Source organism: Citrobacter rodentium NBRC 105723 = DSM 16636, assembly GCF_021278985.1.
GTDB classification, from domain to species: domain Bacteria; phylum Pseudomonadota; class Gammaproteobacteria; order Enterobacterales; family Enterobacteriaceae; genus Citrobacter_A; species Citrobacter_A rodentium.
In genome coordinates this window covers 3,272,554-3,387,896 of sequence record NZ_CP082833.1, presented here as the reverse complement: position 1 = coordinate 3,387,896, position 115,343 = coordinate 3,272,554, and the positions used below count along the sequence as shown (strand labels likewise).

At 55.3% G+C, this 115,343-nt stretch carries 110 protein-coding genes, 2 pseudogenes, 1 riboswitch and 1 other annotated feature (2 of these 114 only partly in view); of the genes and pseudogenes, 44 read left to right on the top strand and 68 right to left on the bottom strand.

Annotated features, from left to right (window positions below; all coding sequences use genetic code 11):
- The 18 genes and pseudogenes from K7R23_RS15920 to pduF all read right to left on the bottom strand — a co-directional run.
- On the bottom strand, positions 1–587 hold the 5' portion of the coding sequence (locus tag K7R23_RS15920) for an energy-coupling factor ABC transporter ATP-binding protein (RefSeq protein ID WP_012906312.1). It extends 235 nt beyond the left edge of the window; only the first 587 of its 822 coding nucleotides appear in the window; the start codon lies at positions 585–587; the stop codon falls past the left edge of the window.
- 8 nt (positions 588–595) lie between these two features.
- Positions 596–1,273: an energy-coupling factor ABC transporter transmembrane protein gene (locus tag K7R23_RS15915; protein ID WP_024132735.1), complete on the bottom strand. Its 678-nt coding sequence runs from the start codon at positions 1,271–1,273 to the stop codon at positions 596–598.
- Positions 1,260–1,541 (bottom strand): energy-coupling factor ABC transporter substrate-binding protein, encoded by a 282-nt coding sequence (locus tag K7R23_RS15910; protein WP_012906314.1) that lies wholly within the window; start codon positions 1,539–1,541, stop codon positions 1,260–1,262. Before K7R23_RS15910 ends, K7R23_RS15915 begins: the two co-directional genes overlap by 14 nt.
- A 1-nt stretch (position 1,542) precedes the next feature.
- The gene (gene cbiM / locus K7R23_RS15905) at positions 1,543–2,280 is read right to left on the bottom strand and encodes a cobalt ECF transporter S component CbiM (protein WP_012906315.1); all 738 of its coding nucleotides are present in this window, start codon (positions 2,278–2,280) and stop codon (positions 1,543–1,545) included.
- Entirely contained in the window at positions 2,277–2,990 is a 714-nt protein-coding gene (locus K7R23_RS15900) for a cobalt-factor II C(20)-methyltransferase (RefSeq protein ID WP_012906316.1), read from the bottom strand. Before K7R23_RS15900 ends, cbiM begins: the two co-directional genes overlap by 4 nt.
- Positions 2,987–3,781: a sirohydrochlorin cobaltochelatase gene (gene cbiK, locus K7R23_RS15895; RefSeq protein WP_012906317.1), complete on the bottom strand. Its 795-nt coding sequence runs from the start codon at positions 3,779–3,781 to the stop codon at positions 2,987–2,989. Before cbiK ends, K7R23_RS15900 begins: the two co-directional genes overlap by 4 nt.
- Positions 3,778–4,578 carry a cobalt-precorrin-6A reductase gene (locus tag K7R23_RS15890; protein ID WP_012906318.1) on the bottom strand — a complete coding sequence of 267 codons (801 nt, stop codon included), beginning with the start codon at positions 4,576–4,578 and terminating at the stop codon, positions 3,778–3,780. The genes cbiK and K7R23_RS15890 overlap by 4 nt, the downstream gene beginning before the upstream one ends.
- Positions 4,575–5,300 (bottom strand): precorrin-3B C(17)-methyltransferase, encoded by a 726-nt coding sequence (locus K7R23_RS15885; RefSeq protein WP_012906319.1) that lies wholly within the window; start codon positions 5,298–5,300, stop codon positions 4,575–4,577. The genes K7R23_RS15890 and K7R23_RS15885 overlap by 4 nt, the downstream gene beginning before the upstream one ends.
- Positions 5,300–6,355 (bottom strand): cobalt-precorrin 5A hydrolase, encoded by a 1,056-nt coding sequence (gene cbiG / locus K7R23_RS15880; protein ID WP_012906320.1) that lies wholly within the window; start codon positions 6,353–6,355, stop codon positions 5,300–5,302. The genes K7R23_RS15885 and cbiG overlap by 1 nt, the downstream gene beginning before the upstream one ends.
- Positions 6,336–7,109 (bottom strand): cobalt-precorrin-4 methyltransferase, encoded by a 774-nt coding sequence (locus K7R23_RS15875; RefSeq protein WP_012906321.1) that lies wholly within the window; start codon positions 7,107–7,109, stop codon positions 6,336–6,338. Before K7R23_RS15875 ends, cbiG begins: the two co-directional genes overlap by 20 nt.
- Positions 7,102–7,656 carry a decarboxylating cobalt-precorrin-6B (C(15))-methyltransferase gene (locus K7R23_RS15870; protein ID WP_012906322.1) on the bottom strand — a complete coding sequence of 185 codons (555 nt, stop codon included), beginning with the start codon at positions 7,654–7,656 and terminating at the stop codon, positions 7,102–7,104. Before K7R23_RS15870 ends, K7R23_RS15875 begins: the two co-directional genes overlap by 8 nt.
- A complete protein-coding gene (locus K7R23_RS15865; protein WP_012906323.1) occupies positions 7,646–8,251 on the bottom strand; it encodes a cobalt-precorrin-7 (C(5))-methyltransferase in 606 nt (201 codons plus the stop codon). The genes K7R23_RS15870 and K7R23_RS15865 overlap by 11 nt, the downstream gene beginning before the upstream one ends.
- Positions 8,245–9,384, bottom strand: a complete 1,140-nt coding sequence (gene cbiD, locus K7R23_RS15860) for a cobalt-precorrin-5B (C(1))-methyltransferase CbiD (RefSeq protein ID WP_012906324.1) — start codon at positions 9,382–9,384, stop codon at positions 8,245–8,247. Before cbiD ends, K7R23_RS15865 begins: the two co-directional genes overlap by 7 nt.
- Complete coding sequence (locus K7R23_RS15855; protein ID WP_012906325.1) at positions 9,381–10,013, bottom strand: cobalt-precorrin-8 methylmutase; 633 nt, start codon at positions 10,011–10,013, stop codon at positions 9,381–9,383. The genes cbiD and K7R23_RS15855 overlap by 4 nt, the downstream gene beginning before the upstream one ends.
- A gap of 11 nt (positions 10,014–10,024) precedes the next feature.
- On the bottom strand, positions 10,025–10,984 hold the full coding sequence (gene cbiB / locus K7R23_RS15850; protein ID WP_012906326.1) for an adenosylcobinamide-phosphate synthase CbiB: 960 nt from the start codon (positions 10,982–10,984) through the stop codon (positions 10,025–10,027).
- Positions 10,981–12,361: pseudogene (locus K7R23_RS15845) on the bottom strand (cobyrinate a,c-diamide synthase). The gene cbiB and the pseudogene K7R23_RS15845 overlap by 4 nt, the downstream one beginning before the upstream one ends.
- Before the next feature lie 164 nt (positions 12,362–12,525).
- Positions 12,526–12,700, bottom strand: a riboswitch (cobalamin riboswitch).
- Positions 12,701–13,017: 317 nt separating this feature from the next.
- Positions 13,018–13,935 (bottom strand): transcriptional regulator PocR, encoded by a 918-nt coding sequence (gene pocR, locus K7R23_RS15840; RefSeq protein WP_012906328.1) that lies wholly within the window; start codon positions 13,933–13,935, stop codon positions 13,018–13,020.
- Between the two features lie 198 nt (positions 13,936–14,133).
- Positions 14,134–14,949: a propanediol diffusion facilitator PduF gene (gene pduF / locus K7R23_RS15835; protein ID WP_012906329.1), complete on the bottom strand. Its 816-nt coding sequence runs from the start codon at positions 14,947–14,949 to the stop codon at positions 14,134–14,136.
- 520 nt (positions 14,950–15,469) lie between these two features.
- On the opposite strand from pduF, the gene pduA reads away from it, so the two are divergent.
- The 21 genes from pduA to K7R23_RS15730 all read left to right on the top strand — a co-directional run bounded on the left by pduA (position 15,470) and on the right by K7R23_RS15730 (position 32,224).
- On the top strand, positions 15,470–15,754 hold the full coding sequence (pduA, locus tag K7R23_RS15830; protein WP_012906330.1) for a propanediol utilization microcompartment protein PduA: 285 nt from the start codon (positions 15,470–15,472) through the stop codon (positions 15,752–15,754).
- Positions 15,751–16,563 (top strand): propanediol utilization microcompartment protein PduB, encoded by an 813-nt coding sequence (gene pduB / locus K7R23_RS15825; RefSeq protein WP_012906331.1) that lies wholly within the window; start codon positions 15,751–15,753, stop codon positions 16,561–16,563. Before pduA ends, pduB begins: the two co-directional genes overlap by 4 nt.
- An 18-nt stretch (positions 16,564–16,581) precedes the next feature.
- Positions 16,582–18,246 carry a propanediol dehydratase large subunit PduC gene (gene pduC, locus K7R23_RS15820; RefSeq protein ID WP_012906332.1) on the top strand — a complete coding sequence of 555 codons (1,665 nt, stop codon included), beginning with the start codon at positions 16,582–16,584 and terminating at the stop codon, positions 18,244–18,246.
- A gap of 10 nt (positions 18,247–18,256) precedes the next feature.
- Complete coding sequence (gene pduD / locus K7R23_RS15815; RefSeq protein ID WP_012906333.1) at positions 18,257–18,925, top strand: propanediol dehydratase medium subunit PduD; 669 nt, start codon at positions 18,257–18,259, stop codon at positions 18,923–18,925.
- A gap of 13 nt (positions 18,926–18,938) precedes the next feature.
- Entirely contained in the window at positions 18,939–19,460 is a 522-nt protein-coding gene (pduE, locus tag K7R23_RS15810) for a propanediol dehydratase small subunit PduE (protein WP_012906334.1), read from the top strand.
- A 15-nt stretch (positions 19,461–19,475) separates the two neighbouring features.
- Positions 19,476–21,308: a diol dehydratase reactivase subunit alpha gene (locus tag K7R23_RS15805; protein WP_012906335.1), complete on the top strand. Its 1,833-nt coding sequence runs from the start codon at positions 19,476–19,478 to the stop codon at positions 21,306–21,308.
- Positions 21,298–21,648 (top strand): glycerol dehydratase reactivase beta/small subunit family protein, encoded by a 351-nt coding sequence (locus K7R23_RS15800; RefSeq protein ID WP_012906336.1) that lies wholly within the window; start codon positions 21,298–21,300, stop codon positions 21,646–21,648. The genes K7R23_RS15805 and K7R23_RS15800 overlap by 11 nt, the downstream gene beginning before the upstream one ends.
- Before the next feature lie 19 nt (positions 21,649–21,667).
- Entirely contained in the window at positions 21,668–21,943 is a 276-nt protein-coding gene (gene pduJ / locus K7R23_RS15795) for a propanediol utilization microcompartment protein PduJ (protein WP_004853788.1), read from the top strand.
- 23 nt (positions 21,944–21,966) lie between these two features.
- A complete protein-coding gene (locus tag K7R23_RS15790) occupies positions 21,967–22,428 on the top strand; it encodes a BMC domain-containing protein (RefSeq protein ID WP_012906337.1) in 462 nt (153 codons plus the stop codon).
- 5 nt (positions 22,429–22,433) lie between these two features.
- Entirely contained in the window at positions 22,434–23,066 is a 633-nt protein-coding gene (locus K7R23_RS15785) for a phosphate propanoyltransferase (RefSeq protein ID WP_012906338.1), read from the top strand.
- The gene (pduM, locus tag K7R23_RS15780; RefSeq protein ID WP_012906339.1) at positions 23,063–23,554 is read left to right on the top strand and encodes a microcompartment protein PduM; all 492 of its coding nucleotides are present in this window, start codon (positions 23,063–23,065) and stop codon (positions 23,552–23,554) included. Before K7R23_RS15785 ends, pduM begins: the two co-directional genes overlap by 4 nt.
- A 3-nt stretch (positions 23,555–23,557) precedes the next feature.
- Positions 23,558–23,833, top strand: a complete 276-nt coding sequence (pduN, locus tag K7R23_RS15775; protein ID WP_012906340.1) for a propanediol utilization microcompartment protein PduN — start codon at positions 23,558–23,560, stop codon at positions 23,831–23,833.
- A 9-nt stretch (positions 23,834–23,842) separates the two neighbouring features.
- On the top strand, positions 23,843–24,850 hold the full coding sequence (gene pduO, locus K7R23_RS15770) for a two-domain cob(I)yrinic acid a,c-diamide adenosyltransferase PduO (protein WP_012906341.1): 1,008 nt from the start codon (positions 23,843–23,845) through the stop codon (positions 24,848–24,850).
- The gene (gene pduP / locus K7R23_RS15765) at positions 24,847–26,232 is read left to right on the top strand and encodes a CoA-acylating propionaldehyde dehydrogenase PduP (protein WP_012906342.1); all 1,386 of its coding nucleotides are present in this window, start codon (positions 24,847–24,849) and stop codon (positions 26,230–26,232) included. The genes pduO and pduP overlap by 4 nt, the downstream gene beginning before the upstream one ends.
- 10 nt (positions 26,233–26,242) lie before the next feature.
- Positions 26,243–27,355 (top strand): 1-propanol dehydrogenase PduQ, encoded by a 1,113-nt coding sequence (locus K7R23_RS15760; RefSeq protein WP_012906343.1) that lies wholly within the window; start codon positions 26,243–26,245, stop codon positions 27,353–27,355.
- Entirely contained in the window at positions 27,352–28,707 is a 1,356-nt protein-coding gene (locus K7R23_RS15755; protein WP_012906344.1) for a 4Fe-4S dicluster domain-containing protein, read from the top strand. Before K7R23_RS15760 ends, K7R23_RS15755 begins: the two co-directional genes overlap by 4 nt.
- A 2-nt stretch (positions 28,708–28,709) precedes the next feature.
- Positions 28,710–29,264: a propanediol utilization microcompartment protein PduT gene (gene pduT, locus K7R23_RS15750; protein WP_012906345.1), complete on the top strand. Its 555-nt coding sequence runs from the start codon at positions 28,710–28,712 to the stop codon at positions 29,262–29,264.
- Positions 29,264–29,614: a propanediol utilization microcompartment protein PduU gene (pduU, locus tag K7R23_RS15745; protein WP_012906346.1), complete on the top strand. Its 351-nt coding sequence runs from the start codon at positions 29,264–29,266 to the stop codon at positions 29,612–29,614. Before pduT ends, pduU begins: the two co-directional genes overlap by 1 nt.
- Positions 29,615–29,618: 4 nt before the next feature.
- Complete coding sequence (pduV, locus tag K7R23_RS15740; RefSeq protein WP_012906347.1) at positions 29,619–30,071, top strand: EutP/PduV family microcompartment system protein; 453 nt, start codon at positions 29,619–29,621, stop codon at positions 30,069–30,071.
- On the top strand, positions 30,056–31,267 hold the full coding sequence (locus tag K7R23_RS15735; protein ID WP_012906348.1) for an acetate/propionate family kinase: 1,212 nt from the start codon (positions 30,056–30,058) through the stop codon (positions 31,265–31,267). The genes pduV and K7R23_RS15735 overlap by 16 nt, the downstream gene beginning before the upstream one ends.
- Positions 31,268–31,357: 90 nt before the next feature.
- Complete coding sequence (locus K7R23_RS15730; protein ID WP_042623133.1) at positions 31,358–32,224, top strand: GHMP family kinase ATP-binding protein; 867 nt, start codon at positions 31,358–31,360, stop codon at positions 32,222–32,224.
- A gap of 29 nt (positions 32,225–32,253) precedes the next feature.
- Here the strand turns inward: K7R23_RS15730 and K7R23_RS15725 are convergent, their stop codons facing one another.
- From K7R23_RS15725 to dacD, 4 genes and pseudogenes are all read right to left on the bottom strand, one after another.
- Positions 32,254–32,589, bottom strand: a complete 336-nt coding sequence (locus tag K7R23_RS15725; protein WP_012906350.1) for a DUF496 family protein — start codon at positions 32,587–32,589, stop codon at positions 32,254–32,256.
- Between the two features lie 160 nt (positions 32,590–32,749).
- Positions 32,750–33,807, bottom strand: a pseudogene (locus K7R23_RS15720) (FUSC family protein).
- Between the two features lie 127 nt (positions 33,808–33,934).
- Positions 33,935–34,408 (bottom strand): DNA gyrase inhibitor SbmC, encoded by a 474-nt coding sequence (gene sbmC, locus K7R23_RS15715; protein ID WP_012906351.1) that lies wholly within the window; start codon positions 34,406–34,408, stop codon positions 33,935–33,937.
- A 121-nt stretch (positions 34,409–34,529) separates the two neighbouring features.
- Positions 34,530–35,702: a serine-type D-Ala-D-Ala carboxypeptidase DacD gene (dacD, locus tag K7R23_RS15710; RefSeq protein WP_012906352.1), complete on the bottom strand. Its 1,173-nt coding sequence runs from the start codon at positions 35,700–35,702 to the stop codon at positions 34,530–34,532.
- A 240-nt stretch (positions 35,703–35,942) separates the two neighbouring features.
- Between dacD and sbcB the strand changes: the two genes are divergently transcribed.
- A complete protein-coding gene (gene sbcB / locus K7R23_RS15705; RefSeq protein WP_012906353.1) occupies positions 35,943–37,367 on the top strand; it encodes an exodeoxyribonuclease I in 1,425 nt (474 codons plus the stop codon).
- Positions 37,368–37,403: 36 nt separating this feature from the next.
- Here sbcB and tsuB read toward each other — a convergent pair whose 3' ends face one another.
- The 7 genes from tsuB to K7R23_RS15670 all read right to left on the bottom strand — a co-directional run bounded on the left by tsuB (position 37,404) and on the right by K7R23_RS15670 (position 43,024).
- Positions 37,404–37,631 carry a thiosulfate utilization sulfurtransferase TsuB/YeeD gene (gene tsuB, locus K7R23_RS15700; RefSeq protein WP_012906354.1) on the bottom strand — a complete coding sequence of 76 codons (228 nt, stop codon included), beginning with the start codon at positions 37,629–37,631 and terminating at the stop codon, positions 37,404–37,406.
- Between the two features lie 15 nt (positions 37,632–37,646).
- The gene (tsuA, locus tag K7R23_RS15695; protein ID WP_012906355.1) at positions 37,647–38,705 is read right to left on the bottom strand and encodes a thiosulfate utilization transporter TsuA/YeeE; all 1,059 of its coding nucleotides are present in this window, start codon (positions 38,703–38,705) and stop codon (positions 37,647–37,649) included.
- Between the two features lie 236 nt (positions 38,706–38,941).
- Positions 38,942–39,400, bottom strand: coding sequence for an IS200/IS605 family transposase (gene tnpA, locus K7R23_RS15690; RefSeq protein ID WP_012906356.1), 459 nt, complete (start codon positions 39,398–39,400; stop codon positions 38,942–38,944).
- A 196-nt stretch (positions 39,401–39,596) separates the two neighbouring features.
- On the bottom strand, positions 39,597–40,955 hold the full coding sequence (gene plaP / locus K7R23_RS15685; RefSeq protein ID WP_024132738.1) for a putrescine/proton symporter PlaP: 1,359 nt from the start codon (positions 40,953–40,955) through the stop codon (positions 39,597–39,599).
- Positions 40,945–41,007, bottom strand: a complete 63-nt coding sequence (yoeI, locus tag K7R23_RS15680; RefSeq protein WP_099433339.1) for a membrane protein YoeI — start codon at positions 41,005–41,007, stop codon at positions 40,945–40,947. Before yoeI ends, plaP begins: the two co-directional genes overlap by 11 nt.
- A gap of 216 nt (positions 41,008–41,223) precedes the next feature.
- Positions 41,224–42,153 carry a LysR substrate-binding domain-containing protein gene (locus K7R23_RS15675; RefSeq protein WP_012906358.1) on the bottom strand — a complete coding sequence of 310 codons (930 nt, stop codon included), beginning with the start codon at positions 42,151–42,153 and terminating at the stop codon, positions 41,224–41,226.
- Between the two features lie 46 nt (positions 42,154–42,199).
- Positions 42,200–43,024, bottom strand: a complete 825-nt coding sequence (locus K7R23_RS15670; protein ID WP_012906359.1) for an SDR family oxidoreductase — start codon at positions 43,022–43,024, stop codon at positions 42,200–42,202.
- Between the two features lie 160 nt (positions 43,025–43,184).
- Between K7R23_RS15670 and hisL the strand changes: the two genes are divergently transcribed.
- The 9 genes from hisL to hisIE all read left to right on the top strand — a co-directional run bounded on the left by hisL (position 43,185) and on the right by hisIE (position 50,504).
- Positions 43,185–43,235, top strand: a complete 51-nt coding sequence (hisL, locus tag K7R23_RS15665; RefSeq protein WP_001364200.1) for a his operon leader peptide — start codon at positions 43,185–43,187, stop codon at positions 43,233–43,235.
- Positions 43,211–43,334, top strand: a sequence feature (His leader region). It overlaps the preceding gene by 25 nt.
- A gap of 47 nt (positions 43,335–43,381) precedes the next feature.
- Positions 43,382–44,281: an ATP phosphoribosyltransferase gene (gene hisG / locus K7R23_RS15660; RefSeq protein WP_012906360.1), complete on the top strand. Its 900-nt coding sequence runs from the start codon at positions 43,382–43,384 to the stop codon at positions 44,279–44,281.
- A gap of 88 nt (positions 44,282–44,369) precedes the next feature.
- On the top strand, positions 44,370–45,674 hold the full coding sequence (hisD, locus tag K7R23_RS15655) for a histidinol dehydrogenase (RefSeq protein ID WP_012906361.1): 1,305 nt from the start codon (positions 44,370–44,372) through the stop codon (positions 45,672–45,674).
- Positions 45,671–46,750, top strand: a complete 1,080-nt coding sequence (hisC, locus tag K7R23_RS15650; RefSeq protein WP_012906362.1) for a histidinol-phosphate transaminase — start codon at positions 45,671–45,673, stop codon at positions 46,748–46,750. Before hisD ends, hisC begins: the two co-directional genes overlap by 4 nt.
- Positions 46,747–47,814: a bifunctional histidinol-phosphatase/imidazoleglycerol-phosphate dehydratase HisB gene (gene hisB, locus K7R23_RS15645; protein ID WP_012906363.1), complete on the top strand. Its 1,068-nt coding sequence runs from the start codon at positions 46,747–46,749 to the stop codon at positions 47,812–47,814. Before hisC ends, hisB begins: the two co-directional genes overlap by 4 nt.
- Positions 47,814–48,404: an imidazole glycerol phosphate synthase subunit HisH gene (gene hisH, locus K7R23_RS15640; protein ID WP_012906364.1), complete on the top strand. Its 591-nt coding sequence runs from the start codon at positions 47,814–47,816 to the stop codon at positions 48,402–48,404. The genes hisB and hisH overlap by 1 nt, the downstream gene beginning before the upstream one ends.
- Positions 48,404–49,141: a 1-(5-phosphoribosyl)-5-[(5-phosphoribosylamino)methylideneamino]imidazole-4-carboxamide isomerase gene (gene hisA / locus K7R23_RS15635; protein WP_012906365.1), complete on the top strand. Its 738-nt coding sequence runs from the start codon at positions 48,404–48,406 to the stop codon at positions 49,139–49,141. Before hisH ends, hisA begins: the two co-directional genes overlap by 1 nt.
- Positions 49,123–49,899, top strand: coding sequence for an imidazole glycerol phosphate synthase subunit HisF (gene hisF, locus K7R23_RS15630; protein WP_012906366.1), 777 nt, complete (start codon positions 49,123–49,125; stop codon positions 49,897–49,899). The genes hisA and hisF overlap by 19 nt, the downstream gene beginning before the upstream one ends.
- On the top strand, positions 49,893–50,504 hold the full coding sequence (gene hisIE / locus K7R23_RS15625; RefSeq protein WP_012906367.1) for a bifunctional phosphoribosyl-AMP cyclohydrolase/phosphoribosyl-ATP diphosphatase HisIE: 612 nt from the start codon (positions 49,893–49,895) through the stop codon (positions 50,502–50,504). Before hisF ends, hisIE begins: the two co-directional genes overlap by 7 nt.
- An 82-nt stretch (positions 50,505–50,586) precedes the next feature.
- Here the strand turns inward: hisIE and wzzB are convergent, their stop codons facing one another.
- From wzzB to K7R23_RS15455, 34 genes are all read right to left on the bottom strand, one after another.
- The gene (gene wzzB / locus K7R23_RS15620; protein ID WP_012906368.1) at positions 50,587–51,573 is read right to left on the bottom strand and encodes an LPS O-antigen chain length determinant protein WzzB; all 987 of its coding nucleotides are present in this window, start codon (positions 51,571–51,573) and stop codon (positions 50,587–50,589) included.
- A 148-nt stretch (positions 51,574–51,721) separates the two neighbouring features.
- Entirely contained in the window at positions 51,722–52,888 is a 1,167-nt protein-coding gene (ugd, locus tag K7R23_RS15615) for a UDP-glucose 6-dehydrogenase (protein ID WP_012906369.1), read from the bottom strand.
- 236 nt (positions 52,889–53,124) lie between these two features.
- Positions 53,125–54,531: an NADP-dependent phosphogluconate dehydrogenase gene (gene gndA / locus K7R23_RS15610; protein ID WP_012906370.1), complete on the bottom strand. Its 1,407-nt coding sequence runs from the start codon at positions 54,529–54,531 to the stop codon at positions 53,125–53,127.
- A 107-nt stretch (positions 54,532–54,638) separates the two neighbouring features.
- Positions 54,639–55,709, bottom strand: a complete 1,071-nt coding sequence (locus K7R23_RS15605) for a glycosyltransferase family 4 protein (RefSeq protein WP_012906371.1) — start codon at positions 55,707–55,709, stop codon at positions 54,639–54,641.
- Positions 55,706–56,467 (bottom strand): glycosyltransferase family 2 protein, encoded by a 762-nt coding sequence (locus K7R23_RS15600; RefSeq protein ID WP_012906372.1) that lies wholly within the window; start codon positions 56,465–56,467, stop codon positions 55,706–55,708. The genes K7R23_RS15605 and K7R23_RS15600 overlap by 4 nt, the downstream gene beginning before the upstream one ends.
- Positions 56,468–56,471: 4 nt before the next feature.
- On the bottom strand, positions 56,472–57,545 hold the full coding sequence (locus K7R23_RS15595) for an EpsG family protein (RefSeq protein WP_012906373.1): 1,074 nt from the start codon (positions 57,543–57,545) through the stop codon (positions 56,472–56,474).
- A 12-nt stretch (positions 57,546–57,557) separates the two neighbouring features.
- A complete protein-coding gene (locus K7R23_RS15590; RefSeq protein ID WP_012906374.1) occupies positions 57,558–58,550 on the bottom strand; it encodes a Stealth CR1 domain-containing protein in 993 nt (330 codons plus the stop codon).
- A 2-nt stretch (positions 58,551–58,552) separates the two neighbouring features.
- Positions 58,553–59,764: an O152 family O-antigen flippase gene (gene wzx, locus K7R23_RS15585; RefSeq protein ID WP_012906375.1), complete on the bottom strand. Its 1,212-nt coding sequence runs from the start codon at positions 59,762–59,764 to the stop codon at positions 58,553–58,555.
- Entirely contained in the window at positions 59,761–60,801 is a 1,041-nt protein-coding gene (locus K7R23_RS15580; RefSeq protein WP_012906376.1) for a glycosyltransferase WbsX family protein, read from the bottom strand. The genes wzx and K7R23_RS15580 overlap by 4 nt, the downstream gene beginning before the upstream one ends.
- A 15-nt stretch (positions 60,802–60,816) precedes the next feature.
- On the bottom strand, positions 60,817–61,365 hold the full coding sequence (gene rfbC / locus K7R23_RS15575; protein ID WP_012906377.1) for a dTDP-4-dehydrorhamnose 3,5-epimerase: 549 nt from the start codon (positions 61,363–61,365) through the stop codon (positions 60,817–60,819).
- Between the two features lie 4 nt (positions 61,366–61,369).
- Entirely contained in the window at positions 61,370–62,248 is an 879-nt protein-coding gene (rfbA, locus tag K7R23_RS15570) for a glucose-1-phosphate thymidylyltransferase RfbA (protein ID WP_012906378.1), read from the bottom strand.
- Positions 62,249–62,299: 51 nt separating this feature from the next.
- A complete protein-coding gene (gene rfbD, locus K7R23_RS15565; RefSeq protein ID WP_012906379.1) occupies positions 62,300–63,199 on the bottom strand; it encodes a dTDP-4-dehydrorhamnose reductase in 900 nt (299 codons plus the stop codon).
- Complete coding sequence (gene rfbB / locus K7R23_RS15560) at positions 63,199–64,284, bottom strand: dTDP-glucose 4,6-dehydratase (protein ID WP_012906380.1); 1,086 nt, start codon at positions 64,282–64,284, stop codon at positions 63,199–63,201. Before rfbB ends, rfbD begins: the two co-directional genes overlap by 1 nt.
- Before the next feature lie 373 nt (positions 64,285–64,657).
- Complete coding sequence (gene galF / locus K7R23_RS15555) at positions 64,658–65,551, bottom strand: UTP--glucose-1-phosphate uridylyltransferase GalF (RefSeq protein WP_012906381.1); 894 nt, start codon at positions 65,549–65,551, stop codon at positions 64,658–64,660.
- Between the two features lie 178 nt (positions 65,552–65,729).
- Positions 65,730–67,133: a colanic acid biosynthesis protein WcaM gene (gene wcaM / locus K7R23_RS15550; RefSeq protein ID WP_012906382.1), complete on the bottom strand. Its 1,404-nt coding sequence runs from the start codon at positions 67,131–67,133 to the stop codon at positions 65,730–65,732.
- A 10-nt stretch (positions 67,134–67,143) separates the two neighbouring features.
- Positions 67,144–68,364: a colanic acid biosynthesis glycosyltransferase WcaL gene (wcaL, locus tag K7R23_RS15545; protein WP_012906383.1), complete on the bottom strand. Its 1,221-nt coding sequence runs from the start codon at positions 68,362–68,364 to the stop codon at positions 67,144–67,146.
- Positions 68,361–69,641 carry a colanic acid biosynthesis pyruvyl transferase WcaK gene (wcaK, locus tag K7R23_RS15540; RefSeq protein ID WP_012906384.1) on the bottom strand — a complete coding sequence of 427 codons (1,281 nt, stop codon included), beginning with the start codon at positions 69,639–69,641 and terminating at the stop codon, positions 68,361–68,363. The genes wcaL and wcaK overlap by 4 nt, the downstream gene beginning before the upstream one ends.
- 58 nt (positions 69,642–69,699) lie before the next feature.
- Positions 69,700–71,178 carry a colanic acid undecaprenyl disphosphate flippase WzxC gene (gene wzxC / locus K7R23_RS15535; protein ID WP_012906385.1) on the bottom strand — a complete coding sequence of 493 codons (1,479 nt, stop codon included), beginning with the start codon at positions 71,176–71,178 and terminating at the stop codon, positions 69,700–69,702.
- Between the two features lies 1 nt (position 71,179).
- Complete coding sequence (gene wcaJ / locus K7R23_RS15530) at positions 71,180–72,574, bottom strand: undecaprenyl-phosphate glucose phosphotransferase (protein WP_012906386.1); 1,395 nt, start codon at positions 72,572–72,574, stop codon at positions 71,180–71,182.
- 54 nt (positions 72,575–72,628) lie between these two features.
- A complete protein-coding gene (gene cpsG / locus K7R23_RS15525) occupies positions 72,629–73,999 on the bottom strand; it encodes a colanic acid biosynthesis phosphomannomutase CpsG (protein WP_012906387.1) in 1,371 nt (456 codons plus the stop codon).
- A 159-nt stretch (positions 74,000–74,158) separates the two neighbouring features.
- A complete protein-coding gene (gene cpsB, locus K7R23_RS15520) occupies positions 74,159–75,595 on the bottom strand; it encodes a mannose-1-phosphate guanyltransferase (protein WP_012906388.1) in 1,437 nt (478 codons plus the stop codon).
- A 3-nt stretch (positions 75,596–75,598) separates the two neighbouring features.
- A complete protein-coding gene (wcaI, locus tag K7R23_RS15515; RefSeq protein WP_012906389.1) occupies positions 75,599–76,822 on the bottom strand; it encodes a colanic acid biosynthesis fucosyltransferase WcaI in 1,224 nt (407 codons plus the stop codon).
- Positions 76,819–77,298: a GDP-mannose mannosyl hydrolase gene (locus tag K7R23_RS15510; RefSeq protein ID WP_024132740.1), complete on the bottom strand. Its 480-nt coding sequence runs from the start codon at positions 77,296–77,298 to the stop codon at positions 76,819–76,821. Before K7R23_RS15510 ends, wcaI begins: the two co-directional genes overlap by 4 nt.
- 2 nt (positions 77,299–77,300) lie before the next feature.
- Complete coding sequence (gene fcl / locus K7R23_RS15505) at positions 77,301–78,266, bottom strand: GDP-L-fucose synthase (protein WP_012906391.1); 966 nt, start codon at positions 78,264–78,266, stop codon at positions 77,301–77,303.
- 2 nt (positions 78,267–78,268) lie between these two features.
- Positions 78,269–79,390, bottom strand: a complete 1,122-nt coding sequence (gmd, locus tag K7R23_RS15500; RefSeq protein WP_012906392.1) for a GDP-mannose 4,6-dehydratase — start codon at positions 79,388–79,390, stop codon at positions 78,269–78,271.
- Between the two features lie 26 nt (positions 79,391–79,416).
- Positions 79,417–79,965, bottom strand: a complete 549-nt coding sequence (wcaF, locus tag K7R23_RS15495; protein ID WP_012906393.1) for a colanic acid biosynthesis acetyltransferase WcaF — start codon at positions 79,963–79,965, stop codon at positions 79,417–79,419.
- A 14-nt stretch (positions 79,966–79,979) separates the two neighbouring features.
- Entirely contained in the window at positions 79,980–80,726 is a 747-nt protein-coding gene (gene wcaE, locus K7R23_RS15490; RefSeq protein WP_012906394.1) for a colanic acid biosynthesis glycosyltransferase WcaE, read from the bottom strand.
- A 13-nt stretch (positions 80,727–80,739) separates the two neighbouring features.
- Complete coding sequence (gene wcaD / locus K7R23_RS15485) at positions 80,740–81,960, bottom strand: colanic acid polymerase WcaD (protein ID WP_012906395.1); 1,221 nt, start codon at positions 81,958–81,960, stop codon at positions 80,740–80,742.
- Entirely contained in the window at positions 81,935–83,152 is a 1,218-nt protein-coding gene (gene wcaC, locus K7R23_RS15480; RefSeq protein ID WP_012906396.1) for a colanic acid biosynthesis glycosyltransferase WcaC, read from the bottom strand. The genes wcaD and wcaC overlap by 26 nt, the downstream gene beginning before the upstream one ends.
- Positions 83,149–83,637: a colanic acid biosynthesis acetyltransferase WcaB gene (gene wcaB, locus K7R23_RS15475; protein WP_012906397.1), complete on the bottom strand. Its 489-nt coding sequence runs from the start codon at positions 83,635–83,637 to the stop codon at positions 83,149–83,151. The genes wcaC and wcaB overlap by 4 nt, the downstream gene beginning before the upstream one ends.
- Before the next feature lie 2 nt (positions 83,638–83,639).
- On the bottom strand, positions 83,640–84,482 hold the full coding sequence (wcaA, locus tag K7R23_RS15470; RefSeq protein ID WP_024132741.1) for a colanic acid biosynthesis glycosyltransferase WcaA: 843 nt from the start codon (positions 84,480–84,482) through the stop codon (positions 83,640–83,642).
- A 101-nt stretch (positions 84,483–84,583) separates the two neighbouring features.
- A complete protein-coding gene (gene wzc / locus K7R23_RS15465) occupies positions 84,584–86,746 on the bottom strand; it encodes a tyrosine-protein kinase Wzc (protein WP_012906399.1) in 2,163 nt (720 codons plus the stop codon).
- The gene (gene wzb, locus K7R23_RS15460) at positions 86,746–87,192 is read right to left on the bottom strand and encodes a low molecular weight protein-tyrosine-phosphatase Wzb (RefSeq protein ID WP_012906400.1); all 447 of its coding nucleotides are present in this window, start codon (positions 87,190–87,192) and stop codon (positions 86,746–86,748) included. The genes wzc and wzb overlap by 1 nt, the downstream gene beginning before the upstream one ends.
- A gap of 5 nt (positions 87,193–87,197) precedes the next feature.
- On the bottom strand, positions 87,198–88,334 hold the full coding sequence (locus tag K7R23_RS15455; protein ID WP_012906401.1) for a polysaccharide export protein: 1,137 nt from the start codon (positions 88,332–88,334) through the stop codon (positions 87,198–87,200).
- A gap of 672 nt (positions 88,335–89,006) precedes the next feature.
- Between K7R23_RS15455 and K7R23_RS15450 the strand changes: the two genes are divergently transcribed.
- Positions 89,007–90,590, top strand: coding sequence for a TerC family protein (locus K7R23_RS15450; RefSeq protein WP_012906402.1), 1,584 nt, complete (start codon positions 89,007–89,009; stop codon positions 90,588–90,590).
- Between the two features lie 357 nt (positions 90,591–90,947).
- On the opposite strand, the gene asmA is transcribed toward K7R23_RS15450, so the two are convergent.
- From asmA to udk, 3 genes are all read right to left on the bottom strand, one after another.
- Positions 90,948–92,798 (bottom strand): outer membrane assembly protein AsmA, encoded by a 1,851-nt coding sequence (asmA, locus tag K7R23_RS15445; protein WP_012906403.1) that lies wholly within the window; start codon positions 92,796–92,798, stop codon positions 90,948–90,950.
- Between the two features lie 21 nt (positions 92,799–92,819).
- Positions 92,820–93,401, bottom strand: a complete 582-nt coding sequence (gene dcd, locus K7R23_RS15440; protein ID WP_012906404.1) for a dCTP deaminase — start codon at positions 93,399–93,401, stop codon at positions 92,820–92,822.
- A 91-nt stretch (positions 93,402–93,492) separates the two neighbouring features.
- Positions 93,493–94,134: a uridine kinase gene (gene udk / locus K7R23_RS15435; protein WP_012906405.1), complete on the bottom strand. Its 642-nt coding sequence runs from the start codon at positions 94,132–94,134 to the stop codon at positions 93,493–93,495.
- 302 nt (positions 94,135–94,436) lie between these two features.
- Here udk and K7R23_RS15430 point away from each other — a divergent pair, with 302 nt between their 5' ends.
- Positions 94,437–97,409 carry a PAS domain S-box protein gene (locus K7R23_RS15430; RefSeq protein WP_012906406.1) on the top strand — a complete coding sequence of 991 codons (2,973 nt, stop codon included), beginning with the start codon at positions 94,437–94,439 and terminating at the stop codon, positions 97,407–97,409.
- Here K7R23_RS15430 and alkA read toward each other — a convergent pair.
- Positions 97,377–98,246 (bottom strand): DNA-3-methyladenine glycosylase 2, encoded by an 870-nt coding sequence (gene alkA / locus K7R23_RS15425; RefSeq protein ID WP_012906407.1) that lies wholly within the window; start codon positions 98,244–98,246, stop codon positions 97,377–97,379. The genes K7R23_RS15430 and alkA overlap by 33 nt on opposite strands.
- Positions 98,247–98,382: 136 nt before the next feature.
- Between alkA and yegD the strand changes: the two genes are divergently transcribed.
- Positions 98,383–99,735, top strand: coding sequence for a molecular chaperone (gene yegD, locus K7R23_RS15420; protein WP_012906408.1), 1,353 nt, complete (start codon positions 98,383–98,385; stop codon positions 99,733–99,735).
- A 98-nt stretch (positions 99,736–99,833) separates the two neighbouring features.
- Here the strand turns inward: yegD and K7R23_RS15415 are convergent, their stop codons facing one another.
- Positions 99,834–99,893: a type I toxin-antitoxin system Ibs family toxin gene (locus tag K7R23_RS15415; protein ID WP_148222138.1), complete on the bottom strand. Its 60-nt coding sequence runs from the start codon at positions 99,891–99,893 to the stop codon at positions 99,834–99,836.
- A 279-nt stretch (positions 99,894–100,172) separates the two neighbouring features.
- Here K7R23_RS15415 and K7R23_RS15410 point away from each other — a divergent pair, with 279 nt between their 5' ends.
- The 10 genes from K7R23_RS15410 to yegS all read left to right on the top strand — a co-directional run.
- Complete coding sequence (locus tag K7R23_RS15410) at positions 100,173–101,420, top strand: MdtA/MuxA family multidrug efflux RND transporter periplasmic adaptor subunit (RefSeq protein WP_012906409.1); 1,248 nt, start codon at positions 100,173–100,175, stop codon at positions 101,418–101,420.
- Positions 101,420–104,542, top strand: a complete 3,123-nt coding sequence (locus K7R23_RS15405) for an MdtB/MuxB family multidrug efflux RND transporter permease subunit (protein WP_012906410.1) — start codon at positions 101,420–101,422, stop codon at positions 104,540–104,542. Before K7R23_RS15410 ends, K7R23_RS15405 begins: the two co-directional genes overlap by 1 nt.
- Complete coding sequence (gene mdtC, locus K7R23_RS15400; RefSeq protein WP_012906411.1) at positions 104,543–107,623, top strand: multidrug efflux RND transporter permease subunit MdtC; 3,081 nt, start codon at positions 104,543–104,545, stop codon at positions 107,621–107,623.
- Positions 107,620–109,035, top strand: coding sequence for an MFS transporter (mdtD, locus tag K7R23_RS15395; RefSeq protein ID WP_012906412.1), 1,416 nt, complete (start codon positions 107,620–107,622; stop codon positions 109,033–109,035). Before mdtC ends, mdtD begins: the two co-directional genes overlap by 4 nt.
- Positions 109,032–110,435, top strand: a complete 1,404-nt coding sequence (gene baeS, locus K7R23_RS15390; protein WP_012906413.1) for an envelope stress sensor histidine kinase BaeS — start codon at positions 109,032–109,034, stop codon at positions 110,433–110,435. Before mdtD ends, baeS begins: the two co-directional genes overlap by 4 nt.
- On the top strand, positions 110,432–111,154 hold the full coding sequence (baeR, locus tag K7R23_RS15385; RefSeq protein WP_012906414.1) for an envelope stress response regulator BaeR: 723 nt from the start codon (positions 110,432–110,434) through the stop codon (positions 111,152–111,154). The genes baeS and baeR overlap by 4 nt, the downstream gene beginning before the upstream one ends.
- A 27-nt stretch (positions 111,155–111,181) precedes the next feature.
- On the top strand, positions 111,182–111,892 hold the full coding sequence (locus K7R23_RS15380) for a tetratricopeptide repeat protein (RefSeq protein ID WP_012906415.1): 711 nt from the start codon (positions 111,182–111,184) through the stop codon (positions 111,890–111,892).
- A gap of 162 nt (positions 111,893–112,054) precedes the next feature.
- On the top strand, positions 112,055–113,416 hold the full coding sequence (trhP, locus tag K7R23_RS15375) for a prephenate-dependent tRNA uridine(34) hydroxylase TrhP (RefSeq protein ID WP_012906416.1): 1,362 nt from the start codon (positions 112,055–112,057) through the stop codon (positions 113,414–113,416).
- A gap of 472 nt (positions 113,417–113,888) precedes the next feature.
- A complete protein-coding gene (locus tag K7R23_RS15370; protein WP_012906417.1) occupies positions 113,889–114,647 on the top strand; it encodes a hypothetical protein in 759 nt (252 codons plus the stop codon).
- A 158-nt stretch (positions 114,648–114,805) separates the two neighbouring features.
- Positions 114,806–115,343 carry the 5' portion of a lipid kinase YegS gene (yegS, locus tag K7R23_RS15365; protein ID WP_012906418.1) on the top strand. The gene runs 362 nt beyond the window's last position, so the window shows 538 of its 900 coding nt (coding positions 1–538); its start codon is at positions 114,806–114,808; its stop codon lies off the right edge, out of view.

The following is a 115,343-nucleotide window of genomic DNA, read 5'->3' as shown; positions in this document are numbered from 1 at the left end:
ATATCGTGACTGGAGATCACCACGTGATTGCCCTGCTGCGCGATACGTTTAATGATGGCGATCATCTGCGCGCGCCCGGCAGGATCGAGTCCCGCCGTCGGTTCATCCAGCAGCAGATACTTTGCGCGCAGCACCAGCGCTCCGGCAATCGCCACGCGCTTCTTCTGCCCGTGGCTCAGACACTGTATCGGCTGCTGGCGAAAACGTTGCGCATCGACCAGCGTCAGCGCGTCATCCACCCGGCGGGCGATTTCCGCTTCCGCCACGCCGAGATTGCGCAGGCTGAAGGCGATATCGCTGTCGATGTCGGTGTAAAAGATTTGCTGATCGGGGTCCTGAAACACCGTCGCCACCTGCTGGCGCAGCGCCAGCAGGCCACGCTTGCTGTAATCCAGGGGTTTCCCCTGCCACAATACCGCCCCCTGCTGCGGTCTGAGCAGGCCGCTCAGGTTCATAAATAACGTCGATTTTCCACAGCCGTTCGCCCCCACCAGTCCGGTGACAGCGTGCGTTGAAAAATCCAGGGTCAGCCCTTTCAGCACCTGCGCGTCCTGATAACGAAACCCGAGATCGGCGGTGGCAAGCATACTCGTCCTTACAGGTGAAAATCACCCTGATACAGTTTGATATCCAGCGTCGCGGTCATCTGCTGATAGCGAATCAGCACCCGGGTAAACAATAAGCCCACCAGCATCGCCAGCGAACGATAGCCTTTCGGCAGACTACGATAGCCAAAACGCAGCGTCTGCGCGCGATGAATCGCCAGCGCTTCATCCAGCAGAATAAAAATAAAGCGCCAGGTCAGCAGGATCTGCTCGGTGAGCAGGCGCGGCACATGCGCCCGTTTAAGCAGTAATATCAACTGCGGAAACGGCAGATTCAGCACCAGCCAGAAGGTGGCGGCCAGCGCCGCCAGGCTGCGCCAGAAAGTATCATTCGCCGCCTGTATGCCTGCTTCGCTGATACCGAACCAGACGTCGCCAAGCGCAAACGCGACCCGCAGCGACTGCGGGTCGCGGCTGATGCTGAACAGAATGGTCGCCACGCCCGCCACTAAAAAGCCAAACGGCAGCGCCATCCAGCGGCACCAGCGGCCCAACGAAATGCGCAGCAGCCAGCAGGTCAGCCAGGCGATCAGCGCCAGTTCGATGGCCTGTCCCCAGGGCGGCAGGGTAAACGCCAGCGCCATCAGCAGCAGCCAGAGCAGAAATTTGCGCTCAGGCGTCACGTGTAGCCAGCGGCTCTGGTAGCTCAGCCTGTCAAGCCCGGTCATCACGGCGCTGTCTGCCTCTGGTATAGCCAAGAATATAGAAAATCACCGCTGCGCCGAGCGACCCTTGTAACGTGAACAGCAGGCTCTCAATTTCGCCGCTGGCCGGTTCGTACAACGGCTGAAACCACGGTTGATAATGCGGCGCGATAGCCTGAATCTGGCTTTCCGCCTCGCCGTCCGAACCGCCATATTCGCCGCCGTGGTTGATAAAAAAGGGCAACATGATGAGGGCAATCACCATCGCCAGCAGTATCAGTGTCTTTTTCATCTTAATGTCCTTGTACGGTAATCAGTTGCCGTTTCGTCAACTGGTCATAGATCATGACCGTTAACAGCCCTTCGGCGATAGCGACGGGGATCTGCGTCAGGCAAAAGATGCCCATAAACTTCGCCACGGAGCCGCCCGCCCCGCTTGCCGGGTCCGGGAAGGCGACGCCAAGCTGCACCGAGGTGACAAAATAGGTCGCCAGATCCGCCAGCACGGCGCAGAGAAATACGCATACATCGCGACGCAATCCTGCGCGACAGGCCATTTTCCACATCAGATAGCCCACAAGCGGACCAATCACCGCCATTGACATGCCGTTTGCGCCAAGAGTGGTTAACCCGCCGTGCGCCAGCAGCAGCGCCTGGAACAGCAGCACGATCGCGCCGAGGATCGCCACCACGCCGGGGCCAAAGAGGATCACCGCCAGCCCGACGCCGGTCGGATGGGAACAACTGCCGGTAACGGACGGGATCTTCAGCGCCGAGAGCACAAAGATAAACGCCCCGCACAGCGCCTGCGCCATATTGTGATGACTGTCTTCCATCACAATATGGCGCAGGCGCACCAGGCCGTACCACAGGCACGGCAAAAACAGCAGCCACCAGACCAACGCCCATACCGGCGGCAAAAAGCCTTCCATAATATGCATCGCGAAGGCCTGCTCCGGTATAATCATCAGCACCAGCGCCGCCGCAAGACCGCTGAATGACAGCTTTTTCAGCTGTTGTTCACGTTTCATCGGGCACACTCCCACTGTTTATTGACCACAATGGTCGAGAAATAGGGCAACGGCTGGTCGTCGCTGACCGCGTTGAGATGCCGCCAGCACTGTTCGCCGGGGAGCGTCGCTTCCGCCATCATTAGCGCGCAGTCCAGCAGTCCCGCCTGCCGCAGTAACGCCTTTATTCGCGCAAAGCGGCCATAAACCTTCATCAGGACCAGGCTGTCGTGCTGCGCCAGCGCCCGTGCGATCTCTGCTTCCGGCGCGGTACAGGAGACGACGGCCAGCGACTGCTGCTCCATCGCCAGCGGCATTTTCGCCCGCGCGGCAATGGCGGCGAATGAGGTGACGCCCGGAACAATCTCCAGCCAGTCCGGACAGCCGATGCGTTGCAGTAAAAAGACCCAGGTGCTGAAGAGCATGGCGTCGCCAAGGGTGATAAACCCCACCTGTTTACCGGCGTTCACTTCCCCGGCCAGCGCGCTGGCCACCGTATCCCAGACCGCCTCTTTCTCCGCGCTGTCTGCGCTCATCGGAAAGTGACAGCAGCGAACTTCGGTCTGCTCGCCGAGATACTCGCGAACAATGGAGAGCGCCAGGCTGTCGCCGCCTTTGCGTCCCGCCGGAGCATAAAGAACGTCCAGCGAAGCCAGTACGCGGGCGGCGCGAACGGTGATCAGATCCGCGGCCCCCGGTCCAGTGCTCAGGGCATAGAGTTTTCCGCTCATGCCGCCGCCTCCGTCACCTGACTCAACGCCTGGTGTAGATGGTGAACAAACATTGCGCGCACCGCCGGATTTTCGCCAAGGCCGCTCAGCCACGGCGTTGCCGGGATGCCCGCCGCGTTAAACAATGTTTTCCATGAGTCGTCTTCATCGGAAGCCATATCATTGATGGCATGATCGCCCGCCACCAGCATCAGCGGCATCAGATGAACGGCGCGGGCGCCTTCTTTACGCAGGCTGTCGATGAGGATATCGACCTCCGGGTAGCTTTCCACCGCGCCAACGCGCGCCGGAAAACCCTGCGCGGTCATCATGTGATCAAGGCAGGCATAGGCGGCAAAGGCGTGATGGCTGGCGCCGTGCCCCATAAACACCACCTTTTCGCCCTCGCCCAGCACTGGCATCTGCTGCTGCAGGGCGCGGATTAGCTGCGCATAGTCGGCGTGGCTGCTTAACAGCGGCGCGCCCAGCGTCAGGCGGGAAAAGAGCGGTCGCATCGTCTGCACTTCACGAACGATTTTTTCATATTCGTCGCCGTTAATGATATGCAGTGACTGAATGGCTACGTCCCGATACCCCTGTTCAGCAAGCTTTTGCAACGCCTGCAACGGAGTATCGATATCAATCCCGTCGCGCTGACGGAGCTTGCGAATAATCATTCCCGAGGTAAATGCGCGAAACAGATCGCGGTCTGGACAGCTCGCGGCCAGATCGCGCTCGCAGGCGACAATATTCTTTTCACAGGTATCGTGATAGCTGGTGCCAAAGCTGACCACCAGAAGCGCTTTTTTCATTGTATGTCTCCTTTAGCAGCGGCCAGCCAGCGGGCCAGACGCCGGGCAAATGCGGCCTGACTTTCAAGTAACTCCTCTCCCGTCACCAGCGGCGGCGGGCGGGTAATGACGATGCAGGGGATCCCGGCATCCAGACAGGGCTGTACTTTTTCCTGATAGCCTCCCTCCGCGCCGGAGGCTTTGGTTATCACCACGTCAGCCTGACAGTGACGGTAAAACGCGGCGTTAAACTCAGCGCTGAACGGGCCGCAGAGGGCAAATATTTCCCCCACGCTAAAGCCGAGATCCGCGCACTGCGCAATCACTTCCGGCACTGGCAACACGCGCACAAGCAGCGTTTTTTCCGCCAGCCCCGCGCGCCACTGCGCCAGATCTTTACTGCCGGTGGTGAGCAGTACGCGCTCGCCAAAGCGCTTTGCCACCTCACAGGCCCCGGTGATGCTCCGGACCGTGTAAAGCAGCGGGTGCGTCAGGTCGCTGAGCTGATCGGGACGCTGGTAGCGGCTGAGCAGCACCCCCGCCTGCGCACAGGCCTCCAGAATGTTGCGGCTCACCGCTTCGGCATACGGGTGCGATGCGTCAATCACCCAGCGCGTCCCGTTCGCCTTCAGCCAGTTGACCATCTGCGCCTGCTCCAGCCGTCCGCAGCGCACCTGGCCTTTGATATCGCCCGCCAGCTGTTTGCCGGTCGGCGTCGCCACCGACAGGGTATACGCCACGCCGGCCGCATCCAGCTGCTGGCACAGCGCGCGGGCGTCACTGGTGCCGCCGACCACCAGCACCTCGCCGTAGCTCACAGCACGTATCCTCTTGGGGTGATCATCAGCCCGTCCTGCACGTAAGTGGCCTTGTTACCGACAATCACCAGGCTGGTCATATCCACCGGCGTAAAATCCATTTCCCCCAGCGTGGTCAGCCATTTTTCCTGCTTTTTCCTTCCGGCGGACTTCACTACCCCCACCGGGGTGTGGGCACTTTTGCTGGCGGAAAGCAGTTCGAAGGCGCGCGCCAGATGCCCTTCCCGTCCCCGGCTGCGCGGGTTATAGAAACAGATCACGAAGTCGGCCTCTCCGGCGGCGATAATGCGTTTTTCAATCACCGCCCACGGCGTCAGCAGGTCGCTCAGGCTGATGTGGCAAAAATCGTGCATCAACGGCGCGCCGAGCAGTGAGGCGGCGGCGATACTGGCGGTCATACCGGGGATCAGCCGTACCTCCACGTCCAGCTTCTGCTTGCTGACCAGCTCCAGCACCAGCCCCGCCATGCCGTAAATACCGGCGTCGCCGCTGCTGATCAGCGCCACGTTGTGCCCGGCCTGCGCCAGCTCAATCGCCGCCTGGCAGCGTTCAATCTCTTTGCACATCCCGGTTTTGATCACCTGCTTGTCGCTGGTAAACGCTTTGACCAAGTGGGTATAGGTTTTGTAGCCCACCACAATTTCCGCGGCCTGTAGCGCTTCAACCGCCTCCATGGTCATCATGGCCTGCGCGCCAGGACCTATGCCGATTACGCTTAACATCAGTGTGAAACTCCCAAAGTGATAGTGACCCCCTGCTCACGCAAGGTTTCGCCCAGCAGACGTCCCCGGCTCAGCAGCCAGGCTGCCGGACCGGATACGCTCCCCACGCCAGCCGTCTGGCGCACGAACGGCGACGCCGGAAAGCGGTGCTCATGCTCACGCAGCGCGTCAGCGGTAAAGGTTTCAAACGGCACGCGCCAGCATGACGCGAGCTGAATTAACCCCTCTTCATCTTTCTTCAGCGCCACGCTGCCAATGGCCTTCAGCGCCAGCGGATCAAAACGCTGCGCGGCAAGCTGACGCGCCAGCAGCGCCGCCAGCAGCGGGAATGGCGTATCGCGACGACAGCCAATACCCGCGACCACCCGCTGCGGCACCAGCTTCCAGTGGCGCACCGGGAGATCCGGCAGGGCGTCACGCAAGGTAATACAGATCAGCGCATCCAGTTCAGGCAACCGCTCAAGGTCAGTCACGGTGATAAACCCGCGGCGATCGCAGCGGCGCACCTCATCATCCAGATCCGGATCCCACCACAACCCCACCCGCTGGTTGCTCACCAGCATCTGATTGACCTCTTTGACCGCCGTGCGGAAGTCGTTCATCCGGGCGTTAAGCTGAAATGCAAGGGAGTCCAGCGCCGCCATATCGTTCACGTCGGTCGCGGTGGTAATCACCGGGTCTGCTCCCAGCATCCCCGCTAGGTAGCGGGTCAGCGCGTTGGCCCCACCCGCATGGCCGGAGAGCAGGCTGATGACATGCTGGCCGCGCTCGTCGATCACCACCACCGCCGGGTCGCTGAACTTGTCGTTGACCAGCGGCGCCAGCACGCGCACCGCAATACCGGCGGCGCCAATAAAAATCAGCGCGGAGTAGCTACTAAACGCCTCGCGCGCCGCGTGGGCGAATCCGCCTTCAAAGGCTAAAAATCCCTCTTCCCGCAGCTTTTCACTGGTAAAGCAGGTCAGCGGCAGCATTGCCGCCAGCCGTTTCGCAAGCTGTACGCCGCCGGGGGTCAGGCAAAACAGCGCAATAGATTCAGGCTTTACGGTATTCATGGCTAAAGTCCGCCGCATAGAGTTTTGAGTAGTGGTACTCTTCTCCCAGGAAATCCCCGACCAGGATCAGCGCCGTTTTGCGGATCCCGGCCTCGCGCACTTTGTCAGCGATGTCGGTTAACGTTCCGCGTACGGTCTGGCTTTCCGGCCAGGTCGCTTTGTAAATCACCGCGACGGGCGTGGTTGCCGGATATCCGCCCTCCATCAGCCGCTCCGCCACCCGGTGTATGCGCTGAACCGAAAGATAAATCGCCATAGAGGTCCGGTGGCGGGCAAATGCCTCCAGCTGTTCGCGTTCCGGCACCGGCGTGCGGCCTTCGAGACGGGTGATAATCAGACTCTGCGACACTTCCGGTACGGTATATTCGACGCCCAGCTCCGCCGCCGCGCCAAGAAACGCGCTGACGCCCGGCACCACCTGCCAGCGAATACCGCGTCTGGTCAGCTCTTCGCCCTGTTCGCGCACCGAGCCGTACAGCGAAACGTCGCCGGTTTGCAGCCGTACCACCGTTTTTCCGGCCTTCACTCCGGCCTCCATCAGATCGAGGATCTGCTCCAGATGCAGCTCCGCGCTGTCGTGGCACTGCGCCCCTTCAGGGCAATACGCAAGCAGTTCGGTATTAATCAGCGATCCGGCGTAAATCACCACCTGCGCCTGCTGGAGCAGGCGGTAACCCTTGAGGGTAATCAGTTCGCGGTCGCCCGGACCTGCACCGACAAACCACACGCAGCGGGGATCAAATGACTCAGACATAGCGTTCTTCCTTCTGACAGGCGACGACAAAAACAGGATTGTTCGGTTTGAAATAGTGACCGCTGCCGAGCGCGGTCAGGGACGAAATTTGCAGTTGCAGGCAGTCAATATCCTCTACGCCCGCCAGCTGTAGATGCGCCAGCGCGGCGTTAAGGTTTTCCTGAAGGATAAAGGTCATCACCAGACGCCCACCGGGATGCAGCTGGCGCAGCGACCAGTCGATAAGTTCCGGCAACTGACCACCGCTGCCGCCCATAAACACCGCGTCGGCTTTTTCCGTTATCACCATCGGCGCTTCTCCCGGCAGGATCTCAATATTCGGGCAGGCAAAATGCTGGCGATTCTCATCAAGCAGCCGCAGCGCCGCCGGATTGCGTTCAATGGCGGTGACGCGCAGCTGCGGGTACTGCAATGCCGCTTCGATGGAAACGCTGCCGGTCCCGGCCCCGATATCAATCAGATGGCGGGCCCGGTGCAGCGCCAGCGCGCGTACCGCCTCTTTGGTCATCGGCACCTTCTCGCCGCGCAGAAAAAGCTCATCTTTCATCAAGGATCACCACTGCATTCATGTCGTATTCGTCACGGACCTCACTGACGCGCAGCCAGTGGATGCGTTCATTATCCATTGCCAGATTTTCGCCAATCACCATCCAGCAACCACCTTTACCGCGGGCGACCAGCTGAGCGGCGATATCACGCGGCCCGCATTTTCCGTCAGTCACCATCGCCACTTTGCGATGCGCCGCCAGCGTATCGAAGCAGACGTTGCGCCCGTGGCTGCTGGTTAACCACATGTCGTTCATGTCGATGCCCGTCTGCGCGCACAGGTACTGCACCGCACTGATCCCGGGAATAATGCGCACCCGCTCAGCGCCAAAATGCGCCACTATCCGCGTACCGATGCCATAAAACAGCGGATCGCCGGAGGCGAGGATGACCACGTTTTTCTCCTGATGCGCCTCAAGCCACGCCAGAAGCGCCGGGATGCTGGCGCCGAGCGTAAACCGCTCGCCCTGAAATTCAGGAAACTGTTGCAGATGTCGCCTGCTGCCTGCCAGCGCATCGGCGCGCTCAGCCGCCTCCCGCGCGGCGGGGGTCATCAGGCGCAGATCCGCCGGTCCCATTCCCACCACCGTTAACATTGCATCTCCCGGACTATCTCTTCGACCGGGCGGTTGCTGCCCAACAGCTGATTATCAAAAGAGAACATGATGGCGTCGCAGGTCGGCGGGGTTCTGGTAAAGCGCAGCATTTGCGTGACGCGCTGGCAGATGCGTTCGGCGAGATGATCGTAAATACGCTGATAGCCATACGCGTCGATATGCTCCATCGCCGCCTCGGTGGTATCGCAGTCGCAGACCCGCTTCAGCAGCGTCAGCGGCGCGCCGAGCAGCGCCAGATGCGCCACTAACGTTTCCATTCGCGCATCGGCGATGTGGCTGTGAGTATGAAAAATCCCGGCGGCGATTTTGATCAGTTTGCCCGGATGCCCCACCAGCACAATCTGGCGAAACCCGAGCCGCACCGCCTCTTCAATCATGTAGCCGACAAAGTTGCTCATGGTGACCACGACCCGACTGTCGAGCCCCATCTGCTCGCGCACAAAGCGCTCGCCGTGGTTACCCGGTACCAGCACGACCCGTTCAAGCCCCTCGGCACGCCTGATCTCCAGCTCCAGCGACAGCGATCGTTTCCAGCTCTCTTCGGACATTGGCGTAACGATGCCGGTGGTGCCGATAATGGAAATGCCGCCGAGAATGCCCAGCCGCGAGTTGTAGGTTTTCTGCGCCCGCGCTTCGCCCTCCGGGGCAAAAATTTCGACTTCCGCGCCGCGCGCCGGGCCAATGGCCTCCCGAACCGCGGCTTCAATAGTGTGTCGCGGCGTGCGATTGACTGCCGCACTGCCCACCGGCAAGCCAATGCCCTTACGCGTGACGGTACCGATCCCCTCGCCGCCAGACAGCACAATCTCGCCGCTGTCGTTCAGCGTCACGCGGGCAAAAATCAGCATGCCGTGGGTGGCATCAACATCATCGCCGCCGTCTTTGCGGATCGCGGCAACGGCCTGTTGCCCCTCAATGTGCGGCGATTCAACGTTCAGACACAGCGTGACGCCGGACGGCGTGACGATGGAAATCTGCTGGATCAGATGCTGACGCAGCGCCATCAGCGCCGCGACCTTCGCCGCCGCCGTGGCGCACGATCCGGTGGTGTAGCCTTTTCGCAGCGCTTTGCCGTTATGCCAGACCGGCGCATCGAACGTTTGATCGCTCATCGCGCCCCCTGCAGGTGATAAAGGATGGCGTTAATAATTGCCGCCGCGACGTTGCTGCCGCCTTTGCGCCCCGGCGCGGTGATAGCCGGCAGGCGACTGTGGGTCAGCGCCTCTTTCGACTCCGCCGCGCCGACAAAGCCGACCGGCACACCCACTACGCCGCTGACCGCAACATTGTGCTCCAGCAGGCGAAATAGCGCGGTGGGCGCATTGCCGAAGACAAACACTTTTTCCCCCTCCTCGGCTACCGCAATATCCACCGCCGCCATAGAACGGGTGATCCCCTGCGCTTTTGCCTGCGCCACCACGCGCGGCTCGCTGATGTAGCAGCGGCATTCGCCGCCAGTCTTCGCCAGCAGGGTTTTGTTGATCCCCGACAGCGCCATGGTGGTATCGGTATAAATAATCGATGGCCGACTCAGCGCCGCACAAAGCCGGGCAAGCGCATCATCGGAAAACCAAAGAATATCCAGCCAGTCAAAGTCAGCGGTGGTGTGAATGACGCGTTTAATAATCGCCTCATGCAGCGGGCTGGCAAACCGGTATTCCGGGCGCGTTTCACGGATAATCTCGCCAATGATGGCGAAACTTTTGGCTTCAATCGCCATCGGTTGCTGAATGTATTGCATTGTTTCCATCCTCAGGCCCCCCCCACCACCAGCCAGCGCGTCAGCATGAACAGCGCCAGCGCAAGGGTGGATGCCACCCACATCAGTCGAATCGTTCGGGAAATGTCATTCACGGAAATGTCGCGCCGCGCGTCGCCAATCCACGGTTTTTCAACGCGTTCGCCAAAGTAGTCGTTCGGGCCGCCAAGCCGGATCCCCAGCGCGCCAGCCACCGGCGCTTCCGCCCAGGCGCAGTTCGGGCTGCTGTGGTTATAGCGATCCCGCCAGCCAATGCGCAGCGCGCGGACGCCGTCGTCGCGGCACAGAAACGCCGCAGCGCTGAGCAGCAGCCAGCCAAGCCGCGCCGGAATAATGTTTGCCAGATCATCGAGGCAGGCGCTGACCATACCGATCGCCCGGTATTGCTGATTTTTATAACCGACCATCGAATCAAGTGTGTTTACGGCCTTGTAAGCCATCGCCAGCGGCGCGCCGCCGAGCAGCAAAAAGAACAGCGGCGCAATAACGCCATCAACCGTATTTTCCGCGACGGTTTCCACCACCGCCCGGTTGATTTGCGGGGGAGTCAGCTGTGAGGTGTCACGCCCGACTATCCAGGAAAGTTTTTTCCGGCTTTCGGCGAGATCCCCGGCGCGCAGCGGACGTTCAACATCTCTGGCGGCATCCGCCAGACAGCGTCCGGCGAGAACGGTGAAAATCATCCACACCTCCACCAGCCAGCCCAGCCATGGATGAATGGCGCGGGCAAGGGTCAGTACGCCCCAGGCGGTCGCCCATGTCGCGCCCACCACAACCAGCCACATCACGCCGCCGCCAATACGCAGCGCCCGCTCGCTGTGGCAGTGGCGGCGCACCCTCCGCTGGACGACGTTAATCAGGTTGCCAATCCAGCGCACCGGATGCGGCCAGCGCGGCGGGTCGCCGACAATCGCGTCGATACACCAGGCGAGGCACCAGGCCAGCAGCGTCATAACGCCTCCCTCGCCGCCTTCAGCCAGTGGTTCAGCATCACGGGACGCTGGGCAAAATGAACGTGCAAATAGCTGGCGAAGGCGTTGCCCACCTGCCAGCCGCCGGACCACCGCTGAATGGTTTTACCGTCACGCACTTTGCAGCAGTCCAGCACGGCTGGCGTGGCGGCAAAAAAGTCGGAATAGTGAAATTCGTGTCCGCGCAGCACTTCGCCTGCCTCTGCCAGCAAAGTGGAGCGAAGCGCCTGCGCCTCACAGTAGCCAAAGCGGGTCAGCCGTTCCCCCATTTTGCTGTGACCGGGAATAATATCCGCCATACGATGCACCGCCCCGCTGGCTTCTTCCAGCTGCGTGCCGAGATACATCAGACCGCCGCATTCCGCGTAAATGGCGACACCCCGCCGATGGGCCTCGCGCAGGCTTGCCAGCATCGCGGCATTGGCGGCCAGCAGCGGGGCGTACAGTTCCGGATAGCCCCCCCCCCAGCCAGACCATCTGGCACGCCGGCAGCGCCCGGTCACGCAGCGGGCTGAAACGCTCGATTTTCACACCGCAGCGCTCAAGTAAGGCAAGGTTATCGGGATAATAAAAATTAAACGCCTCGTCGTCGGCCATCGCCAGCGTCAGCCCTTTTCCGGCGTCCGGAGCCGGTAATGCGGGCCATGCGCCCTGAGGCAGCGCCGCCATCTGGCTTAATGTCAGCAGGCGATTGATATTGAGCGTCTGCTCGAGCGTGGCGGCAAAATCCTGCCACGGTTGTTGGGTTACGACGGATTCGCGGGCGGTGACCAGCCCGAGGTGGCGCTCGGGAAGCGAAACGCCGTCCACGCGCGGCACATACCCCAGCACAGGCACCCCGCAGTAGCGTTCAATGGCCTGTTTCAGCAGTTGAAAATGGGACGCGCTGTTGACGCGGTTGACGATAACGCCAGCGATATTGAGCGTCGGGTCGAAGCGCTGAAAGCCCATTACCGTCGCGGCAATAGAGGTTGAAACGGCTTTGCCGTCTACCAGCAGGATCACCGGGCAGCCTAACTGTTTCGCCATCGCCGCGGTGCTGCAATAGTCGGGATCGATGCCATAGCCGTCATACAGCCCCATCACCCCTTCGATCACGGCAATGTCTGCCTGCTGCATCTGTTCGCAGAACAGCGCATTGAGGACAGGTTCGGGGAGCATAAAGCTGTCGAGATTGCGGGAGGCCGTGCCGCACACCGCCGTATGCCAGGCGGTATCGAGATAGTCAGGACCGACTTTACAGGGCTGAACGCGTAAACCACGTTTTTTCAGCGCGCTCAGCAACCCCAGCGTCACCGTGGTTTTCCCACAGCCGCTACCGGTGCCAGCCAGAACAAACGCGTACTGCTTTGCCGCCATAACCCTGATCCTGTTCAGGGTGGTAGAGGTAGAGATACCTATACCCGCAATACTTCAGACGACAGGAGGTCAGCGACGCGGCTTCCCCCTGCAATGTGAAGTACGACAGATATACCCAGCCTTTCGGCTGTACGCATCAAAACAACCCACTTCCCACCGAAGTTGTTGAACGTTTCCGACAGGCAGGTCTTCTGGCTTAGCGTCGTCCTCGCCCGTCCTTCCCAATCTCGCGATCAGTGGTTTTTACGGGGTCGTCAGCATCACAGCAGCGGGGGCTGCGGGGGATTTTCACCCCCTTCCCTGACACAAATGTGTCAAACCTGTCGGCTTTAAGGATAAGCAGAGCGTTATCTGCTTATCACCATAAAATATGTTATTCGCGCACGCTTTTTCATGACTAAAAACAAATTATCCTCATGAAAAACTGCACTGCTTTTAAACTATTCACACTGAAATGTCATGCAGGAGAATAATGAAAATGCGCTGCAATGACACCTTATCTCACCACAAAAATAAAATCTGGTGAACTTTATCCTGTCGAAGGCAATATTTTATTGCGCTATAACAATTTATTGCTGCGCTAAAAATAGTAACTCGCTAATAATGACGATGTTACACGCGCTGCGCAAAAATCAGCAATAACAAAATATTGCTCTTTACGCCGATTCCGCCGATAAACTTCCTGCAACCTGCTGGCGATACGCCTGCGGCGTCAGCTGATAAGTCTGGCGGAACACCTTGCAAAAATAGCTGGTTTGCGAAAAACCTAAATTGCGGGCAATACTGGCGATGCTCCAGTCGCTATGGCAAAGCAGCTCTCTGGCGCTGGCCATCCGCTGCTGGTTTACCCATGCGTTAAAGCCAATTCCCTGATATTTTTTGAACAGCTTACTGAAATAGTAGGGGCTCAGATAGACGTGCGAAGCCACGTCCTCCAGGCGCAAATCGTCGGAAAGATGCGCGTCGATATAGCGCAGCGCTTTTTTCATTTTGCTGTCATGCGGGCTGGGCGCGCGCGCCGGACGCGCGGGTTCCGCGCTCTGTTCGCTGTCCTTAATGACCACGAAATTGAGCTGTTTTTTCAGGCAATTTTCAACGATAAGCTTCAGCAGATCCGCCGAGGCCATCACGCGCGAGTAGTCCATTTCCGGCACATTACGGAATTCGTTAAGCAGCTCAGGATCGGCCTGCCAGCGGTCGTCAACGTTGAGGATATCGACCAGATCGACCTCCTCATCATTACGCAGACGCACCTGCCCGCACAATACAAAGCCCACCAGATGACCGGCGATCACCAGCGGGATAGAGAAGTCGGTTAAACCAGCATGACAGCGATAAATACAGGGCTGATCTGATTTCGAGGCTTCCAGTCCACCGCAGCGATCGCTCATCCGGCAGCGAGTGCTGTGCTGCGGATGCTGACGCATTAGCTGACAAAAAGGCGTGAAATTAAATAGCTCAGAAATCTCATCACCGTGAATATTGACAACCACAACGGCCAGGCTTGTGGCTTGCGCAAAATCCTGTGCGATTTTATTAATGAGTTCTGAGTTCAGGGTACTCGCAGAAATCATGATAAAATCCCTCAGTTAATCCATTGTTATAATTAAAACATAATTGTTACATTTACATCTTATCATCCGCTATCCTTAGCAATGACAGCAAACAAAATTGACCATAACAAAAGTCTCCCTGGGTGGGGAGACTTTTTCATCAGTTCGGGAAAGCAGATCACGAAATAGTTATTAAATCCGTGATAATAGTCCAGTGATTCATGACGACTGGGTGGTTTCCTCTATTTTGCAGCTATTGCAGGGTAAATTTTTACCGATGAAATAGCGGTAGATTGCCGCTCCGCCGCATGCGCCAATTACCGGCGCGATAATCGGCACAATAAAGTACGGAATATCCCGTCCGCCGGTCATCGCAATATTGCCCCAGCCAGCTATCCAGGTGAATAACTTAGGTCCAAAATCGCGCGCCGGGTTCATGGCGAACCCCGTCAACGGCCCGGTGGAGGCGCCGATTACCGCCACCAGAATGCCTATCAGCAGCGGTGCCAGCGGTCCCTTCGGCACGCCGTTGCCGTCATCGGTCAGCGCCATAATCAGCCCCATCAGAATCGAGGTGATCACCACCTCGACGCCTGCGGCCTGCCAGACGTTGAGCGCAGCCGCCGGATAGGTACTGAATATGCTGGCCAGATAGAGGCTGTCGACGCTGCCGCGCACCATATTGTGCGCCGTTTCATACTCAATAAACAGGCTGCCATACAGCAGATATGCCAGCAGCGCGCCGCCAAACGCTCCCGCCACCTGGGCTATGGTGTATGGCAGAACTTTACGTCCGGGGAAACAGGCAAACAGCCACAGCGCCACCGTAATCGCCGGATTAAGATGCGCACCGGAAATTCCCGCGGTCAGATAAACCGCAAGCGAAATACCCAGACCCCATATGATGCAAATTTCCCAAAGACCGAGGCTGGCGCCCGCGACTTTCAGTGCGCTCAGACAGCCAATGCCAAAAAACAAAAACAACCCGGTGCCGAGAAACTCGGCAATACATTGCGCTTTCAGTGAATCATTCATTATGACCCCTTCTCAGAAGCGTTCGTGTCAAACCAGCGACCCTTGCTGGCCGTAGAGTACAACAACGCTAACTATAAAAACGGACGTCCGGAAATTGTTGGCAAACTGCGCAACGCGGCGACTGGAAAAATCGTGCTGGCATAGCAAATTATTGTCATCAACTTATTCTGTTCCTGCGCCAGATGGACGACAGAGCAATTATTAAGAGAATTTTAAAATAGTAATTTCTTGTTATTTGCAGATGTCTGTTTTCCGAGGAAGCTCACAAATCATTTTTCGCCCATAGCAAATAAAATTAAAATCGTCACGTCTTAAAATGTAAATATGGAACAGAGAAAACCAAATTTTCATATTATATTTTTTATGAAAACAATTTAAAAACAATAAGATAAAATAACGAAAGGCAAATTTATCACATTCCAGGCCCACTATTTTTTTAGCCGCAGCGTTAAGTCAGCCATTCTTTTTCCTCGCTTCTTTTTATAGTCAGCAATATCGGGACAATCCAGGCGAGGTCTTTATGCAACAAGAAGCGTTAGGAATGGTAGAAACCAAAGGCTTGACTGCCGCCATAGAGGCCGCAGACGCCATGGTGAAATCGGCCAATGTGATGCTGGTCGGCTACGAAAAAATTGGCTCAGGGCTGGTCACCGTCATTGTTCGCGGTGATGTCGGCGCGGTAAAAGCGGCGACCGATGCGGGCGCCGCCGCTGCGCGCAATGTGGGAGAGGTGAAAGCCGTACACGTTATTCCACGCCCTCATACCGATGTTGAAAAAATCTTACCGAAGGGAATTAACCCATGAGCAGCAATGAACTGGTCGAACAGATCATGGCGCAGGTCATTGCCCGCGTGGCAAAGCCTGAGCAAACGGGCGCCCCTGATACCCCCCATCTGAAACGAGAGACGGCTATGGCAGAGAAAAGCTGCAGTTTAACGGAATTTGTTGGCACCGCGATTGGCGACACCGTAGGTCTGGTTATCGCTAACGTTGACAGTGCATTACTGGAAGCCATGAAGCTTGAAAAGCGTTATCGCTCCATCGGCATCCTGGGCGCGCGTACCGGCGCAGGTCCGCACATTATGGCGGCTGACGAAGCGGTAAAAGCGACTAACACCGAAGTTGTGAGCATCGAGCTGCCGCGAGATACCAAAGGCGGCGCGGGCCATGGTTCGCTGATCATTTTAGGCGGTAACGACGTTTCCGACGTCAAGCGCGGGATTGAAGTCGCGCTGAAAGAACTCGATCGCACTTTTGGCGATGTATATGCCAACGAAGCCGGACATATCGAACTGCAGTACACCGCCCGCGCCAGCTATGCGCTGGAAAAAGCCTTTGGCGCGCCGGTTGGCCGCGCCTGCGGGGTGATCGTCGGCGCGCCTGCGTCGGTGGGAGTCCTGATGGCCGATACCGCACTGAAATCCGCGAACGTCGAGGTGGTGGCTTACAGCTCTCCGGCGCACGGCACCAGCTTCAGTAACGAAGCGATTCTGGTGATTTCCGGCGACTCCGGCGCGGTGCGTCAGGCGGTTATCTCCGCGCGTGAAATCGGTAAAACCGTGCTGGCGACCCTCGGCAGCGAAGCGAAAAACGATCGCCCGTCCTACATCTGATATCCGTGAGGCTCATTCATGAGATCGAAAAGATTTGAAGCGCTGGCGAAGCGCCCTGTAAACCAGGACGGTTTCGTTAAGGAGTGGATCGAAGAAGGCTTCATTGCGATGGAAAGCCCGAACGATCCGAAACCGTCGATAAAAATCGTTAACGGCGCGGTTACCGAACTTGACGGCAAGGCCGTCAGAGAATTTGACCTGATTGACCATTTTATCGCCCGCTATGGCATCAACCTGGCGCGGGCGGAAGAAGTCATGGCGATGGACTCGGTTAAGCTCGCCAATATGCTGTGCGATCCTAACGTCAAACGCAGCGACATTGTGCCGCTGACCACCGCGATGACGCCGGCGAAAATCGTCGAAGTGGTATCGCATATGAACGTGGTGGAGATGATGATGGCGATGCAGAAAATGCGCGCCCGCCGCACCCCGTCTCAGCAGGCGCACGTCACCAACGTCAAAGATAACCCGGTTCAGATTGCCGCCGACGCCGCAGAAGGCGCATGGCGCGGATTCGACGAACAGGAAACCACCGTTGCGGTAGCGCGCTACGCGCCGTTCAACGCCATTGCGCTGCTCGTCGGCTCGCAGGTCGGGCGTCCTGGCGTCTTAACCCAGTGCTCGCTGGAAGAAGCGACAGAGCTGAAGCTCGGTATGCTGGGTCACACCTGTTACGCCGAAACCATCTCCGTTTACGGCACCGAACCGGTCTTCACCGACGGTGACGATACGCCGTGGTCGAAAGGCTTCCTCGCCTCCTCCTACGCCTCCCGCGGCCTGAAAATGCGCTTCACCTCCGGCTCCGGATCGGAAGTACAGATGGGCTACGCGGAAGGGAAATCGATGCTCTATCTGGAAGCGCGCTGCATTTACATCACCAAAGCGGCAGGCGTTCAGGGGCTGCAAAACGGCTCGGTGAGCTGCATTGGCGTTCCGTCCGCCGTTCCTTCCGGCATTCGCGCGGTGCTGGCCGAAAACCTGATCTGCTCGGCGCTGGATCTGGAGTGCGCCTCCAGTAACGACCAGACCTTCACCCACTCCGATATGCGTCGTACCGCGCGTCTGCTGATGCAGTTCCTGCCGGGGACCGACTTTATCTCCTCCGGTTACTCCGCGGTGCCGAACTACGACAACATGTTCGCCGGTTCCAACGAAGATGCCGAAGACTTCGATGACTACAACGTCATTCAGCGCGACCTGAAGGTGGACGGCGGCCTGCGCCCGGTGCGCGAAGAGGACGTTATCGCCATTCGTAATAAGGCCGCCCGCGCCCTGCAGGCGGTATTCGCCGGAATGGGTCTGCCGCCGATTACCGATGAAGAGGTGGAGGCAGCAACCTACGCCCACGGTTCGAAGGATATGCCGGAACGCAATATCGTCGAAGACATCAAGTTCGCGCAGGAGATCATCAATAAAAACCGTAACGGTCTGGAAGTGGTGAAAGCGCTGGCTAAGGGCGGCTTTACCGACGTCGCGCAGGACATGCTCAACATCCAGAAGGCGAAGCTAACCGGGGACTATCTGCATACCTCCGCCATTATCGTTGGCGACGGACAGGTGCTCTCTGCGGTCAACGACGTCAACGACTATGCCGGTCCGGCAACAGGTTATCGCCTGCAGGGCGAACGCTGGGAAGAGATTAAAAACATCCCTGGCGCACTTGATCCCAACGAGCTCGGCTAAGGGGTGAACAATGGAAATTAATGAAAAACTGCTGCGCCAGATAATTGAAGACGTGCTCTCAGAAATGCAGGCCAGCGATAAGCCCGTTTCGTTTCGCGCGCCGGGAAGCGCCGCCGCCCCTGCCGCTCCGGCGGGAGACGGTTTCCTGACGGAAATCGGCGAAGCGAAGCAAGGCACGCAACAGGATGAAGTGGTGATTGCAGTCGGCCCGGCGTTTGGCCTCTCGCAGACCGTCAATATTGTCGGCTTATCGCATAAGAGCATCCTGCGCGAAGTGATTGCCGGTATTGAAGAAGAAGGCATTAAAGCACGCGTGATTCGCTGCTTTAAATCCTCCGACGTGGCGTTTGTCGCGGTCGAAGGCAACCGTCTCAGCGGTTCCGGCATTTCAATCGGCATCCAGTCGAAAGGCACCACGGTTATCCACCAGCAGGGGCTGCCGCCGCTGTCCAACCTGGAGCTGTTCCCGCAGGCGCCGCTGCTGACGCTGGCGACCTACAGACAGATTGGCAAAAACGCCGCGCGCTACGCCAAACGTGAATCGCCGCAGCCGGTACCAACGCTGAACGATCAGATGGCGCGTCCGAAATACCAGGCGAAATCGGCCATTCTGCACATTAAAGAGACGAAGTACGTCGTGACGGGCAAAAACCCGCAGGAACTGCGCGTGGCGCTTTAATAAGGATCCCTTTATGAATACCGATGCAATTGAATCGATGGTTCGGGACGTGTTGAGCCGCATGAACAGCCTGCAGGGCGACGCCCCTGCCCCGGCTGCCAGCGCGAGCCCTTCAACATCCTCCGTCAAAGTGAGCGATTACCCGCTGGCAAATAAACATCCTGAGTGGGTCAAAACGGCCACCAATAAAACGCTGGATGATTTCACGCTGGAAAACGTGCTCAGCGACAAGGTGACCGCGCAGGATATGCGCATTACGCCGGAAACGCTGCGCATTCAGGCCGCTATCGCCCGGGACGCCGGACGTGACCGGCTGGCGATGAACTTTGAACGCGCCGCGGAACTGACCGCCGTACCAGACGATCGCATTCTTGAGATTTACAACGCCCTGCGTCCTTATCGTTCAACGAAAGAGGAGCTGATCGCCATCGCGGACGATCTTGAAAACCGCTATCAGGCCAAAATCTGCGCCGCATTTGTGCGTGAAGCGGCGACGCTGTACGTCGAGCGTAAAAAACTGAAAGGCGACGATTAAGGTTAAGGAAACGCGATGCGATATATAGCTGGCATTGACATCGGCAACTCATCGACAGAGGTCGCTCTGGCGAGGCTTGATGCGTCCGGCGCGCTGACCATTACCGGCAGCGCGCTGGCGGAAACCACCGGAATCAAGGGCACATTACGCAATGTGTTCGGCATTCAGGAGGCGCTGACGCGGGCGGCCAACAGCGCAGGCATCAATGTCAGCGATATTTCGCTCATCCGCATTAACGAAGCCACACCGGTGATTGGCGACGTGGCGATGGAAACGATTACCGAGACCATCATCACCGAGTCCACCATGATCGGCCATAACCCGAAAACACCGGGTGGCGCGGGTCTCGGCGTGGGCATAACCATTACGCCGGAAGAGTTGTTAACCCGACCGGCGGACGCCCCTTTCATCCTGGTGGTTTCTTCGGCGTTCGATTTCGCCGATGTCGCCACCATGATTAACGCCTCGGTTCGCGCGGGCTATCAGTTAACCGGCGTCATTTTACAGCAGGACGATGGCGTACTGGTCAGCAACCGGCTGGAAAAACCGCTGCCCATCGTTGACGAGGTGTTATACATCGACCGCATACCGCTCGGGATGCTGGCGGCGATTGAAGTCGCCGTTCCCGGAAAAGTGATTGAAACGCTGTCGAACCCCTACGGCATCGCCACGGTGTTTAAGCTGGACGCGGAGGAGACCAAAAATATTGTGCCGATGGCGCGCGCCCTGATCGGCAACCGCTCCGCCGTGGTGGTCAAAACGCCGTCAGGCGACGTGAAAGCCCGCGCTATTCCCGCCGGAAATATTGAACTGCATACGCAGGGCCGCACCGTGCGGGTCGATGTTGCTGCGGGCGCCGACGCCATTATGAAAGCGGTGGGCGACTGCCCGAAGCTGGATAACGTCACCGGTGAAGCCGGCACCAATATCGGCGGTATGCTGGAGCACGTTCGCCAGACCATGGCGGAGCTGACCAACAAGCCCAGCAACGAGATCTTCATTCAGGATCTGCTGGCCGTTGACACCGCGGTGCCGGTCAGCGTGACCGGCGGGCTGGCGGGGGAATTTTCGCTGGAGCAGGCGGTGGGCATTGCCTCGATGGTGAAATCCGATCGCCTGCAGATGGCGATGATCGCCAGTGAAATCAAAGAAAAGCTGAACGTTGACGTGCAGGTCGGCGGCGCGGAAGCCGAAGCCGCGATTCTCGGCGCGTTAACCACGCCGGGCACCACCTGCCCGCTGGCGATTCTGGATTTAGGCGCCGGTTCCACCGATGCATCCATCATTAATCCGCAGGGTGACATTATCGCCACCCACCTCGCCGGAGCGGGCGATATGGTCACAATGATCATCGCCCGCGAGCTGGGGCTGGAGGACCGCTATCTGGCCGAAGAGATTAAAAAATATCCGCTCGCCAAGGTGGAAAGTCTGTTCCATTTACGCCATGAGGACGGCAGCGTTCAGTTCTTCCCCGGGCCGCTCCCGCCGACAGTCTTCGCCCGCGTTTGCGTGGTCAAGCCCGATGAGCTGGTGCCGCTGCCGGGCGATCTGCCGCTGGAAAAAGTGCGCGCCGTTCGCCGTAGCGCCAAAGAGCGCGTATTTGTGACCAACGCCCTGCGCGCGCTGCGTCAGGTCAGCCCAACCGGCAACATTCGCGATATTCCGTTTGTGGTGCTGGTGGGCGGCTCCTCGCTGGACTTTGAGGTGCCGCAGCTGGTGACGGACGCGCTGGCGCACTACCGGCTGGTCGCCGGGCGCGGAAATATCCGCGGCGTCGAAGGTCCGCGAAACGCCGTCGCCACCGGTCTGATCCTCTCCTGGCATAAGGAGTTCGCCCGTGGACAGTAACCTCACGACGCCAGCCATTGTCATCGTCCCCGTTGGCGACAGCCTTTCCCTCTGGCAGGAGGTGCTGCTCGGCATCGAAGAAGAAGGCATTCCTTTCGTCATTCAGCGCCAGCGCGACGGTGACGTGGTGCAGAGCGCCTGGCAGGCGGCGCGCCAGTCTCCGCTGCTTGTCGGCATTGCCTGCGATCGGGAAACGCTGGTTGTGCATTACAAGAATTTACCCACTTCAGCGCCGCTGTTTACGCTGACGTATCGCCAAAACAGCCTTGACCGGCGAAGTACAGGAAACAACGCGGCAAGGTTAGTCAAAGGGATCCCCTTTCGGGATCTCAATGCTTAATCCACAGGAGAATCGCAGTATGAATAACGCATTAGGGCTGGTTGAAACAAAAGGGTTGGTCGGCGCCATTGAAGCCGCAGATGCGATGGTGAAATCCGCCAACGTGCAGCTGGTCGGCTATGAAAAAATCGGCTCTGGCCTCGTTACCGTTATGGTTCGCGGCGACGTCGGCGCGGTGAAAGCGGCGGTTGACGCGGGCAGCGCGGCGGCAAGCGCGGTGGGCGAAGTGAAATCCTGCCACGTTATCCCGCGTCCGCACAGCGACGTTGAGGCCATTTTACCGAAGTCCGCCTGAGTACTGTCGAAAAGGAGCACAGCGTGAAGCAATCACTGGGATTACTTGAAGTTAGTGGTCTGGCATTAGCCATCAGTTGCGCGGATGTCATGGCGAAAGCCGCTTCCATCACGCTGGTTGGCCTTGAAAAAACCAACGGTTCAGGCTGGACGGTGATCAAAGTCACCGGTGATGTGGCCTCAGTGCAGTCGGCCATCATCACCGGCGCCAGCTTTGCCGAACAGCGCGATGGCCTGGTGGCGCATAAAGTGATCGCCAGACCCGGCGAGGGCATTCTTTGCCGGGCGACAAGCGTCACGCCAGCGCCAGCCCCCACGCCGGTCGCCATCGAAGAACCGGAAACGGAAGTTGTTGCAGAGGAGCCTGTACCGGAAGCGGCGTCGGAAAATGAGGTTATCAGCTGTAATCTGTGCCTCGACCCGGCCTGCCCGCGGCAAAAAGGCGAACCCCGGACGCTCTGCCTGCATTCAGGTAAACGAGGTTAAGCGTAATGGATAAACACCTTCTGGAGACGACGGTCAGCAAAGTGCTGGATGAGATGCGGGAGCGCCCGATTCCGTTGGGCGTTTCCAATCGGCATATTCACCTGAGCGCCGAAGATTATGCCCGTCTTTTTCCGGGACGGCCGATAAGCGAGAAAAAAGCGCTCCTGCAACCGGGGCAGTACGCCGCCGAACAGACGGTGACGCTGGCGGGTCCTAAAGGCGAGCTTAAAAACGTTCGTCTGCTGGGGCCGCTGCGCAGCACCAGCCAGGTAGAAATTTCGCGAACGGATGCCAGGACGCTGGGGATTGCCGCGCCGCTGCGGATGTCCGGCGATCTCAAGGGCACGCCCGGTATCCGCCTCATCAGTCCTTTCGCCGAAATCACGCTCGCCTCTGGCGTCATTGTCGCTCAGCGCCATATCCATATGTCGCCGCTGGACGCCCTGATCCTGCGCGTTACCCACGGCGACAGCGTCTGCGTGGCGATTGAAGGCACCGGGCGTCGGCTCATTTTCGATAACGTCGCCGTTCGCGTCTCGCCCGATATGCGTCTGGAGATGCATATCGACACCGACGAAGCCAATGCCGCCGGGGCAGATGCTCCCGGCGCGTTCGCCACGCTGGCCGCGCCGCGATGAACGACGAACTGTTGCAGCGCATCGTTGAGGAGGTGGTCGCCCGCCTGCGACAGCGTGCCGACAGCGCCATCGCGCTGAGCGTCGCGCAGCTGCGGGAGACGCCTTCCCGCACGCTGTTTTGCCGGTATGCCGCCCTGCACGTTTTGCAGGCTGATCTGTCCCTGCTCAGGCAGATCGCGGAAAACGACAGGTCGGATAGCGCCGCCGCCCTCCTCCACGACGCGCTGGCGTCGGGTCTACGGGTGCGCATTTCGCTACAGCGCGCGTTGTTACCCGCGCTGCCGGTGAAAAAGCTGGCCCGGCTACCGCTGACGTTCTGCGATGAACAGGGGATGCGCGTGATGCTGCACCCCACCCGGCTGGTCACCTATGCCGACGTCGTCCGCTCGGACCACGGACTGCTGGTGCTGCCACGCAAATGTATTGTTACCGCGCTGGCTCGCGATGCCGCGAGCTCCCGCAACATCCAATTTTTTAAGCAGGAGTGAACCATGCATCTGGCACGTGTTACAGGCGCGGTGGTATCCACGCAAAAATCGCCCTCTCTGGTCGGGAAAAAACTTCTGCTGGTGCGCCGGGTGAGCGCCGACGGCGAACTGCCTGCAAACCCGACCGCGGGCGATGAGGTAGCCGTTGACTCCGTGGGCGCTGGGGTTGGCGAACTGGTGCTGCTGAGCAGCGGCTCAAGCGCCAGACACGTTTTTTCCGGGCCGAACGAGGCCATCGATTTAGCGGTTGTCGGCATCGTCGACACGCTTTCTCGTTAAGGGGGCGCTATGGCGATTTACACCCGAACCGGTGATGCAGGCACCACTTCGCTGTTCAGCGGCCAGCGCGTCAGCAAAACGCATCCGCGCGTAGAGGCTTACGGCACGTTAGATGAACTAAACGCCGCGCTAAGCCTGTGCGCCTGCGCCACCGATAACGCACACCATCGCGCTCTGCTGGAAGCCATTCAGCAGCAAATTTTCTGGTTCAGCGCGGAGCTTGCCAGCGAAAGCGAACGGCCCTCTCCTGAGCAGCGCTATATCAGCACTGAAGAAATCGCCGCGCTGGAAGCGGCTATCGATGCGGCGATGGGCCGCGTTGCGCCACTGCGCAGCTTTATTTTACCGGGTCGCAGCGAAGCGGCCAGCCGCCTGCACTTCGCCCGCACGCTGGCGCGCCGGGCGGAACGCCGTCTGGTTGAGCTATCCGCGACGACCACCGTCAGACACGTCCTGATGCGTTACATCAACCGCCTGTCAGATTGCTTATATGCCCTGGCCCGCGCGGAAGATCACGACGCGCATCAGTCCCGGATTGTGCAGGAAGTGACGAAGCGCTATCTGGCTTCCGCACATCCCGCCACCGTGAAGGAGTCCACCATGTCGCTCTCTTTTAGCGAACTTCATCAGATCATCCGCGCCGCCGTGGCGCGGGCGCAGGAGATAAACGTCCCGGTGGTGGTCAGCATTGTTGACGCCAACGGCACGGAAGCCGTCACCTGGCGCATGCCCGACGCGCTGCTGGTCAGCAGCGAACTGGCGCCGAAAAAAGCCTGGACGGCGGTGGCGATGAAAACGGCAACCCATGAACTTGCGGGCGCGGTCCAGCCCGGCGCGCCGCTGTACGGGCTGGAAAGCCATATGCAGGGAAAAGTCGTCACCTTTGGCGGCGGCTTTCCGCTGTGGCGTGACGAAATGCTTATTGGGGGTCTTGGGATCAGCGGTGGCAGCGTTGAACAGGACATGGACATTGCACAGGCTGCGATTGCGGCCCTTAACGTGAGAACACATCAATGAATACTTCTGAACTGGAAACCCTCATCCGCACGATCCTGACTGAACAACTGACGCCAGCGAAAACCGAACAAAAAGGCAACGGTATTTTTCAGTCGGTTGGCGAGGCTATCGACGCCGCGCACCAGGCGTTTTTGCGCTATCAGCAGTCTCCTCTGAAAACGCGCAGCGCCATTATCAGCGCCATCCGCGAAGAGCTCGCGCCGCAGCTTACCGCCCTGGCGGAAGAGAGCGCGACGGAAACGGGAATGGGCAACAAAGAGGATAAATACCTCAAGAACAAAGCGGCGCTGGAAAATACGCCAGGAATCGAAGATCTGACCACCACCGCGCTCACCGGCGACGGCGGCATGGTGCTGTTTGAATATTCGCCGTTTGGCGTTATCGGCTCCGTCGCCCCAAGCACTAATCCGACAGAAACCATCATCAACAACAGCATCAGTATGCTGGCTGCCGGTAACAGCGTCTATTTCAGTCCGCACCCGGGCGCAAAAGCCGTGTCGCTGAAGCTTATCGCCATGATCGAGGATATCGTGTTTCGCAGCTGCGGCATTCGTAACCTGGTGGTTACGGTGGCCGAACCCACCTTTGAAGCCACTCAGCAGATGATGGCGCACCCGAAAATTGCCGTTCTGGCGATTACCGGCGGCCCGGGCATCGTGGCGATGGGGATGAAAAGCGGGAAAAAAGTGATTGGCGCCGGTGCGGGCAACCCGCCGTGTATCGTCGATGAAACCGCCGATATCGTTAAAGCGGCGGAAGATATCATTAACGGCGCCTCATTTGACTACAACCTCCCCTGCATCGCCGAGAAAAGCCTGATCGTCGTGGAGTCGGTCGCCGAACAGCTCATTCAGCAGATGCAAAGCTTCGGCGCGCTGCTGCTCAGTCCGGCGGAAACAGACAAACTGCGCGCGGTCTGCCTGGCGGATGGCGTCGCGAATAAAAAACTGGTCGGTAAAAGCCCGTCGGTAATGCTTGAAGCGGCAGGTATCAACGTTCCGGCCAAAGCGCCGCGCCTGCTGATCGGCGTCGTCAACGCTGACGACAGTTGGGTCACCAGCGAACAGCTGATGCCGATGCTCCCCGTGGTGAAGGTGAAAGATTTTGACGCCGCATTGTCGCTGGCGCTGAAAGTGGAGGAAGGCTTACATCACACCGCCATCATGCACTCGCAAAACGTGTCGCGGCTGAATCTTGCCGCGCGAACGCTGCAGACCTCCATTTTTGTGAAAAATGGCCCTTCCTATGCGGGCATCGGCGTCGGCGGCGAAGGGTTTACCACCTTCACCATCGCCACGCCGACCGGCGAAGGCACCACTTCAGCGCGCACCTTCGCCCGCTCGCGCCGCTGCGTGCTGACCAACGGCTTCTCAATCCGCTAACGAGGTGGGGATGAATACCTTTTCACTGCAAACGCGGTTGTACAGCGGTCCGGGAAGCCTGAAGGTGCTTGGTCGTTTTAGCGATAAGCACGTGTGGATTATCTGCGACGGCTTTCTGGCGCGCTCGCCGCTGATCGATATCCTGCGCGCGGCGTTACCGGCCAGCAACCGTATCAGCGTGTTCAGCGAGATCACGCCGGATCCGACCATCGCCACCGTGGTCGAAGGCATTGCGCAAATGCAGGCCCTGCGCCCCGACGTGGTGATTGGCTTCGGCGGCGGGTCGGCGCTGGACGCCGCGAAAGCGATTGTCTGGTTCAGCCGCCAGTCCGGGATTGAAATCGACACCTGCGTGGCCATTCCGACCACCAGCGGGACGGGCTCGGAGGTCACCAGCGCCTGCGTGATTAGCGATCCGCAAAAAGGGATTAAATATCCGCTGTTCGATAACGCGCTCTATCCGACGATGGCGATCCTTGACCCGACGCTGGTGGTCAGCGTGCCACCGGCCATTACCGCCAATACCGGGATGGACGTGCTGACCCACGCGCTGGAAGCGTATGTTTCGACGCGCGCCAGCGATTTTACCGACGCCCTTGCCGAAAAAGCGGCGCAGCTTGTTTTCCGCTATCTGCCGGTAGCGGTGCGTAAAGGCGACTGTCTGGCCACCCGCGGCAAAATGCACAACGCCTCGACCCTCGCCGGTATGGCCTTCAGCCAGGCGGGACTGGGACTGAACCATGCCATCGCCCATCAACTGGGCGGCCAGTTTCATCTGCCGCACGGGCTGGCGAATGCGCTCCTGCTGGCGCCGGTTATCCGCTTCAACGCCCACGATCCGCGGGCGGCGAAACGCTACGCCCGCTTTGCCAAAGCCTGTCATCTCTGCCCGGACAGCGCCAGTGACACCGCCTGCATCAATGCGCTGGTGCAGCATATTGAGCAGCTTAAAAAAGCGTGCGCCATCCCCTCCAGCAACGAGGCGCTGAAGGAGGAGAAGCAGGGCCGGGCCCAGCGCATACCGGCGATGGTGCAGGCCGCGCTGGCGGACGTGACGCTCAAAACCAATCCCAGAGCAGCCGATGCCAGCGCCATCCGGGAATTGCTTGAGGATCTGCTATGAGTACCGCCCTGAATATCGAAATGAGCGACATTGATGCGCAAACGGTCCGCGATCGCGTGCGCGCTGCGGGGATCGTCGGCGCGGGCGGCGCGGGCTTCCCGACGCACGTCAAGCTACAGGCGCAGGTGGAAATTTTCCTGGTCAACGCCGCGGAATGCGAACCGATGCTGAAGGTCGATCAACAGCTCATGGCGCAACAGGCGGCGCGTCTGATACGCGGCGTACAGTACGCGATGAAGGCAACCGGCGCAGCTGAAGGCATTATTGCCCTGAAAGAGAAGTACCAGCCCGCTATCGCCGCCCTGACCCCGCTTCTGCCTCCGGCGATACGGTTACATATTTTGCCCGACGTCTACCCGGCGGGAGATGAAGTACTGACCATCTGGATGGCGACGGGCCGCCGCGTCCCTCCGGCAGCGCTGCCCGTCAGCGTCGGGGTGGTGGTCAATAACGTACAGACGGTGCTGAATATCGCCCGCGCGGTCGAGCAGCAGTATCCGGTCACGCGCCGCACGTTGACCGTCAACGGCGCGGTTGCCCGTCCTCAGACCGTGACTGTTCCCATCGGGATGTCGCTGCGCGAGGTGCTGGAGATGGCGGGCGGCGCCACGATAGCCGATCCGGGCTATATCAACGGCGGACCGATGATGGGCAGCCTTGTGACCTCGCTGGAAACGCCGGTAAGCAAAACCACCGGCGGCCTGCTGGTTCTGCCGCAGTCACATCCACTGATTAAACGACGCATGCAGGATGAGCGCACCGTGCTGTCGGTGGCGCGAACCGTCTGCGAACAGTGCCGCTTATGCACCGATCTCTGCCCGAGACATCTTATCGGCCACGAACTCTCTCCACATTTGCTGGTACGCGCCGTTAATTTTCATCAGGCAGCCACGCCGCAGCTACTGCTCAGCGCGCTCACCTGCTCCGAATGCAACGTTTGCGAAAGTGTGGCCTGTCCGGTGGGCATTTCGCCAATGCGCATCAACCGGATGCTCAAGCGAGAACTGCGCGCGCAGAACCAGCGCTACGAAGGCCCGCTCAACCCGGCTGATGAGATGGCGAAGTATCGCCTGGTGCCGGTGAAACGGCTGATCGCCAGACTGGGATTAACGCCGTGGTATCAGGAAGCGCCTCTGCGCCAGGACGAACCGGTAGCTGACAAAGTCACATTACTGCTGCGCCAGCATATCGGCGCCAGCGCCGTTCCCTGCGTACAAAAAGGCGAACATGTCACGCGCGGGCAGTGCGTTGCCGATGTTCCGCAAGATGCGCTGGGCGCCCCCGTTCACGCCAGTATTGACGGCACTGTCTGTGAGATCACAGAGCAGGCCATCACCGTTGTAAGAGGTTAACCATGTCGCAGGCCATAGGTATTTTAGAACTCACCAGCATTGCCAAAGGGATGGAAACCGGCGACGCCATGCTGAAAAGCGCCAGCGTGGATCTGCTGGTCAGCAAAACGATTTGCCCCGGTAAATTTCTGCTGATGCTGGGCGGGGATGTCGGCGCGGTGCAGCAGGCCATTGAAACCGGCGCCTCGCTTGCCGGCGAAATGCTGGTGGACAGTCTGGTGTTGCCGAACATTCATGCCAGCATACTGCCAGCCATTAGCGGTCTGAACAGCGTCGAACGCCGCCAGGCAGTGGGGATTGTCGAAACCTGGAGCGTGGCGGCCTGCATCAGCGCCGCTGACCGGGCGGTGAAAGCCTCTAACGTCACCCTGGTTCGCGTCCATATGGCGTTCGGTATCGGCGGAAAATGCTACATGGTGGTTGCGGGCGACATATCTGATGTGAACAACGCGGTGACGGTTGCCAGCGAAAATGCGGGAGAAAAAGGGCTGCTGGTTTACCGCTCGGTGATCCCGCGTCCGCATGAGGCAATGTGGCGTCAGATTGTGGAGGGATGATGGAAAGAGAACCGACGACGGATCGTATGATCCAGGAGTACGTGCCGGGTAAACAGGTCACGCTGGCGCATTTGATCGCCAATCCCGGTAAGGATCTGTTTAAAAAGCTGGGGTTACAGGAAAACGTTTCAGCCATCGGGATCCTGACCATTACGCCCAGTGAAGCCTCCATTATCGCCTGCGATATCGCCACCAAATCCGGCGCGGTGGAGATAGGTTTTCTCGACCGCTTTACCGGCGCGGTGGTGTTGACCGGCGACGTTTCGGCGGTGGAATACGCGCTGAAGCAGGTGACGCGGACGCTGGGCGAAATGATGCGCTTTACAGCCTGCTCCATCACCCGGACCTGACGGCATGAAACGCATGATGCTCATCGGCCCCAGCCAGTGTGGAAAAACGTCGCTTACCCAGGCGCTGTGCGGCGAGACGCTGCACTACCAGAAAACTCAGGCGATTGTCTGGTCCGCCGCCGCTATTGATACGCCCGGAGAATATCTGGAGAACCGCTGCCTCTACAGCGCGTTGTTGACCAGCGCCTGCGAGGCGGACGTCATTGCGCAGGTGCTCAACAGCGATGCGCAATGGCCCCCCTTCTCTCCCGGCTTCACCGGGCCGATGAACCGCCCGGCGATCGGCATTGTCACCAAAGCCGATCTCGCTGATCCGCAGCGCCTCTCTCGCGTCAGCGAATGGCTGGAACTTGCAGGCGCGCAAAAGGTTTTTGTCACCAGCGCCGTAAACGGCGCAGGCATCGACAAACTGTTTGCCTTTCTGAACCAAAAGGAAACTTCATGTCTCACAAAATAATGGCGATCAACGCCGGGAGTTCATCGCTTAAATTCCAGCTGCTGGATATGCCGCAGGGCAAACTGCTCTGTCAGGGGCTGATTGAGCGAATCGGCATGGCGAATGCCGGAATTACGCTGAAGGCGCAGGAGCAAAAATGGCAGCAGACCGCGCCGGTCGCCGACCATCGTGAGGCGGTGACCCTGCTGCTCGACATGCTGACGGGTCATGGCATTATTCGCAGCATCGCGGAAATTGAGGGTGTCGGTCATCGCGTGGCCCATGGCGGAGAGACATTTAAAGACTCCGCGCGCGTCACCGACGAAACGCTGGCGGAGATTGAACGCCTCGCCGAACTGGCGCCGCTGCATAACCCGGTTAATTTGCTGGGCATCAATGTGTTTCGCCAGCTGTTGCCAGATGTGCCCGCGGTAGCCGTGTTTGATACCGCCTTTCATCAAACCCTGAACGAAGCGGCGTATATTTACCCGCTGCCGTGGCGCTACTATGAAGAATTCGGCATCCGCCGCTATGGTTTTCACGGCACCAGCCACAAATATGTCAGCGCGACGCTGGCGGAAAAACTTGGCGTACCGCTCAGCGCGCTGCGGGTGGTGAGCTGTCATCTGGGCAACGGCAGCAGCCTGTGCGCCATCAAAGGCGGTAAGTCGGTGAATACCTCGATGGGCTTCACCCCGCAGTCCGGCGTGATGATGGGAACCCGCAGCGGCGATATCGATCCCTCTATTTTGCCGTGGCTCGCCCAGCGGGAAGGGAAAACGCCGCAGCAGCTTAACCAGTTGCTTAATAACGAGTCCGGTCTGCTTGGCGTTTCTGGCGTTTCCCACGATTACCGCGACGTCGAACAGGCCGCCGACGCAGGCAACCCGCGGGCGGCGCTGGCGCTGACCCTGTTTGCCGAACGCATCCGGGCAACCATCGGCAGCTACATTATGCAAATGGGCGGACTGGACGCGCTGGTGTTTACCGGCGGCATTGGCGAAAACTCGGCGCGCGCGCGGGCGGCCATCTGCCAGAATCTTCAGTTTCTCGGCCTGAGCGTGGATGAAGCGAAAAACCAGCGCAACGCCACGTTTATCCAGGCTGATCATGCGCTGGTCAAGGTGGCGGTAATTAATACCAACGAAGAGCTAATGATTGCCCGTGACGTGATGCGGATTGCCCTCGCGGAAACGCCCGTCGCGGCTTCCGCCTGAGTTCGCGCCGGGCAAATTGCGGCAAATCATGGCAATAGCGCGATCGCCGTGACACTATGCGCCGAGGATTGCAAACCAGAAGGTGAAAACGTGGCTGTTGCGCAATGCCCCGCCTCGTGCGGAGAGCTGATTCAGGGCTGGATTATGGGCAGCGAGAAGCTGGTTTCCTGCCCGGTGGACTGGTACAGCACCGTTGAGGTCAGCGCCGGTTCGCCGCAGGCGAATGAGCGCCCGCTGTCGCGGGCGATGGTCAACCGGCTGCTTGCGTACTGGCGCTATCCCGCGCAGCTGAGCCAGGCGATCCGCATTGATGTCCATTCCACCATCCCGATCGCCAAAGGGATGGCGAGCAGCACGGCGGACATCGCGGCAACCGCCGTGGCGACGGCGCGCCATCTGGGGCATGAACTGGATGAATCCACCCTTGCGCAGCTTTGCGTATCGCTGGAACCCACCGACAGTACCCTGTTTCGCCAGCTGACGTTGTTCGATCATAACGATGCCTCCACGCAAATCGCCTGCGAAAACCAGCCGGAACTCGATCTGCTGGTGCTGGAAAGCCCGCAGACGCTGCGCACTGCGGACTATCATCGGCTCCCGCGTCAGGCCGGGCTTGAGGCGGGGGCGCCGGCGCTGAAAAGCGCATGGGAAAAAGTGCGGCAGGCCTGCGCGGAGCAAAATCCGCAGCGGATGGGGGAAGCGGCCACCCTGAGCGCTATCGCCAGTCAGTCGCTGTTGCCGAAGCCGGATTTCGACGCCCTGCTGGCGCTGGTGGAGGCGTGCGATTTATTCGGCGTCAACGTGGCGCACAGCGGCAGCGTGGTCGGGCTGATGCTCGACAGGCGTAAACATGACGTGGACTACGTGAAGTGGTTACTGAAGGAAAAAAAGCTGACCGGACACTGGCCGGAACAGCATTTGCTGCGGATGGTACACGGCGGCGTGCGTTGTCAGTGAGGATCGACCGATCCTCACTGCATCCGACGTTACTCTGATTTCGCGTCGCTGTTTTTCAGCTCACCCATCGCTTTCAGCTTCTTGGAGATCTCGCGACGCTCTTTGGAGATTTCAGCATTCTTGATGATGTAGTCATCAACGCGATCTTCATAGTCGCTTTTCATGCTGGCGATAATGCCCTGAATGGCCTCCACGCTCATGCCCGGCTTGATGTAATCGCTCAGGTTGTCCAGCAGCAGAACGCGTTTCTGGTTGTCGCGGATCTTTTTCTCAACGTCCTGGATTTCACGTTGCAGTTTATTCTTACGACGGAACAGACGGACAAATTCCAGCACGTCCTGGAAAGATGGCTTGGTAGTTTCCATTTTTACACCCCTGATAATGTCAGATTCGGATTCGTTTAAACTATAGGGCTTACATTACTTTTCGTAGCCATAAATGACAATGGCTGCCACTTTGTTTTCATCATACCCTCATTCGCTGCTGAATCGAAGCAGCACCCGTTGTATTCTCCTTATCTGCTTTTTATTTGCGCAGCGCGCGACAGATCAGATGCGATAACAGCTCCAGCTGGCGCGCGGTTTCCAGGCTCAGCCAGACGTAGCCGTGAATGGGCGTCTCCGCCACGTTGCTCTCATCATGCTGGCGGATCAGTGCCCGCAGCTCGTTGACGGCATCATTCAGTTTTTCCGTATTGGCAAGGATTGGCTGCGGGTTTCCCTCGAACAGCGCGTGGGTAATGGTCAGCAGCGCCTGCTGCGTCATCTGCTGGGTTTCCCGCAGCGTATGGGCATTGAGCATGACGAAATGGCTGGCGCGGGTCGCCCAGAGGGCGTTGATTTGCAGCTCAAGCATACAAACCAGGTTGCGGTTGACGGTCTGAATGGCTTCGAAAATCGCCTTCTGGATATGCGTCTCTTTGCTCGCTGGCGTGATCAGGCCACGCATTTTTACCACATCGTTCAGCAGCTGTTGCAGGTGCTTCTCCAGACGGGGACGCTCTAACAGGTTAGGCGACAGCGCGGCCTGGTAAACCCGGTATATGCCGTAACGCAGCGCGCCAGCTGGATACGCCAGTGAATAAAGGCGCGCTGCGGCCAGATACCGGTGAACAGCATGGCGAGAAGCGAGCCCAGAATAACGTCGCCGCCGCGCCACAACGCGGTTTCCATATCGCCCGCGGGCGCGCCGACCACCACGGCCAGCGTAATGCCAATCAGCAGCGCCTGATACGGCCTTTTGCCCAGCGCCAGCCAGCCGCACAGGAACATCGCCGCCGCGCACCACAGCAGCATCAATGGCAGAGAAAACAGCTCCAGGCGCAAGGCCACCAGGCCAAGCGCAGCGCCGAGTATCGTACCACCGATCCGCTCAAAGGCGCGGGGAACCACGTTTCCCCAAAACGAGATCGGCCCCATGATCACCACCAGCGTAATCAGAGGCCAGGTGCCTTCCGGAATGTTGAACAGACGAACAAATAAAAAGGTCAGGATAAACGCCAGCGCGATGCGAATGCCATGCACGATGCGGTAATGGCGATAAAGGCGGATTTCAAAGGGGCTCAGCGACTTGTCGGCACGCACTCATGCACTCCGTCAGGTAAGGTCAGGAAACTTATTGTACCCGCTTTACACTGAAATAATCACCGTAGCGGACAGGACACCCCGCTAAGCGTAGTCGCTCTGAGCCCCGGTCCGCCAGGTTTAAGGCTTATCGGCTAAGAGGCTGTACCGCAATATACATTTCGATATCCCAGTAGCCTTCGGTGCAGCCATCATTCAGATAGACTTCAAAGCAGGGTTTACAGGCCATCTCATACTTGTTGTCCTGAGCCAGGCTGTTGAAGAACTGATACCACGGCGTGGAGAAGTCATTATCCGTTACGCGGGCGACCGCCGTCGCATACTGGCCGCCGTCGATTTCGCTAAGCGAAACGCCTTCGCTATTTGCCGGCACGACAAAATCCGCCGGAACGGAGACCACCGTACTGCAACGCAGTTTTTCCGCTGGCACCACGTCCGGGTTGTCAAAATAGACGGCAATCCATTCATCCGTGACGATCTGCCTGCCCTCCACCCACTTCATCAGTTGCTCAAAGCCCTGTTTTACCGTCTGCTCCCACGGCCCGACCAGGTGAAACCCCGCCACGGTGCGCTTATCAACTTGTCTGATCTCGTAATTCATGTTGCCTCCATTGTTACACTGTATTTTTATACAGCATAACGAAGTGCCAATAACAGCCACAAGATATTTGTGATTATTATGTGAGCAGAGGCGGACTCCTGCCACTTTCCTGTCAGGAGAGTCAGGCTTTATGGTGGAAATAGTCGCTCAGGCGCGAGAACATACCGCCTTTACCGACCGCTTCCAGCGTCACCAGCGGCCAGTGCGCAACCAGCTTATCGCGGTCGTACAACTCGATTTCCCCAACCCGCCGGTGAGCGGCAATCGGCGCCTCAAGCGCTTTTGTATCCAGAACGTATTTCGCTTTGATATGCGGAATTTCCGTTTTTGGTAACGCCATCCAGAAATCCTGTTCCGTGCCCAGCGCGATTTTTTCTTTATCGCCGTACCAGATCCGCTCCGTCCCCACCTGCTTACCGTTGCGCAGGATCTGCACCGTATCAAAATTCTGTTGTCCCCAGTGCAGCAGTTTACGCGCCTGCTCTTCCCGGCCTTTTGGACTCTGCGCGCCCATGATTACCGCAATAAGGCGGCGCTGACCGTCTACCGCAGAGGCAATAAGATTAAAGCCCGCGCCGGAGGTGTGGCCGGTTTTCAGACCGTCGACGTTCAGGGATTTATCCCACAGCAGCCCGTTGCGGTTGTACTGAGTTATACCGTTCCAGGTGAGGCTTTTCTCACTGTACATATGGTAGAACTCAGGTTCGCCGTGAATAATCGCCCGGGAGAGCACCGCCAGATCGTAAGCGGAGCTGTGCTGGCCCGGCGCATCCAGCCCGTGGACGGTTTCAAAATGGGTATCCTGCAAATGCAGCTTCTTCACGTAGTTGTTCATCATGGCGACGAACTGCGGCTGCCCGCCGGCAACGTAATCCGCCAGCGCGACGCAGGCGTCATTACCCGAATCGACAATCAGCCCGCGGCTTAAATCACGTACCGAAACGCGATCGCCCTGTTTGAGAAACATCAGCGAGGAGCCGACAAAAACCGGATTGTCTTTTGCCCAGGCGTCGCGCCCTACCGTAACGATGTCGTCAGGAGAAATGCGATGGCTGTCGATGGCGCGATCGACAACGTAGCCCGTCATCAGCTTTGTCAGACTTGCGGGATTACGCTGCTGATGTTCGTTTCCGGCGGTGAGAATTTGCCCGGTGGTGTAGTCCATCAGCACCCACGATCCTGCTTCTATCGCTGGCGGCTGAGGCGCGAAGTCAACGCTATCGGCAGCCAGCGCGGAAGAAAGGTGCAAAGAGAGTAAAGAAGCGGCGATAAACAGGCGGCGTTTCAACAGCATAATCCTCAGACGTTTCACAAGAGCCGTCCTTTTTACGGAAAATCTGATCAACTGACAGGGAATAATTGCAAGAAAATGTGACTTGCAGCACATTTAATCCCGCCAGCGATCCGCTGTTTTATCGCCGCCTGCAGATTTCTTGCCCTGAACGCTGCAGGCCGGGCTGATAACCCCGCTGAATTTTGTTACTCTGTGAGGTTCAGGCAGCGCGCAAACAACAGTCACGGAACATCTATTTTTATGAATGACGGCCAGCAGCAACCCACCTTTCTGTTTCACGATTACGAAACCTTTGGCACCCACCCGGCGCTTGACAGACCTGCACAGTTTGCCGCTCTGCGCACCGACGGTGATTTTAACGTCGTCGGCGAACCCGAAGTGTTTTACTGTAAGCCCGCGGACGACTATCTGCCGCAGCCGGGCGCCGTACTGGTGACCGGCATTACGCCGCAGGAAGCGCGGGAGAAAGGGGAAAATGAGGCAGCGTTCGCCGCGCGCATCCACGCGCTGTTTACCGTGCCGAAAACCTGCATTGTCGGCTACAACAACGTGCGCTTTGACGATGAGGTGACGCGCAATATTCTTTATCGCAACTTTTACGATCCCTACGCCTGGAGCTGGCAGCACGATAATTCGCGCTGGGATCTGCTGGACGTGATGCGCGCCTGCTACGCCCTGCGCCCGGAAGGGATTAACTGGCCGGAAAATGACGATGGACTGCCCAGCTTCCGCCTTGAACATCTGACGAAGGCCAACGGCATCGAACACAGTAACGCCCACGATGCGATGGCGGACGTGTATGCCACCATTGCGATGGCGCAGCTGGTGAAATCGCGCCAGCCGCGGCTGTTTGACTACCTCTACACGCACCGTAACAAGGACAAACTGGCCGCGCTGATCGACGTGCCGCAGATGAAACCGCTGGTACACGTCTCCGGAATGTTCGGCGCATGGCGCGGCAATACCAGTTGGGTCGCGCCGCTGGCCTGGCACCCGGAGAACCGTAACGCGGTGATTATGGTGGATCTGGCGGGCGATATTTCTTCGTTGCTTGAGCTGGACAGCGATACTCTGCGCGAACGGCTCTACACCGCCAAAGCGGATTTGGGCGATAACGCAGCCATACCGTTGAAGCTGGTGCATATCAATAAATGTCCGGTACTGGCGCAGGCAAATACGCTGCGTCCGGAAGATGCCGACCGCCTGGGTATTAATCGCCAGCACTGCCTGGATAACCTGAAAGTCCTGCGCGACAACCCGCAGGTGCGGGACAAGGCGGTCGCTATTTTCGCTGAAGCGGAACCGTTCATTCCCTCCGACAATGTCGATACCCAACTCTATAACGGCTTTTTCAGCGACGCTGACCGTGCGGCCATGAAGATCGTGCTCGAAACCGAGCCGCAGAATTTACCGGCGCTCGACATCACCTTCGTCGATAAGCGTATTGAGAAGCTGCTGTTTAACTATCGGGCGCGCAACTTCCCCGGCACGCTGGATGAAGCAGAACAGCAGCGCTGGCTTGAGCATCGCCGCCAGGTCTTTACCCCGGAGTTTTTGCAAAGCTATGCTGATGAGTTACAGCGCTTATATCAGGAGTACGGAGATAATAAAGAGAAGCAGGCGCTACTCAAATCGCTGTGGCAATACGCGGAAGAGATCGTCTGAAACGCGCCCTCCGCACAGCGGCGGAGGGTACGGCTATCACGCTTTCTGCACGGTGATGCTCCATGCGGCATCGCCAACCTGCTGGTAATCGGTAATGGTATGCCCCTCTTCCGCCGCCCACTGCGGAATAGCTTCAGTGGCCTGCGTGCAGTCAAACTCAATTACCAGTTGATCGCCGCTGGCCATTTCCGCCAGCGCCGCTTTTGCTTCAATCAGTGGAAACGGGCAAACCTGCGTCACCACGTCCAGTTTTTTAATCGCCATCATTCATCCTTAGGTTTAATTCGCCGCCGCCGTCGTCAGACGGGCTTTACGCTGCGGTCTTACATACACAATCCAGGATGCGGTCCACACCCCGAGGATCATAAAGGCCAGGCCAACCCAGCCCTGCCAGGTCATCATCGCCGTCATCACCAGGCCGTTACCGATAGAGCAGCCGCCGGCGATGCTGGCGCCAAAGCCCATCAGGATGCCGCCAAATCCGCTACGCAGGGTGGTCGCCGCATCGGCGGCGCGCACGCGGAATTCACGGCTGGCTTTGGCGGCAATAAATGAGCCGAGGAAGATCCCCAGCACCAGAAATACGCCCCAGTTGAGAAACTTACTGTCGCCTGCTACCAGGAATTGCAGAATGTTGGCGGTCGGCGAGGTGATGCCGAGGCCGAACATACGGCCTGTGGCTTCACTCAGCGGCCACGCCAGCAGCGCAATCAGGCCAATCAGCACCGCAGTGACAAACGGATGCCAGCGCTTTTCAAACAGAAGATGGGCAAGCCCGCTGCGCCGCGGCGGCAGCGTCGCCACTTTCAGCTTCGGTTTTTTCAGCTCTTTCGCCACCACCCACAGCGTCACTGCCAGCAGAATCGCAATCAGCGGCCACACGGAGATGTTGAGGGTATCGGCAATTGAGTTATGTTCGGTACTGTACGCCTTGAGCGTCTGATTCAGCCCGCTGGCATGGGGAGAGCGCATCACTGCGCTCATCACCATATAGGTAAACAGCGCAATCCAACTGCCGATCAACCCTTCGCCCGCACGATACCAGGTACCGGTGGCGCAACCGCCGGCATAAACGATGCCGATACCAAATATGTAGCCGCCCACCACGGTGCCGAGCCACGGAAACGCCCCTGCGTCATAGCTGAGTACGCCCGCCTGGATCAGCGTAAAAACGCCGACACTCTGCACGGCGATGGCAATCAGCAGTGCGTAAAACATGCGGTTATTTTTCGCGATGTACATATCGCGAAAACCGCCGGTGAGGCAGAATCGTCCACGCTGCATGACAAAACCCAACAGTGCGCCGCAGAACAGTCCACTTATAATCATTGAAAGCATAAATTCGTTAGTCTGGAAAAGATAAGTACGGAAATTATTCATGAGACGACGGCGGGTAACCAATAACCAAAATCTCTAATTTAGAACCAATGGTTATTACCGCAGTCGGGAAAGAGATCGCAGGCATAATAAATATCCTCCGGCATAGCCGGAGGTTTTTCTGATGCGCCTGTAAGGCTCTCTTACCAGCCGCGCCCTAACAGGCGCATACGATCTGACATTTGCATCAAGATTAGTCACTTACGGCCCGTAAACGGGCTACCCGGATATGGGATCGATAACTGCTCTCCCATTTTATCCTCTTCAAGCTGGTGCTTTATGTAATCCTGTATTTTCGCCGTATTTTTACCTACCGTATCGACGTAGTACCCTCTGCACCAGAACTCCCTGTTCCTGTATTTAAATTTCAAATCCCCAAACTGCTCGTAAAGCATCAGACTACGTTTCCCTTTCAGATATCCCATAAAGCCGGATACGCTCATTTTGGGCGGGATTTCAACAAGCATATGGATATGATCTGCGCAGCATTCAGCTTCCAGAATCCGTACGTTTTTCCATTCACACAGCTTTCTCAAAATACTGCCTATTGCTCTACGCTTCTCGCCATAGAACGCCTGTCTTCGGTATTTTGGCGCAAAAACTATGTGATATTTACAGTTCCATCGGGTGTGCGCTAAGCTCTTTTCGTCCCTCATTGGGACCCCCTTTTGATTTCTTGTTTGACACTTGCAGTTGCCAGACCGCAAGGTGTTTTAACAAATCAAAAGGGGTTTTAATAACTGGCCCAAAGCTGAAAGCTTTACTGAACCCCCAGCCTAGCTGGGGGTTTTCTATAGACAAAAAAACCGGGGAACGAGTCCCCGGTCAGAGTCTGTTTACGCTGTCGCGTTATCAGGCAATATCTTCGTATTGCGGCACCGGATTGCGGAAGCTTTTGGTGACGCAGGCCAGATATATCAGGCCGATACCCGCCCAGATCAGTCCCAGAACCATCGAGCTTTCTTCCAGGTTGACCCACAGCGCGCCGACGGTCAGCGCGCCGCACATCGGCAGGAACAGATACTGGAAGTGATCTTTCAGCGTTTTATTGCGTTTTTCGCGGATCCAGAACTGTGAAATCACCGACAGGTTTACGAAGGTAAACGCCACCAGCGCGCCAAAGTTGATGAGCGCGGTCGCCATAACCAGATCGAAGTTAATCGCCAGCAGGGCAATCGCGCCAACCAGAATAATGTTCATCGACGGGGTACGCCATTTCGGGTGTACGTAACCGAAGAAGCTTTTCGGGAACACGCCGTCACGCCCCATGACGTACATCAGACGCGCCACGCCCGCATGTGCCGCCATACCGGAAGCCAGCACGGTGATCGTGGAGAAAATCAGCGCGCCTACCTGGAAGAACTTACCGGCCACATACAGCATAATCTCAGGCTGAGAAGCATCCGGATCTTTAAAACGCGAAACGTCCGGGAAATAGAGCTGCAGGAAATAGGTGGCGAAGATAAAGATCAGCCCGCCGATCAGCGCGGTCAGGAAGATCGCGCGCGGGATCACGCGCTCTGCATCTTTTGTCTCTTCAGAGAGGTTGCTAATACCGTCAAAGCCGGTAAAGGAGAAGCAGAGGATCGTCGCCCCGGTAATCATAGGAATGACATGCGCTTCACCGGACCAGAATGGACGGCTGCTGGTCAGCGTACCGGCGCCTTCGCCGTGGAACACGCCATAGACCACCATGCCGAGGATAACGGCGATCAGCACAACCTGCAGCACAACAATAACCGTGTTGAAGTTTGCCACTGATTTAAGGCTACGCAGGTTAAACGCGGTCATAAACGCCACCAGCGCCACCACAAACATCCACGAAGGAATGGAGGGCACGAGCGCTTCAAAATAGATTTTCGCCAGCAGGATATTGATCATCGGCGCGAACAGATAGTCCAGCAGAGACGACCACCCCACCATAAAGCCAACGGTCGGGCTAATGGATTTCTGGGCGTAGGTATACGCCGAACCAGCGGACGGGAAACGGCGCACCAGTTTACCGTAGCTCAGCGCAGTAAAGAGAATGGCAATCAGCGCGAAAGCATAAGCCGTCGGCACGTGACCGTCAGTGAGGACCGAAACGATACCAAATGTATCGAACAGCGTCATCGGCTGCATATAGGCAAGGCCCATCATGACAACCGGAACTAACGTAAGCGTTTTACGTAATTCCACGCGAGAGGTGTTTGGAGTAACGTTATGCGACATGGTCATTCCCCTTTACGGCGAATGCCGTCGCGTAAGCAAAAAATTGCCCCATTTTCTGGATTCCTCAGCGACAACAACTGTCGGTTTTTAGTAAATATCTATCCGGTACGAAGCCCGGCCTCTTGGTCTGAATGATTGGTTTGTAGCAAAAAAATAACCGACGCGTATGGAAACGTCGGTTAATGTCATTTTTTGCAAGCGGCGCATTGTGCCTTAAATGAAGGCAAATTGACAAGAGAATGAGAGGCTTGTCATATAAATTTTTTTCTTAAACGCTTGATTTGTCCGTATCGCCATTCATATAGACACCAGCAATAGCACTATTTGCTAAAATTTCATCCCGCCACCAGGCGCTGGCTAACCCGGCGGTCTGCACATTCCAGCCCACCCACACCGGCTCGGACAACACCTGGGCGTCTACTTTTTTCTCTATCAGCGCGCCGCTGTCGAGGAAACGCTGGGCCAGATAGCGCGGCAGATACCCGCAGCCCAGACCGCTGATTTGCAGTTCCAGCTTCGTTTTAAAATCAAAAACGGTTATCGCGTCCTGGTCATCCAGCAGCTGCGTGGCCGATGCGCTGGCCGGATGCGCGCTGTCGCCGACCACAATCGCCCGGTGGCGCTTGACGGTGCTGCGGCTCAGCGGTTCGCTCTCTTCCGCCAGCGCATGATGCGGCGCGACGGCGAACACCTGCTCAAGCGAGCCCAGCCGGGAAAAAGCGAACTCACTGGACGACGGCGGCTGATGCATGGCGCCGACGATGATATCCGCCCTGCCCTGGGTCAATGCGTCCCATGAGCCGCCCAGCACGCCGTTGATGAATTTCAGGCGCGTCACGCTGTGATGCTGGTAAAAAGACTCGATCAGCGGTGCTAACAGGGAAAAGGGAAAGGTATCGTCAACGCCGATCACCAGTTCATTTTCCCAGCCTTCATGAAGCTTCACCGCCTGCTTTTCCAGCTCTCTTACCGTATGCAGCACTTCCCGCCCCTTTTCCAGCAGCATCTGCCCGGTGCGGGTAAAGCGGGCGCGATGGCCGCTACGATCGAGGATTTGAATATTGAGATCGCTTTCAAGACGGTGAACGGTATAGCTGAGCGCAGAGGGCGTTTTGTACAGCCGCGCCGACGCCGCCGCAAAACTGCCCTCTTTTTCCAGCGCATCAAGAATGATGAGAACATCCAGCAGTGGTTTCATACGCGCCCCCTTGCGATGTATGGTGAAAGACCGCTGGCGTTGTTCATCACTCCATCGGCATCACCAGCGGATCGGGATACTGGTATTCAAATCCGAGTTCGTTGCAGATTCGGCTGCCATCAATAATTTTGCCTTTGCCATTGTCCGGCGAATCGAGAAATTGCGGCGGCTCTGTATTTAACTGACGCGCCATTTGCGGATAAAAAACGTTCCGCGCGGGGTGCACGGGCGCACATATATTATAGATGTGTCCGCCTTTCGGCGCCTGTAACAGCAGCGTGATGGCGGAAATAACGTCTTCCAGATGCACCAGATTGACGCCCTGCTCGCCGTTAGGAGCGGTTTTTCCGGCGAAGAAACGACCCGGATGCCGTCCAGGCCCCACCAGCCCGGCCAACCGCAGAATATCCACCGAGGTGCCCGGCAGATGATGCAGCCAGTCCTCCAGCTCTTTTAATACGCGCCCGCTGGCGGTGACCGGGTGACGGGGAGTGCTCTCTTTGACGATGCCATTAACATCGCCATAGACCGACGTCGAGCTGGTAAAGATGATGCGCGGAATGTGATACGCCAGCGCGCTGTCCACCAGCTCCTGCATCGCCTGCAGATAAAACGCTTCGCCGGGTCCGCTGCGGCGGGCGGGTAAGGTAATGACCAGCGCGTCCACGTCCATCAGCGCATCCAGGTCGTCCGCCTCGCAGATCAGTTCAGGTTCCAGACGCAGCGGATATCCTTCAATACCGCTCATTCTGGCCGCCTCGACGCCATCCCGGGTGGTTTTGCTCCCCGTGACCTGCCAGCCTCTGGCGGTAAGCGACATCGCCAGCGGCATGCCTAACCAGCCTAACCCGACAATTGCGACCTTCTTCATCCGTTTTCTCCCAATCCGGCACGTTTTCTATAAGGCTACGCCAGCACCTGCGGACTGACAATTCATGGCAGAAAAAGAATGTAAAAAAGCGCTTGCTTTAGGGCGTTAAAGTGGTTTAGGTTAAAAGACATCAAATGAATAAGCATTCATCGGGAATTTTATGACACGCGTTCAGTTTAAACACCACCATCATCACCATCATCCTGACTAGTCTTTCAGGCGATGTGTGCTGGAAGACGTTCAGATCTTCCAGTGGTGCATGAACGCATGAGAAAGCCCCCGGAAGATCGTCTTCCGGGGGCTTTTTTTTGCTGCGCGTTTCACACCGGTTCAGACAGGATAAAAAAGGAAAAAAGAATGTTAGATAACTCCCGCTTACGCATAGCTATTCAGAAATCAGGCCGTTTAAGTGATGATTCACGCGAACTGCTGGCCCGCTGCGGCATTAAAATTAATTTACACACCCAGCGCCTGATTGCGATGGCCGAAAATATGCCGATTGATATTCTGCGCGTGCGTGACGACGATATTCCGGGTCTGGTGATGGACGGCGTGGTCGATCTGGGCATCATCGGGGAAAACGTGCTGGAAGAAGAGTTGCTCAACCGCCGCGCGCAGGGCGAAGATCCGCGCTACTTTACCCTGCGCCGCCTTGACTTCGGCGGCTGCCGTCTGTCGCTGGCGACGCCAGTGGACGAAGCCTGGGACGGCCCGGCCTGTCTCGACGGCAAACGCATCGCCACCTCTTACCCGCACCTGCTTAAGCGCTATCTCGACCAGAAAGGCATCTCCTTTAAATCCTGTCTGTTGAACGGTTCCGTGGAAGTGGCCCCGCGCGCCGGACTCGCCGACGCGATTTGCGATCTGGTCTCTACCGGCGCCACCCTTGAAGCCAACGGCCTGCGTGAAGTGGAAGTGATTTACCGCTCCAAAGCCTGCCTGATCCAACGCGACGGCGAAATGGCCGACGGCAAACAGCAGCTTATCGACAAACTGTTAACCCGTATCCAGGGCGTTATCCAGGCGCGCGAATCGAAATACATCATGATGCACGCTCCCAGCGAACGCCTGGAAGAGGTGATTGCCCTGCTGCCGGGGGCGGAGCGTCCGACCATCCTGCCGCTGGCGGGCGATCAGCAGCGAGTGGCAATGCACATGGTCAGCAGCGAAACCCTGTTCTGGGAAACCATGGAAAAACTGAAAGCGCTCGGGGCCAGCTCCATTCTGGTGTTGCCAATCGAGAAGATGATGGAGTAATTCCACTTATGCTGCCCGGCGGCGCTTCGCTCACCGGGACTACGGGCTATGTAGGCCGGATACGCCATCCGGCATAAAGGATATGAAGATGAGCTTTAATACTCTTATCGACTGGAATACCTGCAGCGCTGAGCAGCAGCGCGAACTGCTGATGCGCCCGGCGATCTCCGCCTCTGACAGCATCACCCGCACCGTCAGCGAAATTCTGGATAACGTTAAAACGCGCGGGGACGATGCGCTGCGCGAATACAGCGCGAAGTTTGATAAAACCGAGGTCGCGGCGCTGAAGGTGTCCGCCGAACAGATTGCCGCCGCCAGCGCGCGCCTGAGCGATGAACTGAAGCAGGCCATGGCGGTTGCCGTGAAAAATATCGAAACCTTCCACCGCGCCCAGCAATTACCGACGGTGGATGTGGAAACCCAGCCAGGCGTCCGCTGCCAGCAGGTGACCCGTCCGCTGGACTCTGTAGGGCTGTATATTCCCGGCGGTTCCGCCCCGCTCTTTTCCACCGTTCTGATGCTGGCGACCCCGGCGCGCATCGCCGGTTGCCGCAAGGTGGTGCTCTGCTCGCCACCGCCCATCGCCGATGAGATCCTCTACGCGGCGCAGCTGTGCGGCGTACAGGAAATTTTCAACGTCGGCGGCGCGCAGGCCATTGCTGCGCTGGCCTTTGGCAGCGAGTCGGTGCCGAAGGTGGATAAAATTTTCGGTCCCGGCAACGCGTTCGTCACTGAAGCCAAGCGCCAGGTCAGCCAGCGTCTGGACGGCGCGGCGATCGACATGCCTGCCGGTCCATCCGAAGTGCTGGTGATTGCCGATAGCGGCGCCACGCCGGATTTTGTCGCCTCTGACCTGCTCTCTCAGGCGGAACACGGACCCGATTCGCAGGTGATATTGTTAACGCCGGACGCGGATATCGCCAGCCGCGTCGCCGACGCCGTTGAGCAGCAGCTGGCGGAACTGCCTCGAGTGGAGACGGCGCGCCAGGCGCTCAGCGCCAGCCGTCTTATTGTCACCCGCGACCTTGCGCAGTGTGTCGCCATCTCGAATCAGTATGGTCCGGAGCACCTGATTATTCAGACCCGTAACGCACGCGACCTGGTTGACGGCATCACCAGCGCCGGTTCGGTATTTCTCGGCGACTGGTCGCCGGAGTCCGCGGGCGATTATGCCTCCGGTACCAATCACGTGCTGCCGACCTACGGTTATACCGCGACCTGCTCCAGCCTCGGACTGGCCGATTTCCAGAAGCGCATGACCGTTCAGGAACTGTCGAAAGCGGGCTTTTCCGCCCTCGCGTCCACCATTGAAACTCTGGCGGCGGCCGAACGTCTGACCGCTCACAAAAATGCCGTTACCCTGCGCGTCAACGCCCTGAAGGAGCAAGCATGAGCACAGAAAAGACATTCAGCGTCAGCGAGTTAGCCCGTGAAAACGTCCGTAACCTGACGCCCTATCAGTCCGCGCGCCGTCTCGGCGGCAACGGCGACGTCTGGCTGAATGCCAACGAATTTCCGACAGCGGTAGAGTTTCAATTGACCGCGCAAACGCTGAACCGTTACCCGGAATGTCAGCCCAAAGCGGTAATCGAAAACTACGCGCAGTACGCGGGCGTCAGGCCGGAACAGGTGCTGGTCAGCCGCGGCGCGGATGAAGGCATTGAGCTGCTGATCCGCGCCTTCTGTGAGCCGGGGAAAGATGCGATCCTGTACTGTCCGCCTACCTACGGTATGTACAGCGTCAGCGCGGAAACCATCGGCGTGGAGTGCCGCACGGTACCCACGCTTGCCGACTGGCAGCTTGATATGCAGGGGATTGCAGACAAGCTGGATGGCGTAAAAGTGGTTTATGTTTGCAGCCCGAATAACCCGACCGGGCAGCTGATTAACCCCCAGGATCTGCGCACCCTGCTGGAACTGACCCGCGGCAAAGCGATTGTCGTCGCCGACGAAGCCTATATCGAGTTCTGCCCGCAGGCGACGCTGGCCGGCTGGCTTGCTGATTATCCGCATCTGGTCGTTCTGCGCACGCTTTCCAAAGCCTTCGCGCTGGCTGGCCTGCGCTGCGGTTTCACCCTGGCGAATGAAGAGGTGATTAACCTGCTGTTAAAAGTGATCGCGCCGTATCCGCTCTCGACGCCGGTGGCGGACATTGCCGCCCAGGCCCTCAGCCCGCAGGGAATTAACGCGATGCGCGAGCGCGTGGCGCAAATTCTGGCGGAGCGCCAGTATCTGGTGAACGCCCTGCGCGACATCCCCTGCGTGGAGCAGGTGTTTGATTCCGAAACCAACTATATTCTGGCGCGCTTTACGGCTTCCAGTAGCGTATTTAAATCTTTGTGGGATCAGGGCATTATCTTACGGGATCAGAACAAACAACCTTCTTTAAGCGGCTGCCTGCGCATCACTGTCGGAACCCGCGAAGAAAGCCAGCGCGTCATTGACGCTTTACGTGCGGAGCAAGTATGAGTCAGAAGTATCTCTTTATCGATCGTGACGGAACCCTGATTGCCGAGCCACCCAGCGATTTTCAGGTGGATCGTTTTGAAAAGCTCGCCTTTGAACCACAGGTTGTGCCAACGCTGCTGAAGCTGCAAAAAGCGGGCTATAAGCTGGTAATGATCACCAACCAGGACGGTCTGGGCACACAAAGCTTTCCGCAGACCGACTTTGACGGGCCGCATAACCTGATGATGCAGGTATTCAGCTCGCAGGGCGTTCAGTTTGACGAGGTGCTCATCTGCCCGCATCTGCCCGCCGACGAGTGCGACTGCCGCAAACCGAAAATCAAGCTGGTCGAACGCTATCTGGCCGAACAGGCGATGGACAGCGCCAACAGCTACGTTATCGGCGACCGGGAAACAGATCTTCAGCTTGCCGAAAACATGGGGATTTCGGGGCTGCACTATCACCGCGACGCGCTGAACTGGGCCGCCATCGGCGAGCAGTTAACGAAACGTGACCGTTTTGCCCACGTGGAGCGCAACACCAAAGAGACGCAGATTGATGTCAAAGTGTGGCTGGACCGCGAAGGCAGCAGCAAAATCAACACCGGCGTCGGTTTCTTTGATCATATGCTGGATCAGATTGCCACCCACGGCGGTTTTCGCATGGAGATAGCCGTCAAGGGCGATCTCTACATTGACGATCATCACACCGTGGAAGATACCGGCCTGGCGCTGGGTGAAGCGCTAAAGCTGGCGTTAGGCGATAAGCGCGGCATCAACCGTTTTGGCTTTGTACTGCCGATGGACGAATGTCTGGCGCGCTGCGCGCTGGATATCTCCGGACGTCCGCACCTCGAGTACAAAGCTGAATTTACTTATCAGCGCGTCGGCGATTTGAGTACCGAGATGATCGAACACTTCTTCCGTTCGCTCTCCTATACCATGGGCGTGACGCTGCACCTGAAAACCAAAGGCAAAAACGACCACCACCGCGTGGAGAGCCTGTTCAAAGCGTTTGGCCGCACGCTGCGCCAGGCCATCCGCGTGGAAGGCGATACGCTCCCTTCCTCCAAAGGAGTGCTGTGATGAATGTGGTAATTCTCGATACCGGCTGCGCTAATCTGAACTCGGTGAAATCCGCCGTGGCGCGTCACGGCTACGATCCGCTGGTCAGCCGCGACCCTGACGTGGTGCTGATGGCCGATAAACTGTTTTTACCCGGCGTCGGCACCGCCCAGGCGGCGATGGACCAGCTGCGCGAACGCGAACTGATCGAACTGATCAAAGCCTGTACCCAGCCAGTGCTTGGCATTTGCCTCGGGATGCAGATTCTTGGGCGGCGCAGCGAAGAAACCCGCGGCGTTCAGCTGCTGGGCATTATCGATCAGGACGTGCCGAAAATGACCGATTTCGGCCTGCCGCTGCCGCATATGGGCTGGAACCGCGTCTATCCGCAGGCCGGAAATCGTCTGTTTCAGGGCATTGAGGATGGCGCTTACTTCTACTTTGTCCATAGCTACGCCATGCCGGTGAATCCCTGGACTATCGCCCAGTGCAATTACGGCGAGCCGTTCACCGCCGCGGTGCAAAAAGATAACTTCTACGGCGTGCAGTTCCATCCGGAACGCTCGGGCGCCGCTGGCGCGCAGTTGCTGAAAAACTTTCTGGAGATGTGATGATTATTCCGGCATTAGATTTAATCGACGGCACCGTGGTGCGTCTCCATCAGGGCGACTACGCGCAGCAACGTGATTATGGCAGCGATCCCCTGCCGCGCCTGCAGGATTATGCGGCGCAGGGGGCAGAGCTACTGCATCTGGTGGATTTAACCGGCGCGAAAGATCCGGCGAAGCGCCAGATCCCGTTAATCAAAACGCTGGTCGCCGGGGTAAACGTGCCGGTGCAGGTCGGCGGCGGGGTACGCAGCGAAGAAGATGTCGCCGCGCTGCTGGAGGCCGGTGTCGCCCGGGTGGTGGTCGGCTCGACGGCGGTGAAATCGCCCGAGGTGGTGAAAGGCTGGTTCGAACGCTTTGGCGCTGATGCGCTGGTACTGGCGCTGGATGTGCGTATTGATGAGAACGGCAATAAGCAGGTGGCGGTAAGCGGCTGGCAGGAAAACTCCGGCGTCTCGCTGGAAGAACTGGTTGCCACCTATCTTCCAGTTGGTCTGAAGCACGTGCTGTGCACCGATATTTCCCGCGATGGCACGCTGGCAGGCTCCAACGTTTCGTTATATCGCGAAGTGTGCGCGAACTATCCGCAGGTGGCGTTTCAGTCCTCCGGCGGGATTGGCGGCATTGAGGATATTGCCGCGCTGCGCGGCACCGGCGTGCGCGGAGTGATTGTCGGACGCGCGCTGCTGGAAGGTAAATTCACCGTCAAGGAGGCCATTCAATGCTGGCAAAACGTATAATTCCCTGCCTCGACGTTCGCGATGGCCAGGTGGTGAAAGGCGTACAGTTTCGCAACCATGAAATTATCGGCGATATTGTGCCGCTGGCAAAACGCTACGCCGATGAAGGCGCGGATGAACTGGTGTTCTACGACATTACCGCCTCCAGCGACGGCCGGGTGGTGGACAAAAGCTGGGTGTCGCGCGTCGCGGAGGTGATCGACATTCCTTTCTGCGTGGCCGGTGGGATCAAATCCGCAGACGACGCCGCGCAAATTCTTTCTTTCGGCGCGGACAAAATATCCATCAACTCCCCTGCCCTGGCGGACCCGACGCTGATAACCCGGCTGGCTGACCGCTTTGGCGTGCAGTGCATCGTGGTGGGGATCGATACCTGGTACGACGCTGAAACCGGCAAATATCACGTGAATCAGTATACCGGCGACGAAAGCCGCACCCGGATGACCCAGTGGGAGACGCTCGACTGGGTGCAGGAAGTGCAAAAACGCGGAGCCGGTGAAATCGTCCTCAATATGATGAATCAGGACGGCGTGCGTAACGGCTACGATCTCGAACAGTTGATAAAAGTGCGTGACGTCTGCCACGTCCCGCTGATTGCCTCCGGCGGCGCGGGCACGATGGAGCATTTCCTTGAAGCCTTCCGCGATGCGGACGTCGACGGCGCGCTGGCCGCGTCCGTATTCCACAAGCAGATTATTAATATTGGTGAATTAAAAACGTACCTCGCAATGCAGGGCGTGGAGATCAGGATATGTTAACAGAGCAACAGCGCCGCGAACTGGACTGGGAAAAAACCGACGGACTGATGCCAGCGGTAGTACAACATGCGGTATCCGGTGAAGTCTTAATGCTGGGCTATATGAGCCCCGAGGCGCTGGAGAAAACCATCGAGTCCGGCAAAGTGACCTTCTATTCACGTACTAAGCAGCGTTTATGGACCAAAGGCGAAACCTCGGGCCACTTTCTTAATGTGGTTAACATCGCGCCGGATTGCGACAACGACACCCTGCTGGTGCTGGTGAATCCCATCGGTCCAACCTGCCATAAAGGGACCAGCAGCTGTTTTGGCGAAGCCAGCCATCATTGGCTGTTCCTGTATCAGCTTGAACAGCTTCTGGCCGAACGCAAAACCGCCGATCCGGCCAGCTCCTACACGGCAAAACTTTATGCCAGCGGCACCAAGCGCATTGCGCAGAAGGTTGGCGAAGAAGGCGTGGAGACGGCGCTGGCCGCGACGGTGCATGACCGCTTTGAACTGACCAACGAGGCGTCGGATTTAATGTATCACCTGCTGGTACTGCTGCAGGATCAGGATCTTGACCTGACGGTAGTTATCGAGAACCTGCGTAGACGTCATCAGTAAGCTTCGGGCGTAAAAAAACCGGGCGCAAAAAAAGCCCGGTTCTTATTTGCAGGCCGGATAAGGTGTATCCGGCAAAATCACTTTATGACTGCGCTTTCGGCTTATAGTTACGCAGCGCGTTACGTCCCAGCACCACACCCGCGCCAATCATTCCGCCCAGCAGCACCGCCAACACAAGCGTGATCGCCTTTTTCGGACTGTCGCGACGGACAGGCAATGACGGCTTCATTACGTAGCGGTAGGCATGAATAGAAGCGGTATCAACCTTCAGGTTCGCGATATCCAGCAGAGTCTGTTTGGTCTGGTAATAATTCCCTGAGAAGACCAGCGGACGGGTGGCTTCATGGGTAATCATAGATTTCAGCGCATCGCTGCCCAACAGGAACATTGTATCCTGGGTCACATCCTGCGTTTGCTGAATTTGCGGCCTGGTGACATTGGCCTGCTCGGCGTAACGCAATGCTTCCTGAATCTGCTTAATCCGCAGCTCTTTTTGCTCTTGCGCTACTACTTCCTGAGTCTTCAGAGAATCCTGCAGCGTGGCGGTCTGCAGTTTAATGTTATCCGTAAGGTCAACCTCTAACTCTTTCGCAACTTCTTCATCAACCTGTTGGATATATTCCGAAAGCTGACGCTGCGCATTTTCTGCTGTATCACCGACATAAGAGAGCGCCAACGGCAGCGACTGCCCTTTGACAGACTGTTCAATGGTCAGCTTTTCCGGCTTTGCCTGGTTATCGAGCGTTTCCGCCAACGCTGAGAAAGAGGTGCTGAACCGTCCGATCACATTCATTTGCAAATCGGTAACTTTTGGCGCACTTGTGCCATACAAAATGTTGAGCGCATTGTTATAAGTAGCAATTTGCCCGACATCAGGCTGCGTGATAATGGCTGTGGATGTCCATTTCTCTTTGGCGATTGCCAGGTAACCTACAGCAAGCGCGATAGCGACAATAATACAGACGATTATTGTTACTTTACCGCGCCACAGCTGAATGATTAAATCAATTAAATCAATTTGTTCCGGATCGTTACTGCGCCCGGTTACGTTATTATTTTCCACTGTCATCAGTATCCTAACTAAGAAAAGCGTACGCTGGGGATAGTGTAGTCATAAAATTGCGTAAAGCTATAGGATAATTGAGAATATTTACGGAATTTGTAAAGAGAGATGTGCGATTAACGGGGCCGCTTGAGCCCCGATCGAAAAGGGTCAATCAATCACTACCGAACAGATCGCGGGTATAAACCTTTTCCCGCACGTCGTGCAGTTCATTTGCCATTCGATTAGAGATGATGACATCAGCCTGCTGTTTAAAAGTGGTTAAATCACGTTCAATACGGGAATTGAAAAACGTCTCTTCCTGCATAACGGGTTCATAAATGACCACTTCAACGCCCTTCGCTTTAATGCGCTTCATAATTCCCTGAATAGACGACGCCCGGAAATTATCCGAACCACTCTTCATAATAAGACGATATATACCGACAACTTTCGGCTTTCTTGCAAGAATGGCCTCGGCAATAAAATCTTTGCGTGTGCGGTTAGCGTCTACAATCGCGGAGATAATATTGTTGGGAACTGACTGATAATTCGCCAGCAGCTGCTTGGTGTCTTTCGGCAAGCAATAGCCGCCATAGCCAAATGAGGGGTTGTTGTAATGATTGCCAATGCGCGGGTCCAGGCAAACGCCTTCAATGATCTGGCGCGTATTCAATCCTAAGCTCTCGGCATAGCTGTCCAGCTCATTAAAGTAGGCAACGCGCATGGCCAGGTAGGTATTAGCGAAAAGCTTAATTGCCTCTGCTTCTGTTGAATCGGTAAACAGCGTCGGGATATCCTGCTTGATGGCGCCTTCCTGTAATAAGGCAGCAAACCGTTCCGCTCTTGCTGACTGTTCCCCAATGACGATACGTGAAGGATGCAGGTTATCGTACAGCGCTTTGCCTTCGCGCAGGAACTCTGGGGAGAAAATAATATTACTTGTATTAAATTTTTTGCTGACGGCAGCAGTGAAACCAACCGGGACGGTGGATTTAATAACCATTACCGCATCAGGGTTAATGGCAATGACATCCCCAATGACTGCCTCTACACTTGAGGTATTGAAATAGTTGGTGTGAGGATCGTAATCCGTAGGGGTCGCGATAATAACATAATCAGCATTTTTATAGGCTTCAGCTTTGTCTAATGTCGCTTTAAACTTTATTTCTTCGGACTGTAAAAATTGTTGTATTTCTTTATCAACAATCGGAGATATCCGATCGTTTAACATTTCGACGCGCGACGGGATGATGTCCAGCGCGACAACCTCATGGTGCTGTGCGATCAGCAGACCATTTGACAGGCCAACATACCCGGTACCGGAAATGGTTATTTTCATTACTTACTCTCAGAATAAACTTAATTAGACATCAGGATGTATTCGCATCGTGACAAGTTAATACTGTTTTAGCTTCTGAGATAATAATATGTCAATGAAGCCTAATGTAATTAGGATTATCTTCACCATCATAAAGGAATAATATGGAGTTATTATTAAGAAATAAAAATAAAGCAATAAGAATTTAGGCAAAAAAAAGCCCGGTTGAAAACCGGGCTCTGGAGGGCGTTAAGCGTTTATTCCAGCCATTCGGTGTGGAAAACGCCTTCTTTATCGGTACGCTTATAGGTGTGTGCACCGAAGTAGTCACGCTGCGCCTGGATCAGGTTGGCAGGCAGGACTGCAGCACGGTAGCTGTCGTAGTAGGCTACCGCTGCGGAGAAGGTCGGAACCGGAATACCGTTCTGAACGGCATAAGCCACAACGTCACGCAGCGCCTGCTGATATTCATCGGCAATATTCTTAAAGTACGGATCCAGAAGCAGGTTAGCGATACCGGCATTCTGCGCGTAGGCATCAGTGATCTTTTGCAGGAACTGTGCACGAATGATGCAGCCAGCACGGAAAATCTTCGCAATTTCGCCGTAGTTAAGATCCCAATTGTACTCATCGGACGCTGCACGCAGCTGAGAGAACCCCTGCGCATAAGACACAATTTTACCGAGGTACAGCGCACGACGCACTTTCTCAATAAATTCAGCTTTATTACCTGCCGGCTGCGCTGTTGGACCGGTTAATACTTTTGATGCGGCAACGCGCTGCTCTTTTAACGAAGAGATATAACGCGCAAAGACCGATTCGGTGATCAGCGACAGCGGTTCGCCGAGATCCAGCGAGCTCTGGCTGGTCCATTTACCGGTGCCTTTGTTTGCCGCTTCGTCCAGAATGACATCAACGAGGTAGTTACCGTCTTCATCTTTTTTGGTGAAAATGTCTTTCGTGATGTCGATCAGGTAGCTGCTCAGCTCACCGTTGTTCCATTCTGTAAAGGTGCTGGCCAGTTCTTCATTGCTGAGATTCAAGCCGCCTTTCAGCAGCGAGTAGGCTTCAGCAATCAGTTGCATATCGCCGTATTCAATACCGTTATGGACCATCTTCACATAGTGGCCTGCGCCGTCGGCACCAATATAGGTCACACAGGGCTCGCCATCTTCCGCTACTGCAGCTATTTTGGTCAGGATCGGCGCAACCAGTTCATACGCTTCTTTCTGGCCGCCAGGCATGATAGATGGCCCTTTCAGCGCTCCCTCTTCACCACCGGAAACGCCAGTACCGATGAAATTGAAGCCTTCAGCGGACAGTTCGCGGTTGCGGCGAATGGTGTCCTGGAAGAAGGTATTACCACCGTCGATAATGATGTCGCCCTTATCCAGGTAAGGTTTCAGTGAGTCGATGGCTGCGTCCGTGCCCGCACCGGCTTTCACCATTAACAGGATGCGACGAGGCGTTTCAAGGGATTCAACAAACTCTTTCACCGTGTAATAAGGCACCAGTTTTTTGCCGGGATTTTCCGCAATCACTTCTTCGGTCTTTTCACGGGAGCGGTTGAAAACGGAGACGGTATAACCACGGCTCTCGATGTTGAGCGCCAGGTTGCGCCCCATCACTGCCATACCGACGACGCCGATCTGTTGCTTGGACATTGTTTACTCCTGTCAGAGATTGGTAACTTATTTCATTATATTAATCTAACAAGTAACCTTTTGATAAAAATTATTTGTACTATGTTTTCAGTCATTTACTATAAGTACTAACTAATTAATTTTCTCCATTCGTCAAAAACCTTGTCTATATTAAACTCTTTTGCACGTCTCTTTGATAAATTTGAAAACTTAATTTTCTTGCCTTCATCGGACATTAAATCAGCTAATTCTGCACTAAATTTAGCAACATTCCCATTCTCAACTAAGATTCCATACTCCCCATCCCCTAGTATTTCAGATGGTCCGGTAGGGCAATCAAATGAAATACATGGCAAACCACATTCCATAGCTTCCAATAAAACCATCCCAAATCCTTCAAACCTTGATGAAAATGCGAAAATGGAATATTGAGGATAATATTGTTGTATATTATCGACACTTCCCATCAGCTTTACATTACTTAAAGCGTGCTGATTTATTTTACCTGTGAGAAAACCCTCGCAAGTCCCGACCCCATAAATATGGAGTTCCCAACCAGGATTTTCTTTATTAACTTTCGCAAAAATATCTATTAATAAATCAAATCCCTTTTGATGTTCTAGCCTACCTACCGCCATAATTTTATTTGCGCTTAAATTAGCTATCTTTGAAGATGTAAAACTCAGCGGGTTACTAATTTTAACAACATTATCTAAATGTTTAAAGAATTTATACGAGTCATTTTTATTAACACAGATTACTTTATAAAAAAACCTATATAATAAGTTTCTAAATATTCTAATAATTGTCCCATAATAGTTATAATGAACATGTTCAATAACAACATATTTTTTGTTTGAAAAGACATTGAAAAATGACAAAAACGCCATAGGGAATGTATTAATGATATAAAAATCAGCATTTGCTTTTTTAATGGCTTTAAATAACTTAAACTGTGATCCTATGTGTTTTTTCAGCCGTCCAAAACTTCCTGGCTCACCTAAATAAGAGCCATCATTCACAAAGCTAACTTTAATGCGATTATTAAGTTCGTAATTAATTTTTTGATTAGTATTATAGAGGGATATTATTTCTACAGCGTATCCTTCGCTGACAAATTTATTTGCAAGTAATGTATTTACCCTTTCAATACCGCCAACAAATGTAATATCAGCAATTACAAAAACTATTTTTTTCATTTTATACCGTTCTTATAGTCAAATGCATGTTTCTTTATACCGATAACAATATAACTTAGTAAATAATATATACGAACTAATGGGTTTCCAACAAAATCCCCCAAAACATCCCATTGCCTTTTCAACTCTTTAAATTTATTAGATGAAATTGAACTTTGTGAAAGTCTATATTTAGCACATATAAAGCCGCAATTAATTGCACTGATATTGTTATCTTTTAGAATACTCAGCCAGAGATAATAATCTTCTTTGTATACGAAAGGAAAGCTGAAGGGATTTAGTAAGTCTCTGTCTAAAACAACAGTTAAACAACCGATGCCACAATTTTTTAGCAATTTGTTGTAGGTGATTTTTTGGGGAGCTACAAATTTACCAACTATTGAATTATTATTTATAATTTCATAATTACCATACATAAAAGAAATATTATTCTTTAACATCATAGATATTTGCATCTCTAATTTGTTAGCACCCCATATATCATCACTATCTAAAAAAGCTATAAATCGACCACTTGCATATTTTAATGAGGTATTTCTAGCGCCTGCTGCTCCTTTTGCGTATTCATTTATTAAAAGTTTAATTCTTGAATCTGCAAACTCTAAAACTTTAGATCTTGTACCATCGATCGAATTATCATCGCAAACGAGCAATTCCCAATTAGTATATGTTTGCTGTAACACGGAACTAATTGATGCAGAAATCGTATGCTCTGAGTTAAAAGAAGGCATAATAATTGATACTAAATAATCATCCATAATATCACTTATAAAATATTGTTTTGTAGGGAGAAATACCAATACCACCTAAATCATCATTATAATTGGCCTGAATTGTTCTGCAATAAAAAACAATAAAAACAATAAGAATTGCCATTGAACACAATTGTTTTGTCACATTTTTTTCTAATGAGGTGATAATATATGAGGATACCATAAAATTAACAAAAAGGAATATATCTGCAAGGCGATTAAAAACATGAATCTTCATTGAGCATACATTAGCGAGCACACATCCAACTGACATCCATAAAAGAATATTAAGGTTCGGATTCGTTTTTAGTATTTTTTTTGCGTTTGTTATAAAGATTAAAGGTAATAGCATTTTAATAAGCACACCAATACCACTTCCGATTTTAGCATCCTGTATGAAATCGCTTGCTGCATAATAACCGTACTTACTTTGTAAAAATAAGTCACTATTTAAAAGTGTATTTAACCCGCTACCAAGGAACAGCAATAAACTAATTATAAAAATTCCCAAAAAGAGAATTGAACTACGAACTCTAAATCGTGCAACAAAATAAATGGGCAAAAGTAATAATGCCGAGAGATGAAATAGAGAACCTAACAAAACAAATACAATATAGTTCTTTTTATTACCTTCAATATAATTTTTTACCGCATACGCTATGAAAGCGATAGCTATAGCTTGCCTTACAAGAGAGAACGAAGGCAAATAAAAGGTACATACTAAAACAAAAACTGAAATAGAAAAATATTTTCGTGGAATCGCCTTCAAACTTAAAAAGATCGCAATGAAACTTGATATTGCAATGGACCATTGTGGATTTAAATGATACCAAACAACGATATAATTTATAAAATAAAATCCAATCTCAGTTGAAACATACCCTAACCTAACTGACTCAACCATACTTAAATATCGGAAGTAATCAGCCCCTACTCCAAAACGAATTGCTGCAGGTATCCAAAGAAACAAAAACAATACTGACCACAAGAATACTTTGAAATTACTTTTTGAATGTTCGTAACAAAATGCAATCGATGTTGAAAAGATCAATATGCATAAATATGAGGAGTAGGTAAATAACATTTTTCTACCGTATTATATTTCAAACGTTGATTTAAATGGAAATATTTTTGCAAACTCTTCTTGTATTTCTTTTGTTTTAGAATCGAATTCCAAAGTATCAGCATCATTTATAACAATAAGTTTATTACTTGAACACAATAGTTCCTCTCGAATTTTTTTTATATTATCCTTACCTATATCTAAATAGGCTGAAGATGCCATCGTATTAGAGCATCCAAATTCCCCTGAAACTAACTGCCAATATCTAAACAGATATTGATTAACATCTGAATTTTGTCTAAATTTTGACCGATTTGTGGCGTTTAATATTTCTGGCTCGAGCTCCCATAATTTAGCAAATGTTGACTTAAGATAAGGAATTGGAAGATGAGTATCTTTAATACCTACAAACTTCGGCCAAGGCATTAAACATATAGTTCTACATAACGCAGCACCATATTTAACATTTAACCATTTAAAAATATTATTCCTGATTACCTGTTTTTTACAAAAATGCTTATTGATAATTGAGAGGTTATTTAAAATAATATGTGAAAGTCCATCGGGTTGTACTGCGTTCAGGATTGCACAATCTTGAGGCATTCCATTTTTGAAGTAAAAACTTTCATTTACAGGATTAATTAAAAATGTGTCGTCATTAAAATAGATGAACTTATCACTCAATCCATCTATTTTATGCAAATTTAATTCAATAACATGGCTATTAAATGTTGGCAGGAATTTTTTAGGTATATAGTCGGAGTGCTTTACAATATGTAATTTGGGGTGATCTAGCTTAAGCCACTCCGGATTATGCCCATATGTAATAAAATGAACTTTCCTAATCCAAGGGGCATTTTTTTCAATGCCACGGAACCAGAATTTTAACAACCCATTATCTCTATAACGATGAATACTTGCATCAACATTTCTTTGCTCAGAAGCAAATTTCCTATAATCCTCTTGCCATTTAGGATCAGAACCATCTACCCATGGAATTACAATGTCGATTGTGTTGTTTTTCACTTTTATCTATGCCTTTTTATTATCTTGTACAAAAACACGCCCATAAATACAGTAATTGTTAACTCGGTCAATATTACTGACGATAACGTACCAAAAAGTCCGAAATTTTTAGTGAAGAAAGGAGCATACATGCAATGCAATATGGCACCGACAATATAAATTTTTGTTAATATTTTTTCTTTACCTAAAGTTATCATTCCCCATTGTGAAAAGACAATAGCGACAGAGACAATAAAAATAAGCACTGACATCCATTTGAATAAATTAGCTGACTCAGTATACTGATTACCGAAGTATAAAATAACTATCTTATCCCCGATTAAAAATATCGACACACATATAATTAATGAAAACAAAATAAAAAGGCCACCGTAAACCTTTAGTTTTTCTTTTATATTTGCACGCTCAGCATTTATTCTCGGAAACACAACTTGTTGTACAGGTATAAATAATGATTGAACCGCGCCTCTTAGCTTGTCTGCTGCAGAGTAAATACCTACTTGCCTTGCATTAAACACATGCCCTATAAGTATCGAATTAAATGTAGTATAAAATGTTATAGCAATTTGAGAAATGAACAGAGGTGTACTAGCTTTAATAGCGATAAAGGCTTTTGGAAAAGAAAAGCCTGTATAAGCCGCAATATGGTTTTTTCGTATTAGATAAATTGAAATAATACCTGGTACGATAAGCGCAATAGAAAAAGCTAGTGCAGCAGCATTGATATCATTATTATCTTTTACAAACATAAAGACAGATAACAACATCAAGGTCCTTGCCAGTACAGTAACCCATGCAATACTTTTCATTTTCTCCATACCTTGAAATAGGTAGACTGGAAAAAAAATATTACCCAGAACACCAATGAAAAGTATTATGCAAACTGTAGATATAGAGTGAAACATTGGTATGATATTAATAATAATTAACATCAGCAATAAACATAAAGTCACCAATATTATTTTAGCATTTAATGTCTCAGTGAAGACTTCATTTCTTTCATCAATACTTGTTGATGTGGCAATTTTTTTTGTTGCACTGAAATTAAAACCGTAATCAGTCATCAAAATAAAATATTGTATCAATGCTTGACCAAGCATTAGATATCCAAATTTATCTACTCCTAGAGTTCTGACAAGATATGGCAATGTAATCAGTGGAAAAATATAGTTAGATAACTGCACTAACAGTAAATAAAATATATTTTTTCTCATCTTTGTTTATTGTACTTTGAAATTATTCTAAGTAATTTATCTGAGAATATAGTATCTGGTTCAACTGTATTCCCCTCAGCCCATTCATTCCATGATTTTAAAAAAACAATATCTTGTTGTGGATTATAATTTATAGCATTTTGAACATTGACCTCAAACGAATGCTCAGAGAAATTACTATAAAACACCCCCTGTTTCCCATGTCGTATCGTTGTATCCCATCCAGAAAATATAATTGGAATCTCTTTTATATCCTTTGTTTCATTGTGCCATAATGAACTTATCATTTTTTTATAATTATATCTTATAGGCCCCAAAAATTTCACTCTATGTTTTCGAACTAATTTCTCCCTCACCTTTTGAATAAAGGTTCTCTTCCAATACATTGATCTAGAATCCAAATAACCATCCAACATCCCTAAATAATTTGAATTATAAGATGTGAAATCCCCAATAAAATAAATACCATCGTATCCGTTCTCATTAGCAAGTTTATTCCAAAGGGATATAAACATAAACAAATCAGGTATGGAATTTGGATCAAATATTGTTACAATTGGCTTATTATCTTTTTTAAGATAATTTTCCAATTTAAAATGAGGAAGTAAGTAATGGAAGAAATCAGTATAATCTTTTTCTCCAAGATATTTTTGCTCTTTTAAAAGTATTCCTTTTGATTTATTGAACCAAGAGTGGTTTGCCCATGCCACACAGTATCGAACTTTAAGTCTATTTTCAAGAATAAGAGAAAGAGGTTTTTCTAAAATTTTTTCTCCATTACCGAACCAATATGTCCATAGACAAAATCCACTAACACCATTGTCTTCAGCTAGTTTAAACTGTTTTTCGATAACACTCGATTCTGTCAAATCATAATATCCGAGAAAATCGGTAGGTAACCTTATTTTTTGAGAAGGGAAATATTCCTTTGCTTTTTTTAACGCTGTCCATTCAGTAAATCCTTTCCCCCACCATTCATTATTTTCTTTAACCTCATGATATTGAGGAAGATAATATGCGATAATCTCTTTTTTCATATAAAAACCTAATAATTACATAAACATAAAAACGTCTTTCATTGTTGGATTTTTTTTGTCTTTATCTGACAATTTTACGTTGTAGTCATTCCCCCATTTAATTCCTATATAGGCATCATCCCACCTAATACCTCTGTCACATTCAGGATGATAATAATTCGTCGTCTTATAAACAAATTCCGCCGTTTCACTCAGCACCAAAAATCCATGTGCAAACCCCTCAGGGATCCACAACTGACGCTTATTCTCAGCAGACAAATTAACCCCAACCCATTTCCCAAAGGTAGGCGAAGATTCACGAATATCTACGGCCACATCAAAAACTTCACCTGCAATACAGCGAACAAGTTTGGCTTGCGCATAAGGTGCTAATTGGTAGTGTAAACCTCTAAGCACACCTTTAGAAGATTTTGAATGGTTATCCTGCACAAAATCAACCTTTCGGCCTATGGCTTCTTCAAAAACTTTCTGATTAAAGCTTTCCATGAAGAACCCACGTTCATCACCAAACACTTTCGGTTCAAAAATTAATACATCAGGGATTTCTGTTTTAATAACCTTCATTTTATTAATAACCCTTAATCATCTTTAAAAGATACTGGCCATAGGCATTTTTCTTTAATGGCTCAGCCAACTTTTTTACCTGCTCCGCATCAATAAAGCCTTTACGATATGCAATTTCTTCTGGACATGAAACTTTCAGCCCCTGACGTTCCTCAATTGTGGCTATAAAATTGCTCGCCTCAATCAGGCTTTGATGCGTTCCTGTATCCAGCCAGGCATAGCCACGCCCCATCATGGCGACTGATAAACGCCCCTGCTCCATATAAATACGGTTAATATCGGTAATTTCCAGTTCACCACGTGCGGAAGGCTGAAGATTTTTTGCCATCTCGACCACGCTGTTATCATAGAAATAGAGTCCCGTTACCGCATAATTGCTTTTAGGTTCTAGCGGTTTTTCTTCCAGGCTTATTGCAGTACCATTTTTATCAAACTCCACCACGCCATAGCGCTCGGGGTCGTTCACATGATAAGCAAATACAGTCGCCCCGCTTTCTTTGTTAACGGCTGTGTCCATCAATTTCGGCAGATCGTGACCGTAGAAAATATTGTCACCAAGCACTAATGCACAGTCATCATTGCCAATGAATTCTTCGCCAATGATAAATGCCTGAGCCAGCCCATCCGGGCTTGGTTGCACTTTATAGTGAAGTCTTAAACCCCATTGGCTACCGTCGCCAAGCAGTTGCTCAAAGCGCGGCGTATCCTGCGGTGTACTGATAATAAGAATATCCCGGATACCGGCCAGCATAAGCGTTGATAATGGATAGTAAATCATCGGTTTATCAAAGATAGGCAGCAATTGTTTACTCACAGCCATGGTAACCGGATAGAGACGAGTGCCGGAGCCTCCAGCGAGAATAATCCCTTTACGCGTTTTCATATATTCTTCTCTTTAAACACAAAATGCCCGCATTTGGGCATTAAAGAATTTTTAAATAACTGTCGTTGTGAACAGTTCATCCAGCATGCGTTTGACACCCGCCTCCCATTGAGGAAGAACCAGATCAAAACTTTGCTGGAATTTATCCGTATTAAGCCTGGAGTTAGCAGGACGACGCGCAGGAGTGGGGTATGCGCTGGTTGGCACCGCTTTAAGGTCCCTCAGAGCCAAATTCATTCCAGCTTTACGCGCTTCGGCGAAAATAAAAGAAGCATAGTCATACCAGGTGGTTGTGCCACTTGCAACCAGATGATAAAGCCCCGCAACTTCCGGTTTAACCATGGCAACACGAATGGCATGTGCAGTACAATCCGCCAGCAGCTCAGCCCCCGTTGGCGCGCCAAACTGATCGTTAATCACTGACATCTCAGTACGTTCTTTTGCGAGACGTAACATAGTTTTTGCAAAGTTATTGCCTTTCCCAGCATAAACCCAACTGGTGCGGAATATCAGATGCCGGGAACAATGCGTCTGTAGTGCCTTTTCACCTGCCAGCTTTGTTTCACCATAGACATTAAGTGGGGCCGTTGCATCTGTCTCGCGCCATGGTGTCTCGCCAGTACCCGGAAAAACATAGTCGGTGGAATAATGCACCACCCAGGCCCCCACCTCTTGCGCAGCTTTCGCTATCGCTTCGACGCTCTTTGCGTTCAGTAACTGGGCAAACTCAACCTCTGTTTCTGCTTTATCCACGGCGGTATGCGCTGCTGCATTGACAATGACATCGGGGCGGATGCGTCGAACCGTCTCTACGACACCTTCAGGGTCACTAAAATCGCCGCAGTAGTCGGTAGAACGAACATCAAGCGCAATCAGGTTTCCTAATGGTGCGAGTGAACGTTGCAACTCCCAACCCACCTGCCCTGTCTTACCGAACAAAAGGATGTTCATTACTGACGTTCCCCATAGTTTTGTTCGATCCAGCTCTGATAAGCACCGCTTTGAATGTTTTCAACCCATTGCGCGTTTGCTAAATACCACTCCACAGTTTTACGAATACCACTCTCAAAGGTTTCCTGCGGTTTCCAGCCCAGCTCGCGGCTAATTTTTTCTGCATCAATCGCATAGCGACGATCGTGACCCGGACGGTCCGTAACGTAGGTGATTTGATCGCGATAAGAGCCCTCTTTCGGAACAATTTCATCCAGCAGATCGCAAATCGTGTGTACCACATCAAGATTCTGCTTTTCGTTATGCCCACCGATGTTATAAGTCTCACCCGGTTTACCCTGGGTTACGACGGTGTAAAGAGCACGCGCATGATCTTCAACATACAGCCAGTCGCGGATCTGGTCGCCTTTGCCATATATTGGCAGCGTTTTACCTTCAAGAGCGTTCAAAATCACCAGCGGGATCAGCTTCTCGGGGAAGTGATACGGTCCGTAGTTATTTGAACAATTAGTCACTATCGTTGGCAGGCCAAATGTCCTCAACCATGCGCGAACCAAGTGATCGCTTGACGCTTTTGATGCTGAATACGGGCTGCTGGGCGCATAGGGTGTCTTTTCAGTAAACAGTGGAAGATCACTATTGGCATCCACTTCATCCGGATGCGGTAAATCCCCATAGACTTCGTCGGTGGAAATATGATGGAAGCGAAACGCCTGCTTTTTTTCGCTATCAAGCGCAGTCCAGTACTCACGAGCTGCTTCAAGAAGCACATATGTACCGACAATATTGGTTTCAATAAATGCAGCGGGTCCTGTAATGGAACGATCAACATGACTTTCTGCTGCCAGATGCATCACCGCATCTGGTTTATACTTTGTAAAAATACGCGCCATTGCTGTCGCATCGCAGATATCCGCACGTTCAAAAACATAGCGGTTGCTGTCAGAAATATCATTAAGTGATTCCAGGTTACCCGCGTATGTTAATTTATCTATATTAATTACGCTATCTTGAGTATTATTTATAATATGGCGAACCACCGCCGAACCAATAAAACCTGCACCACCAGTAACAAGTATTTTCACTTTACAATTCCGCATAAGTTATCAACATCGGGAGTTAATAACCGATTTATAATTTAAAAAAATATGTTTTTGACACGCTACCGCCCCTGGCTTTACAGCTACCAGTGCACTGCGTTCTTTTAAAGATGTGTCAAAGCCTGCCTTTACCCGCAGGCCCTCTAAACTCAAATGCTAATTGTCTTACCAAACGAAGTCAGAAACAAGAAGAAATATTATAAAAAGCCGTTTAAATTTTGATAGTTAACCCGCTGAAAGGATAAGCTTTTTCTTAACGTAACAAAAACGGCAGTAAACATTCCGGCAATGGTTTCACTTGCCCTGAATGTTTACTGCCGTTAATAGTTTAGCGTTGTCAGGCTAACTTTTTACCCGCTTACTCGCTAAGAATTTTCTCAATCCCCTTCCGGAACTTCGCCCCTTCCTTCAGGTTCCGCAGTCCGTACTTCACAAACGCCTGCATATAGCCCATTTTCTTACCGCAGTCATAGCTATCGCCAGTCATTAGCATCGCATCCACAGACTGTTTTTTCGCCAGTTCAGCTATTGCATCCGTTAACTGGATACGTCCCCAGGCGCCCGGTTCCGTTCTTTCCAGCTCGGCCCAGATATCTGCGGAAAGCACATAGCGTCCTACTGCCATCAGATCGGAATCCAGCGTCTGTGGCTGGTCCGGCTTCTCGATGAACTCGACGATGCGGCTGACTTTGCCTTCCGTATCCAGCGGATCTTTTGTCTGGATCACTGAGTACTCTGAAAGATCGCCCTTCATACGTTTCGCCAGCACCTGGCTACGACCGGTTTCGTTGAAACGGGCCACCATCGCAGCGAGGTTATAGCGCAGCGGATCTGCACTGGCGTTATCGATAATGATATCTGGCAGAACCACCACAAACGGGTTGTTACCGATAACCGGGCGGGCACAAAGGATTGAGTGTCCCAGCCCCAGCGGCTGCGCCTGACGAACGTTCATGATGGTCACGCCCGGCGGACAAATGGACTGTACTTCCGCCAGCAGCTGACGCTTAACGCGCTGCTCCAGAAGCGACTCTAATTCATATGAGGTGTCGAAGTGGTTCTCAACGGCGTTCTTGGACGCATGAGTTACCAGGAGGATTTCTTTGATCCCTGCAGCCACAATCTCGTCAACGATGTACTGAATCATCGGCTTGTCGACGATCGGCAGCATCTCTTTGGGAATTGCCTTGGTGGCAGGCAACATGTGCATACCCAGACCCGCTACCGGTATAACTGCTTTCAAATTAATCATTATTTCTTCCACCTGTAAAATGGTTGCTGAATTATAGCTCGTTAACTCGTTTTCGCCAGCAGGATTTATTCCCCGGGGTAACCTGGCTGATTTGATATTGATGCTACGCCGCCTGTCGACAAAATGCAGTAGCCATAATCCTAAGTATGGACCGGTTTTGCCAGGAATGGTCGCAAATCTACCCCCTCCCCTCCGGCAGCCTGAAGTTAATCGCGTCCACGTTCACTACCTGGTGGTTAATGCGGTCAATGTCTACCGAGCTTTGCCCCTTCTCGTTTACGGCCTGCACGTTCGCCAGCGACAGCAGCGTATCCTTCTTCGCCATAAACTTCCCGCGCACGTCTTTACGCAGGTCAAAGTGCATTTTCAGCGCCGGGCCGACGGTGGATTCCTGCATGACGTTGATATTACGCAGAAAAAGATGCTGCGGCTGGTTATGCAACTCCAGCGTCGCGCGCTTGATGTCGATGTTGGTGAGGGCAACGAAAGAGGTGGCGTTACCGGAGGAGATCTGGATGCCGCGCAATTTATATGCAAGGTTCGTGTTATCGAGATGGATATTATTCAATTTGAAATTTTGTGGAATAGAAAGATATTTTCCCTTTACCACGCCATAGCCAATCAACATTCCGGCGCTATTTACCATACTAATATTATCAATCACGAAATTATCACAGCCATAAATTGCTACCGTGGCGTTATCAATTCCGGCCTTTTTACTGAAATCGGGCGTGATATTTTTCGCTTTCACGTTGCGGATGACAAAATGTTTACCATTTTCAACGTGTACCAGCTGGCGGCAGTCCGAGCCGGTAATGTTTGCCACCACGAAGTTCTTCACCGTCTGTGTTTCGGGATAGCGGTTATCGTAGGTGCTTCCGGCAAGGCCAATCCCTATCCCCCAGTTGATTTTGCCGTTCGTGCAGTTGATACGTTCGATAAGATGGTCAGAAATCAGGATGTCGCGGTCGTTGATCGCCACATTCCATTCAATGGCGTCGCCCTGTAAGTCGCTGAACTTGCCGTTGGTAATCCGCGCGCCGTCAACCTGGTTATGGAAGCCCTGGCGCAAAATGGCGTAGTTAGCCTGCGTCACGGTAATGTTATCAATCACCAGGTTGCGCATTACCCGCGGTTTTTTGCCGCCGATGTAAATCTGCGTCACCGGACCAAAACCGCTCATCGCAATATCTTTAATCACGCAGTCCGAGCCGCGCACATCAAGTGTAATGTTATGCAGCCGTCCTTCTTTTCCGCCGCTGACCTGACTGCCATCCTGGAGGACGAAGCGCCCGCGCCCGTTGCCGCGAAGCTCCCCCTCCACGCGGAGCGTTTTGCCTGGCGGAATAAACAGACCGGTATTGATGTTTTCGCAGACCAGCCCCGCCGGGACCAGCACCGTCTGGCCGTCAGCGAACGCCTGTCTGAAAGAGGCTATCCAGTCGTCGGGCTGGTAATCCTGGATATTCACCATCCTGCCCGCCGTCACTGCGCGGGCAAAGGGAGAATGGAGAGCGGGAAGGAGGGCCAGCGCGGAGCTGGCCGTCAGGAAAGTGCGTCGGGAGAGAGTCGTCTCTGGCATACAACCTCGTTTACATCGTTTGCAGCAGACTGGCTAACTGGCGGTTAATTACCTGCTGGTTAAAATCATGCTCCACTTTTTCACGGGCGCGCTGTACCACCGGTTCCAGAGCATCCTGGTCGATCTGACTGAACGCCGCGAGTCGCGCCGCCAGCGCTTGCGCATCATTCTCCGGCACCAGCCAGCCGGATTTGCCAGCTTCCACCAGTTCGGGAATACCGCTGTGGAGGGTAGAGATAACCGGAATGCCTACCGCCATCGCTTCCATCAGCGCCACCGGAATCCCTTCCATATCGCCATCTGCGCCGGTCACTGAAGGCAGCAGGAACACATCCGCCTGATCCAGCATCGCCTTCACTTTATGGCTGGGTTTAAAGCCCGGCATCTCGATCATTTCATCCAACTGATACTGCTCAATCAGGGTGCGCAGACGCCGTTCCCAGGGACCAATCCCGAGGATGCGATAACGAAATGCCACCCCCTGCTCCTTCAGTTGACGACAGGCTTCGATCGCCACGTGCAGCCCTTTCTTTTCGGTCAGACGGGCCACGGAAATGATCTCCAGCGGCGTACCGGGGGCTTTCACCGGCCGGGGGCTGAAGCGGGCCATATCAACGCCCATACGCGAAACGGCGATTTTCTCCGGCGGACAGCCCATGCTTTTCAGACGCGCGGCCCACAGTTCGCTGATGGGCAGCATCAGGTCGCCCCGCTGAAACAGTCTCTGGTATTCCGGGGTGTAATGGTTAAGCACCTCCCGGCTGGAAATATCGATACCGTGAAAAATGGTCGCGATCTTGCCGTTAATCACCCCCAGTTCGCGCAATTTAGTCGCCGTCACGCCCGCGGGTCCAAAGTGGGCGATAAATACATCGGCGTGAACAGGTTTACGCATCTGCGCGCAAATGGAGGAGAGGATCAGGTTGCGCGATTCATCGCCATAGCGGGAAAAATTCAGCGACTTCCACGTCGCCGCCCGATGCAGTCCCGACAGCGTTTTCAGCGCCCGGTGGCGCAGTTTCGCCAGCCGCCCCTGCGGCTCGTCCTGTAACCAACGTGTTTTTGCCGCCAGATGGTACTTTTCCCAGGCGGCATGCGTGTTTTGCGTATCGCCTTTTTGCAGCGCGACGATCTCCACCTCAAACCCCATATCAATAAACGCGGTAATCTGATTGAGAACGAAGGTTTCCGATGAGAGCGGAAATTTCAGTAAAAAGAAGCTGACCTTCATTTCCCCTCCCCGATGCGCGCCAGTACCGACTCAACCATCCGCATCCCCTGCTCGCGCTCGCGCCGCACCGCTACCGCCAGGCGCTCGTTCACCTGCGGTAGCTGGCCCAGCGTATCGGCCACCATCCCTTGCAGACTGCCGTCCAGCAGGTGACGAATATCCATCGCCATCTCCGGCATTCCCAACTGCTGCATAATGCCCGCAGATTTATGTTCATAGTTGATGGCGATCGCTGGCGTCGCAAAGTTCATTGAGATAATCGCCGAATGCAGGCGGGTGCCGACGGTCAGCGCACAGGCGCCGAGGATCTTGCCCATCTCGAGATCGTTAAGCTCATCCATCACCACGTGATAACGCGACGGATCGCTGACGTGCTGGCGCAGATTCAGCGCCACCATCCGGTCATCCTTGTTGTAACTATCGATACCGGTACAGGTTGAAAGCGCAATGACCTGATAACCTTCGTCGAGGATCCGGTTCACCACCCCGGCGAAGGCTTTTTCATAGGCCGCCTGGGTCGTGCCGAGACGTTTATCAAACGGCGCCAGTTCGCGCAGGGTAATGGCGACGGTTTTCTGTTTAGCGGCAACATCCAGCCAGTGCTGCACCGCATAGCCCGGCTCAAAATCCCCGGCATGGTGATCCACCAGCCAGGCGGTGTCGACGCCGTGTTCCACTTTGGCGGTGGTGATTTCACTGCGCTTCATCAGATCCAGACTGACCGACTCGCGGAGGATCAGCGCATCGCAATGGCCAAATACGTAATTAGCCAGTTGATTAAACTGCGGATCCTGGAACGGCCCCACGCTGTGACCAATCATGTACAGCGGCTTTTTCGCCATAAAGGTACAGAGCGCGTGCTCAAACTGCGGTACGCCGTAGAGATCGACAAAGAACGAACCGCCGACCTGGATAATGGCGTCATAGCCGGAGAGCAGACGGACAAAATCGGTAAAACCCTGCGCAATGGCGATGTTGCGCAGTTTGCCGGTATCGGTCACGCGCGAGAGCAGCACCTGATGCTGGTAGCGGCGGCGCAATACCTTTTTTACCCGTCCAACCACTCCGGCGGCGCTGTTATGCTGTTTCATCTGTAAAAAGAGCGGGTCGCCCATCACCGGGCGATTCAGAAGCCATGACGAACTCACCGGATAGCGGCTCATCACATCCACTTCCGCCTCCGGCTGGAGGTGGTGAATGGCATCCAGCAGGCCGCGTAAAATTGCGCTGTCGCCACGGTTGCCGCAGGTGTGGTTGCCCAGGATTAATAATTTCATAAAAACCTCAAATCGCAGGCCGGATAAGGCGCTGTCGCCATCCGGCCAGAATAGTGACTCAGCCTGCCCGTAACAGGGTTTTCATTTTTTCGCTGCGGCAAAACTGCCGCTTCATTTCAACCACCAGCGGGTGGCGGGAAAGCACAATCATCAGCGCAAACGCCAGCGCGCCGGCGACGATCTGCGAAGCCAGCAGCAGGCCCAGCGGCAGGTGTCCCCGCAGCACAACGCCCAGCCCGTAGCTCACCGCCAGCGTCGGCAGCGAGAGATAAAACGGCAGCCACAGGCTGAGAATGTACTGACGATAGCTGGAGCCCAGCACCGGTTTGATCATGACGAAATAGCTCAGAACGGTGTTGATGATTTGCACCAGCAGGAAACCCAGCGTGACGCCGATGGCCCCCGCCAGATGCCCGCCGACGATAATCGCCGGAATAAACAGAAAGGTTTTAAAAACGTTGAATTTGAAGCTGATATCGACCCGCGCTTTCGCCATCAACAGCGAACCTATCGGGTTACCGACGGAGCGCAGCAGCCCGACGATGCACAGCAACTGCAATACCGGAATAATGCCGTTCCACTTCTCGCCGAAGACCAGCGGCACGAAATTGTTGGCGACCACCATCAGCCCCAGCAGCGCCGGAAAGTTGATAATGCCTACCACCGAGAGCAACTTGTAAAAGTTGACGCGCAGCTTCTCCGTGTCGTCCTGAATTTTGGCGAACGCCGGAAACAGCACGCGGGTAATGATCGGGTTAAGCTTCATCGGCGGCACCACCGCCACGTTGTAAGCGAGGTTATAGCCGCCCGCGACGCTGGCGCCGAGAATGCGCGCCAGTACCAGCGTGGAGAGGTTGGTATTGACGTAGTTGATGATGCTGTCCGCCGTCAGCCAGGCGCCGAAGCGCAGGTTCGACGACACCGACGCCAGCGAAAAATGCAGGCCGGGACGATAAATCTTGCGGCCAAAGTAGCCGAACAGCAGCGTGCGCACGGCGCTGTTAACCAGATACCCCAGGATGGCGGTTAACGCCCACGGCCAGAAATGGGCGCTGACTACCGTAAAGGTGAAGCCCGCCAGCACCGCGCTGGTTTCAATCATGCCGATCTTGTTGAACTCCAGCTCTTTTTGCATCAGGGCGCGGAACTGCTGCCCGTGCGGGATCACCACAAACGCCAGCGAGAGCGTTTTAATCAGCGGCGCCAGATCCGGGTTATGCAGCAGAGCGGCAATGCCGTCGCTCAGCAGAAATACCGCCACGCATACCACTACCCCTAAGCCGACGTTCAGCCAGTAAAGCGTGGTCAGCTCGAGGTGGCTTATCTCTTTGCGCTGAATGATGGAGTTGGCAATGCCGAAGTCGGAAAGGGTGTCGGCCAGCGCGATAATCACCAGCGACACGGTCAGCAGCCCGAACTGGTGGTTATCGATAATCCGCGCCAGCACCGTCATCTGGATCAGCCCAAGCCCGATGATGATCACGGTGGCGATGGCCGACCACTTCGCGCCGCTGATGGTTTTTTCTCTTAAGCTCATGTTAATACGCCGCTTTATTCACGAAGCCTTTGAAGATGGTCAGAAAAACGATTTTGATGTCGAACCAGATACTCCATTCGCGAATGTATTCCAGGTCGAACTCCACGCGTTTCTCCATTTTCTCCAGCGTATCGGTCTCGCCGCGCCAGCCGTTGATCTGCGCCCAGCCGGTAATGCCCGGCTTCACCTTGTGGCGCAGCATGTAGCCTTCGATAAGCTGTCGATACTGTTCGTTATGCGCCACCGCGTGTGGACGCGGGCCGACAATCGACATACCGCCGGTAAGCACGTTGATAAACTGCGGCAGCTCATCGAGCGAGGTGCGGCGCAGGAAGTTACCCACCTTCGTGACCCGCGGATCGTTTTGCGTCGCCTGGGTCACCACCCTGTCGTTTTCCATTACCTTCATCGAGCGGAACTTCCACACTTTAATCGGCTTACCGTACATGCCGTAGCGGGTCTGACGAAAGATTACCGGCCCCGGCGAACTGAACTTCACCGCCAGCGCAATCGCGCACAGAACGGGGGAGATCAGCAGCAGGATCAGCGAGGCGAGGATGATATCTTCCGCGCGCTTGAGCAGCCGGTTTAAACCCGACAGCGGCGTGTCATACAGCGGCACCACCGGCACGCCGCTCACTTCCTCAATGCGGGAGTGGAGGATATTAAAGGTAAAGACGTCCGGAATAAGGATCACCGAACAGGTGGTGTCCGCCAGTTCGCGCACCAGCTTTTTCACCTGCGCGCCGTCGCTCATCGACATGGCGATATAGACGTTATGAATACGTGAGGCTTTGGCATCGTCAATCAGCTGTTCGAAGTTGCCGGCCCAGTCGGAGGTCACGCCGCCCGGTTTCGGGTCGTGATAGACGCCCACCACCTCAAAGCCCAGCCACGGCTCGTTGCGGAAGCTGTCGAGCAGCGCCTGACCGGCAGGCAAATCGCCCGCCACCGCCACCAGACGTTTGTTATAGCCGCGATTGCGCAGCCAGCCCGCGCCGAAGCGGATAAACGAACGGCATAGCACAAGGCCGAGGCTGCTCAGCAGATACCATGCCAGCCAGACGCTGAGGCGGTTATCGAAGTCTTGATTAAACGCCACCAGCCCGGCGCTGAAAACGAGGCTCAGGGTCCAGTTTTGCAGCAGGAGCGTCAGCTCGGTAGCGATTTTGACGCCGCGCCAGGAGCGATAAAAATCGGTCATGCCGCCCAGCATCTGAAAAACAACCAGCGTAATCAGCGCCACCAACAGGTGCATGTACAGGAAAGGCAGTCCGCTCACTTCGCAGACCAGCCACAGCCCGCCAAACATGATGGTGATATCTGAAAAGCGTTGCACCATAGAGATTAACGATGCATTGGTTTTCGCTCGTTCGCGCTTTTTTAGATTTGTCATCGTTGTTCCTGTTATTAACCCCTTACCCGCCAGCGGGTAAGGGAGGATCTGACCTTACTGATTCAGCAGCGTCAGCAGAGTGCGCGTTCGCGCTTCCATCAGCGGGATGTCACCGCGCGATTCAACGTTCAGACGCACCACCGGTTCGGTGTTGGAGGAGCGCAGGTTGAAGCGCCAGTCGGCGAACGACATGCTGATGCCGTCGGTGCGGTCCACCGCCAGCGCCTCTCTGGCAAAGTGCTGCTCCACGCGCGCTATCGCCGCCTCCGGTTCCGCCAGCCTGCTGTTGATTTCCCCGCTGGCCGGGTACGCCGCCATCCGGTCGCGCACCAGTTCGCCCAGCGACTGCCCTTTCAGGCACACCAGCTCCGCCACCAGCAGCCACGGGATCATCCCGCTGTCGCAGTAGGCAAAATCGCGGAAGTAGTGATGGGCGCTCATTTCGCCGCCATAAATGGCGTCTTCCTGGCGCATCCGCTCCTTGATAAAGGCGTGGCCGGTTTTCGACATCACCGGCGTGCCGCCTGCGGCCTTCACCACGTCAACGGTGTTCCAGGAGAGACGCGGGTCGTGGATAATCTTCGCGCCGGGGTGTTTTTCGAGGAACGCTTCCGCCAGCAGGCCGACAATGTAGTAGCCCTCAATAAACTGGCCCTTCTCGTCGAACAGGAAACAGCGGTCAAAATCACCGTCAAAGGCGATGCCCATATCCGCGCCGTGTTCAATCACCGCGTTGCGGGTATCGGCCCGGCACTCCGGCAGCAGCGGGTTGGGAATACCGTTCGGGAAGTTGCCGTCCGGGGTGTTGTGCACTTTGATGAACTCCACCGGCACGCCCTGCGCCTGAAAGCGTGCTTCGATGGCATCCACCACCGGACCGGCCGCGCCGTTGCCGGAGTTGATCACCAGCTTCAGCGGGGTGAGGTTTTTCAGGTTAATGTAGCCGAACAGGTGGTCGATATAGGCATCGCGCAGGCTGATTTGCCGGTAGCTGCCGCGCTTTGCCGCATTCACTGGCGGGAAGTCGTTGGCCTCCGCCAGGCGCTGCACGTCGCGCAGGCCGGTGTCGCCGCTGATCGGGCGCGCGCCTTCGCGCACCAGCTTCATCCCGTTGTAGTCCATCGGGTTGTGGCTGGCGGTCACCTCGATACCGCCGTCAACGCCCAGGTGGAAGGTGGCGAAGTAGATCTCCTCGGTGCCGGACAGGCCGATATCCAGCACGTCGACCCCCGCATCCTGTAGCCCTTTTGCCAGCGCCAGCTTCAGCGCCTGGCTGGTCAGGCGCACATCACCGCCCAGCACAATGGTTTTCGGTTTGAGAAATTCGCCGTAGGCGCGGCCAATCCGCCACGCAATATCTTCATTCAGCTCTTCGCCCAGCCTGCCGCGAATATCGTAGGCTTTGAAACAGGTTAATTTTGTCATCTTTTTACCCTTCTTCAGGCAACAGTCAGCCCTGACCGTGAAACGGCCAAATTTGTTTTTGTCGTTAATTGCCCGGTGGCGCTGCGCTTACCGGGCCTACGGGTTCTGAAAACTGTAGGCCGGATAAGCAACGCGCCATCCGGCAAGATCATCGGCTGGTTAAACCCTTCCGTAGCGATCCTGGAAGCGCACCACGTCGTCCTCTTCGAGATACGAGCCGGAGCGCACTTCGATCAGGTCGAGCGGGATTTTTCCCGGGTTTTCCAGGCAGTGGGTGGCGCCCAGCGGAATATAGACAGACTCGTTTTCACCGAGCAGTCTGACCTCACCGTTGATGGTCACTTTAGCGGTGCCCGCCACCACCACCCAGTGTTCGGCGCGATGGTGGTGCATCTGCACCGATAGCCCCTCGCCGGGCTTGACGGTAATGCGTTTCACCTGGTAGCGGTCACCGGCGTCGATAGAGTCGTATTTGCCCCACGGCCGGTACACTTCGCGGTGAATATGGTGTTCATGGCGACCGTCGGCTTTGATCTGCTCAACCACTTTTTTGACGTCCTGCACCGCGTTGCGATCGGCAATCAGCACCGCGTCCTTGGTCTGTACCACCACCAGATCCTTCACCCCGACGGTGGTCACCAGCCCGGACTCGGCATAAACGTAGCTGTTCTCGGTTTTGTGGCTAATCACATCGCCGTGATGGACATTGCCTTCCGGGGTATGCGCGCTGATCTCCCACAGCGACGACCACGAGCCGACATCGCTCCAGCCCGCATCCATCGGCATCACCACCGCATCCGCCGTGCGCTCCATGACCGCGTAGTCCACCGACTCTTCCGGACAGGCGAGAAACGCCGCTTCATCCACGCGGATAAAGTCCAGATCCGGGTCAACGACGCTCATCGCTTTTTCACAGGCGGTCAGAATATCGGGACGGTACTTTTGCAGCTCTTCCAGATAGCGTCCGGCGCGGAACAGGAACATGCCGCTGTTCCAGTAGTAATCGCCGCTGGCGACATAGGCCTGCGCAGTTTCCAGACTGGGCTTCTCGACGAACTGCGCCACTTCAAAAGCCAGCGCGTCGCTCCCGCCCGGCAACACCTCCCCGCGGCGGATGTAGCCGTAGCCGGTTTCCGGCAGATCCGGCACGATGCCAAAGGTGACCAGCTTGCCCGCTTCGGCATAGGGCATGGCGTTACGCACCGCCTCGCGGAAAGCATCTTCATCGGCAATAACGTGATCCGCCGCCAGCACCAGCAGCAGCGGATCGCTGTCCGGACTGTGGCGCTTCGCCGCCAGCGCCGCCAGCGCGATGGCCGGGGCGGTGTTGCGTCCGGCCGGTTCGAGAATAATGTTCTCGGTCAGTTTATTCAGCTGACGCAGCTGCTCAGCGACGATAAAACGGTGCTGCTCGTTGCAAATCACGACCGGACTTTCGCACTCCACGCCGTTCAGACGACAGATAGTCGTCTGCAGCATGGTCAGATCGCCTTTCAGGCACAAAAACTGTTTTGGATATAGTACGCGGGAAAGCGGCCACAGACGGCTACCGGAGCCACCGGCCATCACGACCGGATATAAAGTGGTTTGACTCATGATTTATCCCCGTATATCTGCAATAAATTGTTTCAGCACGTTCTCTTTATCGAGCGTGCGTTCGGCATAATCACATGCCACCGTGTTGTTTTTCGGCATGGCGAGCGCGGTGGTAATCCCGGCGACCAGCGCCGCGACCGATTCCGGCTCAACGCAAACGGCGATGCCCGGATAATTTGCGCACAGCTGGCCCAGCTCGGTTTCCGGCTCGGCGGTGATCACCGCGTTGCCGCCCACCGCCAGAATATTGGTCAGCTTGGAGGGTAAAACGGCATCCGCCGCGCCGCGCTTTTGCACCACCAGATGGCAGTCGCCCATGCTCAACAGCGCGGGCAGCGCTTCATACGGCTGCAACGGATAAAAGCGGATGTTATCGAGGCCGCGCTCGCGGGCCATCTTCTCGAGCCGCGCTTTCCCGCCGCCCTGCCCGACGATGGCGAACATCAGCGGCTGGTCGCGTAGCTGCGCTGCGGCTTCAATGACGTTCTCCAGCCCCTGCTTTTCACCGATATTGCCGGAGTAAAGAATGATTTTTTTATCATCCGGCAAGCCAAGCTGACTGCGCAGCGCGAGCACCTCTGCCTGGTCAACGTTCTGAAAACGCGCCACTTCCGACCAGTTCGGGAAAAAAATCACTCTCTGCGCCGGGACGCCTTTCTCTTGCGCTTTGTTCATCATCGAGCGGGAGATTGTGGAAACGTTATCGACGTTGTGCAGCCCGCTGCGCTCGAAGGCGGCGGCCAGCTTCGCCACTTTGCCGGTGCGGCCCTTTCCGGCGAGGCCAAGCCCGAGCATGGCATCTACTTCGTAATCCTGAATATGCAGCAGGGTGCGTGCGCCGGAGAGCTTCGCCAGCAGGCGCATTCCCGGCGTGCAAAACAGCGTCGGCACCACGCCGATAATGCGATCCGGCTTCCAGCGACGCTGGGCCATCAGCGGGAAAAAGCTGCTCAGCGCGAAGCTGCCAAGATGCAATAAACGTTTCAGCGTTGAAGGCTGCTTCGGCACATACAGCGGGCAGCGCCAGACGGTGGCGTTCCCCTCTTCCCGGCGATAGCGCCAGGCGGAGTAGCGCTCACCAACTTTCCACTGCGGATAGTACGGCGGCGCGGTGATGACCCGCACCTCATGACCTTCACGCGCCATCCACTCAACCATCTCGCCGGTATACTTGCCGATGCCGGTTAGCTCCGGCGAATAATTAATGCCGTACACCAATATTTTCATAAACCCGGTACCCCGGCCTGACGCTCCGGCATAAAGTACGCCCGACTGTTGTCATGCACATTGTCGCTGGCGAGCAGCGCTTCTGGCGTCTGCCAACGGTAATCGTCATGCTGAGAATCAGGCAGAGACAGGTCTGCCTCTCTCACCTTCAGACGGAACCCCAGCACGATGTAGTGCGTGGTGAAGTCGCTGCCCGAAAAGTTATCGTCATAGAAGTGCTGCCAGACCCCGTAAAACTGGCCCGCTGCCATCGGCAGTTGCAGGCCCAGCTCCGCCAGAGTGAGACGCTCAAAGGCATCGCTGAGCGTCTCATCCTTCTGCACTCGCCCGCCGGGCACGAACCAGAAGCCCTGTGCAGGACGATTTGTTCGTTTTCCCAGCAGGAACTCGCCGCGTTCGTTTTCCACAATCAAATCAATGGAAATAAGCGGTGTCGAACGCACAACGGCGGCAAAATCCTCCTGACGTAAAAACATGCTTACCCCCGGAAACGGTGCTGATTCTCAAGGAACCACTGGTAGGTGCTGGTAAGGCCCGCCTCCAGCGAGATCTCGTGATACCAGCCCAGCTGATGCAGGCGGGTCACGTCGAGCAATTTGCGCGGCGTGCCGTCCGGTTTGCTGGCGTCAAACACCACCCGTCCCTTATAGCCCACCACCTGCGCGATCGTCTGCGCCAGCTCGCGGATGGTGCAGTCCACGCCGGTGCCGACGTTGATGTGCGACAGCATCGGTCGGGTGTTCTCCTGCCAGACTTCGCGAGCCAGCTCCATCACGTGAATGCTGGCGGCCGCCATATCATCGACGTGCAGGAACTCGCGCATCGGCGTACCGCTGCCCCACACCACCACGTCCGGCGCGTTTTCGACGGTCGCTTCGTGGAAGCGACGCAGCAGCGCCGGGATGACGTGCGAATTGCTCGGGTGGAAATTATCGTGCGGCCCGTACAGGTTGGTCGGCATCACCGAACGGTAGTCGCGGTCATACTGGCGGTTGTAGGATTCACACAGCTTGATACCGGCAATTTTTGCGATGGCGTACGGCTCGTTGGTCGCCTCAAGCGTCCCCTGCAGCAGCTCGCTCTCGGCAATGGGCTGCTTTGCCATTTTCGGGTAGATGCAGGATGAGCCGAGGAACAGCAGCTTGTTCACGTCGTTCAGGTGCGCGGCGTGAATGATGTTGCTCTCTATCATCATATTTTCATAGATGAAATCCGCCGGGTAAGTATTGTTGGCGACAATCCCCCCGACCTTCGCCGCCGCCAGATAGACCTGGTCAATGCGTTCGTTCGCGAAGAACGCCTGCACCGCGGCGCTATCCAGTAAGTTCAGTTCGTCGCGGCTGCGCAGCACCAGCTCCACGTCGCCGCGCTGTTCGAGCTGGCGTTTAATCGCGGAACCCACCATGCCGCGATGACCGGCGATAAAAATACGTTGTTTGCTCATTCTCAGGACTCCAGCGCGATGGCAACCTCGTAGCCGTGCGATTTCAGCAGGGAGTGTTTCTTCGCCGCTTCCAGATCTTTGGCGACCATTTCCGAAACCATCTCCTGGAGGGTAATTTCCGGTTTCCAGCCCAGCTTCGCGTGCGCTTTACCCGGGTCGCCCAGCAGGGTTTCCACTTCCGCAGGACGGAAATAACGCGGATCGACGGCGACAATCACATCGCCCGGCTTCACGCCCGGCGCGTCATGGCCGGTGACGGAAACCACAATGCCTTTCTCATTGACGCCCTCGCCTTCAAAGCGCAGTTTGATGCCCAGCTGCGCGGCGGTCATTTCAACGAACTGACGCACGGAATACTGCACGCCGGTGGCGATAACGAAATCTTCCGGCTGATCCTGTTGCAGCATCATCCACTGCATCCTGACGTAATCCTTCGCATGGCCCCAGTCACGCAGCGAATCCATGTTGCCGAGGTACAGGCAGGACTCCAGCCCCTGGGCGATGTTGGCGATGCCGCGGGTGATTTTGCGGGTAACGAAGGTTTCGCCACGGCGCGGCGATTCGTGGTTGAACAGAATGCCGTTGCAGGCGTAGATGCCATAAGATTCACGGTAGTTAACGGTGATCCAGTAGGCGTACAGTTTGGCCACGGCATACGGCGAACGCGGGTAGAACGGCGTGGTCTCTTTCTGCGGGATCTCCTGCACCAGACCGTACAGCTCGGAGGTGGACGCCTGATAGAAACGGGTTTTCTTTTCCAGACCGAGGAAGCGAATCGCCTCCAGCAGACGCAGGGTGCCCATCGCGTCCACGTCGGCGGTGTATTCCGGCGACTCAAAGGAGACGGCAACGTGGCTCATCGCGCCGAGGTTGTACACTTCATCCGGCTGAACTTCCTGCAGGATGCGGGTCAGGTTGGAAGAGTCCGTCAGATCGCCGTAGTGCAGATGGAATTTCGGGTTGCTGGTATGCGGATCCTGATAGATATGATCGACGCGTTCGGTATTAAAAGACGACGCGCGACGCTTAATGCCGTGTACTTCGTAACCTTTCTCCAGCAGCAGTTCCGCCAGGTAAGAACCATCCTGCCCGGTAACGCCGGTGATGAGAGCGACTTTAGACATGTTTATTTTCTCCAGCTTTTAAGAAATTATTCAGTTTCTACGCGTTCGCGTATCACCACTGCGGGATTGCCACGGCAAATCGTATTTGCCGGTAGCGATTTAAAAACGCTGCTGCGCGCGCCGACGACCGTGCCGTCGCCAATCGTCACGCCCGGGGCGACAAAAACATCCGTCGCCAGCCAGCACTTTTCGCCAATCACAATCGGCGTCGCGTTAATATCGAAATGCGCGCTGGCGTGATCGTGACTGCCGGTACATAAATAACTTTTTTGCGACACCACCGAATGTGCGCCAATAATAATCTCGCCCAGGGTGTATAAATTGACCTCATCGCCAACCCAGGCGTAATCGCCCAGCGTTAATTTCCACGGATAGGTAATTTTTGCCGACGGACGAATTACGACATTTTTGCCGATTCTGGCGCCAAATAAGCGCAGTAAAAATGCCCGCCAGCGATAAAGCACCTGCGGCGACCAGGCAAATAGTGTCGCCTGTACCGCCCACCATAATTGCACTTTTATGGCATTACCGCCGCGAAAGCCCTTCGGCACCGCAAAGCCGCTTAAATCTTGCATAGGGATTCCTTATACTAATTTTTGTTATATAAGGCTTTCGTTTTACCCGTGGTGCGTTGACGCAGATGCCAGGATAATTCTGCCCAGAAGCCGGGAACGCGTAATATCTGACGCTGCACTTTTTTCGCGTCTGCGCATAATTCCTGATTATTCGTGGTCGATACGCCACCCATTGAGAATTCAGACACCAGCCCATTAAGCTTTTTAAAGCGATAGCCCGATTTATACATTCTGGCCGCCAGCGCGTAGTCGGAAGAGACTTTATACTGCAAATCGTAATGCCAGATTTTTAACCCACTGAGCGGAAAAAATATTGCCTGATGGCTGGCCGGCAGGCTGTGGTAAATATACCAGCCGGGTTTGGCGCTGCGTTTAATTTTATGGCCGTTGCCAAAATCGAGCAGCGCGTCGCCGGTAATCATAACGTTATCTTTTTCTGCTTTCAGCTGGCGGACAAATTGCGCGGCATCCGGATGAAAAACATCGCCGGAGTTGAGAAACAGCACAAACTTCCCTTGCGCCATCTCAATGCCTTTATTCATCGCGTCATAAATGCCGTTATCCGGCTCGCTGACGAAGCGTAATGGGTACTCATCGTTAAGATTTTGCAGAAACTCACGGGTGCCGTCTTCAGACCCGCCGTCCACCACAATCCACTCGAAGCTGATATCGTCCGCCTGCGCCAGATGCGCAAGTGAGGCATGAGTTTTGATAATGCCGTCCAGATTACGAAACGCGACGGTGATAATGCTGAGCAGCATAGGAATAACCTCATTATACTTTTGTAATATTGAGCGCTTTGCGCAAAATAAACGGACACACAATTAAAAAAGCATATTCCGGGCTAAATATCGAACCGGTAAAAAACAGCGATACCGGAGTAAAAAGATAGAGCTGCACCCGAAAGTTCTGATTATCGCCAAAGGCGTTCAGCGTCATTTTTAAGATTTTCCCCAGATACCACAGCGTCATTAACACCGCGAACCAGGAAAAATAAATAATCAGCAGATACAAACCATTGTCTATTGTTTTCCCGACATCCGCACCGTTAAAGATTCCGAATGATGCGACATATTCATAAAGTGAGCCAAATCTGACTACGCCGTCAATATGGGTCAAAGAATAACCGACCATCACTAACGGACCGACAATGCGATAATAAGAGGATGAGCCTTCGGTTCCTAAATCGCCCAGACGCGTGGAGATATACGGAAACGCCACGATCACCCCGGTTAAAAATATGGCTAATGAAATTATCGCCAGCGGCAGCTTTTTCTTAATCGCGTCCTTATTCAGATACTGAAACGCCCACTCCAGCAGGTAAAACAGAATAAATGTCATTACCCCGGAAAACGATCCTGATAAAACAATCCCTGCCAGAATCATAGCATCTGTTTTCGGCGTTTTGATACCAAACTGTTTGATGCTGAGCCAAATTGAGATTAACGCCAGAGCAAAAAATGCCGGTTCGAAATAGAGCGCGGTGGTGCGCTTACCGCCAAATTTAATAAAGTTCAGAACATAGCTGTTACTGTAAATAAGATATTTCGAAATATTTTCCATCAGGCTACTGCCGCCGGTGAGGATAATTTGCGCCATCTCGACGGCGGCAAGCATCACCACCAGCGCCACCACCAGGTAAAAAAAGCGCAGGATCTTACGGTGGTTATGCGGCGAAATGGTTTTAAAACGGATACTCCAGACCATGCCGATAATGATCACAATATAGACAAACAGCATCGTCGAAGTGACGTACTTGCTGGCGTCCAGCGACTGGCCGAACAGGTAGTTAAAGGCGGTCAGCCCGGCGCCGATCCCCAGCGCGATCATCAGCTTTTTCAGGTTAATCCGCTCAACGAACAGCAGCAGCAGAACCGGCAAAAATGTCACGATGGTGATGGGAAAACTTTCGCCGAGCTGGGCAAGCTTTACGTTGACCAGCAGGTAGATCAGCGGTAGCAGCAGATAGCTACAGATTCTGATAGAACGAGACATACTCCTCCAGCATCTGTTGTCCGCTGTATGCCGCGCGGCTGCGTTCGCGAAAAGCCTCAAGCGAGGCGCCGAAAACCGCCTGCGCAATATCGGCTTTGCTGAGCTGCACCAAACGCAGAACGTCACTTTCGGCAAACGTTTTGCCGCCCGATTTATGCAGCACTTCCTGCGCCGCCTCGCTATGGGTGGCGATAACCGGCACGCCAATCGACAGCGCTTCGCATAAAATCAGCGGATAGTTGTCCACCCGCGAGCTGAACACCAGCGCATCCATCTGGTTCAGGGCGCTCATCAGCTTACGCTTGTCGGTTTCAAACCCGTGGTTGACCACGTTAGCGCCGTCAAACGGCGAGAATTTGCCGAAGGTGTGCAGTTCAATCTTTTCGCCCAACGCCATCATCTGGCGCACCAGCCGCTGGCTGGTTTTACCGTCGTAGCGCAGGTCGTGCGCGACAATGGCGATTTTCGGTTTACCCGCAGTGGCGCTGACGGGGGTCAATTCGGCAAGAATCGCTTCGGTCGCCACGTCAATGCCGTTATTAATGATCCGGCAGCGCCCTGCCCCGTACAGGCTGTTAAAAGCGTCGGCTACGTGCTGGCTCGGTGAGATAAACTGGCAGCCGAGGGCCAGCATGTCGCGGAAAAGCTGGCGCTTGCCGTCAACCAGCGCATGGGCGCGATCGACCTTCACCGGCGGGTAATTGCTCAGCGTCGGGCATTTCCGGCAGCCCGTCTTCCAGCCCTCGCAGCCGTCGGTAAAGGCACAGCGCCCGGTGACGCTCCAGTGGTCGTGCAGGGTCCACACCAGGGTGACGTCCGGCCTGTGGTTTTTCACCTTTTCGCAAAACGCCACTACCCCGGCCAGATTCAGCCAGTAGCTGTGCAGAACGTGGAAATGCAGCACCAGCGGTCCCGGCGTGCGGGTGACGGTGCGGTAAAGCGTATTCAGATTGCCGAACAGATCGCGATTAAACAGGCGAAATAGCGCGATATTCGCCACCGACGTCAGGCGCGGCGTCTGTTTAATGACGTGCGGATAACGCTGATGGCTGACGCTTTTCTTGCCGCCTTTGCCGTAGCCATAAACAAAACGTGAGGCCAGCCCTTTTTGCAGCGCGCGCTGGTGCAGATCCAATGCCACCCCAGCCGCGCCGCCTTCCGCCAGTCGCACATTAAATTGCAGAATGTTCATTTTATTGCCTTAACCCTGGCTTTTTCGCCCACCACCAGCGCGTTATCCGCAATGCTGTCGAGCACCACGCTGCCCGCGCCGATGGTGACGTTATTACCGATAGTGATATCACCCAGCACAACCACGTTGGCGCCCAGCTCAACGCCGTTGCCAATCACCGGACAGGCGAGGCTGTCAGCGCCGCGGTTGCCAATGGTGACGCCGTGACGAATGGTGAAATCATCACCCGCCACCACGTTTTTATTGATCACCACGGCATAACCGTGGTGAATGGTGAAACGACGGCCTATGGTCGCCGCCGCCTGAATTTCATAGCCAAACAGGCATTCGGTGATCAGGCGGTAGAGCACCAGCAGCGGCGCGGCCCACAGATTGTTGAGTACGTTTTTCTTGCGCCACACCGAGCAGAAGTGAGCAACGCGATAGGCCAGCACCATACAGCACGGGCGCAGGCTCCAGCTGTTGGCGCGGAGATCGTCCAGCATCCTCAGCGCCCCCGCAGTCCGTCAGCCAGCCGTTTACCATTGCGCACCGACAGCAGCGTCAGCAAAGTGCGCCAGGTCATCCGCTTGTTGCGGATCTGGTACAGGGTAAACAGCTGGTATTTCTTACTCGCACGGTCGAATTTGTCTTTGTGCTTACGGTAAAAATGGAAGTAGCCGGAGAATTTCTTCGGCGATGAGGTGATCTGCATTTCGCCGTGATTGATATGCAGGATCTGCGTCGCCTCTTCCACTTTCCACGGCTCGCCATATTCCACAACCATCCGCAGGAAGATGTCGTAATCCTGAGCGGCCTTCAGCTCCGTGTCGAACAGACACTCCTTAAAGCGCCACGCCCAGCTGAACACCTGGTTGCCAATAATGTTGCGCTTGTAGAACAGGCGGCGCGAATAGGGCGACTTCGGGTACAGCGGCAGGCTTGCCGGCTGCGAGTAAACTTCGCCTTCGCAGACATAGTCGTTGGCGTAGAGAAACGCATGGGTGGTCAGCTGGTGCTTATGGGCCAGAAAAACGCTCAGGCGGTTTGGCGTCCATTCATCATCGTCATCAATACCGGTAATGTACTCGCCGTTCGCCTGTAAAATCGCCTGATTGCGCACCGCGCAGGCACCGGAATTGACCGCGTTATGGGTGTAGCGCACGCGCGAATCGTTTAACCCTTCGACAAACTGCTGTAGCTGTTCGTATGAGGAAGAACAGTCATCAACGACGATCAACTCCCAGTGGCGATAGTCCTGGCGCAGCACCGATTTTATCGCCCGAATCGCCAGCTGCTGTCGGTTCCAGGTGGGCATATAAATTGAAATCAATGTATTGTCTGTTGTCATGCTCATATCCCGAAGTGTGCCGGATGGCGGTGTAATCACCTTATCCGGCCTACCGTCCCGCCCCGGTAGACCTGATAAGCGCTGCGCCCTCAGGCAACGTATTATTTTGAATCTGACTTGTATTCGTACTCGTAATAGCCGTAATCCTGGTATCCGGTGGCGCGGCGGAAGATGGAGTTGAGGATCACCCCTTTAACCTGGATGCCGTTCTGCTCAAAGCGGCTGAGGCTGGTTTCCACCTCTTTCAGCGTGTTGACGGCATAACGCGCGACCATCAGGGTGGTGCCAGCGTGGCGACCGACAATCGCCGCGTCGGTCACCGCCAGAATCGGCGGGGTATCGATCAGCACCAGGTCGTAGCGGCTGCTGGCCCACGCGATCAGCTCGCCAAAGCGCTCGCTCATCAGCAGTTCCGACGGGTTCGGCGGGACCTGGCCGCGCGGCACCAGATCGAAGTTGGCTATCGAGGTCGGTTTGGCGCAGGAAGCGATATCGCCCTTGCCGACCAGAATATCGGACAGGCCGTTGACGTTATTGGTGCCAAGCAGTTCATGGGTATAGCCTTTGCGCATATCGCAGTCGATCAGCAGCACCCGCTTGTTGGTCTGGCTGATCACCGCCGCGAGGTTGGCGCAGACAAAGGTTTTACCGATAGAGGGACTGACCCCGGTGAGCATCAGCACGTTGTTGCGCGCCTGCATCATGGCGAAGTGCAGGCTGGTACGCAGGCTACGCACCGCTTCGATCGCCAGATCGGTCGGGTTCCCCACCGCCAGCAGCTGGCTCTGCTTGTAGCGCTTCACGCCCTTAATGGTTTTTACGCTATCGCGCGATTTCTGCCATTCCGACAGCGGGATGCTGGCGTAAACGCTGATGCCGTTCTCTTCCAGCAACTGCGGGCTTTCGATACCGCGGTTAAACAGCGAGCGCAGCAGAACGCCGACGATCGACAGCATCAGGCCGAGAATAATGCTGCCCAGGATAATGAGCGCTTTTTTCGGCTTCAGCACGCCCGGCTGGGCAATCGCCGGATCGACGATTCGCACGTCGCCGACGGTGCTGGCCTCGGTAATCTTCAGCTCCTGCTGCTTGTTCAGCAGTTGCATATAGACCTGCTGACCGGACTCGACGTCGCGGGTCAGGCGCACGATCTCCTGCTGCGTCTTCGGCATCGCCGTCACGCGACCGTTCAGCTTCGCTTTTTCATCTTCCAGCGCCTGCCGTTTTTCCAGCAGCGTACGGTAGGCCGGATGCGCTTTGGTGAACAGCTTCGAGATTTCCGCTTCTTTAAAGGTCAGCTCGTTCAGCTGGGCGTCGATGTTGACCATCGAATCCAGCACCGCTTTCGCCTCCAGTGGCAGATCCACGGAATCTTTATCCTGGCGGAAGGCGTTGAGTTTGTTCTCTGCGACATCAAGGCGGTTGCGCACTTCCGGCAACTGTTTGGCGAGAAACGCCAGGCTTTTCGCCGCCTCTTCCGACTTACGCGCGACGTTTTGTTCCAGATAGTTGCGGGTGATGCTGTCGAGGATTTTGCGGATCTGCTCACGATCCTCGCCGGTAAAGGTGAGGCTCAGTACGCCGGTATCTTTACCGGTTTCGGTCACCGTCAGGTTGTTTTGCAGGTTGTTGATCATCCCGAGGGTGGAGAATTTATTGACGGTAAACTCGGTCTGCGAACGCGCATGGATGTCGCTGACCACCATCGTCACGCCATCTTTGCTCAGGGTTTGTCCCGTCTGGCCGCGGGCGCTAAAGCCGCCGTCGCTGGTCAGCGCGTAGTTTTTATCGTCAAGCACTTGCAGGGTGAACACCTGCTCGTTCATCCCTTTCGGCAGGGTAAAGGTCGTGACCTTTACCGTCTCGTTCTGCCGTCCCATCAGCCGTTCCCAGCCCGCGCCAAACAGCGGGAAGGTGTTTTTAGTGACCGCAATATCAAGATCGAGGTCATCCACCGTTTTGCCTAACACCAGCCGGGAGCGAATCAACTGGATCTCCGCTTCGGAGGCCGGCGGCTTGTTGGCTAACGCCGAGTTAATATCCTGCACCAGTGAGTTGCCGGTGTTTTGCTCGATTTGCACCAGCGCGTCGGCGCTATAGATAGGGGTGGCGAAAAAGGTATAAATCAGCGCGCAAAGCGCAAAAACCGCCGTAATTCCCAGCACCCACCAGCGAGCTTCAATGACGGTGCCGACCAGACGGCCGATATCAATTTCATCATTGCCGGTTGCCGGAGCGGCAGACTGTCTTACTTTTTCTGTCATTATTTTACCTGCTCTGCATTCAGTGCCTGCGCCCACTGGCGGGCAGACCGTTCAAGTAATGCGTACACCGCTTCAAACGCCTCGCGGCTTTTGCGATACGGATCGGGAATTTCGCGCTCATCGTCCCAGTGCCCGAAAAGCATGACCTTGCCGCGCATTTCCGGCGCCAGTTCGTGCAGAGAAGCAATGTGCTTTTTTTCCATCGCCAGAATCAGGTCGTAGTCGCGGCACAGTCGCCCGGTTATCTGCCGCGCGCAGTGCCCGTCCAGGGAGAGGCCGTGGTCGGCCGCCACGCTCAGCGCCGAGGCGTCCGCCCCCTTGCCCACCAGCGCGCCAAGCCCGGCGGATTCAACGGTCAGTTCAGGGTGATAGCGCTGCAACAGGCGCTCTGCCGTCGGGGAACGGCAGATGTTCCCCACGCAGACAACTAATATTTTGTTAAACATGGCGATTACCAGGTATGAAGGTCGCTGGCCGTATCCGTCATGTAACGGACACCGCTGATGGTCGGCAGCAACTGATTGATCAGACGGTTCCAGCGCGCAACCGGGGCGGTGGTGACATACACCACGTCGTAAGGCTGCAGACGGAATTCCGTCGCCATGACCAGAGAGGTCGCATCAGACATATCGAGCTGATAGATATTGGCAATCTTGCCGCCCTGACCTTTGCCTTTCAGCGGACGAATGACGAAGATGCCGCTGGCGTTGGAGGTGGTCAGATCGATACCTTCCGCATTGCCCAGCGCTTCGGTCAGGGTCATGCCGCTGAAGTCCATTTTCAGGGTGCTCTGTTTCTTCACTTCACCCATCACGAACACTTTCAGATCGTCATTACGCGGGACATAGAGAATGTCGCCCGGATAGAGCAGACGGTTCTGGCTGAGATCGCCGTTTTGCATCAGCGCCTGCAGAGAGATGCGCTGCTCTTTACCGTTGTGGGTCAGCACCACGTTGCGCCAGTCGGCGTCTTCGGTCAGCCCACCGGCGGCGTTAATCGCATCAAGGACGGTCAGCGGCACGTTAGTGATCGCCTGCTGGCCGGATTTATTGACCTGTCCGGAGATGTAAGCTTTTTGCGAACGGAAAGCGGCGATATTAACGTCCACCTGCGGGTCAGCGATGTACTTCGCTAAGCGCCCGGTAATATCGCTACGAATTTCTGCCAACGTTTTTCCGACCACGCTCACCTTGCCGATGTAGGGATAAAACATGGTGCCGTCGGGCTGAACCCAGTTGCCGGTATCGCTGGAGCTGCGGTACTGCCCCGCTGGGGTGGTCAGTTCAGGGTGATCCCAGACCGTAACGTTCAGTACGTCGCCGGGGCCGACGCGGTACTGATAGCTGGCAAGCTCCTGGTCCAGCGACATATTCGGCTGGGCGACGTTGGGGCGCGGGCGTAATTGCTCAACCAGACGCGGAGTGAGCGGATACACATTCACCATCCGGTCGAGATCAAAATCAGCGTCCTGCTGTTTAATCACGTCTTTTCCCATCGTCGACATATTGCTGCCCGGAAGAACTGTGCAACCGCTTATCAAGGTTACCGACACCAATAATGGCATCAATTTCATTTTGGATTTCATCATTGATTATTTATCACTTTGGCAGAGTAATTATCCTGTGCAATTTAAATAGCGACTTCGCCGTACACATTTACATTGCAGTTAATTGAAAAGAAATTTAACTGGCATCAGTCCTAAAAAATTTGAATTCATCCGTAAGCTATTGACAGAATAATGCAGACTCGTCATCAGGCATCCAGACACGCTACCGCCCTTGGCTTTATAGCTACCAATGCACTGATTAGATTAATTTTTTGTTTGCCACGTCGTATTCTCTCATCAATACGGAGAAACGTCAGGGTAATTAGAATGTTGGCTATTAATGCCGCGGATGGTCAGCCAATATAATTCCACAGCCATCATTAACGCTGGAAGAATTGTTACAGCTAACCTATTAGCAGGCAAGGTAACAAATCGCTGATTGTTTGTTTTTAAGATTAATATTAAGCCCTGTAAAAACACCTTTTTAGGAATTCCTTGATGTTGACAAAATTTATTTCAGCAAACCAACCTGCGATATTTCCTAAATGTTTTGCAGCGCGATATTTATTACAAACAAAAACTTTAAGGTTATTCGCGAAAGCATCGCAGAATATAAATGTGGGATAAATTCCGCTGCGGCATTGCATTTTCCGCCAGCTTTATCCATGATCGGATTGTGACAATTGTCATATAACGAAGGGTTTTACGCTTACTATGGAATGGATTGCCGATCCGTCAATCTGGGCCGGACTTGTCACGCTAGTGGTAATCGAACTGGTCCTCGGCATTGATAATTTAGTCTTTATTGCCATCCTCGCTGAAAAACTGCCTCCCGCCCAGCGCGACCGGGCGCGGATTACCGGCCTGCTGCTGGCGATGCTGATGCGCCTGCTACTGCTGGCGTCCATCTCGTGGCTGGTCACCCTGACGAAGCCGCTCTTTAGCGTGCACAGCTTAAGCTTCAGCGCGCGCGATCTGATTATGCTGTTCGGCGGTTTCTTTTTGCTGTTCAAAGCGACGATGGAGCTTAACGAACGGCTGGAAGGGAAGGACAGCGAAAATCCCACCCAGCGCAAAGGGGCGAAATTCTGGGGCGTGGTGGCGCAAATCGTGGTGCTTGACGCCATCTTCTCGCTCGACTCGGTGATTACCGCCGTCGGCATGGTGGATCATCTGGCGGTGATGATGGCGGCGGTGATTATCGCCATCAGCCTGATGCTGCTCGCCAGCAAAGCGCTCACCCGCTTCGTCAACAGCCATCCGACTATTGTCATTCTGTGCCTGAGCTTCCTGCTGATGATCGGCTTCAGCCTTGTGGCGGAAGGCTTTGGCTTCCATATTCCGAAAGGCTACCTGTACGCCGCCATTGGCTTCTCGGTGATGATTGAAGCGTTGAATCAGCTCGCTATCTTCAACCGCCGTCGTTTTCTCTCGGCAAACCATACGCTGCGCCAGCGAACCACCGAAGCGGTGATGCGTCTGTTAAGCGGTAAAAAAGAGGATGCCGAACTGGATGCGCAGACGGCCTCGATGCTGGTCGATCATGACGACAGCCAGATCTTCAACCCGCAGGAGCGGCGGATGATTGAGCGCGTGCTGAATCTGAATCAGCGCACCGTCAGCAGCATTATGACCTCGCGCCACGATATCGAGCATATCGATCTCTCCGCGCCGGAGGCTGAGATCCGCGCATTGCTGGAGAAAAACCAGCATACGCGTCTGGTGGTGACCGCCGAGGACGGGCAGGAAGATCTGCTCGGCGTGGTGCATGTGATTGACCTGTTGCAGCAGTCGCTGCGCGGGGAAGCGCTCGATTTACGCGTTCTGATTCGCCAGCCGCTGGTGTTCCCGGAAACGCTGCCGCTGCTGCCGGCGCTGGAGCAGTTTCGTAACGCGCGTACGCACTTTGCCTTTGTGGTCGATGAGTTCGGCTCGGTGGAAGGGATTGTTACCCTGAGCGACGTGATGGAAACCATCGCCGGGAATCTACCGAACGAAGTGGAGGAGATCGATGCTCGTCACGATATTCAGAAAAACCCAGACGGGTCATGGACGGCGAACGGGCATATGCCGCTGGAAGATCTGGTGCAGTATGTTCCCCTGCCGCTTGATGAAAAGCGCGAGTATCACACCATCGCCGGTCTGTTGATGGAATATTTACAGCGCATCCCGAAAGAGGGTGAAGAAGTTCAGGTGGGTAATTACCTGTTGAAAACGTTACAGGTGGAAAGCCATCGCGTACAGAAGGTGCAGTTAATTCCGTTACGCATGGACGAAGAGGCGGAATACGACGCGTAGTAGAATCTGGCCTGAATGCTATGCATGCTTGTAGGCCGGATCAGGCGCGAAGCGCTTCCGTCCGGCAGTTCACGCCTGATGGCGCTACGCTTATCAGGCCTACAGCCCCTGTTCATGCCCTGTAGGCCGGATAAGGCGCGAAGCGTCACCATCCGGCAGTTCACGCCCGATGGCGCTGCGCTTATCGGGCCTACAGCCCCTATTCATGCCCTCCAGGCCGGATCAGGCGCGAAGCGCCGCCATCCGGCAGTTCACGCCTGATGGCGCTACACTTATCAGGCCTACAGCCCCACATCCATAATCCGGAGAAGATATGTAGGCCGGATAAAGCGCGCAGCGCCGCCATCCGGCGTACACTTACAGCTTATCCAGCAGCTTCTTCACATCCTTGCCGTCGCGGGTATCTTTGTTCCGCTCCGCCCAGTCGTTCAGACGGCGCTTCGCTTCATCCTGTACGTGCTTACGCAGCAGTTGATCCACCTGCAGGTTATAATTCAGCGCCTGCCACTTGCCGTAGACCCTGAGCGGAACCGGCGTGCTTTTCAGGAAATCAATCAGCTTGCTTTCCCCTTTCCAGCCGCCCAGCACCCGCACGTTAAACTGCGTATCGCAGGACTGGTCAACCAGGTCGAGAACGCCGTTGCCGGTCATCGCCAGCATCGGCGACGCCCCTTCCATACCGTTGAGCGTTAGCTTGCCGTGATCCAGCGTCAGGTCGGTAACGAAACGATCCAGACGCGTGGCGTTCTCATCGCTTTGCAGGGATTCCACATCGCCGCCGCTGCGCTCAACCGCCTGCTGCACCAGCTGCTGGAAGTTCATGCCGTCCATACGCGTATCGCGCATTTCAACATGGGCCTGCCCCTGCCAGCGATGGCGAAACGCCTCGGCGTCAATATCCGCGCCGGAAAAATCCCCGGCCAGCGACATTTTACCGGTCAGCGCGATGGGATAGTTAAACGCCTTCAGAATGGCGCCAATCTCGACATCCTCCAGCCGCGGATGGAACACCACCCGCGGCTGTTCGCCGCGGGCATCCAGCGATCCGGGCAGCGAGAGGCTTCCGCCGTCAAGCTTACCCTGCAAGCGGGCAATATCCAGAACGCCCGACTGATTCGTCATCCGGGTGGTAACTTCAGTGAAATTCATTCCCCGCCAGGTCACGGTATCCGCTTTCAGCGCGATATCCGCCGAAAAACCTTTCAGCCCCTGGTAGGCTGGCTGATCAATCCGGCTGGCGATCACCGGACGCGCCAGCGGCGGCGTTGCGGCGCCCTGCTGCTCCATACCGTTGCTGACGGCGCGGTCAGGCAATGGCATCAGCGCGTCCAGATTCAGCCGCGGGAAATTAAGGTCAATGCGCCACGTCGGCTGTTCAGCCAGCGCAACCTGCGCGCTGCCGGTCAGGGTGCTGTCATTGGCCGTGAGGTTAAGCTGACTGAAGGAAAGCGTTTTCTGCTCCTCCTGCCACTGCGCCTGCAGTTGCCCCTGCCCCTGAATGCCCTGTTTCGGCAGGTCGGCCCCCTGCAACTGCCAGCTGAGCTGCGAAATCGCGGCGGAAAGATTATGCGGATAATCGGAGGCATCCACCGTTCCGCTGAAGGCCAGATTGAGATCGCGCTGATCGCGGTTAATGCGCCCGGAGAACTCAAAAGTACCGCGATGCTGCTTATCCTGTTCCATTTTCAGACGGATATCGCGTACGGTGACCTGTTCATCGTCTTCATGCTGAAAAACCAGCACGCTGTCGGCAACCCGCAGGCTGGCGATATCAAACGACCAGCCGCGATCTTCCGCCACATCCGGCAGGTTATTGTCTTTTGGCGCAACCGGCGCATCTTCACCGCGCGCCGCTTCCGTTTGCGGCGTCAGCTGAATGACCGCGCCTTTCAGCATCACCTGCTTCACGCTGAGCTGGTGGCTGAGCAGCGGCCACAGCGCGACATCGAGGCGCATATTATCGGCGCGCACCAGCGGTTCGCTGGCGCCTTCCGCGGTTAGCGCCATTCGTCCGGAGAGGATGCTGAGCTGAGGCCAGACGTGCCAGCGCAGCGGGCCATCCAGCTGCAGCTGATAGCCGCTGCGCGCGGCGACCTGCTGCACCATGTAGCTACGGAAGTCGTTTGGATTGACCAACAGTACTAACGCGGAAAAGCCGGCCACCAGCACGACCAGCAAAATCATCAGCGTCGTCAGAAATCGTCTCATGCTATCCTCAATGGAACAGACTCAGTCTTTGTCAATCCGGCTGGCGACAGCGCCCTGCTGATCGCGATATTTCGCGTCTTCACGACGGTTATAAGGCCGAAGCGCCGGACCGGAAAGCGGCTCAAAGCTTAATGCGCCGATCAGCATACCGGGGCGCAGCGCCAGCGGCAGTTTACCGGAGTTATAAAATTCCAGCACGATACAGCCGGACCAGCCCGGATCGATACGGTGCGCGGTAACGTGCACCATTAAGCCCAGACGCGCCAGCGACGAACGCCCGTCCAGCCAGCCCACCAGATCCGCCGGTAACGTCACCGACTCGTAGGTCACCGCCAGCGCCAGTTCACCAGGATGGAGATAAAACGCCTCGCCATCGTCCAGCACAATCTCATCGCTCATGACCCGGTCAAGGGCGGCGCTGACTTCGGCCTTAGGTCCGCTTAAATCGATAAATGCTGCGGTGTGGCCGCTAAAAGTACGAAATTTATTGCCCAGGCGCACATCCACCGTCGCGCCATTGATACGCTCTACCGGCGGACGCGGGTTGATCGACAAACGGCCTTCATCAAGCCAGGCTTCAATATCTCGGTCGCACAAACGCATGGCACTCTCTCCTTTCGTGCAGCAGGCCCTTAACGCGTTGTGCATTAAGGGCAAACCAGGTTATCACTGAACGGTACACAATTTGCAGGGCTTATTCAAAGAACTGACTGATTTTCGCTTTCAGAATATCGATAGCGATGCGGTTTTTGCCGCCGCGCGGGACGATAATATCCGCATACTGTTTGGACGGTTCAATAAATTGCAGGAACATAGGGCGTACCGTTTTCTGATACTGCGCCATCACCGAGTCCATTGAGCGGCCGCGCTCATTCACATCGCGCTTGATGCGGCGCATCAGGCAGATATCCAGCGGGGTATCGACAAAAATCGAGAAGTTCATCTCTTCGCGCAGTCGCGCGTCGGTCAGCAGCAAAATGCCTTCCAGAATAATGACCTTCTTCGGCTCCACGCGAACGGTTTCTTTCATCCGGGTATGTTCGACGTAGCTGTAAACCGGCAGTTCAATCGCGGCTCCCCGTTTAAGGGCTTGCAGATGCTGGAAAAGCAGGCTGTGGTCCATCGCGTTTGGATGGTCGTAGTTGGTTTTAACGCGTTCTTCCATCGACAGATGGCTTTGATCTTTATAGTAGCTGTCTTCGGGAATAACACCGATATGCTCGTCACCCACTTGTTCACGTAATTCACGATAAAGAGTGCTGGCAATGAGACTTTTGCCAGAAGCCGATGCGCCGGCAATGCCAATAATGACGCACTGATGAGACTGATCAGTCATAAATTTAGCGACCTGAATAACCTGGATGTAAGGAAGGGCGACGCCGGAGCGTCAAACGCCGACAATTATACACAAAAAAGGGCAAGATGCACCGCGGCGAAATCGCGCCCCGCCGTTCTCTTGCGTAAATTAAAAGAGGCATTTTTACCCCAGCCGCAGAATTTACTTCCCGCAAGCGGCAATTAATCGCCTGATAATGTCAAATTATGAGCAATCGGGATATAAATTGTAAAATGTTTGTACTAGCATAAACATTGACGCGTCAGAGTTCGCGATGTTCCCCGCTATTCGGATACAGGGTAATGGATAAACAATATCAACATGTTTTAGTTACCTTGCCGCACCCTCTGCTGCGCTTCGTCAGTTTAGGACTGGCGGCCTTTGGTTTTACGCTCTTTTCGCTGGAATTATCCCAGTTTGGCAATGCGTTAGCGCCGCTCTGGTTTCCGACGTCGATTATGATGGTGGCCTTTTACCGCCATGCCGGGCGCATGTGGCCGGCAATCGCCCTCGCCTGTTCGCTGGGCAGCATTGGCGCGTCGCTGGTGCTGTTTCCGCCTGAGGCGCTCAATTTCGCCTACACCGCCATTAATATCATCGAAGCGGCGGCAGGCGCGCTGCTGCTGCGAAAGCTCCTGCCAAAGTACAACCCGTTACAAAATCTCAACGACTGGATTCGCCTGGCGTTCGGCAGCGCGGTGATCCCGCCGCTGCTCGGCGGGGTTCTGGTGTGGATGCTGTCGCCACAGGAAACGCCGCTGAAGGCGTTTCTGATCTGGGTACTGTCGGAATCCATCGGCGCCCTGGCGCTGGTGCCGCTGGGATTGCTGTTTAAGCCGCACTATCTGCTGCGCCACCGCAATCCCCGCCTGCTGCTGGAAACGCTGCTGACGCTGACCATCACCCTGATATTGAGCTGGCTGGCGATGAAATTTGTGCCCTGGCCGTTTACCTGCGTGATCGTATTACTGATGTGGAGCGCGGTGCGACTGCCGCGCATGGAAGCCTTTTTAATTTTTCTCGTCACGGTGATGATGGTGTCGTTGATGATGGCCGCCGATCCCACGCTGCTGGCCACGCCAAAAGTTCACATTATGAATCACCTGCCGTGGCTGCCTTTTTTAATGATTTTGCTGCCAGCGAATATTATGACCATGGTGATGTATGCCTTTCGCGCCGAGCGCAAGCACATCACCGAAAGCGAAGAGCGTTTTCGTAACGCCATGGAATACTCCGCCATCGGCATGGCGCTGGTCGGCACCGAGGGGCAATGGTTGCAGGTCAACAAAGCGCTGTGCCAGTTTCTCGGCTACAGCCAGGACGAGCTACGCGCGATGACCTTCCAGCAGCTGACCTGGCCGGAAGATCTGAATAACGATCTGGGCCAGCTCGACATGCTGGTGCGCGGCGAGATCAACAGCTACTCGCTGGAAAAGCGGTACTACACGCGCAGCAGCGAGGTGGTCTGGGCGCTGCTGGCCGTTTCCCTGGTGCGTCAGCCCGACGGCACCCCGCTCTACTTTATTGCCCAGATTGAAGATATCAACGACCTCAAGCAGACCGAACGGGCCAATAAGCGGCTTAACGAGGCGCTGTTTCAGGAAAAAGAGCGTCTGCACATTACGCTCGACTCCATCGGCGAAGCGGTGGTCTGTATTGACGTCGATATGAAGGTGACCTTTATGAATCCGGTTGCCGAGACGATGAGCGGCTGGCAGCAGGAAAACGCCATCGGTATGCCGCTGCTGACGGTGATGCATATCACCTTCGGCGACAGCGGCCCCCTGATGGAAAACATTTACAGCGCAGATATGTCCCGTTCCGCCATTGAGCAGGACGTGGTGCTTCACTGCCGCAACGGCGGCAGCTACGACATTCATTACAGCATTACCCCGCTCAGCACGCTGAACGGCGGAAATATCGGCTCCGTTCTGGTCATTCAGGACGTCACCGAGTCGCGCAAAATGCTGCGCCAGCTTAGCTACAGCGCGACCCATGACGCCCTGACTCATCTGACCAACCGTCCCAGCTTTGAAAATAAACTCCGCCAGCTGTTGCAGACGGTGCGCGGTTCACATCAGCATCATGCGCTGGTGTTTATCGATCTCGATCGTTTTAAAGCCGTTAACGACAGCGCCGGTCACGCCGCGGGCGACGCGCTTTTGCGTGAACTGTCGCAGCTGATGCTCAGTACGCTGCGCCCGGGCGACGTGCTGGCGCGTCTCGGCGGAGATGAGTTCGGCCTGCTGCTGCCCGACTGTAATATTGAGAACGCGCGCGTTATTACCACCCGCATTATCACCGCCGTTAACGACTATCACTTTATGTGGGAAGGACGGCTGCACCGGGTCGGCACCAGCGCGGGCATTACGCTGATTGACGACAATAACTGTCAGCCCGTGGAGGTGATGTCGCAGGCCGATATTGCCTGCTACGCCTCGAAAAACAGCGGTCGCGGCCGGGTGACCGTCTATGAACCGCAGCAGGAGATGGCGGCTCACGAACGGGCGATGATGTCGCTGGATGAGCAGTGGCACATGATTAAAGAAAACCATCTGCTGATGATCGCCCGTGCGGTGGCGTCCCCACGCATACCGGAAGCGCGTAGCCTCTGGCTGGTATCATTGCGCCTGTGGACCAGCGAAGGCGAAGTCATGGAAGAACAGGCTTTCCGTACCGGCTTAGCCGATCCGGCGCTGACTCATGCCCTCGATCGCCGGGTCTTCCATGAGTTTTTCCACCACGCCGCGCCGGCGGTTGCCCGTAAAGGGCTGAGTATCGCCCTGCCGCTGTCGGTGGCCGGATTAACCAGCACGACGCTGATGGATGAGCTGCTGCGCCAGCTGGAGCTCAGCCCCCTGCCGGGACGGCTGCTGCACCTGATTATTCCGGCGGAAGCGCTGTTATTGCATCCGCAGGAAAGCGTCAGCGCGATGCAGAAGCTCCGCCAGGCGGGCTGCCGAATTATTCTCAGCCAGATTAGCCGCGACCTGCAAATCTTCAATCTGATGAGCAAAAATATGGCCGATTATCTGCTGCTCGACAGCGATCTCAGCGCCAGTATTCACGGCAACCTGATGGATGAAATGCTGGTGTCGATCATCCAGGGGCACGCCCAGCGCCTCGGTTGCAAAACCATCGCCGGTCCAGTGCAAGCGCCTGTGGTGATGGATACGCTGTCGGGGATCGGCATCGATCAAATCTATGGCGATATCATCGCTGAAGCGCAGCCGCTGGATCTGCTACTGAATACCAGCTACTTCGCCATCAACTGACGGCTGCCAGCCGTCGGTGTACCAGATGTGCAGCAGCGCATAGGATCGCCAGGGCTTCCAGCGCTCCGCATAGCGGCGGATCTGCGCGGGCGTCATCCCCGGAAAGCGCTGTTTGATCAGGTAATCATCCGGTAAAAAGATATCTTTGGCCTGCCAGCCGCGCAGGGCGAAATAGTTCGCCGTCCAGCGCCCGATCCCCGGAAACGCCAGCAACGCCCTGACTCCCGACTCGATATCCGCAGGGGCATGAGCGGTAAAGGTCCCGTCCAGCGCGGCGCGCGCCAGGTAAATCAGCGCCCCGGCGCGTCTGAGCGGCATTCCCAGCGCTTTCAGTTCCTGCGGGTCGGCAGAGGCAATTTTTTCAGGGGTGGGAAAACAGAGATAGCCCGGCGCTTCGGCCAGCGGCTCACCATAGCGCTGAACCACTTTCGCCGTCAGCTTTGCCGCCATCGCCACGCTGACCAGCTGTCCGAGGATCGCCCGCACGCCCTGCTCAAACGTATCCACCGATCCCGGCAGACGCAGCCCCGGACGCGCCGCCCCCAGCTCGCCGAGAGCGTCGGTGATAAGCGCCGGTTCACAGCGCAGGTCAAACAACCGCTCTATTTTTTCCAGGCAAATCCCGGCGACCGGCAACAGGCCCGGCGTTAAGCTGACCCTCAGCGTATGTGTCCGTTCATCGGGCACCATGGTGATAAGCCCGCGTTGCTTGCCAGAGGCCAGGCTGCGCGTATAGCGCATCTCATCCACCGTTTCGATCCCGCTCACCGCACGGGCGGCAAGAAATCCCAACATCCACGACCAGTCGTAAGGCGGCTGCCAGCTCAGGGTAAACATCACCTTCTCCTTTTTCTGCAAACCCTGAGCATAAACGCTATTCGCATCTTCCGCCTTGCTTTCATATTCCAGTTGTCGTCGCCTGGACATTTCGCTAAAGTCACGCCCCTTCTTCACTGGCATGGGGATAATGAAGGTGTTTATTGGTTTTGATTACGGAACAGCGAACTGTTCAGTGGCGGTGATGCGCGACGGGAAGCCACAGCTGCTGAAAATGGAAAATGACAGTACGCTGTTGCCGTCGATGCTCTGCGCGCCGACCCGCGAATCGGTGAGCGAATGGCTCTATCGCCATCATGGCGTGCCGACGCCGGATGACGAAACGCAGGCGCTGCTGCGTCGGGCTATCCACTTTAACCGCGACGAAGATATCGAGGTACACAGCAGCAGCGTCCAGTTTGGTCTCGCCGCGCTCGGGCACTATGTTGACGACCCGGAAGATCTCTACTTCGTTAAATCGCCAAAATCCTTTCTCGGCGCCAGCGGACTTAAGCCGCAGCAGGTCGCGCTGTTTGAGGATTTAGTCTGCGCGATGATGTTGCATATCCGCCATCAGGCGCAGAATCAGCTACCGGAGAGCATCACCCAGGCGGTGATTGGCCGCCCGATTAACTTTCAGGGGCTGGGCGGCGATGAGGCCAACCGCCAGGCACAGGGCATTCTGCAACGGGCGGCGACCCGCGCCGGATTTAAGGACGTGGTATTTCAGTACGAACCGGTGGCAGCGGGGCTGGATTTTGAGGCCACATTGCAGGAAGAAAAACGCGTGCTGGTGGTGGATATCGGCGGCGGCACCACCGACTGCTCGCTGCTGCTGATGGGACCGCAGTGGCGGCATCGCGTCGATCGCCAATCAAGCCTGCTCGGGCACAGCGGCTGTCGCGTCGGCGGCAACGATCTGGATATCGCGCTGGCCTTCAAAAACCTGATGCCGCTGCTCGGCATGGGCGGCGAAACGGAGAAAGGCATCGCCCTGCCGGTGCTGCCGTGGTGGAACGCCGTCGCCATTAACGACGTCCCGGCGCAAAGCGAGTTCTACAGCAGCGCCAACGGTCGCCTGCTGGATGCTCTGGCGCGCGATGCCCGCGAAGCGGAGAAAGTGGCGCTGCTGCTGAAGGTCTGGCGTCAGCGGCTGAGCTATCGTCTGGTGCGCTGCGCCGAAGAGAGCAAAATCGCCCTTTCCGACCAGCAGGACGTCGTCGCCACGCTGCCGTTTATCAGCGATGAACTGGCGATCGCCATCAGCCAGCAGGGGCTGGAGACGGCGCTGGATCAGCCGCTCACGCGCATTCTGGAACAAGTGCAACTGGCGCTGGATAACGCTCAGGAGAAACCGGATGTGATCTACCTGACCGGCGGCAGCGCCCGCTCGTCGCTGATTAAAAAAGCGCTGGCGACGCAATTGCCGGGCATTCCGATTGCCGGCGGCGATGACTTTGGCTCGGTGACCGCCGGACTGGTGCGCTGGGCGGAAGTTGTTTTCCGCTAACCGCCTCGCAGGCTGCAAGCAAACGCATTGACATTAGCGTTGGTGTGGCTTAGTTTCAGGAGTGAGGGTAAGGGAGGGTCGCCCCTCCCCCTGGTGTCTTAGTAAGCCGGGAAGCTAATGACTAAGAATATCACCAGTATGATGACCAACTTCATCATAACCCTTTCCTTATTCTGGCCCCTTCCTCGGGAGGGGCTTTCCCGTTTCAGCGTCCTGCTGAAATCTGTGGCTTACCTCCTTCATCGCCTTGCCGCCACTCTAACGCCATTTTTCGCCAGCGCTTTTTTCGTTGTCGATTGTTGCGTAACGTCTCGCAAAGCGCGCCACAATCAGGATGAATCCGTACCGGGTTTCATAATTCCTCCATTTTTCTCCCTTGATGGCTGTCTAAACTAGTATCATTCCGTGAAACGTTTCAGGATGAGAAACTCAAAACAATGAAAGGCAGTAACAAATCCCGCTGGGTGTTAGCCATTGTGGTGGTCGTAGCGGCCATCGCCGCAGTCTGGTTCTGGCAGAGCCGCAGCGAACCGCAGAGCGCGGCGCCCGGGGCAACCGGGCAGGCGAAAGCGCCTGCGGGCGCCGGTCGTCGCGGTATGCGCGCCGGTCCATTGGCGCCGGTACAGGCGGCCACCGCCAGCGAACAGGCGGTGCCCCGTTATCTCAGCGGACTGGGAACAATTACCGCGGCGAATACCGTCACGGTCCGCAGTCGCGTTGACGGACAGCTGCTGGCGCTGCACTTCGCAGAGGGCCAGCAGGTTAAAGCGGGGGATCTGCTCGCCGAGATCGACCCCAGCCAGTTTAAGGTTGCGCTCGCCCAGGCGCAGGGACAGCTGGCGAAAGACAAAGCCACGCTGGCCAACGCCCGTCGCGATCTGGCCCGCTATCAGCAGCTGGTCAAAAGCAATCTCGTTTCCCGCCAGGAGCTGGACGCCCAGCAGGCGCTGGTCAGTGAAACCGAAGGCACAATAAAAGCCGACGAGGCCAGCGTCGCCAGCGCGCAGCTACAGCTCGACTGGAGCCGTATTACCGCGCCGGTAGACGGTCGCGTGGGGCTGAAACAGGTGGATATTGGCAACCAGATTTCCAGCGGCGACACCACCGGCATTGTGGTGATCACCCAGACCCATCCGATTGATTTGATTTTCACCCTGCCGGAAAACGACATCGCCACGGTGATGCAGGCGAAAAAAACCGGCAAGCCGCTGGCGGTGGAAGCCTGGGATCGCACCAATTCACGGAAGCTGAGCGAAGGCGTACTGTTGAGCCTCGATAACCAGATCGACGCCACCACCGGCACCATCAAAGTAAAAGCCCGCTTTAATAACGAGGATGACACGCTGTTCCCGAACCAGTTTGTTAACGCCCGAATGCTGGTGGACACCGAACAGAACGCGGTGGTGATCCCCTCCGCCGCCCTGCAGATGGGCAACGAAGGCCACTTCGTCTGGGTGCTGAATGAAGAGAATAAAGTCAGTAAACATCTGGTGAAAATCGGGATTCAGGACAGTCAAAAAGTGGTGATCAGCGCCGGGATTTCCGCTGGCGACCGCGTCGTTACCGACGGCATCGACCGCCTGACCGAAGGGGCGAAAGTGGAGGTCGTGGAAGCGCAAACCGAAGCGACGAGCGAAACCAAAGGCGCGACCCGCGGATACGCTCAGAAAGGAGCGCGTTCCTGATGCAAGTGTTACCTCCGGGCAGCACCGGCGGCCCGTCGCGTCTGTTTATTATGCGCCCTGTCGCCACCACTCTGCTGATGGTGGCGATCCTGCTCGCCGGGATTATCGGCTATCGCTTCCTGCCCGTCTCCGCGCTGCCGGAGGTGGATTACCCCACCATTCAGGTGGTGACGCTCTATCCGGGGGCCAGTCCGGACGTGATGACCTCGGCGGTGACCGCGCCGCTGGAGCGGCAGTTCGGCCAGATGTCCGGTCTGAAGCAGATGTCGTCGCAAAGCTCCGGCGGCGCGTCGCTGGTGACGCTCCAGTTCCAGCTCACCCTGCCGCTGGACGTTGCCGAACAGGAAGTGCAGGCGGCAATAAACGCCGCCACGAACCTGCTGCCGGGCGATCTGCCTAATCCGCCGGTTTACAGCAAAGTGAACCCGGCGGATCCGCCAATCATGACCCTCGCCGTCACCTCCAGCGCTATGCCGATGACCCAGGTCCAGGATATGGTGGAAACCCGCGTGGCGCAGAAAATTTCACAGGTCTCCGGGGTCGGGCTGGTCACGCTCTCGGGCGGACAGCGCCCGGCGGTGCGGGTCAGGCTCAACGCGCAGGCAATCGCCGCGCTGGGGCTGACCAGCGAAACGGTGCGCACCGCCATCACCGGCGCCAACGTCAACTCCGCCAAAGGCAGCCTTGACGGTCCGCAGCGCGCGGTCACGCTCTCCGCCAACGACCAGATGATGTCCGCCGATGAGTATCGCCAGCTTATTATCGCATACCAGAACGGCGCGCCGGTGCGCCTGGGCGATGTCGCCACCGTCGTCCAGGGGGCGGAAAACAGCTGGCTCGGCGCATGGGCGAACAAAGAGCAGGCGATAGTGATGAACGTGCAGCGCCAGCCCGGCGCGAACATTATCGCCACCGCGGACAGCATTCACAAAATGCTGCCGCAGCTAAAAGAGAGCCTGCCGAAATCGGTTAACGTCACCGTGCTGTCCGACCGCACCACCAATATTCGCGCCTCGGTGACTGACACCCAGTTTGAGCTGATGCTGGCTATCGCGCTGGTGGTGATGATTATCTACCTGTTCCTGCGCAACGTCCCCGCCACCATCATACCCGGCGTCGCCGTTCCGCTGTCGCTGGTAGGCACCTTTGCGGTGATGGTGTTTCTCGACTTCTCCATTAACAACCTGACGCTGATGGCGCTGACCATCGCGACCGGCTTTGTGGTGGATGACGCGATCGTGGTGATTGAAAACATCTCGCGCTACATCGAAAAAGGGGAAAAACCGCTGGCTGCCGCGCTGAAAGGCGCCGGCGAGATCGGCTTTACCATTATCTCCCTCACCTTCTCGCTGATTGCGGTCCTGATCCCGCTGCTGTTTATGGGCGATATCGTCGGACGCCTGTTCCGCGAATTCGCCATTACGCTGGCGGTGGCGATACTGATCTCCGCCGTGGTGTCGCTGACGCTGACGCCGATGATGTGCGCCAGAATGCTCAGCCAGGAATCCCTTCGCAAACAGAACCGCTTCTCCCGCGCCTCGGAGCGCCTTTTTGAGCGGGTGATTGCCGGGTATGGCCGCTGGCTGGCGAAGGTGCTTAACCACCCGTGGCTGACGCTCAGCGTGGCGCTGGGCACCCTGCTGTTAAGCGTGATGCTGTGGATCTTCATCCCGAAAGGCTTCTTCCCGGTGCAGGATAACGGCATTATTCAGGGCACCTTACAGGCGCCGCAGTCCAGTTCATTCGCCAGTATGGCCCTGCGCCAGCGGCAGGTGTCGGATGTGATCCTCAAAGACCCGGCGGTGGCGAGCCTGACGGCGTTTGTCGGCGTCGACGGCACTAACCCGTCGCTGAACAGCGCGCGGCTGCAAATCAATCTGAAGCCGCTTGACGACCGCGACGATCGGGTGCAGAAAGTCATTGCCCGCCTGCAACAGGCGGTGGCGCGCGTGCCCGGTGTCGATCTGTACCTGCAGCCGACGCAGGATCTGACCATCGACACCCAGGTCAGCCGCACCCAGTATCAGTTCACGCTACAGGCGACCTCGCTGGAGGCCCTCAGTAACCAGGTGCCGCGGCTGATGGATAAACTGCAACAGCTGCCGCAACTTTCCGACGTCAGCAGCGACTGGCAGGATAAAGGTCTGGTGGCGTATGTGAATGTCGATCGCGACAGCGCCAGCCGTCTGGGCATCAGCATGGCGGACGTTGATAACGCCCTGTATAACGCCTTCGGCCAGCGGCTGATCTCGACCATCTACACCCAGGCCAATCAGTACCGGGTGGTGCTGGAGCATGACACCGAAAACACGCCGGGGCTGGCGGCGCTTGACTCCATTCGCCTCACCAGTAGCGACGGCGGGATGGTGCCGCTGAGCGCTATCGCGAAAGTGGAGCAGCGTTTTGCCCCGCTTTCCATCAACCATCTGGATCAGTTCCCGGTGACGACCATTTCGTTTAACGTTCCGGACGGCTATTCGCTGGGCGATGCGGTACAGGCGATTCTCGACGCCGAAAAAACGCTGAACCTGCCAGGCGATATCACCACTCAGTTCCAGGGCAGCACCCTCGCCTTCCAGGCGGCGCTGGGCAGTACGGTATGGCTGATTGTCGCGGCGGTGGTGGCGATGTACATCGTGCTCGGCGTGCTTTATGAGAGCTTTATCCACCCGATTACCATTCTTTCCACCCTGCCGACCGCGGGCGTCGGGGCGCTGCTGGCGCTGATGATCGCCGGTAGCGAACTGGACGTGATCGCCATTATCGGCATTATTTTGCTGATTGGCATCGTCAAGAAAAACGCCATTATGATGATTGACTTCGCCCTCGCCGCCGAGCGCGAACAGGGGATGGCGCCGCGCGAGGCGATTTTCCAGGCCTGTTTACTGCGTTTTCGCCCAATCCTGATGACCACCCTGGCGGCGCTGCTCGGCGCGCTGCCGCTGATGCTCAGCACCGGCGTCGGCGCGGAGCTGCGCAGGCCGCTGGGGATCGGCATGGTCGGCGGCCTGCTGGTGAGCCAGGTGCTGACGCTGTTCACCACGCCGGTGATTTATCTGCTGTTCGACCGGCTGGCGGGGTATGTAAAAAGCCGCTTCCCACGCCAGCATGAGGAGGCGTAGATGAAGTTTTTCGCTCTCTTCATCTACCGCCCGGTGGCGACGATTCTGATATCTCTCGCCATCACCTTATGCGGCGTGCTGGGCTTTCGCCTGCTGCCCGTCGCCCCGCTGCCGCAGGTGGATTTTCCGGTGATTATGGTCAGCGCGTCGCTGCCTGGCGCATCGCCGGAAACGATGGCCTCATCGGTGGCGACGCCGCTGGAGCGTTCGCTGGGCCGTATCGCCGGAGTCAGCGAAATGACCTCAAGCAGTTCGCTGGGCAGCACGCGGATCATCCTGCAGTTTAATTTCGATCGCGATATCAACGGCGCGGCACGGGACGTGCAGGCGGCGATTAACGCCGCGCAAAGCCTACTGCCGAGCGGGATGCCGAACCGTCCGACCTGGCGTAAAGCTAACCCCTCCGACGCGCCGATCATGATCCTGACCCTGACTTCGGACTCCTGGTCGCAGGGCGAACTGTACGACTTCGCCTCCACCCAGCTGGCGCAGACTATCGCGCAAATCGACGGCGTCGGCGACGTTGACGTGGGCGGCAGTTCGCTGCCCGCGGTGCGCGTGGGACTCAATCCGCAGGCGCTGTTTAACCAGGGGGTATCGCTTGACGACGTGCGCACCGCCATCAGCAACGCCAACGTGCGCAAACCGCAGGGAGCGCTGGAAGATAATACGCATCGCTGGCAGCTTCAGACGAACGACGAACTGAAAACGGCGGCGGAGTACCAGCCGCTGATCGTTCACTATCACAACGGCGGCGCGGTGCGCCTGAGCGACGTCGCAACGGTGAGCGATTCGGTGCAGGACGTGCGCAACGCCGGGATGACCAACGCAAAACCGGCGATTTTGCTGATGATCCGCAAGCTGCCGGAGGCGAATATTATCCAGACGGTGGACAGCATCCGGGCGAAGCTGCCGGAACTGCGCGCCGCGATTCCTGCCGCCATCGATCTGCAAATAGCCCAGGATCGTTCGCCGACTATCCGCGCCTCGCTGGAAGAAGTGGAGCAGACGCTGGTGATCTCGGTGGCGCTGGTGATACTGGTGGTCTTTCTGTTCCTGCGTTCGGGTCGCGCGACGCTGATCCCCGCCGTGGCGGTGCCCGTATCGCTGATCGGCACCTTTGCGGCGATGTACCTGTGCGGCTTTAGCCTGAACAACCTGTCGCTGATGGCGCTGACCATCGCCACCGGCTTTGTCGTCGACGACGCCATCGTGGTGCTGGAAAATATCTCGCGTCATCTGGAAGCCGGAATGAAGCCGCTCCAGGCGGCGCTACAGGGGACGCGTGAGGTCGGCTTTACCGTCCTGTCGATGAGCCTGTCGCTGGTGGCGGTATTTTTACCGCTTCTGCTGATGGGCGGTTTACCGGGGCGTTTACTGCGCGAATTCGCCGTCACGCTGTCGGTAGCGATTGGCATTTCGCTGCTGGTGTCGCTGACCTTAACCCCCATGATGTGCGGCTGGATGCTTAAATCCAGCAGGCCGCGTGAACAGAAACGGCTGCGCGGTTTTGGCCGGATGCTGGTCGCGCTACAGCAGGGCTACGGCAGGTCGCTCAAATGGGTATTACAGCACACCCGTCTGGTGGGCGTGGTGCTGCTCGGCACCATCGCCCTCAACGTCTGGCTTTATATCGCGATCCCGAAAACCTTCTTCCCGGAGCAGGATACCGGCGTGCTGATGGGCGGGATTCAGGCCGATCAGAGCATTTCCTTCCAGGCGATGCGCGGCAAGCTTGAGGATTTTATGAAGATTATCCGCGACGATCCGGCGGTGAATAACGTAACCGGCTTTACCGGCGGTTCGCGGGTCAACAGCGGGATGATGTTTATCACCCTGAAATCTCGCGACGAGCGCCAGGCCAGCGCGCAGCAGGTGATCGACCGCCTGCGCGTGAAGCTGGCGAAAGAGCCGGGCGCGAACCTGTTTCTGATGGCGGTGCAGGATATTCGCGTCGGTGGGCGACAGTCGAACGCCAGCTACCAGTACACGCTGCTCTCTGACGATCTGGCGGCGCTGCGCGAATGGGAGCCGAAGATCCGCAAGGCGCTTGCCGCCCTGCCGCAGCTGGCGGACGTCAACTCGGACCAGCAGGACAACGGCGCGGAGATGAACCTGGTCTACGATCGTGAAACCATGTCGCGGCTGGGCATTGACGTGCAGGCCGCCAACAGCCTGTTAAACAACGCCTTCGGTCAGCGGCAAATCTCGACCATTTACCAGCCGATGAACCAGTACAAAGTGGTGATGGAGGTCGATCCGCGCTACACCCAGGACATCAGCGCGCTGGAAAAAATGTTCGTGATTAACAGCGACGGCAAGGCGATTCCGCTCTCTTACTTTGCGAAATGGCAGCCAGCGAACGCGCCGCTGTCGGTGAATCACCAGGGACTGTCGGCGGCCTCAACAGTCTCCTTTAACCTGCCCACCGGCTCATCGCTCTCCGAAGCCAGCGCAGCCATTGACCGCGCAATGACGCAGCTTGGCGTGCCGTCGACGGTGCGCGGCAGCTTCGCCGGGACCGCGCAGGTGTTCCAGGAGACCATGAATTCGCAGTTGATTCTGATTATCGCCGCGATCGCCACGGTCTATATCGTGCTCGGGATTCTGTATGAAAGCTATGTGCATCCGCTCACGATCCTCTCCACCCTGCCCTCGGCGGGCGTGGGGGCGCTGCTGGCGCTGGAAATTTTCAACGCCCCGTTCAGCCTTATCGCGCTCATCGGGATCATGCTATTAATAGGTATCGTGAAGAAAAACGCCATTATGATGGTCGATTTTGCCCTGGAGGCGCAAAGGAACGGCGCGCTCACGCCGGAGCAGGCGATTTTTCAGGCCTGCCTGCTGCGCTTTCGACCCATAATGATGACCACCCTGGCCGCGCTTTTTGGCGCGCTGCCGCTGGTGCTTTCCGGCGGCGACGGCTCCGAACTGCGCCAGCCGCTGGGGATAACGATAGTCGGCGGCCTGGTGGTGAGCCAGCTGTTAACGCTCTATACCACGCCGGTGGTGTATCTCTTTTTTGACCGTCTGCGACTGCGTTTTTCACGCAGTAAGGCTAACCCTGTTACTGAACGATGACTGAACTCTCTAACAGCACCCGCTGGCAACTGTGGATTGTGGCATTCGGCTTTTTTATGCAGTCGCTGGATACCACGATTGTGAATACCGCGCTTCCCTCCATGGCGAAAAGCCTCGGGGAAAGCCCGCTGCATATGCATATGGTGATTGTGTCGTATGTGCTGACCGTGGCGGTGATGCTGCCCGCCAGCGGCTGGCTGGCGGACCGGGTCGGCGTGCGCAATATCTTTTTTACCGCCATTGTGCTATTCACCCTCGGTTCGCTGTTTTGCGCCTGGTCCGGCACGCTGAATGAGCTGGTGATGGCGCGCGTGCTACAGGGCGTCGGCGGCGCGATGATGGTGCCGGTCGGCAGGTTGACGGTCATGAAGATTGTTCCGCGCGAGCAGTATATGGCGGCGATGACCTTTGTGACGCTGCCCGGTCAGGTCGGTCCGCTGCTCGGCCCGGCGCTGGGCGGCATCCTTGTGGAGTATGCTTCCTGGCACTGGATATTCCTGATTAACCTGCCGGTGGGCATCGTCGGCGCAATCGCCACCCTGATGCTGATGCCCAACTACACCATGCAGACCCGGCGTTTCGATCTCTCCGGATTTCTGCTGCTGGCCGCCGGTATGGCGCTGCTGACCATCGCGCTGGACGGCAGTAAAGGCATGGGCTTGTCGCACATCGCCCTCGGCGCGCTGGTCGCCTGCGGCATCGCGGCGATTCTGCTGTATCTCAACCATGCAAGAAACAATCCCCGCGCCCTGTTCAGCCTGAATCTGTTTCACACCCGCACCTTCTCGCTGGGGCTGCTGGGCAGTTTCGCCGGGCGCGTCGGCAGCGGTATGCTGCCCTTTATGACCCCGGTCTTTTTGCAGATTGGCCTCGGTTTCTCGCCCTTTCACGCCGGGCTGATGATGATCCCGATGGTGCTCGGCAGCATGGGGATGAAACGCATCGTGGTGCAGGTGGTCAACCGTTTCGGCTATCGCCGGGTGCTGGTCAGCACCACCCTCGGCCTGGCGCTGGTGACGCTGCTGTTTATGTCCACCGCCCTGCTTGGCTGGTATTACCTGCTGCCTTTTGTCCTGCTGTTGCAGGGAATGATTAACTCAACGCGCTTTTCGTCAATGAACACGCTGACGCTGAAAGATCTGCCTGACGATCTCGCCAGCAGCGGCAACAGCCTGCTGTCGATGATTATGCAGCTTTCCATGAGTATCGGCGTCACCGTCGCCGGTCTGCTGTTAGGGATGTTCGGCCAGCAGCATATCGCGACCGACAGCGGCGCCACGCATACCGTCTTTATGTATACCTGGCTGTGCATGGCCCTTATTATCGCGCTGCCGGCGCTTATCTTCGCCCGCGTTCCTGCCGATACGCACAAAAATGTCGTCATTGCGCGACGCAAAAGGAGAACCCGATGAAACTGTGGCGGCCCGGCATTACCGGCAAGCTGTTTCTGGCGATTTTCGCGACCTGCATCGTGCTGCTGATCAGTATGCATTGGGCGGTGCGCATCAGCTTTGAGCGTGGGTTTATCGACTATATCAAGCACGGCAACGAACAGCGGCTGACCATGCTCGGCGATGCGCTGGGCGAGCAGTACGCCCTGCACGGCAACTGGCTTTTTTTGCGCAATAACGACCGCTTCGTATTTCAGATCCTCCGCTCGTTCGAGCATGACAAAGATGACGACAGGCCCGGCCCCGGTATGCCGCCGCACGGCTGGCGCACCCAGTTCTGGGTCGTCGATCAGCATGAGAAGGTGCTGGTCGGGCCGCGCGGCCCGGTGCCGCACGACGGCTCGCGGCGGCCCATTCGGGTCAACGGCGTTGAGGTCGGCGCGGTGATCGCCTCCCCGGTCGAGCGTCTGACGCGCAATACCGATATTAACTTCGACAGGCAGCAGCGACGAACCAGCTGGCTTATCGTCGCGCTCGCCACCCTGCTTGCGGCGCTGGCGACCTTCCCGCTGGCGCGGGGGCTGCTGGCGCCGGTGAAACGTCTGGTGGAGGGTACACATAAGCTGGCGGCGGGCGATTTCACTACCCGGGTGACCGCCACCAGCGCCGATGAGCTGGGTAAACTGGCGCAGGACTTCAACCAGCTCGCCAGTACGCTGGAGAAGAACCAGCAGATGCGCCGCGACTTTATGGCCGATATCTCCCATGAGCTGCGCACGCCACTGGCGGTATTACGCGGCGAGCTGGAGGCCATTCAGGACGGCGTGCGTCAGTTCACGCCGGAGTCGGTTGCCTCCTTACAGGCTGAAGTGGCGACCCTGACCAAGCTGGTGGACGATCTGCATCAGCTTTCCATGTCCGACGAAGGCGCGCTGGCCTATCAAAAAACCTCCGTGGACTTAATCCCGCTGCTGGAAGTGGCGGGCGGCGCTTTTCGCGAGCGCTTCGCCAGCCGCGGCCTGACTTTGCAACTTTCCCTGCCGGACAGCATTCGCCTGTTTGGCGATGGCGACCGCCTGATGCAGCTATTCAATAACCTGCTGGAAAACAGCCTGCGCTACACCGACAGCGGCGGCGGGTTGCACATCAGCGCCGAACAGCGCGACAAACGGGTGCTGCTGACCTTTGCCGATTCCGCGCCGGGCGTCAGCGACGAGCAGCTGCAAAAATTATTCGAACGCTTTTACCGTACCGAAGGCTCCCGCAACCGCGCCAGCGGCGGTTCCGGACTGGGGCTGGCGATTTGCGTCAATATCGTTGAGGCGCATAATGGCCGCATCCACGCTGCCCATTCGCCTTTTGGCGGGGTAAGCATTACAGTAGAGTTTCCGCTGGAACGCGATATACAGAGAGATGTATGACTGAGTTACCCATTGATGAAAACACGCCGCGTATTTTAATCGTGGAAGATGAACCCAAGCTGGGGCAGTTACTTATCGACTATCTGCGCGCCGCAAGCTACGCCCCGACGCTGATTGACCACGGCGATCGGGTGCTGCCCTGGGTCCGCCAGACGCCGCCGGACCTGATCCTGCTCGACCTGATGCTGCCGGGCACCGATGGCCTGACCCTGTGCCGCGAAATTCGCCGTTTCTCCGAAGTGCCGATTGTGATGGTCACCGCAAAAATCGAAGAGATCGACCGTCTGCTGGGGCTGGAGATCGGCGCGGATGATTATATCTGCAAGCCGTACAGCCCGCGTGAAGTGGTCGCCCGCGTGAAGACTATCCTGCGCCGCTGTAAGCCGCAGCGCGAGCTACAACAGATGGACGCCGAAAGCCCGCTTATCGTGGACGAAGGCCGTTTTCAGGCCTCCTGGCGCGGTAAAATGCTTGACCTGACTCCCGCCGAATTCCGCCTGTTAAAAACCCTCTCCCACGAGCCGGGAAAGGTATTTTCCCGCGAACAATTGCTTAATCATCTGTACGACGATTACCGGGTGGTGACCGATCGCACTATCGACAGCCATATCAAAAACCTGCGCCGCAAACTGGAAGCGCTGGATGAAGAACAGTCATTTATCCGCGCGGTATACGGCGTGGGCTACCGCTGGGAAGCGGACGCCTGCAGAATGGCTTAACCCCTATTTTTTCAGGAAAACATTGTCATGGATAGACGACATTACGCCTTGTTACTCGCACTGGTTTCAGGCATGGCCCGTGCGGAATTCTCCGACGAACAGCTGGAGGCGGATTGCGCAAAGATCCCGACCTGGGCAAGCCAGGGCGAAACGTTCTATAAAGCGAAAAACTACGGCAAAGCGCGCGAAGCCTTTTTGCAACAGGTCGCGTGGAGCGAAAACTGTGGCCTGGATGACAAGCTTATCGCCACGGCTTATAACAATGTGGCGCTCACCTGGATTCGCCAGGGTGAGTGGCGAAAAGCGCGCGCCTGGCTGATGCTCAGACCGGATGATGAAAAATCCGTTTATAATCTTGGCCTTATCAAAGACAAACTTGCCGCCCTTTCGCAATCTGGCCCGGTGGGCGAGTACTGGCGTTATGCCGGTCTGGCCTCATGGAATGTCCTGCAGGTCAGACCGGCGGCAAAAAAAGCGGATTACCAGATCGATTTTCAGGGTTACTACATGGGCTTAATGGGGCTGTACAGCGGCCCCAATATGGGTGAATTCTCGGAAAGGGTCACGATAAAAGACAATAAAGCCATCGTGACCATTCGCGAAGGCGATTATCTCCATTGCGATATTTCTTTAACCTTCTCTCCTGAAACCATTGACGCCAAAACCGATGATGTGACGGGCTGCGGTTTTGGTATGAACGTTACCGCGGACGGACATTATCTTCGCGTTGGTGAATAAATACCGCCTGCCTGATGGCGCTGCGCTTAGCAGATAAGGCGTTTCCCTTTACTTTACCTGCCTTCTCTGCGGCGCTACAATGCCCGCCCTTAATGTGAGGACACTCCTCCTGCAGCTTCATCAGGTGAAGCGGATCTGACCTGTCATCAGAACGAGAACACTATGTTTAAACCGGAACTCCTTTCCCCGGCGGGAACGCTGAAAAACATGCGTTACGCTTTCGCCTATGGCGCTGACGCCGTGTATGCGGGCCAGCCGCGCTACTCCCTGCGCGTGCGCAATAATGAATTCAACCACGAAAATCTGCAGCTCGGCATCAATGAAGCCCATGCGCTTGGCAAAAAATTCTACGTGGTTGTGAACATCGCGCCGCATAACGCAAAGCTGAAAACCTTTATTCGCGACCTCAGACCGGTAGTGGAAATGGGGCCGGACGCCCTGATTATGTCTGACCCCGGGCTTATCATGCTGGTGCGGGAAAATTTCCCCGATATGCCGATTCACCTCTCCGTGCAGGCCAACGCCGTCAACTGGGCAACGGTGAAATTCTGGCAGCAGATGGGGCTGACCCGCGTCATCCTCTCCCGCGAACTGTCGCTGGAAGAAATTGAGGAGATCCGCCATCAGGTGCCGGAAATGGAAATCGAGATTTTCGTTCATGGCGCGCTATGCATGGCCTACTCCGGCCGCTGCCTGCTCTCTGGCTATATCAATAAACGCGATCCGAACCAGGGCACCTGCACCAACGCCTGCCGCTGGGAGTATAACGTTCAGGAAGGCAAAGAAGATGCGGTCGGCAATATCGTTCACAAATACGAACCGATTCCGGTACACAACGTTGAACCGACGCTGGGTATCGGCGCGCCTACCGATAAAGTGTTTATGATTGAAGAAGCCCAGCGACCGGGCGAATACATGACCGCGTTTGAAGATGAACACGGCACCTATATCATGAACTCCAAAGATCTGCGCGCTATCGCCCACGTCGAGCGTCTGACCCGTATGGGCGTCCACTCGCTGAAGATCGAAGGCCGCACCAAATCCTTCTACTATTGCGCGCGCACCGCGCAGGTGTACCGGAAAGCCATTGACGACGCCGCCGCCGGCAAGCCGTTCGATCCGCAGCTGCTGGAAACGCTGGAAGGGCTGGCGCACCGCGGTTACACCGAAGGATTCCTGCGTCGTCACACGCATGATGATTATCAGAACTACGAATACGGTTATTCCGTCTCTGAACGTCAGCAGTTTGTCGGCGAATTTACCGGCGAGCGTAAAGGCGATTTAGCTGCCGTTGCGGTGAAGAACAAATTCTCTGTTGGCGACAGCCTTGAGCTGATGACGCCGCAGGGCAACGTCAATTTCACTCTGGAACAGATGGAAAGCGGTAAAGGCGAGCCGATGCCGGTCGCACCTGGCGACGGGTATACCGTATGGATCCCTGTTCCGCAGGATCTTACGCTGGATTATGCGCTGTTAATGCGCAATTTTTCCGGTGAATCCACGCGTAATCCGCACGGTAAATAGTTAATCAGGGTGATTTTTTCATCTCCGGATAATTCTTCGAAATTGATCACATACCGCTTCGTCCATTAAGGGTATTATCCGGACTGCTGAAAAACATAACCCATAAATGCTAGCTGTACCAGGAACCACCTCCTTGGCCTGCGTAATCTCCCTTACGCAGGCTTATTTTTTTGTCCCTTCCCGTTATTTCTTTTCGCTCGTTATCCCCACAATAAAACGTTTACCCAAAATATTACATTCATGTCATGAATAAGATTAAAGTAACCAATAAATGTCAATTAAGTAAATAACTTATCTGAAATGTTATTTTACATTCTTAATTAAAATTAACATGTTAATGTGATTTAAATCACATCACCTGATTGCAACGATGCTAGATTAATTAAAACCAAACGGTAACATTCAAATATATTTTTTCACCCTGATTAAACAGTTTAGCTTTTCATCGAAAATAAAAGACAAGGAGTTTATTATGAATTATCAGCATGTTCCTTTCAAAGAATATAACGGACACTTTATTCGTAATGACGTCGACATTCCGCAAAGCGGGAAATATCTTCTTATTGAAAGTTACGAAACGTTTTGCAAATATTTTGGCATAGCCAATATTGGCGGCTCGCGCAAGTATGTCACGCCAGAAGTATTTAATGATTATTGTGTTCTCGCCGTACTGAAAGACTTCGCGGCCAATGCGAAAGTCAACTCCGTAGTTTGTAGTGGCCCTACAATGGTCTTAACCTATACTTTCGATAAATTTGAAACCAAAACATGGACGGGTTATACGCCGCTTATTGTTTCGGTGCCGAAAGTTTATATCGGTCATCCACACTGCACTAACTTCCAGTTCCTGCGCCATGAAGCCATGTTCGCAATCAATAGTCTGAAGGCTGGCAATAGCAGCAGTGCTGATAATGTCGTCGGCGGCTGGTCTGATTATCACGGGGTCAATGAAGAAGAAAAAGAGATATTCGCCAAAGGTATGGAAAATCTTGACGGGGTAAAATACATTCCCGTGTTGTGTAAATGTCAGGTGGTTGCCGGTATGAATTATACGTTTATTTGCCTGGCACGCGGCGTTTATCCGCAGGCAAAATGGGCGCTGGCAAAAGTCTCGATGCACCGCGCGCCTGACGGCAGGATATACCGCAAAGGCATTAATGATCTCGGGCCGATTGAGAATATGCATAATATCGATCAGCGCATTCGGGATGTTGTGGACGCCAACGCCTGATCCTCTTCTCCCCCTTCCCGCCCGAAGGGGGATATTTTTCGCTAAGCCCTTCGCCTGTCGCCTGCGCCGTTTTCCCCTCACCATTCTTCCTAATTTGTACGCTCTTCTTGCTCCGCCTGCTAAACTGCCATTAACTCTCATTAAAAAGGCAAATAAGGATGGCTCATTTTCCCGCCAGCTTACTGATTCTGAATGGTAAAAGTGCTGATAATCCAACGCTTCGCGAAGCGATTGGGCTACTTCGCGACGAAGGCGTGGAAATACACGTGCGCGTAACCTGGGAAAAAGGCGACGCTCAGCGCTATGTTGAAGAAGCCCGCCGTCTGGGCGTGGAAACGGTCATCGCCGGTGGCGGCGACGGGACAATCAATGAAGTCTCGACGGCACTGATTCATTGCGAAGGCAATGAAATCCCGGCGATGGGCATTCTGCCGCTCGGCACGGCCAATGATTTCGCCACCAGCGCGGGTATCCCCGAGGCGCTGGATAAAGCGCTGAAACTGGCGATTGCCGGTAACGCCATCGCCATAGATATGGTGAAAGTGAACGACGAAACCTGCTTCATCAACATGGCCACCGGCGGTTTCGGTACGCGGATCACCACCGAAACGCCGGAAAAGCTCAAGGCGGCGCTAGGGGGCGTGTCGTATATCATTCATGGTCTGATGCGCATGGATACCCTGAAACCCGACCGCT

What these genes read in the sequence shown, in the direction of transcription:
- K7R23_RS15915 (WP_024132735.1), bottom strand. Translation starts at nt 1,273, where the DNA reads ATGACCGGGCTTGACAGGCTGAGCTACCAGAGCCGCTGGCTACACGTG.
- K7R23_RS15910 (WP_012906314.1), bottom strand. Translation starts at nt 1,541, where the DNA reads ATGAAAAAGACACTGATACTGCTGGCGATGGTGATTGCCCTCATCATG.
- cbiM (WP_012906315.1), bottom strand. Translation starts at nt 2,280, where the DNA reads ATGAAACGTGAACAACAGCTGAAAAAGCTGTCATTCAGCGGTCTTGCG.
- K7R23_RS15900 (WP_012906316.1), bottom strand. Translation starts at nt 2,990, where the DNA reads ATGAGCGGAAAACTCTATGCCCTGAGCACTGGACCGGGGGCCGCGGAT.
- cbiK (WP_012906317.1), bottom strand. Translation starts at nt 3,781, where the DNA reads ATGAAAAAAGCGCTTCTGGTGGTCAGCTTTGGCACCAGCTATCACGAT.
- K7R23_RS15885 (WP_012906319.1), bottom strand. Translation starts at nt 5,300, where the DNA reads ATGTTAAGCGTAATCGGCATAGGTCCTGGCGCGCAGGCCATGATGACC.
- cbiG (WP_012906320.1), bottom strand. Translation starts at nt 6,355, where the DNA reads ATGAATACCGTAAAGCCTGAATCTATTGCGCTGTTTTGCCTGACCCCC.
- K7R23_RS15875 (WP_012906321.1), bottom strand. Translation starts at nt 7,109, where the DNA reads ATGTCTGAGTCATTTGATCCCCGCTGCGTGTGGTTTGTCGGTGCAGGT.
- K7R23_RS15870 (WP_012906322.1), bottom strand. Translation starts at nt 7,656, where the DNA reads ATGAAAGATGAGCTTTTTCTGCGCGGCGAGAAGGTGCCGATGACCAAA.
- K7R23_RS15865 (WP_012906323.1), bottom strand. Translation starts at nt 8,251, where the DNA reads ATGTTAACGGTGGTGGGAATGGGACCGGCGGATCTGCGCCTGATGACC.
- cbiD (WP_012906324.1), bottom strand. Translation starts at nt 9,384, where the DNA reads ATGAGCGATCAAACGTTCGATGCGCCGGTCTGGCATAACGGCAAAGCG.
- K7R23_RS15855 (WP_012906325.1), bottom strand. Translation starts at nt 10,013, where the DNA reads ATGCAATACATTCAGCAACCGATGGCGATTGAAGCCAAAAGTTTCGCC.
- cbiB (WP_012906326.1), bottom strand. Translation starts at nt 10,984, where the DNA reads ATGACGCTGCTGGCCTGGTGCCTCGCCTGGTGTATCGACGCGATTGTC.
- pocR (WP_012906328.1), bottom strand. Translation starts at nt 13,935, where the DNA reads ATGATTTCTGCGAGTACCCTGAACTCAGAACTCATTAATAAAATCGCA.
- pduF (WP_012906329.1), bottom strand. Translation starts at nt 14,949, where the DNA reads ATGAATGATTCACTGAAAGCGCAATGTATTGCCGAGTTTCTCGGCACC.
- pduA (WP_012906330.1), top strand. Translation starts at nt 15,470, where the DNA reads ATGCAACAAGAAGCGTTAGGAATGGTAGAAACCAAAGGCTTGACTGCC.
- pduB (WP_012906331.1), top strand. Translation starts at nt 15,751, where the DNA reads ATGAGCAGCAATGAACTGGTCGAACAGATCATGGCGCAGGTCATTGCC.
- pduC (WP_012906332.1), top strand. Translation starts at nt 16,582, where the DNA reads ATGAGATCGAAAAGATTTGAAGCGCTGGCGAAGCGCCCTGTAAACCAG.
- pduD (WP_012906333.1), top strand. Translation starts at nt 18,257, where the DNA reads ATGGAAATTAATGAAAAACTGCTGCGCCAGATAATTGAAGACGTGCTC.
- pduE (WP_012906334.1), top strand. Translation starts at nt 18,939, where the DNA reads ATGAATACCGATGCAATTGAATCGATGGTTCGGGACGTGTTGAGCCGC.
- K7R23_RS15805 (WP_012906335.1), top strand. Translation starts at nt 19,476, where the DNA reads ATGCGATATATAGCTGGCATTGACATCGGCAACTCATCGACAGAGGTC.
- pduJ (WP_004853788.1), top strand. Translation starts at nt 21,668, where the DNA reads ATGAATAACGCATTAGGGCTGGTTGAAACAAAAGGGTTGGTCGGCGCC.
- K7R23_RS15785 (WP_012906338.1), top strand. Translation starts at nt 22,434, where the DNA reads ATGGATAAACACCTTCTGGAGACGACGGTCAGCAAAGTGCTGGATGAG.
- pduM (WP_012906339.1), top strand. Translation starts at nt 23,063, where the DNA reads ATGAACGACGAACTGTTGCAGCGCATCGTTGAGGAGGTGGTCGCCCGC.
- pduN (WP_012906340.1), top strand. Translation starts at nt 23,558, where the DNA reads ATGCATCTGGCACGTGTTACAGGCGCGGTGGTATCCACGCAAAAATCG.
- pduO (WP_012906341.1), top strand. Translation starts at nt 23,843, where the DNA reads ATGGCGATTTACACCCGAACCGGTGATGCAGGCACCACTTCGCTGTTC.
- pduP (WP_012906342.1), top strand. Translation starts at nt 24,847, where the DNA reads ATGAATACTTCTGAACTGGAAACCCTCATCCGCACGATCCTGACTGAA.
- K7R23_RS15760 (WP_012906343.1), top strand. Translation starts at nt 26,243, where the DNA reads ATGAATACCTTTTCACTGCAAACGCGGTTGTACAGCGGTCCGGGAAGC.
- K7R23_RS15755 (WP_012906344.1), top strand. Translation starts at nt 27,352, where the DNA reads ATGAGTACCGCCCTGAATATCGAAATGAGCGACATTGATGCGCAAACG.
- pduT (WP_012906345.1), top strand. Translation starts at nt 28,710, where the DNA reads ATGTCGCAGGCCATAGGTATTTTAGAACTCACCAGCATTGCCAAAGGG.
- pduU (WP_012906346.1), top strand. Translation starts at nt 29,264, where the DNA reads ATGGAAAGAGAACCGACGACGGATCGTATGATCCAGGAGTACGTGCCG.
- pduV (WP_012906347.1), top strand. Translation starts at nt 29,619, where the DNA reads ATGAAACGCATGATGCTCATCGGCCCCAGCCAGTGTGGAAAAACGTCG.
- K7R23_RS15735 (WP_012906348.1), top strand. Translation starts at nt 30,056, where the DNA reads ATGTCTCACAAAATAATGGCGATCAACGCCGGGAGTTCATCGCTTAAA.
- K7R23_RS15725 (WP_012906350.1), bottom strand. Translation starts at nt 32,589, where the DNA reads ATGGAAACTACCAAGCCATCTTTCCAGGACGTGCTGGAATTTGTCCGT.
- sbmC (WP_012906351.1), bottom strand. Translation starts at nt 34,408, where the DNA reads ATGAATTACGAGATCAGACAAGTTGATAAGCGCACCGTGGCGGGGTTT.
- dacD (WP_012906352.1), bottom strand. Translation starts at nt 35,702, where the DNA reads ATGCTGTTGAAACGCCGCCTGTTTATCGCCGCTTCTTTACTCTCTTTG.
- sbcB (WP_012906353.1), top strand. Translation starts at nt 35,943, where the DNA reads ATGAATGACGGCCAGCAGCAACCCACCTTTCTGTTTCACGATTACGAA.
- tsuB (WP_012906354.1), bottom strand. Translation starts at nt 37,631, where the DNA reads ATGGCGATTAAAAAACTGGACGTGGTGACGCAGGTTTGCCCGTTTCCA.
- tsuA (WP_012906355.1), bottom strand. Translation starts at nt 38,705, where the DNA reads ATGCTTTCAATGATTATAAGTGGACTGTTCTGCGGCGCACTGTTGGGT.
- tnpA (WP_012906356.1), bottom strand. Translation starts at nt 39,400, where the DNA reads ATGAGGGACGAAAAGAGCTTAGCGCACACCCGATGGAACTGTAAATAT.
- plaP (WP_024132738.1), bottom strand. Translation starts at nt 40,955, where the DNA reads ATGTCGCATAACGTTACTCCAAACACCTCTCGCGTGGAATTACGTAAA.
- K7R23_RS15675 (WP_012906358.1), bottom strand. Translation starts at nt 42,153, where the DNA reads ATGAAACCACTGCTGGATGTTCTCATCATTCTTGATGCGCTGGAAAAA.
- K7R23_RS15670 (WP_012906359.1), bottom strand. Translation starts at nt 43,024, where the DNA reads ATGAAGAAGGTCGCAATTGTCGGGTTAGGCTGGTTAGGCATGCCGCTG.
- hisG (WP_012906360.1), top strand. Translation starts at nt 43,382, where the DNA reads ATGTTAGATAACTCCCGCTTACGCATAGCTATTCAGAAATCAGGCCGT.
- hisD (WP_012906361.1), top strand. Translation starts at nt 44,370, where the DNA reads ATGAGCTTTAATACTCTTATCGACTGGAATACCTGCAGCGCTGAGCAG.
- hisC (WP_012906362.1), top strand. Translation starts at nt 45,671, where the DNA reads ATGAGCACAGAAAAGACATTCAGCGTCAGCGAGTTAGCCCGTGAAAAC.
- hisB (WP_012906363.1), top strand. Translation starts at nt 46,747, where the DNA reads ATGAGTCAGAAGTATCTCTTTATCGATCGTGACGGAACCCTGATTGCC.
- hisH (WP_012906364.1), top strand. Translation starts at nt 47,814, where the DNA reads ATGAATGTGGTAATTCTCGATACCGGCTGCGCTAATCTGAACTCGGTG.
- hisA (WP_012906365.1), top strand. Translation starts at nt 48,404, where the DNA reads ATGATTATTCCGGCATTAGATTTAATCGACGGCACCGTGGTGCGTCTC.
- hisF (WP_012906366.1), top strand. Translation starts at nt 49,123, where the DNA reads ATGCTGGCAAAACGTATAATTCCCTGCCTCGACGTTCGCGATGGCCAG.
- hisIE (WP_012906367.1), top strand. Translation starts at nt 49,893, where the DNA reads ATGTTAACAGAGCAACAGCGCCGCGAACTGGACTGGGAAAAAACCGAC.
- wzzB (WP_012906368.1), bottom strand. Translation starts at nt 51,573, where the DNA reads ATGACAGTGGAAAATAATAACGTAACCGGGCGCAGTAACGATCCGGAA.
- ugd (WP_012906369.1), bottom strand. Translation starts at nt 52,888, where the DNA reads ATGAAAATAACCATTTCCGGTACCGGGTATGTTGGCCTGTCAAATGGT.
- gndA (WP_012906370.1), bottom strand. Translation starts at nt 54,531, where the DNA reads ATGTCCAAGCAACAGATCGGCGTCGTCGGTATGGCAGTGATGGGGCGC.
- K7R23_RS15605 (WP_012906371.1), bottom strand. Translation starts at nt 55,709, where the DNA reads ATGAAAAAAATAGTTTTTGTAATTGCTGATATTACATTTGTTGGCGGT.
- K7R23_RS15600 (WP_012906372.1), bottom strand. Translation starts at nt 56,467, where the DNA reads ATGGATGATTATTTAGTATCAATTATTATGCCTTCTTTTAACTCAGAG.
- K7R23_RS15595 (WP_012906373.1), bottom strand. Translation starts at nt 57,545, where the DNA reads ATGTTATTTACCTACTCCTCATATTTATGCATATTGATCTTTTCAACA.
- wzx (WP_012906375.1), bottom strand. Translation starts at nt 59,764, where the DNA reads ATGAGAAAAAATATATTTTATTTACTGTTAGTGCAGTTATCTAACTAT.
- K7R23_RS15580 (WP_012906376.1), bottom strand. Translation starts at nt 60,801, where the DNA reads ATGAAAAAAGAGATTATCGCATATTATCTTCCTCAATATCATGAGGTT.
- rfbC (WP_012906377.1), bottom strand. Translation starts at nt 61,365, where the DNA reads ATGAAGGTTATTAAAACAGAAATCCCTGATGTATTAATTTTTGAACCG.
- rfbA (WP_012906378.1), bottom strand. Translation starts at nt 62,248, where the DNA reads ATGAAAACGCGTAAAGGGATTATTCTCGCTGGAGGCTCCGGCACTCGT.
- rfbD (WP_012906379.1), bottom strand. Translation starts at nt 63,199, where the DNA reads ATGAACATCCTTTTGTTCGGTAAGACAGGGCAGGTGGGTTGGGAGTTG.
- galF (WP_012906381.1), bottom strand. Translation starts at nt 65,551, where the DNA reads ATGATTAATTTGAAAGCAGTTATACCGGTAGCGGGTCTGGGTATGCAC.
- wcaM (WP_012906382.1), bottom strand. Translation starts at nt 67,133, where the DNA reads ATGCCAGAGACGACTCTCTCCCGACGCACTTTCCTGACGGCCAGCTCC.
- wcaL (WP_012906383.1), bottom strand. Translation starts at nt 68,364, where the DNA reads ATGAAGGTCAGCTTCTTTTTACTGAAATTTCCGCTCTCATCGGAAACC.
- wcaK (WP_012906384.1), bottom strand. Translation starts at nt 69,641, where the DNA reads ATGAAATTATTAATCCTGGGCAACCACACCTGCGGCAACCGTGGCGAC.
- wzxC (WP_012906385.1), bottom strand. Translation starts at nt 71,178, where the DNA reads ATGAGCTTAAGAGAAAAAACCATCAGCGGCGCGAAGTGGTCGGCCATC.
- wcaJ (WP_012906386.1), bottom strand. Translation starts at nt 72,574, where the DNA reads ATGACAAATCTAAAAAAGCGCGAACGAGCGAAAACCAATGCATCGTTA.
- cpsG (WP_012906387.1), bottom strand. Translation starts at nt 73,999, where the DNA reads ATGACAAAATTAACCTGTTTCAAAGCCTACGATATTCGCGGCAGGCTG.
- cpsB (WP_012906388.1), bottom strand. Translation starts at nt 75,595, where the DNA reads ATGAGTCAAACCACTTTATATCCGGTCGTGATGGCCGGTGGCTCCGGT.
- wcaI (WP_012906389.1), bottom strand. Translation starts at nt 76,822, where the DNA reads ATGAAAATATTGGTGTACGGCATTAATTATTCGCCGGAGCTAACCGGC.
- K7R23_RS15510 (WP_024132740.1), bottom strand. Translation starts at nt 77,298, where the DNA reads ATGTTTTTACGTCAGGAGGATTTTGCCGCCGTTGTGCGTTCGACACCG.
- fcl (WP_012906391.1), bottom strand. Translation starts at nt 78,266, where the DNA reads ATGAGCAAACAACGTATTTTTATCGCCGGTCATCGCGGCATGGTGGGT.
- gmd (WP_012906392.1), bottom strand. Translation starts at nt 79,390, where the DNA reads ATGTCTAAAGTCGCTCTCATCACCGGCGTTACCGGGCAGGATGGTTCT.
- wcaF (WP_012906393.1), bottom strand. Translation starts at nt 79,965, where the DNA reads ATGCAAGATTTAAGCGGCTTTGCGGTGCCGAAGGGCTTTCGCGGCGGT.
- wcaE (WP_012906394.1), bottom strand. Translation starts at nt 80,726, where the DNA reads ATGCTGCTCAGCATTATCACCGTCGCGTTTCGTAATCTGGACGGCATT.
- wcaD (WP_012906395.1), bottom strand. Translation starts at nt 81,960, where the DNA reads ATGTCTCGTTCTATCAGAATCTGTAGCTATCTGCTGCTACCGCTGATC.
- wcaC (WP_012906396.1), bottom strand. Translation starts at nt 83,152, where the DNA reads ATGAACATTCTGCAATTTAATGTGCGACTGGCGGAAGGCGGCGCGGCT.
- wcaB (WP_012906397.1), bottom strand. Translation starts at nt 83,637, where the DNA reads ATGCTGGACGATCTCCGCGCCAACAGCTGGAGCCTGCGCCCGTGCTGT.
- wcaA (WP_024132741.1), bottom strand. Translation starts at nt 84,482, where the DNA reads ATGACAACAGACAATACATTGATTTCAATTTATATGCCCACCTGGAAC.
- wzc (WP_012906399.1), bottom strand. Translation starts at nt 86,746, where the DNA reads ATGACAGAAAAAGTAAGACAGTCTGCCGCTCCGGCAACCGGCAATGAT.
- wzb (WP_012906400.1), bottom strand. Translation starts at nt 87,192, where the DNA reads ATGTTTAACAAAATATTAGTTGTCTGCGTGGGGAACATCTGCCGTTCC.
- K7R23_RS15455 (WP_012906401.1), bottom strand. Translation starts at nt 88,334, where the DNA reads ATGATGAAATCCAAAATGAAATTGATGCCATTATTGGTGTCGGTAACC.
- K7R23_RS15450 (WP_012906402.1), top strand. Translation starts at nt 89,007, where the DNA reads ATGGAATGGATTGCCGATCCGTCAATCTGGGCCGGACTTGTCACGCTA.
- asmA (WP_012906403.1), bottom strand. Translation starts at nt 92,798, where the DNA reads ATGAGACGATTTCTGACGACGCTGATGATTTTGCTGGTCGTGCTGGTG.
- dcd (WP_012906404.1), bottom strand. Translation starts at nt 93,401, where the DNA reads ATGCGTTTGTGCGACCGAGATATTGAAGCCTGGCTTGATGAAGGCCGT.
- udk (WP_012906405.1), bottom strand. Translation starts at nt 94,134, where the DNA reads ATGACTGATCAGTCTCATCAGTGCGTCATTATTGGCATTGCCGGCGCA.
- K7R23_RS15430 (WP_012906406.1), top strand. Translation starts at nt 94,437, where the DNA reads ATGGATAAACAATATCAACATGTTTTAGTTACCTTGCCGCACCCTCTG.
- alkA (WP_012906407.1), bottom strand. Translation starts at nt 98,246, where the DNA reads ATGTTTACCCTGAGCTGGCAGCCGCCTTACGACTGGTCGTGGATGTTG.
- K7R23_RS15410 (WP_012906409.1), top strand. Translation starts at nt 100,173, where the DNA reads ATGAAAGGCAGTAACAAATCCCGCTGGGTGTTAGCCATTGTGGTGGTC.
- K7R23_RS15405 (WP_012906410.1), top strand. Translation starts at nt 101,420, where the DNA reads ATGCAAGTGTTACCTCCGGGCAGCACCGGCGGCCCGTCGCGTCTGTTT.
- mdtC (WP_012906411.1), top strand. Translation starts at nt 104,543, where the DNA reads ATGAAGTTTTTCGCTCTCTTCATCTACCGCCCGGTGGCGACGATTCTG.
- mdtD (WP_012906412.1), top strand. Translation starts at nt 107,620, where the DNA reads ATGACTGAACTCTCTAACAGCACCCGCTGGCAACTGTGGATTGTGGCA.
- baeS (WP_012906413.1), top strand. Translation starts at nt 109,032, where the DNA reads ATGAAACTGTGGCGGCCCGGCATTACCGGCAAGCTGTTTCTGGCGATT.
- baeR (WP_012906414.1), top strand. Translation starts at nt 110,432, where the DNA reads ATGACTGAGTTACCCATTGATGAAAACACGCCGCGTATTTTAATCGTG.
- K7R23_RS15380 (WP_012906415.1), top strand. Translation starts at nt 111,182, where the DNA reads ATGGATAGACGACATTACGCCTTGTTACTCGCACTGGTTTCAGGCATG.
- trhP (WP_012906416.1), top strand. Translation starts at nt 112,055, where the DNA reads ATGTTTAAACCGGAACTCCTTTCCCCGGCGGGAACGCTGAAAAACATG.
- K7R23_RS15370 (WP_012906417.1), top strand. Translation starts at nt 113,889, where the DNA reads ATGAATTATCAGCATGTTCCTTTCAAAGAATATAACGGACACTTTATT.